Raw genomic sequence first — 115,343 nt, 5'->3', positions numbered from 1 at the left:
AAACGGTTCCGTTCGTCGGATTGAAAGTTTTTGTTTCTTATAAAATAAGGATTATCCCAATATATTTGGGTTAAGTCAGTTGGGTCAGTGTAGTTCCAGTTAATGTTTTGTCCGCCTGATCTTTCGTAGACTTGTTTTAATTCTTGAACGTCAACGTTAGTTTGCCACCACTGACGAAAATTTGACATAATATTTTCATTATAGCCCGTTGAGTTTCGACCTACTGTGTTTTGAGCATTGTAATTAGCAAAAACACTGGCTGATAATTTATCTGAAAATTGATGATTAATTTTAGCACTTACACTATTTTTTTTCATATCACTATTTGGAAGGATACCTGTTTGTTTAGAATTAGTGTAATTCAATACAAAATTTGTTGTATCATTTCCATCTTCTAGTGAAACGGAATTATTAAAAGAAGTACCTGTTTGGAAAAAGGTAGTTGGATCATTTTTAGCTGCTACCCATGGAGTAGCTTTGCCAAAGCTGTCTGACCAAGGTGTGAATGCATTCCAGTTGTAAACCATTAAATTTGGGTCAAACGCTGCACCATAAGATGCGTCTTCTGATGTCGGAACAACTAAATCTTCAATTCCATCTTCATCAATATCTCTGTATAAAAAATATCCAGAAGGATCTTCATAAAAGGGACCGTAACCTGCTCCGTATTTATCTTGATATTTAACAAAAGTTGATTTGTCGATAGTGCTTCCTACAAATTCAGAAGAAACTGTTACTCCTAAACCTTTTTTTGCTCTACCTCTTTTAGTTGTAATCATTACAACACCATTACCACCTAAGTAACCATATAAGGCAGATGCTGCTGCTCCTTTTAATATATTTACACTTTCGATGTCTTCAGGATTGATATCCATTGCAGCATTACCATAATCATATGTTCCACCTGCTCCACCTGCCTGATTCCCTGTACTGCCGGTTACTAATGAGTTGTTGATAGGCATTCCGTCAATAACAATAAGCATTTCATTGCTTCCAGTTAAACTTTTAACCCCTCTAGATACAATACTTGATGAACCACCAAAGTTGTTGTTTCTTTTAATGTTAACACCAGCTACTTTTCCAGAAAGTTCGTTAATAAAATTTCCACTTCCAGCTCCTGAGTTCAAGTCTTCCGCTTTTACTTCTTGTGTAGCATAACCAAGAGATTTTTTCTCTCTTTTAATACCTAAAGCGGTTACAACAACACCTTCAAGTTCCAACGCGTCACCTGCTAATTTAATATTTACAGTTGATGAACCAGCTGATATTTCTTGGGTTTTCATCCCAATGTAGCTAAAAACCAAGATTTGACTTGGAGTTGCTCTGATTGAATATTTTCCGTCAAAATCAGTTTGAGTTCCAGTTTGAGTTCCTTTTACTAACACACTCACACCTGGTAAAGGCAATCCTGCATTATCAGAAACAACTCCTGTAACAGCTCTTTCTTGCGCAAAAGTAATCTGCGCCACAAGTACTACTAATAGCACTAAGAATCCATTAAACTTTAGTTTCATTTTTTATTATTTTGAATTAGTCCAGCAAACGTCCTAATAATTTGTTAAGTTTCCTAATATTTAGTGTGATATTTATTTATTAGGTACAAAATTTATTCATAGTTAATATTTAGTATTAAAAAGAAATGGATTGAAATCGAATATTTTAACAATTCGGAATGGATGTCCTCTTTTAATGGTCATTTTTTTCAAAATCCTGCACTCGCTTTAGCCAATTTCGTCAGTCCGGTTTTAGTTTTAAATCCCGTTTTATGCGATGCCAAGAAAAGTGTCCTTTAGTTTTTCAATTTTGTTGTGGTCATTGACAGGATCGAAAAGTAGTGTAAATCAAGTGATTACTACCAGTGTCCTATAAGAAAAAAGGTGCGGGAATTGACTTGTAAACTATTTCCGGAAAGGCCGCTGATGGAATTAATCTCTCTAAATTGACTGAATTTATTTAATAGTAAAAATGACACTTTGCAGGTTATGTTTTTATCATAAGTGTCAGTGAATCAAAAACATTTATGGTATTGATCCCGGTGTTTGTTTTGTATAGTTGTTTCTAATGTTTCATTTTGTGATTCGATTTTAAACAAAAAAACCATCCCGATTGGGATGGTTTTTTACTAGGAGTATTGAGAAATAGATTAGTTTCTGTCCCAAATCAATTTAGTGGTAAGCAAATCGCCACCAATGTTTGAAGAGGCTTGCAGATAGTTTTCACCGTTTAATTGAGCCGAGTTTACTGGATAATTCAAGCGAGTTGGCATTTCCTTCAAATTGTTTAAGGCCTGAAAAATATAAGTTGTTTTTCCGTCAACTGGAATGTTTAAAGTATAAGAAGCGCCAGGTTGCAAAATGGTATTAGGAAATCCGGTTCTTCTGTATTCTGACCATGCCTCTGAGGGTTGCATAAAAAGTGCTATATATTTTTGAGTCAATACATTTTCTTTCGATGCAGCAGTCAAGGTTACTAAGTAGGTTGCTATTTTTGCGGGTGTTACTCCCCATCGTTCCATCGAAGCGGTAATTCCTTTTTTGTAATTAGCACTGTTCCAATTATTGTTTTCGGCTAGTAAGAATTCTACTTCAGCATATTCCATGAAGTATTCTGTGTAATTTTTTTTAAGTACATTAGAACTAAGCAACGAAGTATTTGGTAATTGTGATGGTGCTAATGCACTAGGAATTCCGTATGGCATTCCAATATATTGGGTTAAATCGTCAGTTTCTGTATAGGTCCCGCTGCCCACACTAGATAAAGAGGTCGTTTTTGGAGCTGCGAATTTTTGCAATCTTGGATCCGCACTATTGTTTCCTAAGTTTCCTTTTAACAAGTCAACGAAAGTATTAGAAATCGTAAAATCATTTCTGTTGTTTATAAAGAAAGCAATATACATCGGACTTGGATTGATCGTGTTGTTTTCGTAAGTCAAACCAACATTATCTAAATTAGACAGCATAACACCTGAAGCAATTGCTCGGGTAATGTGTTCTTCCGCGCCAGGAACTACTCCTTTAACTCTGTTTGCTATTCGCAGGCGTAAAGAGTTAGAGAATCTTTTCAGTTTTTGAGCATTTCCCTGAAAAAGTTGATCCCCACTGGTAAAAACTACTTCAGTTTGTACAATCATTTGCGAAGCTTCCTCTAGTTCTTTTAGCAGATCGATGTAGATTTTTTCCTGAGAGGCATACTTGGCTTTTAGGATTCCTTCATCTAGTCGCAAAGCTTGAAAATCCGGATCCTTGTTTCCATAAGAATAATAAGGAACATCTCCATACGTATCCACCAGCTGGGAAAAAGTATAGGCAAGCATTATTCTCGCCGCTGCGATTTGATTGTTGTTATTTCCATAAGCTGACATTTCACCCTTTGTAGCTTCGTCAACATTCAAATCTATAATTGATTTGTAGTTGTTGGCTGCCAAATAATAGGAATTGAACAAAGCAGTATTGGATTCCTGTCTGAATTGGAACCGATCTTCCTCTGTATAATTTCTTTGAGCTGAATATTGAACCCATGGAAGCGCAATTCTAGCGGAAGAAAATGGGCCTCTTGTTCCATCCATAATTGCTTTATTCGCGTAATTGAATATTCCGTAAGTCGGTACAGATTCCGGTCTGTTTGGGTCAATGTTGATTTCTTCTAAATCAGTAGAGCAACTTGCGGTTACAAGTATAGCAATAATTGATAAGGCTGATATGATTCGTTTTTTCATAATTTTTTTATTAGAATTTAAATTCTACGTTCATTCCATAAGTTCTTGTAGAAGGTAATGAACCCCCTTCGATTCCTTGTATGTTCCCACTTCCATAAGAAGCCATCTCTGGATCCATTCCTTCCCAATCCAATCCCCAAGCAAATAGGTTTCTGCCATAAAGGGATAGTTTAATACTACTAAACGGACTCTCTTTTTGGATAGGCAAGCTATATGAAAAGGATACTTCTCTTAATTTAATATAATCAGCATCAAAAACATTTTGCGCATCTACGGTATTGTAATGTGCTTGTGCCCAAGTTCGAGCATTGATGTTTTGTGTATTTGGTGTACCGTCTGCCAAAACTCCATCTATAACAATTCCGTTTTCTCTTATTCCGTTTGCAGCCGAATTTTCGAGCATACCAGAATAAGTTCCCCACATGTGTGTGGTAGAGAAATAGCTTCCTCCTTTTTGGATGTCAAGTAATACATTCAAACCAAAGTTTTTGTATCGGAAGGCATTTCTTATTCCCATATTATAATCAGGAATAATTGATCCAAGAGATTTTTGTTCGGAAGCCACATAATTTCCATCAGCTCCCACTAGTTTATTTCCATTGCTGTCGTAAACAAAGTCGGTTCCGTAAAGTTGACCGTATTTTTCTCCTACAACAGCTAATAATCTTGCTCTAAAAGGGCCTTGCGCTAATTGTAAACTGCTTACATCTTCGTATAACTCAACTAGTTTATTGTCGTTTTTTGCAAAGTTCCAAGTAATGTCCCAGTTAAAATCTTCTGTTCTTATTGGATTAATGTTCAAAGTGGTTTCAATACCTCTATTTTGTAATTTACCGGCGTTGATCAGTTTCGAAGTAAATCCTGTACTACTTTCCACTTGAATCGGTGTAATTAAATCAGTAGTAATCACGTCGTAATAAGATACATCAAGATTTACTCTTTTCTTAAATAGACTTAATTCAACACCAATTTCTTTAGTTGTTTTCAATTCAGGTACTAAATCCGCATTATTAGAGCTTAAAGCGCTCCTGTATCTTGGATCACCTTGAAAAGGAGTGAAAGTGTCAGCATAATTTTGAAGGCGATAAGGTGTTGTGCTGTTTCCCGCTTGTGCCCAACCTGCTCTTAATTTACCAAAATCAAGCCAATCAATATCTGTCAATTCAGAAAAGATAAAACTACCAGTCACTGAAGCATAGTTTACAGATTCGCTCGTGGTACTGAACCAGTCATTTCGATCCGTTACTTCAAGAAATAGCATGTTGTCATATCCCACAGAAGCAAAACCATAAAGACTATTGGTTCTCATAAACTGTTGTTCATTAGTTGCTCTAGCCTGCTCAGCACTGTTGGATAAGTTATACAATCCTGGCAATACTAAACCTCCTACAGATTCTCCGCTAATGGAGGTGAAGGAATAATTTCTTCTGTTAGCGCCTAAAAAGGAATTAACGCTAAATTTTCCTAATTTTTTATCAAAATGTACCCGTCCTTCATAGTTATAATCACTTAAAGTTCTGGTCAAATCCGTATAGCTTGATTGTGCTTGAGAGCCTACAGCTACTCGTTCGCTTATTCTAAAAGTATAAGTATCCGCGTATACATTTCCAACCACATATAATTCTGGAGTGATGTTGTAAGTCAATTTAGCATTTCCATAAAGACGGTTTCTTTTGTCTTCGGATGTGTTTTCGTTGATGGTCCAATAAGCATTGTCAGAATAATTGGGTGTAGCATCGTCATAGCCCACTCTGTTCCAGGTCCTTTGGTCACCATTGGCGAGCTTGTAATCTTTTAAATCATTGTAGTCCAATTGTCTTTGTCCCCATTGAAAGAATTTTTGTCCCAAACTGTTGTCGCCATACCCTTGTTCTGGTCGGTTAAAACCTTGTGTCAAAGCATAGGTTGCCATGGCTTCCACTTTCAACTTATCCGTTACTTTAGTACTCGCATTGAAAGAGAAGGTGTTTTTAGCCAAACTGCTATTTGGCACAATACCTTCCGAACTTTGGTTGGCATAAGAAACTCTGATGTTTGAATCTTCAGTAGCTTTCATAAAAGAGATCGAATTGTTACGTGTCACTCCTGTTCTAAAAAAAGAACGTACATCGTTCTTAGGCGCTACCCATGATTTTTCTTTCAGATAATCATTAGAGAATTCAGGATCAAAAGCATTCCAAGGCAGGTATTTTAAGTTGGCATCATATTTAGGACCCCAACTTTCATCTGTACCATAATCGGCTATATTATAAGTCGTTCCGCCGATTTCGGCTGTTTCTAAAGTAGTTGAATTACCCCCGCCGTAAGAATTTTGAAGGGTTGGCATGATATTTATTGATTCTAAAGTGATTCCACTGTTAAACTCAATTACGCCCTTTCCTTTTTTAGCTGATTTTGTAGTGTATAAAATGGCACCATTACCTGCTCTATTTCCATAAAGAGCTGCTGCAGGACCACCTTTTAATACCGTAACAGATTCAATATCATCTGGATTAATATCTGCTGAAGCGTCACCATAATCTCTTCCTCCGGCTCCTCTTTGGGTATTGGAGTCATTATAGTTTCCATTGTCTAAAGGGATTCCATCTACCACAATTAAAGGTTTGTTTTCTCCGGTTACGGATCCAATACCTCTCATGATAATTCTTGAGGAGCCACCCATTGTTGATGGAGCGACAATTTGGAGACCGGCTACATTACCAGAAAGAGCCGCAAGTGCGTTATTTTGACCGCCTTCATTCAATAGGTCACCTTGTAGTTCCTGTGTTGCGTATCCCAGCGATTTTTTTTCTCTTTTGATTCCAAGAGCTGTTATGACAACGCCTTCAAGTTGAACTGCGTCCTCTTTCAGTTTAATCGTTAAATTGGTTGTTGAAGCTAAGACTTCTTGGTTAATCATACCGATATAAGAAAAAACCAAAATTTGTTCTGGAGAAGTCATGATTTGAAATTTACCGTCAAAATCAGTTTGAATTCCGTTTGTGGTTCCCTTAACCAAAACATTCACTCCTGGAATTGGCAGTCCGCCTTCGTCGGAAACAAGACCAGATACCATTCTGTCTTGTGCAAATGTGACTTGCGTAATCAGTGCTATTGCTAGCACAAAAAATTTATTAAACATTAATTTCATATTAAATTATTTGAATTAGATTTTCAAAAATCTTGATAATAACTTAACATTCCTAATTATTAACTCCTAAATATTGACGATAAGTCAGTAAAATAGGCAACAACTGTTGATTATTCAATATTTATCTTCAAAAAATATAACATATAAAACAAATAGAATCTTAAAGATGTATTTAGATGCTAAACAATTATAATAATTATTTATTGAATCCATTTATTTTATATATGTGATATTATTTTGTGAATGGAGCGATATTTAACATTTCAAAACTGATTTTTCTGTATTATAAAAGGGTGGTAGAATATTTATCTGATAGAGGTTACTTGAAGATATTAAAAAAGAACAGTTGAATAGTACTAACAGATGAATGTTTATTTTTTAAAATATTAACTTTTATTTAAATCAAGGAAACGGTAGATACAATCCTGAATATTATTTGCATTTAAAATTTAACATTATACGCAATCTGAATGATTGTATTGTTGAATTTTGTCTCTTGTTTTCTGGAGCTTCCATTGGCAACAGCCAATTTCAATAATCCGTTTTTGGTTTGAAGTCCCATTCCTAGACCAATTCCAAGTAAGGTATCTTTTATATCGGTACTTTTGTCTTGATAATAAGCGTAGTCTAATATGGAATGTATATACAAATCGGACGTTAGGATATAGCGGTATTCAGTAAGAATTGTGGTCAGGAAATATGCCTGTAAGCTGTTTTCTGTAAAGCCTCTTATACTGTTAAATCCGCCAAAACGGAACAATTCATTTACGACATAATCGTTACTTTGTAAATAATAATTCTGACTATTTATATTAATTATATTCTTTTTATTCAAGTTAAAGTTATGAGTAGCTTGAATGTTTAAATAAAATTGATTGTTTTTTGTGGTGTTTGCTGCCTGACTGTTGATCTCTCGTTTGCCTGTTCCGGCAATTACTGAAAAAAATGATTTTATTGGAAAAGTAAAACTAGTTGGGTCTACTTTAGTGTACGTTAAACTGGTGGTTAAAAAAGAATTAATAAAATCGCTTATCGAAGTTTCGATTGAATTTTGAATATCACTTGACTCAGTTGTTTGGTATCCTATGTAAAATCGTGTATTGTAATTTGTAAAATAGCTTAAGTCAATTGTTGTTTTTGTGTTTTGAAAAGTACTGTCTTGTCGGAATAATTGAATCTGTGCTTTTATTCCTATTGGGGTTTTGAATAAATAAGGCAGTTCAATGCTGGCGTTAAAAGTTTTTTGGTCGTTTACGTCACTTTTCCAATAAATGGATAATTGTTCTCCTGAACGCAAGATGTTTTCCAGCTTTACGTCTAAGTATCCATTTAAGGTAATTTTTTTATTTTCATTATTGGAAAACCCAATAAAGCCATCAAAAGTATTAGATTTTTTTTTCTCAAGATATACGTAAACTTTTGTTGTGTCTTTTGTAAATAAAATTTCGGGATATTTTACTTGGTTAATAAATCCAAATTTTTCAAAATCAATATAAATATCTTCAACTATTTTTTGATTAAAAATACTGTTTTTGTATTTTCTATTGATTTGTGCTAAATGCCCACTGGGAAATGTATTTGATTGGTTGTTTTCTGGATAATTGATTGTGATTGCGTTTAGTGTCCTTTTTTCATTTGATTCTATATGTAAGTCAGCATAAATTTCGGCGTCGATTCTTTTAATGTTTGTCAGCTTTAATTTGGCTAATGCAAACCCGTTTTGTTCTAATTTTTGTACCGCGAGCTTTAAAAAAGAACTAATTTCTGAGTATGGCAGTATTACTGTGTCTTTTTCACTTAAGTTCAACAAGGTGTTAAATCGCGCGTTTGTACCTATATATATATGTATTGAATTTATTTTTTTTCCTAACGAAAAATTGACTACAAAACTAGAGTCTTTTTGCTCGGTGAATTCCAAAGTGGTATTGTCGATATAACCCATTTCGGATAATTTTTCCGAAAGGCGAATTACCACTTCATTGATCGATTTTGTGTTTTTGTGTTCGGTGCTGTATTTTAAAGAGTCTATGATTTTTGTTTCTAATGAATTGCTGCCGCTAATCAATAATCGAAAGTTTTGTGCAGAACAATTAAGGCAAAAAACGATAAGGAAAAATAAAATGTAAGAGGATTTCAATTGAGTAGGTATTTTAATAAAAGTAATGCAAATATTTAATGTTTGGGATAAAAATCTAATGATAAAATAATCTTATTGAAAATTAATAGATTAACGTTTGTAGAATAAAAAATATTTTCTACATTTGCAACCCCGTAAAAAGCGGGAATTTAATATAATAAGAAATTTTTAGTATTAATTATGCCAACAATTCAACAATTAGTAAGAACAGGAAGAACTCAGATAACTAAGAAGAGTAAATCGGTTGCTTTAGATTCTTGTCCTCAAAGAAGAGGGGTTTGTACGCGTGTTTACACTACAACACCAAAAAAACCAAACTCAGCCATGCGTAAAGTAGCGCGTGTACGTTTGACAAATGGTAATGAAGTGAATGCTTACATCCCTGGTGAAGGACACAATCTACAAGAGCACTCGATAGTATTAGTTAGGGGTGGAAGGGTAAAAGATTTACCAGGAGTTAGATATCACATCGTTCGTGGTGCGCTTGATACGTCAGGAGTAGCAGGAAGAACGCAAAGAAGATCTAAGTACGGAGCTAAACGCCCAAAAGAAGCAAAAAAGTAATTAATTAGTCTAAAAGTCTAAAGTCTAAAGTCGAAAGTGTATTTTTTACATTAAGGCGTTGTGACGTTATGGCATTGAGACTTTTTTTAAACAAAAAGACATGAGAAAAAGAGCGGCAAAGAAAAGACCACTTTTACCAGATCCAAGGTTTAATGACCAACTGGTAACACGTTTTGTGAACAACTTAATGTGGGATGGAAAAAAATCGACAGCGTTTAAAGTATTTTATGATGCGATTGACATCATTGAGTCTAAAAAACAAGATGCAGAAAAACCTTCATTGGAAATCTGGAAAGATGCATTGGCTAACGTTATGCCTCACGTAGAAGTACGTAGTCGTAGAGTAGGTGGAGCTACATTTCAAATCCCAATGCAAATTCGTCCAGATAGAAAAATTTCTATGGCGATGAAATGGTTAATTCTTTATTCTAGAAGAAGAAACGAAAAATCGATGGCTCAAAGGTTAGCTTCAGAATGTTTAGCTGCGGCTAAAGAAGAAGGAGCTGCTGTTAAGAAAAGAATGGATACTCACAAAATGGCAGAAGCTAATAAAGCATTCTCTCACTTTAGATTTTAATTCTTAAGAAATGGCTAGAGATCTAAAATATACAAGAAACATAGGAATTGCTGCTCACATTGATGCTGGTAAAACAACAACAACTGAGCGTATATTATTCTACACAGGAAAATCACACAAAATTGGTGAAGTGCACGATGGTGCTGCAACAATGGACTGGATGGCACAAGAGCAAGAAAGAGGTATTACAATTACTTCTGCAGCTACAACTTGTGAATGGAATTTTCCAACTGAACAAGGTAAAGTTTTATCTGAAACAGCTCCTTATCACTTCAATATTATCGATACACCGGGACACGTTGACTTTACAGTTGAAGTAAACCGTTCTTTACGTGTTCTTGATGGTTTGGTTTTCTTATTTAGTGCTGTTGATGGTGTTGAGCCACAATCAGAAACTAACTGGAGATTGGCAGATCAATACAGAGTTCCACGTATTGGATTCGTTAATAAAATGGATAGACAAGGATCTAACTTTTTGATGGTTTGTCAACAAGTAAGAGATATGTTGAAATCAAACGCAGTTGCAATCACTTTGCCTATTGGCGAAGAAAATGATTTCAGAGGTGTTGTTGATTTAGTTAAAAATCAAGCTATAGTATGGCATGAGGAAGGTTTAGGAGCAACTTATGATATTGTGCCTATTCCAGAGGATATGCTTGAAGAGGTTAAAGAGTATAGATCGATTCTTATTGAGGCAGTAGCTGATTATGATGAGACTTTGCTTGAAAAATTCATGGAAGATGAAAGCTCTATTACAGAGGAAGAAATCAATATTGCATTGAGAGCTGCTGTAATGGATATGGCTATCATTCCTATGATTGCTGGTTCTTCTTTTAAAAATAAAGGAGTTCAATTCATGTTAGATGCAGTATGTAAATATTTGCCATCTCCAATGGATAAAGATGGTATCGAAGGAATCCATCCTGATGATGCGGAATTGTTAGAAGAAGATCAAACTAAAATATTGCGTAAGCCTGATGTTAAAGAGCCATTTGCTGCTTTAGCTTTTAAAATTGCTACTGACCCATTCGTAGGTCGTTTAGCTTTCTTCCGTGCTTACTCAGGACGTTTAGATGCGGGTTCTTACGTTTTGAACACACGTTCAGGAAATAAAGAAAGAATTTCTCGTATTTACCAAATGCATGCTAACAAGCAAAACCCAATCGATTATATCGAAGCAGGTGATATTGGAGCGGCAGTTGGATTTAAAGATATCAAAACTGGAGATACTTTGTGTGATGAAAAACACCCAATTATTCTTGAGTCTATGAAATTCCCAGCGCCAGTAATTGGTATTGCAATTGAACCTAAAACGAAAGCTGACGTAGATAAAATGGGTATGGCTTTGGCTAAATTAGCCGAAGAGGATCCTACGTTTACTGTTAGAACAGATGAAGCTTCAGGGCAAACTATTATCTCGGGTATGGGTGAGCTTCACTTGGATATCTTAGTTGATAGAATGAGACGTGAATTCAAAGTTGAAGTAAACCAAGGTGAGCCTCAAGTTGAATATAAAGAAGCATTTACAAAATCTGCTCAACACAGAGAAACTTACAAAAAACAATCTGGTGGTCGTGGTAAATTCGGTGATATCGTATTTAGACTAGAGCCTGCTGATGAAGTTGATGGTAAAGCTCCTGTAGGATTGCAGTTTGTTAATGCTGTAAAAGGTGGTAACGTTCCTAAAGAATATATTCCATCTGTAGAAAAAGGTTTTAGAGAGGCTATGAAAACAGGTCCTTTAGCAGGATACCAAGTTGATAGTTTGAAAGTAACTTTATTGGATGGATCTTTCCACCCTGTGGATTCTGATGCACTTTCTTTTGAGCTTGCAGCAAGAATGGGGTATAGAGAGGTAGCTAAAGCAGCTGGTGCTGTTATATTAGAGCCAATCATGAAAATGGAAGTGATTACACCTGAAGAAAACATGGGGGATATTGTAGGTGATATCAACCGTCGTAGAGGTCAGGTAAATGATATGGGTGATAGAGCGGGTGCTAAAACCATTAAGGCAGATGTGCCATTATCTGAAATGTTTGGATACGTTACTACGTTAAGAACACTTTCATCAGGTAGAGCAACATCTACTATGGAATTTTCACATTACTCTGAAACGCCTTCTAATATTTCGGAAGCAGTTATCAAAAAAGCAAAAGGAAACGCATAATCTTTAAGAAAATGAGTCAAAAAATCAGAATAAAATTAAAATCTTACGATCACATGTTAGTAGACAAGTCTGCTGAGAAGATTGTAAAAACGGTAAAAAGTACCGGTGCAGTTGTTACAGGGCCAATTCCATTGCCAACACACAAAAAACTTTTTACAGTGCTACGTTCTCCACACGTTAACAAAAAAGCGAGAGAGCAATTTGAAGTAATGTCATATAAGAGATTAATTGACATTTATTCCTCTTCATCAAAAACTATTGATGCTTTGATGAAGCTTGAATTGCCTAGCGGTGTTGAAGTAGAGATCAAAGTTTAAATAGCTTACTAGTAAGAAAAGAACGCTGTTTTTAAGCGAAGAATATTTTTTTGGTTTGTGTGTAAATAAGTTATACATTTGCACCCACTAAAAAAATAGGATTCGGTTAAAAGCTGCGTTCTATATTTATATTTAATAATTAATAATTAATATTTATGTCTGGGTTAATTGGTAGAAAAATCGGCATGACTAGCATTTTCGACGAGAACGGGAAGAACATTCCTTGTACAGTAATCGAAGCTGGTCCATGTGTTGTTACCCAAGTCAGAACCAAAGGTGTTGACGGGTACGAAGCGTTGCAACTTGGTTTCGATGACAAAAACGAGAAACATTCCACAAAAGCGGCTTTAGGTCACTTTAAAAAAGCGGGAACTGTAGCTAAGAAAAAAGTCATTGAATTCCAAGATTTCGCAACAGAACAAAAATTAGGAGATCTTATTGATGTGTCTATTTTTGCTGAAGGAGAATTTGTAGATGTACAAGGTGTATCTAAAGGTAAAGGTTTTCAAGGGGTTGTAAAACGTCACGGTTTTGGTGGTGTTGGTCAAGCAACTCACGGTCAACACAACCGTTTAAGAGCGCCAGGTTCTGTAGGAGCTTCTTCTTATCCATCTAGAGTATTCAAAGGAATGCGTATGGCTGGACGTATGGGAGGAGACAATGTAAAAGTTCAAAACCTTAGAGTTTTAAAAGTAGTGGCTGAAAAGAACCTACTTGTTATAAAGGGATGTGTTCCTGGTCATAACAACTCTTATGTAATCATTCAGAAGTAATGGAAGCAAAAGTATTAGATTTCAACGGAAAAGATACTGGAAGAGTAGTTCAACTTTCTGATTCAGTATTTGGTATAGAACCAAACAATCACGCAGTATACCTTGATGTTAAGCAATATCTTGCTAATCAAAGACAAGGAACGCACAAAGCTAAAGAAAGAGCTGAAGTTGCGGGAAGTACGCGTAAGATTAAAAAACAAAAAGGAACTGGTACTGCTCGTGCGGGTAGTGCAAAGAATCCATTGTTTAAAGGTGGTGGGACAGTTTTCGGACCAAGACCAAGAAGTTATTCATTCAAATTGAATAAAAGCTTGAAACGTTTGGCTAGAAAATCTGCTTTCTCAATTAAAGCAAAAGAATCGAATATTATCGTTCTTGAAGATTTTAATTTTGAAACACCAAACACTAAAAATTTCATCAACGTTTTGAAGGCTTTAGAGTTAGAAAATAAAAAATCTCTGTTTGTCTTGGGTGATACAAATAAAAATGTATATTTGTCGTCACGTAATTTAAAAGGCTCTAGCGTGGTAAGTAGCTTAGAATTAAGCACTTACGCTATTTTAAACGCTAATAATTTAGTGCTTTTAGAGAGTTCTTTGGAGATAATTGAAGAAAATTTAAGTAAATAATAGGACATGAGCATCATAATTAAGCCTATAGTAACGGAAAAAGTAACCAAAGAAAGTGAAGTTTTAAACCGCTTCGGATTCGTTGTTGACAAAAAAGCAAATAAAGTGCAAATTAAGAAAGCTGTTGAAGCTGCTTATGGAGTAACTATTTTGAGTGTTAACACGATGAACGTAAGACCGGACAGAACTACTAAATACACTAAAAGTGGTTTAATCAGTGGAAAGACTAATGCAATTAAAAAAGCAATTGTTCAAGTACAAGAAGGAGAAACAATTGATTTTTACAACAATATCTAAGATAGAAAAATGTCAGTAAGAAAATTAAAACCTATTACCCCAGGTCAGCGATTTAGAGTTGTGAATGGTTATGACGCCATTACAACTGATAAGCCGGAACGCTCTTTGATAGCGCCGATAAAAAACTCTGGAGGTAGAAATAGTCAAGGAAAGATGACCATGCGTTATACGGGTGGTGGTCACAAGCAGAGATATCGTATCATTGATTTTAAACGTACAAAAGAAGGAATTCCTGCGACGGTTAAATCAATTGAATATGATCCAAATCGTACTGCATTTATCGCATTATTAGCATATGCTGATGGTGAGAAAACGTATGTTATTGCTCAAAACGGATTGAAAGTTGGTCAGAAATTAGTTTCTGGTCCAGAATCTCAACCTGAAATTGGTAATACTTTACCTTTAAGTAGAGTTCCACTTGGAACTGTAATTTCTTGTATCGAATTGAGACCAGGGCAAGGAGCTGTAATCGCTCGTTCTGCTGGAACATTTGCTCAGTTAATGGCAAGAGATGGAAAATATGCTACAATCAAAATGCCTTCTGGGGAAACAAGATTAATCTTGTTGACTTGTTCGGCTACAATTGGAGCGGTTTCTAATTCAGACCACCAATTAGTTGTATCAGGAAAAGCTGGTAGAACAAGATGGTTAGGAAGAAGACCTAGAACAAGACCTGTTGCAATGAACCCTGTCGATCACCCAATGGGTGGTGGTGAAGGACGTTCTTCTGGTGGACATCCACGTTCAAGAAATGGAATACCAGCTAAAGGTTATAGAACTCGTTCTAAGAAAAACCCGAGTAACAAGTATATCGTAGAACGTAGAAAGAAATAATAAGATATGGCACGTTCATTAAAAAAAGGACCTTTCGTTCATTATAAGTTAGACAAGAAAGTTCAAGAAAACATTGCAGGTGGAAATAAAGGAGTGGTTAAGACATGGTCTAGAGCTTCTATGATTACTCCAGACTTTGTTGGGCAAACAATCGCAGTTCATAACGGTCGTCAATTTGTACCAGTTTACGTAACAGAAAACATGGTAGGTCACAAATTAGGAGAATTTTCACCAACTAGATCTTTTAGAGGTCATGCTGGAGCAAAAAATAAAGGTAAAAAATAAGAAGTAATGGGAGTTCGTAAAAGAGAAACAGCAGATGCGAGAAAAGAGGCTAATAAGTCTATTGCTTTCGCAAAATTGAATAACTGCCCTACTTCACCTAGAAAAATGCGCTTAGTAGCGGACTTGGTAAGAGGTCAGAAGGTAGAAAGAGCACTAAACATCTTAAGATTTAGTTCTAAAGAAGCTTCAAGAAAATTAGAAAAATTGGTTTTATCTGTAATTGCCAACTGGCAAGCAAAAAACCCTGACGCTAATATGGAAGAAGCAGGTTTATTTGTTAAAACGATTACAGTAGATGGTGGAATGATGTTGAAAAGACTTCGTCCAGCTCCACAAGGTCGTGCGCACAGAATAAGAAAACGTTCTAATCACGTAACAATCGTGCTTGGATCTATTAATAACACACAAGCAATTTAATACAAGATGGGACAAAAGACAAATCCAATTGGAAATAGACTTGGTATCATCAGAGGATGGGACTCAAACTGGTATGGTGGAAATGATTATGGTGACAAACTTGCCGAAGATCACAAAATCAGAAAGTATATCCATGCTCGTTTATCAAAAGCTAGTGTATCAAAAGTAATTATCGAGAGAACTTTGAAACTTGTAACCGTTACTATCACTACTGCTAGACCTGGTATCATTATCGGAAAAGGTGGACAAGAGGTAGACAAGTTGAAAGAAGAACTTAAGAAAATTACTGACAAAGAGGTTCAAATCAACATCTTTGAAATAAAAAGACCTGAACTTGACGCGTATCTAGTTGCTACAAGCATCTGTCGTCAAATCGAAAGCAGAATTTCTTACAGACGTGCAATCAAAATGGCTATTGCTGCTTCAATGCGTATGAACGCTGAAGGTATCAAAGTTTTGATTTCTGGTCGTTTGAATGGTGCAGAGATGGCACGTTCAGAAGGTTTCAAAGAAGGTAGAGTTCCTCTATCAACTTTCAGAGCTGATATTGATTATGCTTTGGCTGAAGCGCATACTACTTATGGTAGAATGGGTATCAAAGTGTGGATCATGAAAGGTGAAGTTTATGGAAAGAGAGATCTTTCTCCACTTGCTGGAATGGACAAAAAACAATCTGGTGCTGGTGGTAAAGGTGGTGATTCTCCTAGAGGAGACAGAAAACCTTTTAACAAAGGTGGTAAACCAGACGCTCGTAAACGAAAGTAAATTTTTAAACTAAAGAAAAATGTTACAGCCTAAAAGAACAAAATACCGTAAGGTACAAAAAGGTAAAATGAAAGGGAACTCTCAAAGAGGACATGAACTTTCTAATGGAATGTTTGGTATTAAATCTGTACATGAAGATGGAATGTTCTTAACCTCTCGTCAAATCGAAGCTGCGCGTATTGCTGCAACTCGTTTTATGAAAAGAGAAGGACAATTATGGATCAAAATATTTCCAGACAAACCTATCACTAAGAAACCTCTTGAGGTACGTATGGGTAAAGGTAAAGGTGCAGTTGAGTATTGGGCTGCTGTTGTTAAACCCGGAAGAATTATGTTTGAAGTTGGAGGAGTACCTTTGTCAGTTGCAAAAGAGGCGTTACGTCTTGCAGCTCAAAAGCTTCCGGTAAAAACTAAATTCGTCGTTGCTAGAGATTTCGAAGCATAATTTATATTATATTATGAAACAATCAGAAATAAAAGATCTTTCTGCAGCGGAGTTGCAAGAAAAACTTAGCCAGACTAAGAAGGCATATGCCGACCTAAAAATGGCTCACGCTATTTCTCCAATTGAGAATCCCCTTCAAATTAGAAGTGTAAGACGAACAGTTGCAAGATTAGCTACGGAACTTACTAAAAGAGAGTTGCAATAATTGTAATCTGCTGAAAGATGGAAGAAAAAAGAAATTTAAGAAAAGAAAGAGTTGGTGTTGTTACTTCGGACAAAATGGACAAATCCATTGTTGTTGCTGAAGTGCGTAAAGTAAAACACCCATTATACGGTAAGTTCGTGTTGAAAACTAAAAAGTATCACGCACACGACGAAAAGAACGACTGCAACATTGGAGATACTGTAAGGATTAGCGAAACGCGTCCTATGAGTAAAACAAAATGTTGGAGGTTAGTTGAAATCCTAGAAAGAGCTAAATAATTATGGTACAACAAGAATCAAGACTAAAAGTAGCAGATAACACTGGAGCAAAGGAAGTTTTAACTATCCGTGTTTTAGGAGGTACCAAAAGAAGGTATGCCTCTGTTGGTGACAAGATTGTAGTTTCTATCAAAGATACTGCTCCTAACGGAAGCGTTAAAAAAGGAGCTGTTTCAACTGCAGTTGTTGTACGTACCAAAAAAGAAGTGAGAAGAGCCGATGGTTCATACATTAGATTTGATGACAACGCATGTGTGTTATTGAATGCTGCTGGTGAAATGAGAGGAACTCGTGTTTTTGGTCCGGTAGCAAGAGAACTTCGTGAAAAACAATTCATGAAAATTGTATCATTAGCACCAGAAGTGCTTTAATTCGTTTTTAAGATGATAAAGCTAAAAATAAAATCAGGTGACATCGTAAGAGTGATTGCTGGAGACCATAAAGGTGCTGAAGGTAAGGTTTTACGCGTGTACCGTGAGAAAAACAAAGCGATAGTTGAAGGTGTAAACATGGTTTCGAAACATACGAAACCTAGTGCAAAAAGCCCTCAAGGTGGTATCGTAAAGAAAGAAGCTTCTATACAAATATCTAATATCTCTTTAATTGATCCTAAAACTAAGGAAACAACTAGAGTGGGAATTAGAGTAGAAGGAGATAAGAAAGTAAGATTTTCAAAAAAATCTAATCAAGTACTATAGTAATGGCGTATATACCTAGACTAAAAGAAGAATATAAGAGCAGAGTAATCGCTGCTCTTAAAGAGGAATTCGGATACGTAAACGTAATGCAAGTTCCAAAATTGGAAAAAATCGTTTTAAGTAAAGGAGTTGGTGCAGCTGTATCTGATAAAAAACTAATTGACTATGCAGTTGATGAGTTAACAAAGATCACTGGACAGAAAGCAGTATCTACAATTTCAAAGAAAGACGTTGCGTCATTCAAATTGAGAAAAGGGATGCCGATTGGAGCAAAAGTTACTTTACGAGGAGAAAGAATGTATGAGTTTTTAGATAGACTTATCACTTCTGCTTTACCACGTGTAAGAGATTTCGGTGGTATTAAAGCTACTGGTTTTGACGGAAGAGGAAATTATAACCTTGGTGTTTTGGAACAAATCATTTTCCCAGAAATTGATATTGATAAAGTAAACAAAATTTCAGGTATGGATATTTCTTTTGTAACTACTGCAAAAACAGATAAGGAAGCAAAATCATTATTGGCTGAACTAGGTTTACCTTTTAAAAAGAATTAAGACATGGCTAAAGAATCAATGAAAGCCCGCGAGGTTAAGAGAGAAAAAACAGTTGCTAAGTATGCTGAGAAAAGAAAAGCTTTGTTAGAAGCTGGAGATTTCGTAGGTTTGCAAAAGTTACCGAAAAATGCTTCGCCAGTTCGTTTGCACAATAGATGTAAATTAACAGGTAGACCAAGAGGGTATATGCGTCAATTCGGTCTTTCACGTGTTACATTTCGTGAAATGGCAAATAACGGATTGATACCAGGTGTTAAAAAAGCATCTTGGTAAAATTCAATTAGGAATTATAAGTTACGAATTACAATTTAAAGTGTAATTCGTAATTTGAAATTCGTGATTATAGAAATTTATAAATTGGTTTCAGGTTCGATAAATCGTTTGTCGAAAACCAAAACCGCAAATTAATACACATGTATACAGATCCTATTGCCGATTATTTGACAAGAGTTCGTAACGCAGTGGCTGCAAACCACAAAGTTGTCGAGATTCCTGCATCTAATCTAAAAAAAGAAATAACAAAGATCTTATTTGATCAAGGTTATATCTTGAGTTACAAATTTGAAGACAACGCTGTTCAGGGTTCAATCAAAATTGCTTTGAAGTATGATAAAGATACTAAAGAGTCTGTAATTAAAGATATCCAAAGAATTAGTAAACCAGGTTTACGTAAATATTCAGGTTCTTCAAACATTCCTAGAATCCTTAACGGATTAGGAATTGCTATTGTTTCTACTTCTAAAGGTTTAATGACTGGAAAGAAAGCGAAACAATTGAATGTTGGTGGCGAAGTAATTTGTTACGTATACTAATTTTAAAGACTATATAAGATGTCAAGAATAGGTAAAAGCCCAGTAACAATACCAGCTGGAGTAACTGTTACAGTTGCTGATGGTATTATTACGGTAAAAGGAAAAAATGGTCAACTAACTCAGGAGTTTTCGGACGTAACTGTAACGGTTGAAGGGGATCTAGTTCAAGTAGATAGATCTTCTGATCACAAAGACCAAAGAGCAAAACACGGTTTGTACAGATCTTTAATCAATAACATGATTATCGGTGTTACAGTTGGTTTTACTAAATCATTAGAATTGGTAGGAGTTGGTTATAGAGCTTCAAATCAAGGACAAAAATTAGATTTAGCACTTGGTTACTCTCACAATATAGTTTTAGAAATTGCTTCAGAAGTAGTTTTGGAAACTATATCTGAAAAAGGTAAAAACCCAATTGTTAAATTAACATCATTTGACAAACAACTTTTAGGTCAGGTAGCTGCGAAAATCAGAGGTTTCCGTAAACCAGAGCCGTACAAAGGAAAAGGTGTTAAATTTGTAGGTGAAGTATTAAGAAGAAAAGCAGGTAAATCAGCTTAAAAAATAAGATTATGTCATTAACAAAACCTGAAAGAAGACAACGAATTAGATTCAGAATTAGAAAATCAATTAGTGGTACTGCTACTAATCCAAGACTATCTGTATTTAGAAGTAACAAAGAAATTTACGCGCAACTTATTGATGACGTAAACGGAGTTACTTTATTGGCGGCTTCTTCAAGAGAAAAAGAAATAGGTAACGGTACGAACATTGAAGTTGCTACAGCAGTTGGAAAACTAGTTGCTGAAAAAGCTTTAAAAGCTGGGATAGACGTAGTAACTTTCGATAGAGGAGGTTATTTATATCACGGACGTATTAAATCATTAGCGGAAGGCGCAAGAGCGGCTGGACTTAAATTCTAATATAGTATGTCTAATAGTAAATACAAGAATGTAGAGTTAGTAAAACCAAGTGGTCTTGAATTAAAAGATCGTTTGGTAAGTGTAAATCGTGTTACTAAAGTTACAAAGGGTGGTAGAGCTTTTGGTTTTTCTGCTATTGTAGTTGTCGGTGATGAAAATGGAGTGGTTGGACACGGATTAGGAAAATCTAAAGATGTTTCTGAAGCAATTGCGAAAGCAGTAGAAGATGCTAAGAAGAATTTAGTAAAAATTCCTTTGAATGGTCAATCAGTACCTCACGAGCAAAAAGGTAAATTTGGTGGTGCACGTGTTTTCTTAATTCCTGCCTCTCATGGTACAGGAGTTATTGCTGGTGGAGCTGTTCGTTCAGTTCTTGAATCAGTAGGAATTCATGATGTATTATCTAAATCGCAAGGATCTTCAAATCCTCACAACGTGGTAAAAGCAACTTTTGATGCTTTATTACAAATGAGAAGTGCTTATACTGTTGCAAAACAAAGAGGCGTTTCTTTAGAAAAAGTTTTTAAAGGTTAATTCAAGGAAATTATGGCTAAATTATTAGTAAAACAAGTTAGAAGCAAAATCAACTGTCCGCTTACTCAAAAGAGAGGATTAGAAGCTTTAGGTCTACGTAAAATGGGACAAGTTGTAGAGCATGATTCAAACCCTACAATCCTTGGGATGATAAATAAAGTTAAACACTTAGTTTCTGTTGAAGAAGCTAAATAACAAATACTGTTATGAATTTAAGTAACTTACAACCTGCTGAAGGTTCTACACACAATCAAAATAAAAGATTAGGTAGAGGAGAAGGTTCTGGAAAAGGTGGTACTTCTGCAAGAGGTCACAAAGGAGCAAAATCTCGTTCTGGTTATTCTAAAAAGATTGGTTTTGAAGGTGGGCAAATGCCACTTCAAAGACGTGTGCCTAAGTTTGGTTTTACAAACATCAATCGTAAAGATTACGAAGGTGTAAATCTTGATACACTTCAACTTTTAGTTGATAATGGTGTTATCAAAGATACTGTCGATATGACAGTTTACGTTGCTAATCGTTTGGCTACTAAAAATGAAATCGTTAAGATTTTAGGTAGAGGTGAATTGACAGCAAAATTAAAAGTAACCGCTCACAAATTTACTGCTACTGCAAAAGCTGCTATTGAAGCTGCTGGTGGAGAAGCTGTAACAATGTAATTTTTCAATTAATATGAAGAAATTTATTGAATCAATAAGTAATGTCTGGAAAATTGAGGAACTAAAAAATAGAATCCTTATCACATTGGGTTTACTTTTAGTTTATCGTTTTGGGGCTCAAGTTACTCTACCAGGTATTGATGCTACACAGTTAGGTAATTTAGCGGGCCAAACTAAAGAAGGAATTGGTTCAATTCTTGACATGTTTACTGGAGGTGCATTTTCTCAAGCATCAGTTTTTGCTTTAGGAATTATGCCTTATATTTCTGCTTCTATTGTAGTTCAGTTAATGGGAATTGCGATTCCTTATTTGCAAAAACTTCAAAGTGATGGAGAAAGCGGTAGAAAGAAGATTAATCAAATTACACGTTGGTTGACAATTGGGATTACTTTAGTTCAAGGTCCGACGTACATCTATAATTTATATAGAACATTACCTAGTAATGCATTTTTATTGGGATTCAATTCATTTGAATTCTTATTTTCGTCAGTGATTATTTTAGTTACAGGTACAATTTTTGCCATGTGGTTAGGAGAAAAAATTACGGATAAGGGAATTGGAAATGGTATTTCTTTGTTAATAATGGTTGGAATTTTGGCTAGATTACCTCAGGCTTTTATTCAAGAGTTTACAACAAGAGTTACCAATAATAATGGTGGACCGATGTTATTAGTTATTGAAATTATCATTTGGTTATTAGTTATCATTTGTTGTGTACTATTAGTTATGGCGATCAGGAAGATTCCTGTTCAATATGCGCGTCGTACTACATCAGGTGATTTTGAACAAGACATGTTGGGCGGCAATAGACAATGGATTCCTTTGAAACTTAATGCTTCAGGGGTTATGCCGATAATTTTTGCCCAGGCAATTATGTTTATTCCTGCAGCCTTAGCAGGTTTGTCTAAATCAGATGCATCACAATCAATTGTTGGCGCTTTTAGTAATATGTTTGGATTTTGGTATAATTTAGTATTTGCAACTTTAATAATTGTATTTACTTTCTTTTATACTGCCATTACTGTACCTACTAATAAAATGTCTGATGATTTAAAGAGAAGTGGTGGTTTTATTCCAGGTACTAGACCAGGAGTTGAAACTTCTGATTATCTTGACAAAGTGATGTCTTTAATAACTTTCCCAGGATCTTTATTTCTTGCTTTAATAGCTGTGTTCCCGGCAATTGTTGTAAGTCTTATGGATGTTCAACAATCTTGGGCAATGTTTTATGGAGGTACTTCATTAATAATTATGGTTGGTGTTGCTATAGACACAATGCAGCAAATCAATTCATACTTGTTGAATAAGCATTATGATGGTTTAATGAAAAGTGGTAAAAATAGAAAAGCAGTAGCTTAACTTTATGGCAAAACAATCAGCAATAGAACAAGACGGATCAATCATTGAAGCATTGTCAAATGCCATGTTCCGTGTAGAGTTAGAAAATGGACACATTGTAATAGCACATATATCTGGAAAAATGCGTATGCATTATATCAAATTATTACCTGGTGATAAAGTGAAACTAGAAATGAGCCCTTACGATTTGTCAAAAGCAAGAATTACTTATAGATATTAAAGGATATTCAAAATGAAAGTTAGAGCTTCAGTAAAAAAGAGAAGTCCCGAGTGCAAAATTGTGCGAAGAAAAGGGAGATTGTACGTAATAAACAAAAAGAATCCTAGATTTAAACAAAGACAAGGATAATTATGGCAAGAATAGCAGGGGTAGATATCCCAAAAAATAAGAGAGGTGTTATAGCACTTACCTATATCTTCGGATTAGGAAGTAGTAGAGCTATTGAGATTTTAGAAAAAGCTCAAGTTAGCCAAGATAAAAAAGTTCAAGATTGGAATGATGATGAGATCGGAGCAATTCGTGAAGCAGTATCAGCTTTCAAAATTGAAGGAGAATTACGTTCTGAGGTTTCTTTAAACATCAAACGTTTAATGGATATTGGATGTTATAGAGGTATCCGTCATAGAACTGGTCTTCCTTTAAGAGGACAAAGAACTAAAAACAACTCTAGAACAAGAAAAGGTAAAAGAAAAACTGTTGCCAACAAGAAAAAAGCAACTAAATAATAAGTAATATGGCTAAAGCAACTGCAAAAAAACGTAAAGTTATCGTTGAATCAACGGGAGAAGCTCATATTTCTGCTACTTTTAACAATATCATCATTTCTTTGACAAACAAAAAAGGTGAAGTTATTTCTTGGTCGTCAGCTGGTAAAATGGGTTTTAGAGGTTCTAAAAAGAACACTCCATACGCAGCCCAAATGGCAGCAGAAGATTGTAGTAAAGTAGCTCTTGAAGCTGGACTTAAAAAAGTAAAGGTGTATGTAAAAGGACCAGGAAACGGGCGTGAGTCTGCTATCCGTTCTTTGCATAACGGTGGAATTGAAGTTACAGAGATTATCGATGTTACTCCAATGCCTCACAACGGATGTCGTCCTCCTAAAAGACGTAGAGTTTAATAATATTTTTTTAGTATAACCTAGGTAGAATAACGATTATCGAAGGATAAGACCTGAATTCATAATCTCTATCTTAAACAATTTAAAATGGCAAGATATACTGGTCCAAGTACAAGAATCGCCCGTAAATTCGGCGAAGCAATCTTCGGAGACGATAAAGCTTTCGAAAAAAGAAATTATCCACCCGGACAACACGGGATGGCTAAAAAAAGAGGTAAAAAATCTGAATTTGCGATCCAGTTAATGGAAAAGCAAAAGGCTAAATATTCTTACGGGATTTTAGAAAAACAATTCAGAGGTTTATTTAAAAAAGCATCAGCAACTAAAGGTGTTACTGGTGAAGTTCTTTTACAATTATGTGAAGCAAGATTAGATAACGTTGTTTTTAGAATGGGTATTGCTCCTTCTAGAAGAGGTGCCAGACAACTGGTTTCTCACAGACACGTTACTGTTAATGGTGATGTAGTAAATATTGCTTCTTACCACCTTAAACCTGGTGATAAAGTTGGAGTTCGTGAAAAGTCTAAATCTTTAGAAGCAATCGAACGTTCTTTATCTAATTCAAGTCATGTTTATGAATGGATCACTTGGAATAATGATATCAAAGAAGGTACTTTCGTTTCTGTACCTGCGAGACTTCAAATCCCAGAAAACATTAAAGAACAATTAATCGTAGAGTTGTACAACAAATAATAATTGACTTAGTCGAAATTTATGGCAATATTTAATTTTCAGAAGCCCGATAAAGTTATCATGATCGATTCAACCGATTTTGAAGGTAAATTTGAATTCAGACCTTTAGAACCAGGATACGGATTGACCGTTGGTAATGCACTTAGAAGAGTTTTGCTTTCAGCATTAGAAGGTTATGCAATTACATCTGTTCGCATTGAAGGTGTAGATCATGAATTTTCTACTATTCCAGGAGTTGTTGAAGACGTTACCGAAATTATCCTTAATCTTAAACAAGTACGTTTCAAACGTCAAATTGAAGATATCGATAATGAATCAGTTACTATATCTGTTTCAGGTAAAGATCAATTAACAGCTGGTGATTTTCAAAAATTTATTTCAGGTTTCCAAGTTTTGAATCCAGAACTTGTTATCTGTAATTTAGACAGTAAAATCAAACTTAATTTCGATTTAACTATCGAAAAAGGTAGAGGATATGTTCCTGCTGAAGAGAACAAAAAACAGAATGCTGCAATTGGAACTATTTTTACTGACTCCATTTTTACTCCGGTAAAAAATGTAAAGTATGCAATTGAAAACTTCCGTGTAGAGCAAAAAACAGATTATGAAAAATTAGTTTTTGAAATCAAAACTGATGGCTCAATCAATCCAAAAGACGCTCTTACTGAAGCTGCTAAAGTTTTAATACACCATTTTATGTTGTTCTCTGACGAAAGAATTACACTTGAGGCTGACGAAATTGCACAAACAGAATCATATGATGAAGAATCATTACACATGAGACAATTGCTTAAAACTAAGCTTGTTGATATGGATCTTTCTGTAAGAGCATTAAATTGTTTGAAAGCGGCTGAAGTTGATACACTTGGTGATTTAGTATCGTTCAATAAAAATGACCTAATGAAATTCCGTAATTTTGGTAAAAAATCTTTAACTGAGCTAGATGAACTAGTTGCTATTAAAAATTTGAATTTCGGAATGGATTTAGCAAAATACAAACTAGATAAAGAATAATCTAAGCCGCAAGGTTTAAATTTACATAGCAATGAGACACGGAAAAAAATTCAATCACTTAAGCAGACAGACTGCGCATAGAAAATCTATGTTAGCTAATATGGCTTGTTCTCTTATCGAGCACAAACGTATTAACACTACTGTTGCTAAAGCAAAAGCGCTTAAACAATTCGTTGAGCCGCTTATAACAAAATCAAAAGCAGATACGACTCACAATCGTCGTATCGTTTTTGCTTATTTACGTAGCAAATATGCGGTTACTGACTTGTTCAGAGACGTAGCTGCTAAAGTAGGAGACCGTCCAGGTGGATACACTCGTATCATTAAAGTTGGAAATCGTTTAGGAGATAATGCTGATATGGCAATGATCGAATTAGTTGATTTCAATGAACTTTACAATGGAGGTAAAAAAGAAGTTAAAAAAGCAAAAAGCCGTCGTGGTGGTAAAGCTAAGAAAGATGAAGCTACTGAAGCTCCAGCTGCCGAAACTGAAACAACTACAGACGCTGCTGAGTAATTATGAAAATAATCATTCAATAAAAATCAAGGATAAGCTATTTATAGTTTATCCTTTTTTTTTGATTTTTTCAGAGCGAAAATTTAGGGAGTTAATGTCGTTTTGTCCTGCTGTTCGCTGTACCCTTTGCTTTTAAAGAACCAAAAGGATGGCGTTTCCGCGGAAGTTCGATTAGAATGTTTTTATCTGAGAATAAATTTCAAAAACTTGCATCGATTGCTTTAATGAATTAAATTTGCACAATATTTAACTACAAATGTAACGAGCCTAGCGAGTTCCATGAGACTATTAAATTAATAATAGAAATCAAAGAATGAAATATACAACACGACAAAAAGCAATTCTTCTACTAAGTGACGGGACAATTTTCCATGGCAAATCTATTGGAATAAGTGGAACCACTTTTGGCGAAGTTTGTTTTAACACAGGAATGACAGGTTACCAAGAAATTTTTACTGACCCTTCGTATTTTGGTCAATTAATGGTAGCCACCAATGCCCATATTGGAAATTATGGCGTAAACGATTCAGAAGTAGAATCGCAAAGCATTAAAATAGCAGGATTGGTTTGTAAAAATTTCAGCTTCAATTATTCTCGTGAAGATGCATCCGGGAGTTTAGAAGATTATTTTATCAAACAAAATCTAATCTGCATTTCTGACGTAGATACGCGTGCCCTTGTTAGCTACATACGTGACAATGGAGCAATGAATGCTGTAATTTGTACAGATGGAACTTCAATAGAAGATCTAAAGATTGCATTGGCAAAAGTTCCAGACATGAATGGTTTAGAATTGGCTTCTAAAGTATCAACTAAGGAATCGTATTTCTTTGGTGACGAAAATGCAACCTATAAGATTTCGGCACTTGATTTAGGAATTAAAACTAATATTCTTCGCAACCTAGCTAAAAGAGATTGCTATATTAAAGTATTTCCTTTCGATGCTACCTATCAGGATTTAGCGGCATTCCATCCAGATGGATATTTTTTATCCAACGGTCCTGGTGATCCAGAGCCACTTTCTGGTGCTATTCAGGTTGCAAAAGAAATTCTTGAAAACGACAAACCATTATTCGGAATCTGTCTTGGACATCAAGTAATTGGTTTGGCAAATGGAATTTCGACTTATAAAATGTTCAATGGTCATAGAGGTATAAACCATCCTGTAAAGAACGTCATTACGGGAAAAGGAGAAATCACTTCTCAAAATCATGGTTTTGCTGTTAATAAAGAAGAATTGGAAAATCATCCTGATTTCGAAATTACACATCTGCATTTAAACGATGGAACGGTTGCGGGGATGCGTATGAAAAACAAAAATTGTTTTTCCGTTCAATACCATCCAGAAGCAAGCCCAGGGCCACATGACGCATCTTATTTATTTGATCAGTTTATTGTGAACATAATAGGCTAAAATTAAGGAATTTGCTGGCTTCAATAAAAATTATAGGCTTTGACTTTTGATTAAGTCAAAGCTTTTATTTATAAAACAAGGTTAGGTACCAAAAGTATTGTATCAGGAATCTGTTTTAGATCAGCGTTAGTGCGGTTACTAAAACTCTACTCTTTTATAAGCTGGTTAGTTTTCGTAATAAACCTTGAGTCAAAGGTGTCTATAGTATCGATATTGATTTCGAAATAAAATTAATAGCAACATGTTGTAGTCAATCTAGTATACATTATGTGAATTAAATTTTAGTGGAGCGTTAAAAAAAACGATAATTTGAAAAATAAATTTTTAAAAGAGTTTAAGTATTTTAATTATCAAAAAATTATAACGTTTTCGTTAATAACATTCAATATTTTCATTAAATCATTCCAAAAGATAGAATATATTTGTATTTTAAAATTTAAAATTTTAGTATATGAGTATTATTATCAAAATTCACGCAAGACAAATTTTCGATTCAAGAGGAAATCCTACAATAGAAGTAGATGTAATTACGGATAATGGTGTTTTAGGAAGAGCTGCTGTACCATCTGGAGCTTCAACTGGAGAACATGAAGCAGTTGAGTTACGAGATGGAGGTAAAGCATTTCTTGGAAAAGGAGTTTTAAATGCGGTGAAAAATGTGAATACCATTATTTCTGAAGAACTTATGGGTGTTTCCGTTTTCGAACAAAATCTAATTGATCAAACTATGATCGATTTAGATGGTACTCCAAATAAATCAAACTTAGGGGCAAATGCAATTTTAGGCGTTTCTTTAGCTGTGGCGAAAGCGGCTGCTAATGAATTAGGATTGCCGTTATACAGATACGTCGGGGGTGTTTCTGCAAATACATTGCCCGTGCCAATGATGAATATTATCAATGGTGGATCCCATTCTGATGCGCCTATCGCTTTTCAAGAATTCATGATTTTCCCGGTGAAAGCAACTTCTTTTTCACATGCAATGCAAATGGGAACTGAAATTTTTCATAGTTTGAAAAAAGTTTTGCATGATAGAGGACTTTCAACCGCAGTAGGTGATGAAGGTGGTTTTGCGCCGAATTTGGCGGGAGGAACTGAGGATGCTTTAGACACTATCAAAAAAGCTGTCGAAAATGCAGGTTATTCTTTTGGCGATGAAATCATGATCGCTTTGGATTGTGCTGCTGCAGAATTTTATAGTAACGGAAAATACGATTACACTAAATTTGAAGGCGAAACCGGCAAGATTAGAACTTCGGCAGAACAAGTAGATTACTTAGCGGAACTAGCAGCGAAATACCCTATTATTTCTATTGAAGATGGTATGGATGAAAATGACTGGGATGGATGGAAATTGCTTACCGATAAAATTGGGGATAAAGTTCAATTAGTAGGCGATGATTTATTCGTAACTAATGTAACACGTTTGGCTACGGGTATCGAAAAAGGAATCGCTAATTCAATCCTTATCAAAGTAAACCAAATTGGAACTTTAACTGAAACCATTGCAGCCGTTAATATGGCTAAAAATGCGGGTTACACTTCAGTAATGTCACACCGTTCAGGGGAGACAGAAGATAATACAATTGCAGATTTGGCAGTAGCGTTAAACTGTGGTCAGATTAAAACAGGTTCAGCCTCTCGTTCTGACCGTATGGCAAAATACAATCAGTTATTAAGAATTGAGGAAGAATTAGGAAACACCGCTTATTTTCCTGGTATAAATGCTTTCAAAATCAGATAATTTCTTTTGATATTTTTATTTAAAGCCATTCACCTATTGTGAGTGGCTTTTTTTTATAATTTTTAACAATTTCATTGTCTTATTATCTTTATAATTAATGTTTAATTCCCTAAATTTGATAAATTATTATTTTAAAAGTTTATTTTCAATTATATTATGTCAAAAATAGCAACATTAGAAATTGATGGAAAGAAAATTGAACTGCCTATAATTGTAGGAAGTGAAAATGAAGTAGCCATCGATATTAACAAATTACGTGATTTATCCGGTATAATTACCCTTGACCCTGGTTACAAGAATTCAGGTTCTTGTAAAAGTGACATCACTTTTCTAGATGGAGAATTAGGGATTCTTCGATACAGAGGTTATTCAATTGAAGATTTAGCAGATAAAGCTGACTTCCTTGAAGTTTCTTTCCTTTTGATTTTTGGAGAATTGCCAAGTACGAAGCAGTTAGCGCAATTTGAAATTGACATTAGAAAATACACTTTAGTTAACGAAGAAATGAAAAGCATCATTGATGGTTTTCCTAAAACAGCTCATCCGATGGGTGTTTTAGCAGCTTTGACAAGTGCATTGACCGCTTTTAACCCTAAATCGGTTAATGTAGATAATGAAAAAGAAATGTATGAAGCAGTGTGTAAAACTATGGGTAAATTCATGGTTATCGCAACTTGGACGTATAGAAAAACCATGGGTTATCCTTTAAATTATTATGATAATACAAAAGGATATGTAGAAAACTTCATGCGTTTAATGTTTGAATTACCTACACAACCTTACACTGCGAATCCTGTCGTTATAGATGCACTAGATAAATTGTTTATCCTTCACGGCGATCATGAGCAAAATTGTTCTACATCTACCGTTAGAATGGTTGGTTCTTCTCACGCAGGATTATTTGCCTCGATTTCTGCTGGAGTTTCTGCACTTTGGGGACCATTGCATGGAGGAGCTAATCAAGCAGTTCTTGAAATGTTAGAAGAAATCCATAGAAATGGTGGAGACGCAGATAAATATATGGCTAAAGCCAAAGACAAAAATGACCCGTTCCGTTTGATGGGATTTGGTCATAGAGTTTACAAAAATTTTGATCCAAGAGCGAAAATTATCAAAAAAGCGGCTAACGAAGTTTTAGCAACTTTAGGAGTTGAAGATCCAATTCTGGCTATTGCTAAGAAACTGGAAGAATCAGCTTTAGAAGATGAGTATTTCAAATCAAGAAATTTATATCCTAATGTAGATTTCTATTCTGGAATTATTTACAGAGCTTTAGGAATCCCTACAGATATGTTTACAGTAATGTTCGCGATAGGTCGATTGCCGGGTTGGATCGCACAATGGAAAGAAATGCGTGAAAATAAGGAGCCTATCGGAAGGCCAAGACAAATTTACACAGGGCATCCTTTAAGAGATTTTGTGCCAGCAGATAAAAGATAAAATCAGTTTAAAAAGCTTCACTAATTCGTGAAGCTTTTTTTATATTTGCCAAAAGCTAAAACACATGTTAGAGATAAATATAAAGAATGAAACCTCGAGGCTTAGAGTAGTAGTTTTAGGTTCAGCAGTTCATAATGGACCTACGCCAAAGGTTGATGAAGCGTACGACCCAAAGTCATTAGAGCATATTTTAGCAGGCACCTATCCACTTGAGAACGACATGGTGAATGAGATGGAAGCGTTTAATACCGTGCTAAAAAAATATAATGTCACAGTGTATTGCCCAGAAATGATTAAAAATTACAATCAGATTTTTACAAGGGACATTGGTTTTGTAATTGATGACGTTTTTGTGAAATCGAATATTTTGCCCGATAGAGAACGAGAATTAGAGGCGATTCAGTATATACTTGACCAAATTGACCCTAAAAAAGTCGTGCGCCCTCCACAAGAAGTTCACATCGAAGGTGGTGATGTGATGTTGTGGAACGAGTATATTTTCATTGGAACCTATAAAGGAAGTGATTATAAAGACTACATTACCGCAAGAACAAATGTGCAAGGAGTTCAATATATTAAGGATTTATTCCCAAATAAAATTGTTAAAGAATTTGATTTGGTAAAATCTAAAATTGAAGCACGTGACAATGCATTGCATTTAGACTGTTGTTTTCAACCTGTAGGGAATGACAAAGGAATCATCTATAAAAATGGATTCCGAGAAGAAGCAGATTATTTGTTTCTGGTAAAACTTTTTGGTAAAGAAAATCTATTTCATATTACCAGAGAGGAAATGTATAATATGAATTCCAATGTTTTTTCCATTGATACGAATGTTGTCGTTTCCGAAAGAAACTTCACCAGACTAAACAATTGGTTGCGTGCAAACGGTTTTGTGGTTGAAGAAATTCCATACGCAGAAATTGCAAAACAAGAAGGATTATTGCGATGTTCTACCTTACCTTTAATTAGAGATTAATTTGTGGTATAACGATGCACTGTATCGTATTGCTACACTACTAAAAATAAAAAATCATGAAACAAACAACAAATTCCATATTGATGATTCGCCCGGTGGCGTTTAGAATGAACGAACAAACAGTAGTAAATAATTATTATCAAAAAGTATTAGATGGACTTTTGCCTGCAACGGTAAATGCCAAAGCGCAACAAGAATTTGATGCTTTTGTCGAAAAACTAACAGCAGTTGGTGTTGATGTAATAGTTGTTGATGATACGTTAAATCCTGATACTCCCGACAGTGTTTTTCCAAATAATTGGATTTCCTTTCACGAGAATGGTGACGTGGCTTTATATCCAATGTTTGCTAAAAATCGTCGTCATGAACGTCGCGAAGAAATTTTAGATCTTTTGGAAGATAAAGGTTTTGTGATTAACAATATCGTGGATTATACCTCGGCGGAAGAAGATGGATTTTTCTTGGAGGGAACAGGTAGTTTACTTTTGGACAGAGCCAATGCAAAAGCATATTGCGCCTTGTCACCTCGAGCCGATGAGGAATTATTTATCGAATTCTGCGAAGATTTTGATTATGCGCCGGTAATTTTTGAAGCGTTTCAAACGGTTGATTCAGAACGAAAATTGATTTATCATACCAATGTGATGATGTGTTTGGGGGATACTTTCGCAGTAATTTGCTCGGATTGTATTGATGATAAGAAGGAACGCAAAATGGTTTTAGACCATTTGAAGGAAGACGGGAAAGAAGTAATTTTAATCACCGAAGCACAAATGAACAATTTTGCAGGTAATATGCTTGAGATTCGTGGCGCAAATGATAAAAGATATTTGGTTATGAGTGCGGCTGCACATCAAAGTTTGACTCCTAAACAAATTGCGCAACTTGAAAAACATGCTGAAATTTTAAGCTCAAGTTTAGATACTATTGAAGCTTGTGGCGGAGGAAGTGCCAGATGTATGATGGCAGAAATTTTCTTGCCTAGAAATTAATTTTTTTTCAATTCGGGCATAGTCAGAATACTTTGCCCGGATTAAAATACTTAGGCTAAATTCCCTTTTATAATATTGATAATTGCACTCACAATATATTGTATTCCTATCGCAATTACAATGAATCCTATAATTCTTGATATCGCAACAATTCCGGATGCTCCAAGTATTTTTGCTAAATAATGAGCGCTTTTAAGGATGATAAAAATTGTAACTGCTATAGCAAGAATGGCGGCTGAAGAAATAAGGATCTCCATAGTTGTATTGTGTTCCTGATAAAATGCAATGAGTAAGGAAATAGAACCAGGTCCTGCAAGCATTGGGATTGCAAGTGGAGTCAATGCAATGTCATTCCTTTGTTGTGCGTCAGTTTCTGCTTTTTTATTGATTCCTCTCTTCTTAGTAAATTTCCCGGAAAGTAATGAAAATCCAGAGCTCACAATAATAATTCCTCCCGCAATTCTTAGCGCATCAATACTGATTCCAAAAAAAAGCAGTACATATTGCCCTATAAAAAACGAGACGATAAGAATAAGAAATACATTTATTGCCGTCCATAAAGAAATTCTGGAACGCTCCTTTTTGGTGTCATTTTGTGTGAGTCCTACAAAGATTGGAACGGTGCCAATAGGGTTTAATACCGAAAAAAGTGCGACAAACAGATAAATAAATAGATCCATGTTTTGTTTTTTAAGAGTGTAAAAATACTCTTTTTCTAGTCTTTAATGTTAGGGTAATGTTTTTTCTTACCTTTATAACTAAACTTAATAATTGCTAAACTGATGGGCCTTTTTATTACTTTTGCAAAATATAATTCAGAAAATGATAAAAAATAAAAAAACGCTAGTTCTTGGAGCTTCCACAAAACCAGCTAGATATTCTTTTATGGCGATTGAAAAATTGGTTGAAAAAGGACATTCTGTACTTGCTATCGGTCAAAATGCAGGCGAAGTATCCGGAATAAAAATTCAGACTAAAGCTATTCCGCTAAAAAATATCGACACGGTCACTCTTTACCTTAATCCTTCGCGGCAGCGTGATTACTACAATTATATCGTTGAAGCAAAACCAAAACGTGTTGTTTTCAATCCCGGTACTGAGAATCCTGAGTTCTATCAATTGTTGAAATTAAATGACATCAAAGTCGAGGTAGCTTGTACACTTGTTTTGCTGGCAACAAATCAATATTAATTTTTAGGAGCTTCTTCCAGCTGTACGCTATATCTTTTCTTGTCCCGTAAAAAGATCGGGACAAGAAAAGGATGCCGCTGCCATCTGGGCTAAAACTAAAATCGTGTTTCAGAAGTTGCTTTTTTGCTAATTATTAATAATCCAACAAAAGTGATTAGCCCGTTTATGATTATCAATTCGTTATCGAAAACATATCCAAAAAACAATGTTTTAGAATTTTCGCTGATAAAGTATGTAAGTATTGGAGATAATAAGCATACCATTGGAACGAATTTGTCTTTGACCGTTTTTGATTTTAGAAACAGGCCAAAACAATACAAACCTAAAAGTGGTCCATAGGTATAGGATGCAACCCTAAAAATCATTCCTACCACAGAGCTGTCATTGATAGTATTGAAGAAAATAATGACTAAAAACATTAGAAACGAAAAGACAATATGGACAAAATGTCTGGTTCGTACTATATTAGGTTTATTAAGATTTTCAGCTTTATCCATTCCTAAAAAATCCACGCAAAATGAAGTCGTCAACGCTGTTAATGCGGAATCCGTTGTCGCAAATGTGGCTGCCGTCAATCCTAACAAGAATATAACGGATGGAATTAATGTCAAATGATTAAATGCAATTTCCGGGAAAAGCAAATCGGTTCTGGGTTTTCCGGTAACTAAATCGGTTGGCACTTCAATTCCGTTTTTATTGGCGTAGATGTAAAGTAAAGCTCCTACGCTAAGGAAAAAAATATTGATTAGTACGAATATCCCGGTAAAGGTGAACATATTTTTTTGTGCTTCGCCAATGTTCTTACAGCTTAAGTTTTTTTGCATTAAATCCTGATCTAAACCTACCATGGCAATAGTAACGAAAATTCCTCCGAGAATTTGCTTTACGAAATGGAATTTATTGGATACAAAATCTTCGAAGAAGAATATTTTAGAATAATTACTGTTTTTTACTGCTTCAAAAGCTTCAAAAAGATTCAAATTCAAACTTCTGCAGATAAAGAAAATTGTCAGAAAAACCGAAGTGACCAAGAAAAATGTTTGTAAAGTATCAGTAATAATAATGGTTTTTAATCCGCCGCGATAGGTATACGCAAATATCAAAGCCAGCGAGATCAAAACCGTAACGGCAAACGGAATTCCATAATAGTCAAAAACAAAACGTTGTAAAACAATCACAACAAGATACAATCTAAATGCCGATCCAATTGTTCTGCTGATCAAGAAAATTGTTGCGGCAGTTTTATAAGAATAAATTCCTCACCGGTGCTCTATGTAGCTATAAATAGAAGTCAAATTCATTCGGTAATACAGCGGGAGCAACACTTTGGCAATAATGACAAAACCAATGGCATTGCCTAAGACAAACTGAAAATATTTAAATTGTTCTCCGCTGGGCGCCCCAACTTCGCCCGGAACTGAAATAAAAGTTACCCCCGAAAGTGCTGTTCCAATCATTCCAAAAGCAACTAAGTACCATTTAGAATTTTTATTGGCTTTAAAAAAAGCTTCATTTCCACTGTCTTTCTTGCTTACGGCATGCGAGATGTAAAATAAAATTCCAAAATAAACGATTATAAGTAATAGAATGGTGCTGGGAGTCATTTTGTGTAAAATTGGTTGGACCAAATTACATAAATAATCTTCAAATTTTCAAATTTTCTATCCCGAACGTTCGGGACAAATTAACTACTTTTGCTGTTATGGAATTTTCTTCTAAACTTATTGAAAAAGCAGTCAACGAGATGTCTCAACTGCCAGGAATTGGTAAACGAACGGCGTTGCGATTGGTGTTGCATTTACTAAAACAACCCAAAGAGCAAACGGTTTTTTTATCTCAGGCCTTGGTTGCGATGCGGGAGGATATTAAGTATTGCAATAGCTGTCATAATATTTCGGATAGTACATTGTGTGAAATTTGTGCTAACCAGAACAGAAATCACCACATCATTTGTATCGTTGAGGATATTCGCGATGTCATGGCAATTGAAAATACGGGTCAGTTTAGAGGGATTTATCATGTACTTGGCGGTAAAATTTCTCCTATCGACGGGGTTGGTCCTAGTCAGCTTAACATAACGACTTTAGTCGAGAAAGTGAAATCAGGTAGTGTCAACGAGATAATTTTTGCGTTAAGCTCCACAATGGAGGGCGACACCACTAATTTTTACATTTATAAACAAATTGCTGATTGTGAAATAAGCATGTCGACAATTGCAAGAGGGATTTCGGTAGGGGATGAGTTAGAATATGCTGATGAAGTTACCTTGGGAAGGAGTATCTTGCAAAGAGTTCCTTTTGAAAAGTCGTTCAAAAATAATTAATCTACATAATGAATAGCGATGCTTTTTAAATAGTAAATGAAAAGCTATATTTGTCGTTAAAAATATTGAAAATGAGCAAGTCCGTACTCTATTTGTTATTGTTTGTTAGTGTGTTATTCACTTCTTGTATTCCCACTCAAGATTTAATTTACCTTCAGAAAAAGAACAATTCAGGTGGTGAAATTATGATTGCTGCTGTAGAGTCAAAACCATACCGATTACAAACTAATGACGTTTTGAGTATTACCATTAAAGCAATCGATCCAAAACTAGTTGCTATTTTTAGTCCTTCCAGTGAAGGTGCGGCAGCAGGTAAATCAGAGTCAGGATTGTATTTTGACGGTTTTACAGTGGATGATCATGGCAATATTAGAATTCCTGTTTTGGGGGAATTAAATGTTATAGGGTTCACACTGGATGAAATCAGAGTTAGAGTTGAAAAGCAATTGTTAGCCGAGTATTTTAATAAGGAGGCTAATATATTTGTAACCGTTAAATTAGCAGGTTTTAGATATGTTATTAATGGAGAAATTGGGAGCACAGGAACTAAAACGTTGTTTCAAGAGCAGGTAACTATTATGGAGGCTGTCGCTAATGCTGGAGATATTACTATTACTGGAGATAGAAAAGCAGTTACAGTTATGCGGAAAACGCCAACTGGAGTTCAAATGCACGATTTAGATCTTACGGATATAAATGTGATGCAATCGCCCTATTTTTATTTGCAGCCAAATGACTATATTTACGTAAAACCACTGAAGCAAAAAACTTGGGGAACTGGAAAAACAGGGATCGAATCATTGGGAACAATCATTACATTGTTGTCCTTAGCTACAACTACTTTTTTACTATTAAAAAATTAAAACAGCGCTCAAAAAATGTTAGATATAAAAGATTTTTCGATTTTTGAAAACCAAGTAAGCTTTGACTTCAAGGGGTTCTTAATAAAAATCGGAAGTTATTGGAAGTGGTTTTTATTAAGTTTATTAATCACTTTCACGATTGCTTATCAGGTGAATATTCGTAAAGAAAAAATTTACGGTATGGAAACGCTTATTTCTGTGAAGGAGGAAAGCAATCCTCTTTTTACCTCTAATACCAGTTTAGTCTTTAATTGGGGCGGTACTTCAGATCAAGTTCAGACTATATCAACGACTTTGCAATCCAGATCTCATAATGAGCTGGTTGTGGATAAATTACAATATTACATTAATTACTTAGTGCAAGGGAAATATAATTTGGTGGACGCTTATGGATCCGTTCCTTTTTATGTGACTATTGATAAATCAAAAGGACAATTATCAGGAACTTTAATAGGAATTAAGTTTGTAAGTGAAGATACATATGAAATCAGAATTCCTTTTGAAAATCAAAATGTTTCTATAATTACCTATTCTGATAATTCGTATGGCAATACAGCAGTAGAAACGGGAGATTTTGTAAAAAGATACAAGGTTGGCGAAAAAGTTTCTTTGCCTTTTTTAAATTGGAAGTTGCAAATAAATGACAATCCAGGATTCTATACAGGAAACGAATACTTTGTACAGTTTAATGATTTTAACGGAACAGTATCTGGATATAAAGGAATAAACGTACGCTCAGATGATAAAGGAGGTTCTATCATTACCCTGGGTATGCAAGGAGCAAATAAAGCAAGAATGGTGGAGTATTTGAATGCAACTGTGAAGATGCTTATCAAAAGGCAATTAGATAGTAAAAACCAGTTTGCGACCAATACAATCGCTTTTATAGATAGTACATTAGTTGCGATGGAATCCCAACTAAAGGAAACTGGGAACGAGCTAAAAACCTTTAGGAAAGGTAAAAACATATACGATATAGAGGAGGGTGGAGCTAAGTTTTCTGAAAAGATTTTGGAATTTGACGTAAAAAAAGATGAAGTTAACCGCAAAATGGCGTATTACAATTCATTGAAATCATATTTAAAAAGTAGTGTAAATTATGCTAAACTTCCAGCACCTTCAGTTGCAGGAATTGAAGATCCTAATATTGTAGTAAATGTTTCGAAGTTAATTGCATTGTCTACGCAAAGATCTGAAATGGCGTATGCTGTAAAAAGTGATAAAATATTCAAAGATTTTGACAATCAAATGGAAGCTGTCAAGAATGTTTTGTTAGAAAATATAACAACAGCAAAAGCATCGCTCCAGTATGATTTAGCTATGGTGAGCAGCAAAATAAGTGAGACTGAAAGCACTATAAAACAACTTCCTGAGGATCAACAAGAGCTCATTAAAATCAAAAGAAAATACGATTTAAGCGATAATATTTATAGCACCTTTCTTCAAAAAAGAAGCGAAGCTGATATTGTTAAAGCGGCAAATTTATCAGATGTTCATTTTATAGATCCTGCTAAGGATGTAGGCGGAGGACTTATAGGACCTAAAACATCTGTTAATTATGTGCTGGCGTTGTTTTTGGGAATACTTTTTCCATTGGTTTTTGTATTTGCAGTTTTCTTTATCAATAATTCAATTCAAAATACAGAGGACATTAGTAAGATGACAAAAATTCCTTTGATAGGTGTCGTTGGAGTTAATAAAGAGAATACCAATTTAGCTGTTTTCGACAAGCCAAAATCAGCTTTGTCAGAATCCTTTCGAGCCATTCGTTCTTCTCTTCAGTTTTTATACAAGCAACAAAATTTAGGCGGAGCAAAGACACTTATGATCACATCTTCCGTGAGTGGTGAGGGAAAAACATTTTGTTCCATAAACATCGCTACAGTTTTTGCCCTCAGCGAGAAAAAAACTGTCGTTATTGGTTTAGATTTAAGAAAACCAAAACTGTCTGCAGAATTTAATTTGTCGAATGAAGTTGGTATCGTAAATTATCTGATCAAACAAAAAACAATAGACGAAATCATAAATCATACCCACATACCTTTTCTAGATGTTATTTTATCGGGACCAGTTCCGCCCAATCCTTCTGAAATGATAATGAGTGAAGGAATGGGAGAATTGATAGCAGAATTAAAGAAAAAATACGATTATATTATTCTGGATACGCCACCAGTAGGTTTGGTGTCAGATGCTTTGGAGTTAGCACAATATTGTGATGTTACCTTATATATCGTGAGACAAAATTTCACTAAAAAAGATATGATAACGCTGTTAAACAACAGAGTGAAACGCGGAGAGTTGAATAATACCAGTATTATTTTGAATGGTTTAGAGAATAAAGCAAAATATGGTACAGGGTATGGGTACGGTTATGGGTACGGATACGGTTATGGCAACTATGCAAATGGATACTATGAAGAGGGTAAAACTAAAAGTATTTATCAAAGGATAGCACAGAAGATTTTGAAAAAACAAACGAAGTAATTGATTGTTTTAAAAATAAGAACAGATGACAATAGAAATAAAAAGTTCCGTTTTAATAACGGGTGGGGCAGGATTTATAGGTTCTAATCTTTGTGAATATTTTTTGTCTAAAGATTATAAGGTTGTTTGTTTTGATAATTTTGCAACCGGCTACAGGCACAATTTAAAAGACTTTATAAACCATCCGAATTTTCGTTTGATAGAAGGCGATATCCGTAATGCAGCGGAATGTCAAAAGGCGGTACAAGGAGTAGATTATGTTTTACATCAAGCGGCTTTAGGTTCTGTGCCAAGATCTATAAATGATCCTGTCACTACAAATGATGTCAATGTTTCCGGTTTTTTGAACATGCTGGTCGCTTCAAGGGATGCAAAAGTTAAGCGGTTTATCTATGCGGCAAGTTCTTCCACATATGGTGACTCAGCAGCTTTGCCTAAAGTTGAAGCGGTAATTGGAAAGCCATTGTCTCCTTATGCCATAACAAAATATGTGAATGAACTATATGCTGAAATATTTAGCAGAACCTATGGTTTAGAGACCATTGGCTTGCGTTATTTTAATGTTTTTGGTCGAAAGCAAGATCCTAACGGAGCATATGCAGCGGTCATTCCTAAATTTGTAATGCAATTGATGCAATTAGAAAGTCCGAAAATAAATGGGGACGGGAACTACTCCCGTGATTTTACCTATATCGATAATGTGATTCAGATGAATGAGTTGGCCATGCTGGCAAAAAATCCAGAAGCAATAAACACGGTTTACAATACCGCGTACGGCGACAGGAACACGATGAATAATTTAGTGGCTTATTTAAAAGAGTTTCTAAGTGTTTACGATGAAAGAATCGCAACTGTTACAGTAGAATATGGTCCTAATAGAGCGGGTGATATTCCACATTCTTTGGCAAGTATTGAGAAAGCTAAATTGTTACTGGGTTATAATCCAAAATTTTCCATGCAAGAAGGATTGAAAGAAGCTGTGGAATGGTATTGGGAAAACTTGCGTGAGAAAAATGGTGAAAAGTGAATGGTGAGAAGTGAATAGTGAATGGTGAGGTGATAAGTGAACGGTGAGAAGTTAGAAGGGATTAGATAACGGAAAATAATAAAAGAATGACGATTACAAAGATTTGTTGCATCGGAGCGGGATATGTAGGGGGGCCGACAATGGCTGTCATTGCGCAGAAATGCCCACAAATACAAGTTACAGTAGTAGACTTAAATGAAGAGCGAATTGCGGCTTGGAATGATCAAAATGTGGAAAACATACCCATTTATGAACCAGGTTTAAGCGAAATTGTTGCCGAAGCCAGAGGAAGGAACTTGTTTTTTTCAACGGATGTGGAAAAAGCAATAGACGAAGCTCAAGTTATTTTTATATCGGTTAATACACCGACAAAAACCTATGGAAAAGGAAAAGGTATGGCAGCTGATTTGAAATATATTGAATTGTGCGCGAGAGAAATTGCCCGAGTAGCCAAAGACAACAAAATTGTAGTTGAAAAATCGACACTTCCGGTAAGAACAGCGGAAGCGATCAAAAGTATTTTAGACAATACCGGGAATGGAGTACAATTTCAAATTCTTTCCAACCCTGAGTTTCTTGCTGAAGGAACTGCGGTTCAGGATCTATTGAATCCTGATCGGATATTAATCGGAGGTGATTCTTCTGGCGAAGGACAGAAAGCTATTCAAGCTTTGGTTGCTGTGTATTCAAATTGGGTTGCAGCAGACAAAATATTAACCACTAATGTATGGTCGTCAGAGCTGTCTAAGTTGACCGCGAATGCATTTTTGGCACAACGAATTTCTTCGATAAATGCCATGTCTGAACTTTGTGAAAAAACGGGTGCAGATGTAAATGAAGTAGCTAAAGCACTAGGAATGGATAGCCGAATAGGATCTAAATTTCTTAAAGCATCTGTCGGATTTGGTGGTTCTTGTTTCCAAAAGGACATATTAAATTTGGTGTACATCGCAAAATCGTATGGACTGCATGAAGTGGCTGATTATTGGGAACAAGTAATTATAATGAATGATCATCAAAAAAGACGTTTTTCCAACAATATAGTGCAAACACTTTATAACACTGTTTCTGATAAAAAAATAACCTTTCTAGGTTGGGCTTTCAAAAAAGACACCAATGACACCAGAGAGTCGGCGGCTATTTATGTTGCAGATGATTTGATAAATGAACATGCGAAAATTGCGGTTTATGATCCGAAAGTGTCCAAGAAAAAGATTATTGACGATTTAAATTATTTGGAAACCAGAAGTTCTGCAGTAAATAGCGATAGTGTCAGTTCATTTGATAATCCTTACGACGCCTGTCATAACGCACATGCGATAGCGATACTTACGGAGTGGGATGAATTCATAAACTACGATTGGCAAAAAATATACGATTCGATGCAAAAACCTGCTTTTGTTTTTGACGGGAGAAACTTGCTGCAAGCATCAGAACTAAGGGCTATTGGTTTTGTTTATCAGGCAATTGGGTCATGAAAATAGGGTGCGAAATAAAAAAAAGCAACGCTAGGAAGTAAAATAACAAAAAGATAGGTTACAAGGTTACTTCGGAATGAGGCGCAGCCGTATTGTTACGTCTACAAGTTATTCAGAACGCGGTGAAATTGAACACTAATTTTAGTGCAATACAAGATACAATATGAATTGGTATGTAGTTTATACAAAGCCCAAGTGGGAGAAAAAAGTTGCAGAACAATTAAGAAACAGCGGAATAGAGTGCTATTGTCCTTTAATTACACAAGTACGGCAGTGGTCTGATAGAAAGAAAAAAGTAGAAGTGCCGCTTTTTAATTCCTATGTTTTTGTTCAATTGCCAGATGCTGAAAGGAATGCAGTATTCCAGTCGGTAGGAGTCGTGCGTTATTTATTTTGGTTGGGGAAACCAGCTGTAGTTCGCGATGAAGAAATTAGTATTATAAAAAAATGGATGAATCCGTCTGATGGAAATGAAGTTTCCGTACTTTCGTTTAAAGTCGGAGATGCGATACAATTGGATTCCGGACCATTTTCAACTCAAAAAGCAATTGTCCAAGAGGTGACTAATACCCATTATGTATTGGTTTTAGAATCTTTGGGTTGTGTGTTGAAGATAAAAATTAAATAAGAACAAGTACACCATTCTTTTAGTGAATTGTATGTGCGCTATATTATACTTAGTAAACATAAATTTTGGATTATTTTGAACAGCCTAACTCACTTGAGTTAGGCTGTCTCCGTTCATAAGTAGACGGGGTATTCGATAGCAGCGGTGATCGCTACTTAAATTAAAAGTGCTTAGTTTTTATTTGTTTCGGATACCTAACGAAAAGTGATTATTTGCTCATTAATCTTATTCTCTATCTGACGATGAAATTTATATATTTTGTATCCATATCACTAATACGCTTTCAATAGCATAATTCATCAAGATTTTAGGCTTTATAAGGCTGCTTTTAAATCTTTTTTGTATGTTTTTGTATCACTAATTTAGGTGATTTTTTATTTGGTATTTAATCATTTTTATAAGCACTTCTTATTGGTTCTCAGGTAATTATGCTTCTGTTTGGTTTCTATGAAAGCATCGTACTATTTGGAGGGCTAAGTATTACCTAAAAAACCGGGATAATGTAGCTATATTTGCCCTCGTAAATTATTCTATTTTCAGTTTATTTCTGTGAGTATGAAGTGCGAAGCGGTACTATAAAGCTACCGATAGCTAATTATAATTGTTCAAAAAATGAATTCTATTACAAGGATAGCGGTGGTTGGTTTGGGTTATGTGGGGTTGCCATTGGCTAGATTGTTTGCAACCAAACATGCTGTTGTTGGATATGATATTAATCAATCAAGGGTTAGCTCCTTACAATCAGGGACGGATACTACTTTTGAAGTAGATGATGTTACTTTGCAAAAAGTGCTGTTGGAGCGACCAAGTAATGCCATTGGTTTGTACTGCACTACTGATGTTGCAGCTCTTGCGGATTGTAATTATTATATTGTAACGGTCCCTACTCCGGTAGATAAGAACAATCGCCCCGATTTAACGCCATTATATAAATCGAGTGAAATAGTGGGAGCGGCTTTAAAAAAAGGGGATATTGTTATTTACGAATCTACGGTATATCCTGGGGTAACTGAGGAAGAATGTGTTCCCGTTTTAGAACGCGTCTCCGGATTGAAATTCAACGTTGATTTTTTTGCGGGCTATTCTCCGGAACGAATTAATCCGGGAGATAAAGAGCATACTGTTGAAAAAATTTTGAAAGTAACTTCGGGTTCCACACCAGAGATAGGGATTAAAGTAAATGAATTGTACCAATCCGTCATTACAGCAGGAACGCATCTGGCTCCTTCGATAAAAGTAGCTGAAGCGGCCAAAGTAATTGAAAACTCACAGCGGGATATCAATATTGCGTTTGTAAATGAATTGGCCAAAATATTTAATTTAATGAATATTGACACCCATGCGGTTTTGGAAGCCGCAAGTACCAAATGGAATTTTCTGCCTTTTAAACCAGGATTAGTGGGAGGACATTGTATTGGTGTAGATCCTTATTATTTGGCTCAACGCGCCCAAGAGTTTGGTTATCATCCTGAAATTATTTTGGCAGGAAGACGATTGAATGACAGTATGGGCGAATATGTAGCATCTCAGGTGGTAAAGCTGATGATAAAAAAAGGAATATCGGTTAATGGTGCTACGGTTTTAATGCTTGGAATCACGTTCAAAGAGAACTGTCCCGATGTGCGGAATACAAAAATTGTTGATGTTATTGCTGCTTTAACGGATTACGGAATTACAGTAACGACCTACGACCCTCTTGCAAATCCATTAGAAGTAAAAAATGAGTATAACCTAATTACGACAAATTTAATACCAAAGCAGAAATTTGATGCCGTGATTTTAGGGGTTGCCCACCATCAATTTTTGGATTTAGACCTAGCTGTACTGCAAAATACTACTAGTTTGTTGTATGATGTAAAGGGGGTTTTGGGTGATGCAGCTGATGGAAGATTATAGAATAATAACTTACGGATTCAAACTATAATAGTGGAAAACATGAAAATAGGAATAACATTTAGTGCTTTTGATTTGTTACATGCAGGACATATTAAAATGTTAGAAGAGGCAAAAGGACAGTGTGACTATTTAATTGCGGGACTACAAACGGACCCTACTATTGATCGCCCTGAAAAAAACAGGCCTACCCAATCTGTAGTAGAACGTTATATTCAACTTAAAGGCTGTAAATATGTTGATGAAATAATTCCTTATGCGACAGAACAAGATTTGGAGGATATTTTACGTTCGTTTAAAATTGACGTGCGCATCGTAGGAGATGAATATAAAGACAAGAATTTTACAGGACGAAGCTATTGTGAGGAAAAAGGAATAAGGCTTTTTTTTAATATTCGCGACCATCGCTTTTCTAGTAGTAGCCTGCGAAAAGAAGTTACAGAAAAAGAATTGCTGAAGGCGAAGTAGATTTTCGGTTCTTGGTTTTAGTAGCTCAAAAATAATTATAGCCCGCTTTTAAAGTGTTTTATAAAAAAATAAAATAAAAAAATTAGGATTTAATCTGATTTCTGCTTCAATAAAAATATCAATTTAATAGCCCCCAAGTGGCTGTTTTGTGAAATTACAAATAGCGTTAACAAATCACTGAGGAGCACTAATTATAACCCGTTGGTGTAAAAATTTCAATTAATCTTACATAAAAAAATTGAACCACATAGAAACATAGAAAAAAAGAGTAGGATAGCCTAATTCTTGGGTTCACATAGCTATGGTTTTCTTTAAAAAAGTGAACCGTCTTACATAATTTTAAAATCGATGTTTCTATGTGGTTAAAAAATTAAACAAATTGAATTACACCCAACGGTTTAATTACAAAAAAAATAGTATGGAAAATAAGCGTTCAATTACACATGTCATTCTTACTGGCGGAGTTGGCAGCAGATTATGGCCTTTATCCCGTAAGAGCCAACCTAAGCAATATTTGGAGTTATTTGATGGTAAGTCATTATTTGAAATGACCGTGGAACGTAATCGTGACATTGCAAATAAAATTATGGTAGTGGGGAATATTGATAATTGTCACCTCAGTAGAAAAGTGATGGAAAAATCAAATACTCCTTACGTAGATATTATTGAATCCACTCCAAGAAATACTTCTGCCGCTATCGCTTTTGCTGCTTTTGCTTCGGATCCTGATGACATTTTAATCGTTACGCCTTCGGATCATATTATTGGCGAAATGGAAAATTATGAAGATGCTATTCATGAGGCTGCTTCGAAAGCGTTGCAAGGCTATATTGTAACGTTCGGAATTGTACCTACGAAGCCTGAAATAGGATATGGTTATATCGAACGCAAGGGAGATGATGTGATCTCTTTTCGAGAAAAACCAAACCAAGTTACTGCAAAGGATTTTATCGCCAAAGGTAATTTTCTTTGGAACAGTGGAATGTTTTGTTTTAAAGCGGGTGTGTTTTTAAAAGAATTACAATCCTTTCAACCAGAAGTGTATGAAAAATCTAAAATTGCTTGGGATAATAATACTAATGGCATTTTAGATTTAGAGTTGTCACTTGAAATACCATCGATCAGTATAGATTATGCAGTAATGGAACGCAGTAAAAAAATAAAAGTAGTTCCTTCCACATTTATCTGGTCTGATTTGGGTTCTTTTGAATCCGTTTATGATTATCTGGTTACGACAGGTCATCCGGTTGATGAAAATGGGAATATGGTCATTGGAACCACTAATTATACGGCTTTTGTAGGTGTGAAAAATACTATTTTTGTTTACACAGAGACGGCTAATTTAATTCTTCAGAAAGAATTTTCTCAGGATGTTAAAAATGTTTTTAATGAACTAGAGCGAAAAAATCCAGAATTGCTGGGTTAGTATAATATCTAATTTAAATTATAAAATCAAAAGATGTAAAAGTTTAAAACAAAGCTCCTATTTTTTGTTGTTTTTTAAACCCCTGATTTTATAGTATCACTGAATTTAACGCTAATGGCACTATGGTAAGTATTATCGAGAAACCTAAAGATTCTAAATGTAATTATGCTATCGTAGAATTGTATTTTATCTTAATTCGGGGTGTAAATTGTCAATATTTTACCAACACAAGAAGCGAGTTAAAAATTACTGCTGTAATTTAAATATGCAAAACTTAAAGGTAGAACTTAAGGGTCGGGGCTTCGCAGGATTAGATATCTGCTCTCATGAATCCCTGTTGGAAGCTTCTAATTTTATACAAGCTACTATCTAAAAACAACCATGGTTTGAAAGTAGGCAACATCATTGTAAAAAAAAATAGTACGGACATTATTTGCTTAGACTTGTTTCTCGTAAAAAAATAAATAGTACAAAACATGACAAATAAAGAACCTGATATAATTCATTTGCCTAAAATTTTAGATGCTAGAGGCAATCTAACTTTTTTACAGCATCCAGACCAGATACCTTTTCCTATTCAAAGAGCGTACTGGATATATGATGTTCCGGGTGGAGAAATCAGAGGTGGTCACGCTTTTAAAGAGCAAAATGAATTCATAATCGCAATTTCAGGAAGTTTTGATGTTGTCATTGACGAGGGAGAAAATGAAAAAGTATATCCATTAAATCGTTCTTACATGGGTTTGCACATTGCACCCGGAAAATGGCGAAGTATGCGCAATTTTTCAACTAACTCGTTGGCATTGGTTTTGGCATCTACCAAGTTTGATAAAGAAGATTACATACGATTCTATCAAGATTACCAACAAAATAGTGTAAAGGGGGTCACTAAAAAAACGGCGAGTCTGTCTAACAAAGAAATAATAAGACCGCAAAGCGATGCTACTAAAAGTACTGTTGCGGATTGCATGCTTATAGAATTAGATAAAAAGCACAAGGACAAAGGAAATATAACCGTTGTAGAAAATGGGCAGGAAATTCCTTTTGAAATTGAACGAGTATATTATTTGTACGACGTTCCTGGAGGTGAAGAAAGAGGCGGACACGGGCATAAAGATTTGTACCAATTGATTGTAGCCGCAGGAGGAAGCTTTGATGTAGTTTTGAATGATGGAATTAACAAAAAAACAGTGACTCTAAACCGGCCCTATCAAGGATTATACGTGGTACCAGGTATTTGGCGAGAATTAAACAATTTTTCTTCTGGTTCCACTTGTTTGGTTTTAGCTTCTAATACCTATGATGAGCAAGATTATATCAGAGACTTCGAAGAATTTAAAAATTTTAAAGAATAAATAAATATGGTGCATTCCTTAGCAGAAGTACAAGCAGAAATTCCCGAATCAACCAATGTGTGGCAGTTTGTGGTGGTTCTTGAAGATGCAGTAATTGGCGAATTTTGTAATATTTGTAGTCATTGTTTTATTGAAAATGATGTAAAAATAGGTAACAATGTCACTGTAAAGTGTGGCGTATATCTTTGGGATGGCATCACAATCGAAGACAACGTACAAATTGGACCAAATGTAACGTTTACTAACGACAAATATCCTAGAGCAAAACAAGCCTTCGAATTGCAAAGAACAACCATAAAAAGTGGCGCATCTATTGGTGCGGCTTCGACTATTTTAGGTGGAATAACTATAGGAGAAAATGCCATGGTTGGTGCAGGAAGTTTGGTTACAAAAAACATTCCGGCTGACGAATTGTGGTATGGTTCGCCTGCAAAATTTATTAAAAAGATTTAATTTATGATCAAGTTTCTTGATTTACAGAAAATAAATGCACGATATGCGGCAGAACTAAAACAAGTAGCCGCAGACGTAGTTGACTCGGGTTGGTTTTTAATGGGAGAACAACTAAAAAAATTTGAAGCCGATTTTGCCGAATTCAATAGTGTAAAACATGCTATTGGTGTAGCCAATGGATTGGATGCGCTTCGGCTAATTTTGAAAGCGTACATTGATTTGGGCGTGATGCAAGAAGGTGATGAAGTGATTGTACCTGCAAATACCTATATCGCTTCGCTTTTGGCAGTATCGGATTGTAAATTAACGCCAGTTTTGGTAGAACCTCTTTTAGAAAATTATAATCTAAATATAGATGCCATTGAAGCAAAGATAACCGACAAGACCAAAGCGATAATGGTGGTACATTTGTATGGTCAGATTTGTTGGAGTGATAGCTTGGAAGCACTTGCAAAAAAATACAATTTAAAAATAATTGAAGACAATGCGCAAGCTGTAGGTGGAGTATACAATGGTAAAAAATCAGGAAATTTGGGTGATGCCGCAGGTTTCAGTTTTTATCCGGGTAAAAATTTAGGTGCTTTGGGCGATGCTGGTGCAGTAACTACCAACGACGCTGCTTTGGCGGCACAAGTACGCGCTTTAGGAAATTATGGCAGTACCACCAAATATGTCAATGATTGTAAAGGTTTAAATAGTCGATTAAGTGACATGCAAGCAGGTTTCTTACATGTTAAGCTAAAATATATTGATGCAGAAAACCAGAGAAGAAGAGAAATTGCCGCACGCTATATCAAAGAAATAAAAAACGATAAAATTGTTTTACCAACTCCACCAAATGCATCAGAAAATCATGTGTGGCATTTGTTTGTTGTTCGCACAGAAAATCGCGATGTATTGCAAAGTTATCTAACGGAAAACGGTATTCAAACTGCCATACATTATCCAATACCGCCACACAAACAAGCGGCATACAAAGAATTCAATCATTTGAGTTATCCAATAACCGAAAAAATACACAACGAAGTATTGAGCTTGCCAATTAGTCCGGTGTTAACAGATGCAGAAATTACCCAAATAATTCAAACTGTAAACCAATACTAAGATTAGTGTAATGAATATTTATATAAAATCATTTAACAGACCGTATTATTTAGATCGTTGTATTTCTAGCATTATAAATAATGTGATAGATAAAGATTTAAGAATAATAGTATTAGATGATGGTACGGATGCTAAATATTTAAAAAAGATACAAGAAAAATATCCATTAATAATTATTTGTTTATCTAATTTTTATTATGAGAAACTCAATAAAATAAATAATTTTTTGATAAATAAAGAACCAGTAGGGTCGTTAGAAATACCAACTAAATTTTGGCTTTCACACATTACAAGTTGCAAAGATGAATACATGATGGTTTTAGAAGACGATATGTGGTTTACAAGTCCTATTATTGTAAAAGAAAGTTTAGGATTGATGAAAAAGCACAATATGTGTATTTTAAAAATGTGCTATTTCAGAAACAAGAAACTAATTGCAGGCGAGTTGTCGGCAATAAGCGATTTAGTTAATCGTATAGAACCAAAATTGATTTCTACAAATCCGTTTTTATTTGAAAATCTAATCGTCAAAAACCGCTTAAAGATTATGTCTATTTTGATGCGATTTGGATTGTATAATTATGGTCGTAAAATAGAATATTATACTATTTACAATGTTGCAGGTGCTATTTATTCTAAATCATATTATGATTATTTATGGGAAGATTTTGCAGGTCATGTAGATGAAGACCAACAACTTATTAGAGCTGTAAAATTTATGAAAGATAAATCGCCTAATTATGGTGTGTTTAAAAATGATGTAATTAATACAAGTTTCAGTAGCTCAGCGACAAACATGTTTTCAGATATTCATTTTAATGTTTTTGAATATAATAACATTTTGAACGAAGCTTGGTTTCAAGACAATTTTGATGTTTGGTCTAATTTTCCTAACGACATTTCGGAAGAACAAATAAAAAATATTTTAGAAAAGACAGATAATACTTCTGCAAATGTGGTCGAATGGGAAAAATGGATGCATCGATTTAAAGCAAATTACATTAGTGTCGGGCATCAAATAACTTAAAATGTCAGAAAACAATCAAGAATCGAAAGATGCTCTAAAATCTACTGGTGTAGTTGGTGGCGGCCAAGTTATCAATATTGCTATCGGCTTGGTACGTACCAAAGTAATTGCTGTAATTTTAGGGCCATCTGGCGTTGGCATAATAGGGTTACTAAATACCGCTAGCGATATGGTTCGAAATGTAACTACCATTGGCATTCCTTTTAGTGGCGTTCGAGATATTTCTATAGCTTCTAGCTCAGAAATAGAAAATGCCGTACCGCGCGTAGTGAGCGTATTTCTAAAATGGATTACTTATTTTTCTGTACTCGGTTCTTTGGTTATGGTACTTTTTTGCATGCCATTAAGCAATTTTATGTTTGGCAATACCAATTATGCGCTATCCATAGGTATTTTGTCCATATCTGTTTTTTTTACTTCGCTCAGTTTGGGGTATAACACCATTTTACAAGGCAAACGAGCAATTGGTCTATTAGTCAAATCGGGTATTATTGCCAATCTAATAAGCGCTGCGGTTACAGTAGGTATTTACTATTTTTTAAAAAAAGATGGGATTGTTTTAGCGCTTGTATCTACAGCTATAATCAATTGCGTGGTATCGTATATTTATTTTAAAAAATTAAAAATTAATAAACTACCTAATATTACTTTAAAAGAATCATGGCCAGAAGCCAAAGCAATGATTCAGCTTGGTTTTTTTACCATTGTAGTAAGCGTTTTTGACCAAATGCTATCGTTAATATTGCGCGCGTTCATTTCTGACAAAGCCGGAGTGGATGGCGTTGGTTTGTTTACGGCTGCAACGACCATTGCAACCATGTATCTTACCATTGTGTTGTCTTCATTAGGTAGTGATTATTATCCTAAACTGGCAGCAATTAATAGCGACAATGCAGCTCTTAATAAGTCGGTAAACGCCCAATTGCAAATTGTACTACTTTTGGCGTGTCCATTTATTGCAGGTATGGTATGTTTTAGCGAATTGGTAATACGAGTGTTGTATACCAAAGAATTTCTAAAAGCGAACGAAGTGTTAAAATGGCAAGTTTTAGGCGACTTTTTTAAAATTATTGCTTGGCCTTGTGGTTATGTTATTTTAGCTAAAGGTTTGGGCAAACTTTATATTGGTTACAGCATATCTTACACACTTATTTATGTGGGTATCATTTATTTTGGGTGGAGTATTCTTGGTTTTTTTGGTATTGGTATTTCGTTTTTTGTATCACAATTTTTGGGATTGGTATTTTTATACGTTTATAGTTATTTCAAATTTAATATCCAAATTAATGCCGCAAACCAAAAAGTAATAGCTACAACGAGTTCGTTATTAATTGCGGCATACGTTGCAAATACTTTTTTTACGGCAGGCGTCAAAATTGGTTTGTCTTTCTTTGTATTTGCGATAATGGTAATCTATTCATGCATAAAATTGTCTGCAATTATCAGTGTAAAAGATTTGCTTCAAACAATAAAATTTAAATTTAAAAAATAAATGGATGGTAACAAACAATAATTTTGATGCAAAGCAGCCCTTGGTTAGTGTAGTCGTTATCACCTATAACTCTGCCGAGTTTGTTGTGGAAACGCTAGAAAGTATCAAAAACCAAACGTATGCTAATATAGAATTAATTCTTACCGATGATGCCTCTAAAGATACTACCGTAACGCTTTGTGAAAAATGGTTAACAGAAAATAAAGCGCGTTTTGTACGTACAGAATTAATAACAGTTGCAGTTAATAAAGGTGTGGTTCAAAACTGTAACCGTGGTTTTGCAGCAACACGTGGTGAATGGATAAAACTTATTGCCGGTGATGATTGTTTGGCGACCGGTGCAATCGCAAAAATGATAATTTATGTAAATGCACATGAAGAATGTGAAATTTTACATGCGCCTGTTCTTAAATTCAGTAAAAACAATAAGGGTCTTACAAATTTTGAAAATTTATTTTCAGACCAGCCAAAAGTACTTAATAAAGAAGTGCCTGCTGCAAAGCAATTTGAAATACTTACAAAAGGATGCGTGGTAAATGCGCCTGCAGTGTTAATAAAAACGACTTTGGTTGGAAAAATAGGAGAATTTGATACCGAAATACCCAATTGTGAAGATTGGCCGTATTGGCTAAAAATTACCCGATTAGGAATTCCATTTCATTATATTCCAGAACCTTTAGCCTATTATAGAGTACGAGAAGATTCGGTATATTCGTCAGGTTCTAAAGAATTTTACATTACTTCTTTTTACAAAACAGAATATCTCATATTTAAAAAATACATTAAACCGTATGTGTCTTTTTTTCAAAAAAACATTACTCTTTATGATTTTTATTTAAAAAAAATATTTGCTAAAAGTAAAGCGTCTTTAGGTACCAAAGTTTTATTTACTTCGTTACGATTGCCAGTAAAAATGTATCATAAATTCAGTTAAATTTATAAATGGAGTGGTATGAAAGTTTTATTATGTACGGGGCGTTATTACATGGGTGGTATTGAAAAATACGTTCATGATTTATCTATTAATTTATCGGATAGAAATATAGAAATTACTTTACTAATATTTTATAAAATTAAAAATGACGACATTAAATTTTTAAAAGCGAAGAAAATAAATATTTACGAATTAAATGGTAAAAATGGTCGAGATTTAAAAATGATTTTTAATTTTTTTAAAATTATAAAAAGAATAAAGCCGAATATTATTCATCTAAACGTGATTCCAATTTTTAGTTTTATTCCACTTTTATTTTTTAAAGGTAAAACGGTCTATACTATACACCAAATGGATACCAATTATCTTACTAACTTTTTTTTCAATAGCATTATAGACGGCGTTATTTTTTTATCAGAAAGCGTAAAAAACCATTACACAAAATTAAAGTATCTGTCAAAACCAACGTCGGAAATAATAAGTAATGGTGTCGAAATTTATGCAAATAATCAATATAAAATACCGGAAGAATGTATTAATTTAGTAATGGTATCTAGATTAGCCCAAGACAAACAACCGCATCTTGCTATTGAAATTCTAAATTTTCTAGAACAAAACAGTGCATTGAAATACCGACTTACTTTAGTTGGTGATGGAGATACACTAGATGAATCTTATGTAAAGCAAATAACGAGAAGCGTCACCGAAAAAAAATTAACTAAAAATGTAACTTTTAAAGGTTGGCAAAAAGAGGTAGTTCCTTTTCTTTTGGAAGCACATGGATTTTTGATGCTTTCTAGAAAAGAATGTTTTCCTTATAATGTTTTAGAAGCCATGTCGGTTGGCGTTCCTATATTTAGTTTTAATGTAGAAGGAGGTTTGATTGACATGCATCAAAATGAATTTACGGGTATTATGATTGATACAAACGAGCCTATCTTCTTAGCGCAAGAAATAGATGCCGTTTTTAGCTCGAATCGTTGGCAGGTTTATAGTGAAAATGCCTATCAAAACGCCAAACAATTCTCTGTTAACGCAATGGTAAACAAAACAATGCAATTTTATAATACAATTTTACAGAAATAATCACCATTATAAAATTAAAATAAATATGAAATTTTTATTCAGCGACATATATAATTTAATAATTCAATTTGTTTCTTATTTATATTGGAACCTCAATGGCGTACGGGTAGTGCCATCTTCGTATGTATCCAGGAAAGCTAAGCTCAATGGCTGTTCTATTTTTGGAAACTCTAAAGTACTTGACGAAGCAATTATTGGAGAAAACACATACATGACTGATGCATATGTTCAGCATGCCACCATTGGTTCTTATTGTAGTATCGCTCCTGGTGTTAAAATAGGGTTGGAAGAACACGATGTTAGTAATTTTTCGACTCATCCTAGTACTTATAATAGCAAAAAGTTTGTTGCAAGTAATGGAAGAAGCATAATCGGTAATCATGTTTGGTTGGCAGCAAATTGCATTATTTTACAGGGAGTTACTCTTGGAGATCACGCAGTTGTTGCCGCAGGAGCTGTTGTTACAAAAGATATTCCACAAGGAGAAATTTGGGGTGGTATTCCAGCTCGATTTTTAAAGAAAAGAGCGCAATGAAATATATAGTGGTACATGCCGGAAGAAGAGACGATTACCAAGTGGCTTTGGCATTGGCAAAGGCAAATGCGTTGCACTGCTTGTTAACTGATTTTTATGCGCCATTGGATGCTTTTGCTATCCGAAGTATTTTGAATTGTGTACCAAGAAGCGTTCAAAATACAGTAGCTAAAAGATACAAAGTTGGATTGCCAAGTACGTTGGTTTGCACTAGTGTACTCGCTACAATATATGCATTATTATTTTCGGTAACCAAAAATATAAAATATAGTGCTTTAAAAGACAAAGCGTTGGGTGTTGCGGCAAGGAAACTTTCGTTGAAATACAAAATACCTATCATTAGCATGAATACCTACGCCAAGTATGCTTTTGAAAATAACTCAATACAGCCAAAAATCTTGTTTCAGTTTCATCCACATACTACATTTGTTAAAAATATTTTAACCGAAGAAATGCAAAGAAACCCGGTTTCTAAAAAATCGTTGCTGCAAGAGTACGAGTTTTCCGTTCCGGATGGTATTTTACAAGATCTTGCGAAAGAAATTCATTTAGCCGATCAAATAATTTGTGCAAGTAGTATAACTGCAATATCTTTGCAGCAAGAAGGCATTAATGCCGACCGAATTAAAGTTATACCGTATGGCGTAGAAACCGCTCTGTATCCGTATAAAAAAAGAGAAATTTTAAAAAAAGAGGCTGTTTTTAATGTCATTTTTATAGGCAGTTTAAACCAACGAAAAGGAATAACCTATTTGCTGGAAGCACTTGATGGCATGCCTAACGTAGCGCTTCATATTGTGGGTAGAGGTATTTTTGATGAAAATTTGTTAGACAATTATCAAGTGCTAATACATTTGCATAAAAACATATCACAAGAAGAAATGGTTTCGTTGCTACACCAATCACATTGTTTTGTTTTGCCCTCTTTAGTAGAAGGTTTTGGGCAAGTTATTTTAGAGGCAATGGCTACCGGAATTCCAGTACTAGCATCAGAAAATACCATAGCGTTGGATATCATACAAGATGGCGAAAATGGTTTTGTTGTTCCGATACGTAACGCTGCGGCCATTAAAGAAAAAATAGAAACTCTAATTGCCCACCCAGAATTGGTAGGTAGGTTAGGCGATAATGGTTTTAAAACCGCCCAAAACTTAAATTGGAGTACCTTTAGAAAAAATTTGGTAAACCATCTGCAAAATATATCCTAAAAATAAACATGGAATTTTATTTACTTGCAATTTTGTTTTTATTTGGTTTTGTTTTGGCAGGGCAAGACTTTCGTAGGCATTTTTTGCTGCTCTTTGTATTGTTTATTTATTTTATTTGTTTTTTTTTGGGTCCGTTAAACTCAATAAATTTAAACTTGTACACCCATTTGGGAGGTAATTTTAGTTCCGGTTTTGATGATACTATGCAACTGTATGTGTTGGCTATTTTTTGCTTGTTGTTGAGTTATGCCTTCGCCTACCGAATGTCAAAACAAAAAACGCAAACAGACAAAAAGTTCTATATTCTGAATCCCAAGCACAAATACTATATGTGGTTCTTTTTTCTTTCTCTAGTTTCTATGATTAAAAGAAATCTCGAAGAAGATGTTTATGGTGGTGGATTTTATAATTATTTAGTTTTTTTGGGTGATTCCCTTATTTTGGCTTTTATCATCTTGATTTACGAGAAAAAGTTCCATAAAAAATGGCATTGGCTGATTTTAGGTGGTTCTCTTTTGGCTTACATGGTTCTTGGTTTTCGATACCGCATTTTACTTTTAATTATTGGCATTATTTATCATTTTGCTGTAACTTCTACCTTTTCTTTTAAAACGGTAATTAAATGGGCAGTTATCGGCTGGTTGGTTGCATACAGTATCAATTTTATAACACTCAATAGAGAAGCGTTAAAGACTTTAGCTTTTAATAAAGTTACTTTTGAATCTAAAGTGCAATATGGTTTGTCTCCGTACCAGTTGGTCATGCAACAAACCGATAATTACAAGACGGAGATGATGGTAGTAAAATATATCAGAGATAATCACATTGATCAAGATTTCGGCGAGTCTATGTTTACGCATATTTTGATACGAATTATACCAGCGTCTTTTTTTGAAAGAAACGTAAAACCAGAAATTCCTCAAATGAATATTCTTCGAAAGTCCTTCAATTCCATTGAAGGATATTATGCTGGAGCAGCAGTTTCTAATGTGATCGAATACTATATTGCCTTCGGAACTTTTGGTGTTGTGTTTTTCATGACGTTATTGGGCGTGTTTTTAGGGTATCTATCTAAGCTTACTAATTTGAACATAGCGAGAGATTGCGTAATAGTAGTAATGATAGCCATGGTGTTGTTTCAAGAACTTACCCGCGGGTATTTGCCCCAAAATGTAACGCTGTTGGCATTTCTTTTAATAACGTTAAAACTATTTTATAAAAAACAATATGTTAGCAATAGTAACCAATATACCCACACCTTATAGAACTGCTTTTTTTAATACCTTACAGCAAGAGCTTCTTAAGGTAGGACAAAGTTTGCATGTTGTATATTGTGCAAAAAGCGAAACGGGCAGGCATTGGCAATTTAATCCAGAAGAAAATATCTATTCTTTTATTTTTTTAAAAGGCTGGCACCCAGAATTTAAAGGGTATTATCCACACATAAATTTTGGATTAATTTCTGAGTTAGAAAGATTGAAGCCCAGCTGGATTATGTTGGCAGGAAGTTGGAATGCACCAGCGACCATTTCGGTGATTTTAAATAAAAAGAAACTAAATTGTCCAGTGGTCTTTTGGAGCGAAGGACATTTTGACGCACAAGTGCGTGTTAACAAATACGTTAATTTTTTGCGTAAAACCATTTTGAACGAGATAGATTATTATGTAGTTCCCAACTTGAAATCTAAAGAATATGTCTTGCATTTTAATAATAGTGCAGTGGTAGATTTTTTACCTAATACTGTTGATGAAACTTTTTTTTCAGTAACGCCTTTTGATTCCAAAAACGACTACAGAGTTTTGAATGGTTTGCCTGTTGATAAAACTATTTTAGTATTGGTTTCCTCATTGGATACTAGAAAAGGGGTCTTGGATTTTTATGAAGCATTTAAACAAGCTAAACAAGACAATTTGTATGTTGTACAAATAGGAGCAGGCGAATTTTACGAAGCGTTAAAGAATAAAATGGTTGAAGATCAACTTGAAAATCAGTACCGACTTACTGGTCAATTGAGTTCAAAAAACGTTCGGTCTTATTTGATAGCAGCAGATGTTTTTGTATTGCCGACAAAATCGGACCCTAATCCGCTAAGTCCAATTGAAGCCGCTTTTCTTAAAAAAGCCTTGTTAATTTCGGCAAAAGCCGGCAACGCAAAAGATCTTATTCCGAATAATGAAAATGGATGGATAATAAGCCAAATTAGCAGTGCAGATTTAATAGAAAATATAAATAAAATTGCAGAAACCGATAGACAACGATTAGAAGAAATGGGTGAAAAATCCTTTCAAATCGTTTCCGATTCTTTTACAAGAAAAAAGGCATCAGAGCATCTTATCGTTTTTTTAAATAAGATAAAAAAATGAAAGTACTACTTGATAATTCCAATCTTTTTGCTGGTGGTGGTTTGCAAGTAGCCGCTTCTTTTTTAAGCGATTTAAAAAGTTTACAATTTATTGCAGAATGGCATGTTGTGCAATCTGTAAAAGGTGCAGAGAATTTTGATACTTCTAATTTTCCGGATAATTTTATTTTTTACAACCTCGGTAAGGCAGAAGAAATTTCAAAAAGTAAACGAATTATCCGAATTAAAAATCTCGAAAACAGCATCCAACCGGATTGTATTTTTACGCTTTTTGGACCGTCATACCACAAAAGTAAATTTCCGAAAATAGTTGGCTTTGCCATACCGTATATTTTGTATCCCGATTCTCCGTTTTTTAATCAAATTGGATTTAAAGAAAAGATTTACTACAAATTACTCTCTGTTTTAAAAACCTATTCCTTTAAAAAATATTCCGATGCTTTGATTTTTGAAACTGAAGACGCAAAAACTATTTTTACTTCCAAGGCAAAATATACTAAAGATAGTTTTGTGGTAGGCAATACGCTGAATGAAATTTTTTTCGCAAAAGGAAAATTGCCAGAATTAAAAATTACAGATACTACTTCTTTAAACATTTTATTTTTAACTGCCAATTATGCCCATAAAAACATGCAAATACTGCCGGCAGTCATCGAAATTCTTAGAAACAAAAAGCACCTTAAAGATTTTAAGTTTTTAATTACTATGGATAAGGTAGATTTGAATTTCCCCACAAGTTGCGAAGAAAATATTATATATTTAGGCAAAATACCGTTAGAAAAAATTCCTTCTCTATATTCCAACTCCGATATGGTATTTATTCCGACATTATTAGAAGTTTTTTCGGCTACTTATTTGGAAGCTATGTTCATGAAAAAACCAATTGTTGCATCTGATTTGGGTTTTTCTCGTGATATTTGTGGCGATGCTGCGCTGTTTTGCGAACCAAGTAATCCAGAAGCCTATGCTAATGCAATTTTTGCGCTTTCCCATAACGAGCCACTTAGAAACGAATTGATAGACAAAGGAATAGAAAATTTAAAACGTTTTGGAGCCAGTATAGACCGAACCAAAGCCTATGTGAATATCATTAAAAATTTAATTACTAAAAATGAAAATACAAAATAGAGTACTTCTCATAACGGGAGGTACAGGTTCGTTTGGAAATGCCGTATTAAACCGTTTCTTGCATACCGATCATTTCAAGGAAATACGTATTTTTTCGCGTGACGAGAAAAAGCAGGATGATATGCGCAACCAGTTGAAAAACGACAAACTTAAATTTTACATCGGTGATGTGCGCGACTTCACCAGTATTGAACGTGCAATGCATGGGGTCGATTATGTATTTCATGCCGCGGCCTTAAAACAAGTGCCATCCTGTGAGTTTTTCCCGTTGGAAGCGACTAAAACCAATGTGTTTGGTACCCAAAACGTAATAGATGCCGCTGCAGCGAATAAAGTTCAAAAAGTTATTTGCTTGAGTACTGATAAAGCAGCTTATCCTATTAATGCAATGGGAATTTCTAAGGCATTAATGGAAAAAGTAGCTATCGCCGCTTCCAGAAATACTACGGATACTACGGTTTGTTTAACTCGGTACGGTAATGTAATGGCCTCGAGAGGTTCGGTTATTCCATTATTCTTAAAACAAATCCAGGAAGGTAAGAACATTACGATAACGGATCCTAAAATGACCCGTTTCCTGATGTCGTTAGACGAAGCCGTGGAACTGGTTTTGTTTGCTTTTGAGCACGGAAATTCTGGCGACTTGTTTGTTAATAAAGCGCCTGCAGGAACGATTGGCGACTTGGCACAAGCCTTAAAAGAACTCTGTAATGCAGATAATGAAATAAAAATAATCGGAACCCGTCATGGAGAAAAGCTCTATGAAACCTTGTGTACCCGTGAAGAGATGGTAAAGGCTGAAGATATGGGCGATTTTTACAGAATTCCGGCTGATAACCGTGATTTGAATTATGCGCAGTATTTTTCGGAAGGGGAACAAGATGTATCTCTAAGTGAAGACTATCATTCTCATAGTACAGAACAACTTGGAGTGGAAGGCATGAAAAAGCTTTTAGTTAAATTACCATTAATCCGAAAAAAGGTTTTTGGAGAAGATGTTGCCCAAATGCCAGTGTAATGAATCAATTTCCAAATTTAATACAAGGCGGAAGCTATCAAGATGAAAGGGGAAGGCTTACTTTTGTAAATGATTTTGATCTTTCAGAAGTCAAGCGCTATTATATTATTGAACATCCTGACTTACGTGTTGTTCGTGCCTGGCAAGGTCATAAAAAAGAGCAAAAGTGGTTTCAAGTACTATTTGGAAGTTTTTCGGTTTCGGTTGTAAAACCTGATAATTGGGATAACCCATCTGAAAATATTGAATCAGAAACATTTGTATTAAAAGCAACAGAAAATAAAGTACTTCATATCCCGGGAGGTTTTGCGAATGGATTTAAGGCTTTAGAAACCAATTCAAGAATGATTGTTTTTTCTGATTTTTCAGTAAATGAATCGACGAGTGACAACTTTAGGTTCGACAGCCAGTTATGGTTTGATTGGAAATAAGAAATAATATAGAAAAATATAAAATGCTAAGAGTTGGAATTACTGGCCAAGCCGGATTTGTTGGAACACATTTGTATAATACTTTAGGACTTTTTCAAGAAGAATTTCAAAGCGTTGATTTCCAGAAGGAATTTTTTGATGATACTACAAAATTAAATGATTTTGTTTCAAAGTGTGATGTTATCGTGCATTTGGCAGCAATGAACCGTCATTCAGATCCTCAGGTTCTTTATGATACCAATATAGGATTGGCTCAAAAATTAGTTGCTTCGTTAAAAGAAACAAATAGTAAATCTCATGTTCTTTTTTCTTCATCAACTCAGGAGGAAAGAGACAATCTTTATGGTAAATCAAAAAAAGAAGGCAGAGAATTAATGGCTAAATGGGCTAAAAATTCTGGTGGGAGATTCACTGGACTAATCATTCCTAATGTTTTTGGACCTTTCGGACATCCAAATTACAACTCGGTCGTGGCTACTTTTTGCCATAAGATTGCCAGAAATGAAACTCCAACAATTGATGTAGATGGGGATTTAAAATTGATTTATGTTGGGGAATTGGTGGATGAAATTTTAAAAGAAATAAGAAGCGGAAAAAGCAAAGCTGAGGTTTTAGTTCCTCATACGTCTGAATCAAAAGTTTCTGGAATTCTAGCCTCATTAGAAAAGTACAAGTCTGAATATCAAGACAAAGGAATTATTCCGGAGCTAAACAGCAGGTTTGAAGTGAATCTTTTCAATACTTTTCGTTGTTATATGGATATTCCAAATCATTTTCCTGTAAAATTCATACAACATACTGATCCAAGAGGCGCTTTTGTTGAAGTTATTAGGCTGAATGTAGGAGGACAGGTTTCATTCTCAACGACAGTTCCTGAAATTACAAGAGGGAATCACTTTCACACCCGAAAGATTGAGCGTTTTGCAGTAATAAAAGGAAATGCTTTAATCCAATTACGACAAATTGGAACTGATGAAATACTAAACTTTTATTTGAACGGAGAGGAACCGGCTTATGTTGATATGCCTGTATGGTATACTCATAATATTAAAAATGTTGGAGAAGAAGAATTGTATACCATTTTTTGGATTAATGAGTTTTATGATCCAAATGATCCAGATACTTACTTTGAAAACGTATAATTTAAAATAGTAAATAGCCTACGTATAAATGAAAGCAAAACTTAAAGTAATGACAGTGGTTGGGACCAGGCCGGAAATTATTCGACTTTCCAGAGTTATGGCAGCTTTAGATAATTCCGATGCTATTGAGCATATAATTGTGCACACAGGGCAAAATTATGATTACGAGCTAAATCAAATTTTCTTTGATGATTTAGGGATTCGTAAGCCTGATTTTTTCTTAGATGCGGCCGGAATAACAGCTACTGAGACTATAGGACAAATATTAATCAAAATCGACCCGCTATTGGAGCGTGAAAAGCCAGACGCGTTTTTAGTTTTAGGCGATACAAATAGCTGTCTTTGTGCTATTCCAGCTAAGAAAAAGCATATTCCAATTTTTCACATGGAGGCGGGTAACCGTTGTTTTGATCAACGCGTTCCTGAAGAAACAAATCGGAAAATTGTAGACCACGTTTCGGACATCAACTTGACCTACAGTGATATTGCTAGGGAATATTTGTTAAGAGAAGGTTTGCCGGCAGATAGAATCATTAAAACAGGTTCGCCGATGTTTGAGGTTTTGAATCATTATTTGCCAGAAATTGAAGCTTCAGATATTTTAAATACTTTACAATTAGAAGCGCACAAATATTTTGTAGTTTCGGCTCATAGAGAAGAAAATATCAATAGCGAAAAAAACTTTAAAGGCTTGATGGATAGTTTGAATCTGATTGCAGAAAAGTATGGCTACCCAATCATTGTTAGTACCCATCCTCGTACGCAAAAGATGATTGACAGCAAAAATATTGCCATGCGACCGGAAGTTCAGTTTTTGAAACCTATGGGATTCAATAATTATAATGCTTTGCAAATGAAATCTTTTGCAGTTTTGTCAGACAGCGGAACCATTTCGGAAGAATCATCGATATTGAATTTCCCGGCATTAAATATTCGTGATGCGCACGAACGTCCTGAAGCAATGGAAGAGGCTTCCGTCATGATGGTGGGATTGAATCCAGAACGGATTATGCAGGGATTGGTTCAATTACAATATCAGAAAAAAGGTTCTGACCGCAATTTCCGTTCCGTAGTAGATTATTCGATGTCCAATGTATCCGATAAAATGGTTCGTATTATTTTGAGTTATACGGATTATGTGAAAAGAACTGTTTGGAGCGAATATAATTAATTGAATGTTATGACTATTCTTTTTTTGACATTGGTTAAAATTAAATCGCTAGAGGAACGTGGGATTTATACCGACTTGCTTCGTAAATTTAAAGAGGAAGGACATGAAGTTTTTGTGGTAAGTCCTTCAGAGCGCAGAGATAAAAAGAAGACCCACCTTATAAGCAAAGACCAAGTGAGTATCTTAAATGTTCGTACTTTTAATTTGCAAAAAACGAATCTTGTTGAAAAAGGTATTGGTACTTTAGCAATAGAATATCAGTATTTGAACGCGATTAAAAAATATTTTTCGATGGTGAAATTTGATTTGGTGTTGTATTCCACACCACCGATTACTTTTTCTAAAGTGATAGATTATGTTAAAAAAAGGGATAATACTTATTCTTATTTGTTATTAAAAGACATTTTTCCACAGAATGCTGTCGATATGAAAATGTTAAAAAAAGGGAGCGTATTGCATAAGCTATTTCTAAAAAAAGAAAGCAGGCTCTATGAGCTTTCCGATACGATTGGGTGTATGTCTGAAGCCAACAGGAATTATGTAATCACCCACAATCCGACAATAGCACCTTTAAAGGTTGAAGTTAATCCTAATTCAATTGCTCCAATAATAATTAGTCAATCAATTGAGGAAAGACAAATTGAGAGAGACAAGTATAATCTACCGTTACATAAAAAAATATTGGTCTATGGCGGTAATTTAGGAAAGCCTCAAGGGCTTGAGTTTCTTTTATCAACGATAAGTGCAACGGTTAACCCAGACGTATTTTTTTTAGTGGTGGGTTCGGGTACTGAATATAACAGAATCTTTTTGTGGTTTCAAAAGAACCAGCCTAAAAACGCAAAATTATTAGCGGGACTTCCAAAACAAGATTATGACAGGCTCTTAAAGGCCTGTGATGTGGGAATGATTTTTTTGCACAAAAACTTTACCATTCCTAATTTTCCGTCGCGTTTATTATCATATTTGGAAATGAAAATGCCAGTTATTGCAGCTACCGATGCTATTTCGGATATCGGAAGCTTAATCGAAAAAAATAAGTGTGGCATTTCAGTTTTATCGGGAGAAATTTTAAATATGCAAAAAGCAATCGATGCAATTTGTTCTAATGAGGATACTTTCAATCAAATGCGAGAAAACGCATGGGATTTGCTACAACGAGAATACACTGTTACTCATTCGTATCAGCTTATTAAAAACAGACTAGAACATGTATAAATTCTTTTTTAAAAGAATGTTTGATTTTATTGCTGCTTTTTTAGGGTTGCTGTTATTGAGTCCTTTGTTTTTGGTCGTCACCATAGGACTTTTTTTTGCTAATCAGGGAAAACCTTTTTTCTTTCAATTGCGTCCCGGCAAAAATGGGATGCTCTTTAACATCATTAAGTTCAAAACTATGAATGATAAAAAAGATGCTGATGGTGTTTTATTACCTGATGGTGAGCGACTCACGAAAATTGGCATCTTTGTGCGTAAAACGTCATTGGATGAAATTCCTCAATTGCTGAATGTATTGAAAGGAGAAATGAGTTTGATAGGACCTCGACCTTTACTGCCTGAATATTTGTCTTTGTATGATGTTGTGCAACAAAGGCGGCATGCCGTCACGCCCGGAATAACGGGATGGGCACAAGTCAATGGTAGGAATGCGATTAGCTGGAAACAGAAATTTGAATACGATGTTTGGTATGTAGATCATCTCTCTTTACTTTTGGATCTCAAAATATTTTTTTTAACCTTAAAAAAAGTACTCGTTCGAGAAGGAATAAATACTGTAAACATAGCCACAACAGAACTATTTAAAGGAAATTAATATGTATTTATTTGGCGCCAGCGGGCACTGCAAAGTTATAATTGACATTATTGCTTCTACACAAAATTTAACGATTGAAGGAATAGTAGATGATCATCCGAAGCATGCTGATATTTTTACTATTCCTGTTTACAACACAAAAATATTTCAAAGCTTTTCAGACAAACAAATTATTGTTTCTGTGGGGGATAACAGAACCAGAAAAAGGATTGTTAACCAATTGGCGGCTCGATATCCAGTTGCTATTCATGCCAAAGCCGTAGTATCGAACTATGCCTCTATTGGTGAAGGTACAGTGATCATGGCAGGAGCTGTAGTAAATCCGGATGCAGTTATTGGGCAGCATTGTATCATTAACACAGGGGCTATAATTGAACACGAGTGCAAAATAAGTAGCTTTGTACACGTTTCTCCTAATGCGGCCTTAGCTGGGAATGTTACTGTAGGCGAGGGAACTCATGTAGGGATAGGAGCAGTGGTAATTGAAGGAGTTAAAATTGGAAAATGGGCTACAATAGGAGCCGGAGCAGTGATTATTAGTGACGTTCGGGATTATGCCGTAGTGGTAGGCAATTTAGGTAGAATTATAAAATACAATATAGAACATGAATAATTCAAAAATATGGCTTTCTACCCCACACATGGGCGGAACTGAACAGAAATATGTACAGGAAGCGTTTGATACTAATTGGGTAGCACCGTTAGGCCCTAATGTTATAGGCATGGAACAGGATTTACAAAAGTATTTAGGCAATGATGCTGCCGTCGGTGCTTTGAGTTCCGGAACAGCGGCCATTCATTTGGGGCTTATTTTGTTAGGTGTTCAAGCAGGAGATACCGTACTGTGTCAGACCATGACATTTTCGGCCTCGGCAAATCCTATTCTATATCAGGGTGCTACGCCTGTCTTTATTGATAGCGAATGGGATACTTGGAATTTATGTCCCATAGCGTTGGAAGAAGCTATCATTTGTGAAATAGCCAAAGGACACAAACCCAAAGCCATTATAGCCGTCCACTTGTATGGTGTTCCGTATCAAATTGAAGCAGTTCGTGCTGTTGCGGACGCGTATCAAATACCTATTTTAGAAGACAGTGCCGAAGCCTTAGGAAGCAGTTTCAAAGGACAAAAGTGTGGTACTTTTGGCGATATTGGCGTGTTGTCTTTTAATGGCAACAAGATCATCACCACATCAGGAGGTGGTGCAATTGTTACACCTACAGCAGCACTTAAAGAAAAAGCCGTTTTTTTTGCTACCCAATCGCGTGATGCCGCATCGTATTATCAGCATAGCGAAATAGGGTATAATTACCGGATGAGTAATATTTGTGCCGGTATCGGTCGGGGTCAAATGGAAGTATTAGATGATCATGTGGCAAAACGCAGGCTGATGCACGATTTTTATGTAACAATTTTTAAAGAAATCCCCGGAGTTATGGTTTTTACGGCACCCAATGCCGACTATTTTGCCAATTATTGGCTGAGTGCGATCTTAGTCGATCCTGAAAAAACCAACGGAATAACCAAAGAAACCATCCTATTAGCACTGCAGGCCGAAAATATCGAGTGCAGACCATTGTGGAAACCGATGCACTTGCAACCCATTTTTGAAAAATATGCATTCTACGGGACAACAGTTGCTGAAGAACTGTTTGAAAACGGACTGTGTCTGCCCTCCGGATCTAACCTAACCAACGAGGACCGGAATAGAATCAAAAGCGTTTTACTGAATTTATTTCATCAAAATACAGAAGAGTAATTGATTTACTACAAGTAGGATTTCTTTAATCGATGAACAAAACCCTTTTTTGAATAATTTTTTTCGCAGCTACCAGAGACAAAAAGGGTTTTTATTTCCTATTTTACAAAAAAATCTGCAAAATCTATTAAATCTGCATTTCATGCAACCAATTTGAAAAGTTTGTCCACAAATAGAACGGATTAAATGGATTTCACCTTTCCATTCAAAAAAAAACTTTGGCAATCAGTGTATTCTTTATTATGTAATTTCTCCTTCGTCCGAAATGACAAAGTGCACGTTCACTTTTTGAAGAGTTTGGCGACAGCTACCACGGATTAAACGGATTTTCACTTCCCATTTTCTTAAAGAGTTTGTGAAAATCAGAAAAAAAACTGTTTTATTGAGCACAGAAAAGTAATTGTAAGAGTGTTAAACCAATAAATTTGCACTTTTGAATATTATCTTTATTTTTTTCTACACTAATAATACATACGAATAAGAAAATGTTTTATTTTCGTACACTAGGCTTCAATTTCGTTTGAAGACCACAACCTAAAACCAACCAATTTTGAACGCTGATATAAACAAAAATGTAGCTCGGTTTATTTCTGATTCTTTTTCAAGAGTAAATCGAAGACTTAACATGCACAATTTGGGGTATTTACCCCGATGGATCATAGTCATGATTGATTTTATGGTACTTGCCATTTCCTTCCTTTTTACTTTTTTGATCTTTAAAGGAATAGGAATGAATTATATTAGTGCCAATCACAGCGGGATTTTAATTTTTAGCTTTTTTGGAACTAATCTGTTTTTCTTTTGGCTATTCAGAACCTACTCCGGGATCATCAGGCATTCTTCTAATATTGATGCGGTAAAGTTGCTGTTTTCACAGATGTCGGTATTGATTGTCTTTTTGATCGGCAATTTCCTGATTGAAGTGTTTTTTAATCAGAAGGCATTCCTGAACACCGCTCTTTTTATCAATATTGTCCTTTCTTTTTGTGGGTTGTTTTTATACCGTGTCGTCGTTAAGCAAACCTTTGAACTTTATTTGTCAGAAAAAAATACCAACAAGTTAATACGAACTATAATCTATGGTACGGATGCCAATGCGATATCTGTTGCTAACGCCTTAAAATTTGAAACCCCCAGCCGGTTTAAAATTGTAGGATTTGTGGATAAGAACAATCAAAATTCCTCGAAGCGCATGTTGAATCTGCCGATTCTGGTGCAAAAGAAAAAGTTGCCTACGTTAATGCGTTCTATAGGTGCCCAAAGTGTCATTATAGCCGATAAAAGTTTGTCTAAAGAAGAACAAATTGTCATTGTAGATCAGTGTTTAGAGTATAATTATAAAGTATTTACCGTTCCGCTAATTTCGGATTGGGAAAATCAAAAAGAAATTTCCCAAAAAGTAAAAACCATTCAGATTGAAGATTTGCTGGAAAGAAAACCGATAGTGCTGGACAACAAAGGCATTTCGAGAGAACTGAAAGATAAAGTTGTTTTGATAAGCGGTGCAGCAGGCTCTATTGGGAGTGAAATCGTGCGACAAATATTGGTGTTTAATCCTAAAAAAATTATTATTCTAGATCAGGCGGAGACCCCCTTGCATCACTTGAAACTGGAAACCGAAAGCATCAGTACCACAGCAAAAATACGCACGGTAATTGGCGATGTCAGAAACAGAGAGGCCATGGATGCACTCTTTAAAACCTACCGTCCGCATGTTGTCTATCATGCTGCAGCTTATAAACATGTGCCGTTGATGGAAGAAAATCCCTGTCAGGCGATATTCACTAATATTAAAGGAACTAAAAATTTAGCCGATTTATCGTGTCGTTATAACGTGAAGAAATTTGTTATGGTCTCTACGGATAAGGCGGTAAACCCTAGTAATGTGATGGGAGCCAGCAAGCGGATAGCCGAAAAATACGTTCAGTCCCTGCAGCTGAAAGATCAGATGGAGAAAGGTTCTGGAGCTACCAAATTTATAACGACACGTTTTGGAAATGTGTTAGGATCTAATGGTTCTGTTGTGCCATTGTTTACAAAACAAATTGCCGAAGGAGGACCATTGACCATCACCCACAAGGACATCATTCGGTATTTTATGACTATACCGGAGGCGTGTCAATTAGTGCTGGAAGCTGGTGCAATGGGTAATGGAGGAGAGATTTATATTTTTGACATGGGGAAACCGGTTAAAATTATTGATTTGGCTCGAAAAATGATTAAACTAGCCGGATTCATACCGGAAAAAGACATTAAAATACAAATTGTGGGCTTAAGACCTGGAGAGAAATTATTTGAAGAATTGCTCAACGATACGTCCAAATCGATTCCAACGCATCATGCTAAAATCATGATTGCACAGGAAATTCAGGAAGAGTTTGAAAACCTGCACACCGACATCGATCAATTAATCAGCATTGCTAATTTGTTTGCCAATGAGTCCATGGTAGCCCAAATGAAAAAGATTGTGCCGGAATTTAAGAGCATGAATTCTGCTTACGAAGTGTTAGATAGACAGGAGGAATGTGTTGAGGTTCCTTTTTTAAAAACCGATCAGTTGTAAGTGTCTACTTTTGATACAACAGGAATCGGAGTGAAATTTTTAAAAAAGCAACATAGAACTCTTCTGGAAAGCCATCCTATTTATGATAGTTCTTGGATTGCGTATTCTATTTCAGGCGTGTAAGGAATGAAAATCACGTTGTTTTTAATAATAAACGAACGTTATTTTGTTCTTTCGATAAAAGATAAAACGCAGGAGTAACTCTTGTTAGGTGATTTTTCCTTTATACAAAAGTATATCAATCAGACTGCTGTAAACGCGTAGCTAGCTATTTTTAATGAGGTATCTATAGCCCTATGATCAGGCAGTAAAGGCGGTTCTTTGAGGCTGTTTTTTTTTGAAATTTACGGAGGTAAAAAAATTATTACAGAAAACTAATTATACCCAACGGGTGAATGGCTATATTTGCTCCCTAAAAAAATAAAAATACATGAAATATTTTTTCGTATTCAAAAAATCAATTCCTTTTTTCTTTTTAGCACTATTGTTTTCTTGTGCTTCCAAAAAAGACATGATTTATTACCAAGATGTTGATACCTTCGGAACTCAGGAAAAATCAAATTCGTACGAAATTAAAATACAACCTGATGATATGTTGATGATTTCTGTTTACGCAGAGGATCCTGAAATAGCAAATAGTTTCAGTTTAAATATGTCCAGTGAAACGGTCACTAGCGGTAATACAGGATCAGTTTATTTAGTGGATGCAAGTGGATTCATTGATTTCCCCACTTTAGGACAGCTGAAAGTCAGTGGTCTAAGTCGAACAGCTGCGCTTCAATTGCTAAACAACAAGATATCACAATACATCAAAAACCCAATCATTAGTATTCGCATTACAAATTTTAAAGTATCTGTACAAGGAGAAGTTAGTGCTCCGGGTACGTATCCTATCGCTTCAGAGCGGATCACTCTGATTGAAGCCTTGAGTATGGCGGGCGATTTGACTGTATACGGCAAGAGAGATAATATCTTGATTATTAGAGAAATAGACGGAGTTAAATCGTACAACAGAGTTGATATCACAAAAGCTGGATTTATGAATTCTCCTTTTTACTATTTGGCTCAGAATGATGTGGTGTATGTAGAGCCCAACCAAAATAAAATAAATGTCTCAGCCGTTAACCCTAGTACAGGTTTAATATTCTCGGTTGTTTCGATTTTAATTACTTTAACAACATTGATAATTACCACTTCAAAATAAAACGCTTTCATGGAAAATAATATGTTAAACGAAAATTCAGATCAGGATTTTCAAATCAGCGCTATTATAGAGCAATATGCATCGCATTGGAAATGGTTTGTTTTAGGAGCCTTCGTCAGTTTGTCTATCGCCTATGTTTACTTACGGTATACAATTCCTCAGTACCGCGCATCAACAACTATATTAGTTAAAGATGAAAAAAATGGAGGCTTGTCGTCTGAATTAGCCGCTTTTGCCGATATGGGAATTGGAGGTGGAAAAAGTAATCTGGATAACGAAATTGAAATTCTAAAATCAAGAACTTTAATTGAAAATACGGTTCGAAAAATGAACCTAAATATAGCCTTTGTTGTTGAAGGGAAGATTGTCAACACCGATCTTTTTAAAAATTCACCTATTATGGTGACTTTTATTGAACAAAAACCTGATTTTTATACGGCAAGACGGTCTTATAGATATGTAGCGGTTTCAGCTACTACTTTCAAATTAGAAGATGCATCCGCAGAAAAAAATATTCTGCAGCCCAATAAAAATGGGTATCAATATGGGCAACCGATTGTGACTAAATTTGGAACTTTGGTGATTAATAAGACTTTATCTACTAATAGTGGTAGTGAAAATTACGAGCCCATTACTATTGTGATCAGTCCTTTAGAAGATATAGCAGCAAGCTTTAGAGCAAGATTAAGCGTGGCTCCTTTGAGTGAAACCAGCAGTATTGTTGAACTTTCGGTTGTAGACCCAGTGCTGGAAAAAGCGGAATATTTTTTAGACAATCTGGTTCAAAATTACAATGAAGAGGCAGCTGCCGACAAAAATTTTATCTCGGCGAATACCTCTAAATTTATTGCAAACCGACTGGCTTTGATTACTGATGAATTGGACGGGGTGGAACAAAATGTCGAAAGTTTCAAGAATAATAATCAATTGACGGACATTGAAACCGAGGCAAACCTTTTTATTGAAGGATCCAATGAATACGATAAAAAAGGAGTGGAAACAGATCTCCAACTCCATGTGATTGCTTCGATGCTGGATTTTATGAAAAACAGCAAAAAATCCGACTTGTTGCCTACTAACATTGTAAGTGGGGAAGCTACTGAGTTAATTGGTTCCTATAATGAATTGGTGCTGGATCGGAATCGGATATTGAAATCAGCAACCGACTTAAATCCTACGGTGATAAAAATGGAGCAGCAAATTTTGTCTTTAAAGTCAAATGTAGCCGCCAGTCTGACGCGCATGCAGTCGAATTTAAACATTCAAAAAAGAGATTTAAACAATCAAGAAGGACTTTTAAACAGTAAGCTTGGAAAAATACCACTTCAGGAACGTCAGTTTAGAGTCATTGCCAGACAACAAAAAGTAAAAGAAGAGCTGTATTTGTATTTGTTACAAAAAAGAGAGGAAACTGCTATTTTCTTGTCGGCAACAGAAGCCAATGCGAGAGTAATTGATGCTGCAAAAGGATCTGATACTCCCGTAGCCCCAAAAAAGAATACCATTTATCTGGGTGCTATGTTCTTAGGACTTTTAATTCCTTTCGGAATCATTTACCTGAAGGATTTATTAGATACTAAAATAAAAAGCCGTTTGGATCTTGATGGGAAAACAGTAATTCCTTTTATAGGCGATGTTCCAACGTCAGATACTCCTTCGGAAATTATAAAATCAGAAAGCCGCAGCAGTTCGGCAGAAGCGTTGCGAATCATCCGAACGAATTTAGAGTTTATGATCAGCAAGGTTGCCGATGGCCAAGCCAAAACTATATTTTTGACGTCTACTTTTCCTAAAGAGGGGAAGACATTTGTTTCCGCAAATCTTGCCGCTACATTCGCATTATCTGGTAAAAAGGTATTGTTGATTGGGATGGATATTAGAAATCCAAGATTGGATGAGTATTTGACTTTGCCAGATCGTGGTGTGACTAATTATTTGTCCTCTAAAGATTTAGTTTTGGATGATTTGATTGTTAAATATGATGGCTTTGATGATTTTCATGTTCTTCCTGCTGGTATTATACCTCCTAATCCTGCGGAGTTACTCATGAATAAGAAAGTAGATACTCTTTTTGAAATCGTAAAAAATCGATACGATTATATAATAGTAGATACGGCTCCAGTAAGTTTAGTTACTGACACATTATTAATTGCTAAACATGCTGACTGTTTTATTTATGTTGCTCGGGCTAATTTTTTAGAAAAACGAATGCTGAATATCGCTAATACTTTACATAAAGAACAGAAATTGCCAAACATGTGTTTGTTGCTTAACGATACCGATTCCACAAAAGGCTATGGCTATGGTTATGGTTATGGTTCCAAAGCAGAAAGTGGGCCTTGGTATAAGAAATTATTGAAGCGATAGTACTGCCAGTTTTTGACTTCAATAGAAAAAAGTTTACAAAGTATTTTTATTTTGTAAACTTTTTTCTATTTAATGCTGCTATTCGTTGTGGAATTAACGGTTTTTTGTCATTCTCTAACTATTATTGTTACTTTCGCACAAAAAAACAACAGCAAAATTTATTGTCCAGTACTTTCTTATAAACCAAACACGTGGCTTTTTTGATTTATATTTCTTACTGTAACGATAGATTTTCCTGTAATTTTATTATAGATTTGTAGAAATTTTTTAAAAAAAGTAGGGCCATTATGTGACTTACTTATGCGAAGCGGTGCATTGTATTTAATACCAGCCTATTGCATATAGAGTGTTTAAAATTAGATACAGTTAACAGCTTGTGAATTTGATAAAATTAAATTTTAGATTAAATATGAAAAAAATAATTGCTACCCTAATCTTGTTGTTTGCTCTTTTTCAGACTTCCAATACATTTGCACAGGACTTGTTGAAAAGCACTGATTTAAGTACGTTAAAAGTGGATTATTTATCAGATAGTGATATTGCAAAAATTAAAACGCAGCTGCAGACCAATAATGTAACCATTGAGCAAGCGGAACCGATGGTTTTGGCAAAAGGAATGCCTGCAGCCGAGTTTGCTAAATTAAAGGAACGTTTAGCAATGCCAGCGACAAAAACGGAATTGGTTAAGAAGGATAACAAAGCAGACGATGCTACTGAAAAAGAAGATGCATTTGGAAGAAAACAAGAAAAAATTGTCAATACAAAAGTAAAAGATTCTATCAATGCTTTGATTTTTGGTTCGGAGCTGTTCGATAATCCTACGTTGAATTTTGAACCCAATTTGAAATTGGCGACGCCTGTAAATTATGTATTGGGACCTGGCGATGAATTGCAAGTCAGTGTATATGGAGTACAGGAATTTAATGCGAGCATTCCCGTATCTACAGAAGGTAAAATAACCATTCCATATGTAGGTCAGATTTCCGTTTCCGGGATGACGATTGAGGCCGCTACCCAAAAAATAAAAGGAGCCATTGCCAAAGTGTATAGTACAGTAGGATCTGGACAATCTCAAGTAGCAGTGACTTTGAGTCGCATCAGAACAATCAGAGTGACAATAATAGGGAGCAAGCAACCGGGTAATTATTCAATTTCCTCTTTGGCAACCGTTTATAATGCCTTATTTTTAGGTGGAGGCCCTGGTAAGAACGGAAGTTATAGAAATATTGAATTGCTAAGAGATAATAAAGTATACAGGAATATTGATATTTATCGCTTCCTTGTGAATGGAAACCAGTCGGATAATGTGGGTTTAAAGGATAATGATGTCGTTCGAATCCCTGCTTATAATCAAAGAGTCACTGTCGAAGGACAGGTAAAACGTCCTGGGATTTTTGAGATGAAGCCGGGCGAAACATTCTCGGACCTATTATCTTTTGCTTCAGGATTCAATGAATTTGCATACACCGCTTCGGTAAATGTTTTGCAAAAAACGGATAAAGAATTTAAAGTAATTGACATTAATGCATCCGAATTTAGTAGCTATACCCCGCTTTCTGGTGATGTGTTTCGAGTGACTAAAATTTTAAATCGATTTGAAAACCGGATTAAAATAGATGGCGCCGTTTTTAGACCCGACACTTATTCTTTTTATGAAGGCATGCGCATTTCAGATCTTATTGCAAAAGCGGATGGCTTGAAAGAAGATGCTTATAGCAATAGAGCACGAATTATACGACTACAACCGGATTTAACTACGGAAATCGTCAATGTAGATTTGGGTAAAGCCTTATCAGGAGATTTGGAAGCTGATGTTGCGTTGAAGAAAGAAGACATCGTAACGGTTTATTCGATTTTGGATTTTGTAGAAGACTATAAAATAACTATCGATGGAGAAATAAAAAAACCTGGTGTTTATGATTATTATGAGAATTTGACTCTAAATGATCTATTGGTTCAAGCTGGCGGCTTAACCGGTTCCGCTTCTAAAAGAGTAGAAGTGGCCAGAATGATTCAGTCGGAAGAAATTGATGATGCCAATCCGAATAAAGCACAATTGTTTAATTTAGAGATTACGGCAGAAAATAATGAACAGTTACAAAACTTTGCCTTGCAACCTTTTGATGTCGTGAATATCAGAAAAATGGCGGTGTATGAAAAGCCTGAGATGGTAACCGTCAGTGGAGCGGTTCATTACGCCGGTAAATATGTTTTGGCTGGTAAAAAAGACCGAGTGTCTGATGTAATTGAAAGAGCCGGCGGTTTGACATCAATTGCCAATATAGAAGGAGTTAAGATCAAGAGACCGATTCAAGCCAAACAAATTGAAGATCTTGAAAATGTGAATCTGAACTTGGGCAAAAAAGACAGCATTCAAAATAAATTAGAAAAAAAATTAAAAGAAGATTTAAAATATGCCACTATTCCAGTAGATTGGAAGTCCATCGTTAAGAACCCAAAAAGCAACACCAATGTGACTTTATTTCCAGGAGATGAGATTGAAGTGGCTGCTTACAATGAAGGTGTAAAAGTGGCGGGTAATGTATTGTTGACTTCAGAGATTCCTTACACGAAAGGGAAAGGATTTAATTATTATTTAAATGCTGTAGGAGGAATTGATGCGAAAGGCTGGAAGAAAAAGGCCTACATTATTTATCCAAATGGTAAAGCGGATGTGGCCAGTTCATTCTTGTTTATTAGATCCTATCCGAAAGTAACTGCGGGTTCTCAAATTATAGTACCAGAAAAACCGGAAGTTAAAAAAATGAGTACTGGGGAATTTGTCAGTATCGCTGGAGTATTAGCGAGTTTGGCAGGGATTGTAATCGCTTTGATTAGGTAATAGTGTTTAGTGATCAGTGATCAGTTTCAGTTTACAGTAAAACAGAGTTCAGATAGTGGATTTCATTTGTTTTACCCCAACCTTAAAGGGAGACAAATGAAAACAGATAACCGAGCGGCGTTTTTAATTTGTTTTACCCCAGACCTAAAGGGAGCCAAATGAAAAATCGATAATCTACTTCTCGATACAATTTTATGCAACTCCTGTCGCTATTTTATAAAATCACTTGAAGTGACCCCTCGGTAAAAACTCGGGGCAGGCTAATTAACAGACAACGGATAACAGAAAACCGAAAAATGAACGAACAAATACCCAACGACGAAATATCGTTAAAAGAACTTATTGAAAAAGGAAGAGAATGGTTTTCTTATTTGCTTGGGAAGTGGAAGATTATTGTTTTAGCAGGGATTATTGGGGCATGTTTAGGGTTGGCCTATTCCTTCATTAAAAAGCCGGTTTATACTGCGACTTTGTCCTTTGCATTAGAAGATGAAAAAGGTGGCGGTGGATTGGGCGGTGCCCTTGGATTGGCCAGTTCACTTGGTTTAGACCTCGGCGGTGGTGGCGGTAGTATTTTTACCGGTTCTAATTTGACCGAATTGTTTAAGTCTCGTGCTATGGTAGAACAAACCTTATTGAGTCCTGTTACTTCCAATGGTAAAGTTATTTCTTTGGCTGAAATGTATATTCAGAATAACGGATGGAGAAGCAAATGGAACGATAATCCCAAATTCAAGGACATCCAGTTTTTGCCGAATGTAAAAAGAAAATATTTCACGCGGGTACATGACAGTATCTTGGGAGGTATGTATGAAAGTTTGTCAAAAAACGGATTAACGGTTGCTCAAAAAGACAAGAAAGTTGCCATTATATCTATTGATGTGTCTTCTACCGATGAATTGTTTTCGAAGTATTTTGCGGAAGCTTTGGTCAATGAGGTATCTAATTTTTACGTGACGACCAAAAGCAAAAAAGCACGAATGAATATGGATATCCTAGAACGACAAACGGATTCTATTCGTCGTGAGTTAAACGGAGCCATTACTGGTGTGGCAGTGGCCAATGACAATACGTTTGGTTTGAACCCCGCCATGAATGTACGCCGTGCTCCTTCGGCCAGAAGACAGGTCGATGTACAGGCGAATACCGCGATATTGACTGAATTGGTCAAACAAACGGAGTTGGCTAAAGTAACGTTACGAAAAGAAACACCATTGATTCAAGTGATTGATAAACCTATTTTGCCCTTGAAAAAGGAAAAGTTCGGGAAGGCGAAAGGAATTGTGATAGGTGGTTTTTTAGCGGGGTTTTTGACTGTTATATTTCTTTTAGTTAGACGTATTTTAAAACAATTAGTGTAAATATGGACAGCAATACAATACGAGTTGGAATAACTTTTAGTGCTTTTGATTTGTTTCATGCAGGACATGTGAAAATGCTAGAAGAAGCGAAACGACAATGTGATTATTTGATTGTTGGTTTGCAAACGGATCCTACGCTAGATCGACCGGGTAAAAACCAACCCGCACAAACTGTGGTAGAGCGATACATACAAGTGCAAGGTTGTAAGTTTGTGGATGAGATTGTCCCCTATGCTACCGAACAGGATTTGGAAGATATATTGCGTTCGTTTAAAATTGATGTGCGTATTGTAGGCGATGAATATAGAGAACAAGATTTTACAGGGCGACTGTATTGTGAAGCCAAAGGAATTCTGTTGTATTTCAATACACGAGACCATCGGTTCTCGAGTTCAGGATTGAGGAGAGAGGTACATCAAAAAGAGTTGGATAATAGCAAATAGTATTTTAATAATCTAATATGATTATTTTATTACAGAATAATATGCTGAATAGTAAAGAAAAATGATTACAAAAATTTGTTGCATAGGGGCTGGATATGTTGGCGGGCCTACTATGGCTGTTATTGCACAGAAATGCCCGCAGATTGAAGTGACTGTAGTGGATTTGAATGCCGAACGAATTGCGGCCTGGAATGATGAGGATGTAGCCAATATTCCCATTTATGAGCCTGGTTTAGCAGACATTGTTGCTGAAGCCAGAGGACGAAATTTGTTTTTTTCTACTGATGTTGAAAAGGCGATTGATGAAGCCCAAATTATTTTTATATCGGTTAACACGCCTACCAAAACCTATGGAAAAGGTAAGGGTATGGCTGCCGATTTGAAATTTATCGAATTGTGTGCCAGACAGATTGCAAAGATCGCCAAGGACAATAAAATTGTGGTGGAAAAATCGACTTTGCCGGTACGGACTGCCGAGGCTATTAAAAGTATTTTGGACAATACCGGTAATGGAGTTCAGTTTCAAATTCTTTCGAATCCGGAGTTTTTGGCTGAGGGAACGGCTGTACAGGATTTGTTGAATCCTGATCGGATTCTTATTGGAGGTGATCCTTCAGAAGGGGGACAAAAGGCAATACAGGCACTTGTTGATGTTTATTCTAATTGGGTTGCTTCGGATAAAATATTGACTACCAATGTGTGGTCGTCGGAATTGTCAAAGTTGACTGCCAATGCTTTTTTGGCACAAAGGATTTCGTCGATTAATGCGATGTCGGAGCTATGTGAAAAAACGGGTGCAGATGTCAATGAGGTGGCCAAAGCGATAGGAATGGACAGCCGAATTGGCTCTAAATTCCTAAAAGCTTCAGTTGGATTTGGGGGCTCTTGTTTTCAAAAAGACATTTTTAATCTGGTTTATATTGCAAAATCATACGGATTGAATGAAGTGGCTAATTATTGGGAGCAGGTAATCATCATGAATGACCATCAAAAAAGTCGTTTTTCCAATACTATTGTTCGAACGCTTTACAATACTGTTTCAGATAAGAAGATCACGTTTTTGGGATGGGCTTTCAAAAAAGACACTAATGATACCCGAGAATCGGCAGCTATTTATGTGGCAGATGATCTGATCAACGAGCGGGCCCAAATTGCGGTCTATGACCCTAAAGTATCGCGAAAGAAAGTTTTGGCTGATTTGGATTATCTGGAGAGTAGAACTGCTGTAGCTAATGCCAACAATATCGTGTCTTTTGACAATCCTTATGAAGCCTGTGAAAGGGCACATGCTATTGCTGTGCTTACCGAATGGGATGAGTTTGTTACGTATGACTGGCAACGAATATACGATTCGATGCAAAAGCCTGCTTTTGTTTTTGATGGAAGGAATGTTTTAAATAAAGCAGAATTGGAGAATATTGGCTTTGTATATAAAGGAATTGGGGGGTAAAATATTGTTTTGTCCAATTAATAAAATAATGCAAAAATAAATTTCAATGAGTAAAAGGGTTTTAATTACAGGGGCAGCAGGATTTTTAGGGTCACATTTGTGTGATCGATTTATTGCGGAAGGTTACCAAGTTGTTGGTATGGACAATCTAATTACTGGTGATTTAAAAAACATTGAACATTTATTTCCATTAAAGAATTTTGAATTTTATAACCACGATGTCTCAAATTTTGTTCATGTTGCTGGAAAATTAGATTATATTTTGCACTTTGCATCACCGGCAAGTCCGATAGACTATCTAAAGATACCAATACAAACATTAAAAGTAGGTTCGTTAGGTACACATAATTTATTAGGATTGGCAAAGGAGAAAGGTTCAAGATTTCTTATTGCTTCAACATCTGAAGTATATGGTGATCCAACAGTACATCCACAGCCAGAAGAATATTGGGGTAACGTAAACCCAGTAGGGCCAAGAAGTGTGTATGATGAGGCTAAACGTTTTCAAGAGGCTATTACTATGGCCTATCATACCTTTCATGGGATAGACACAAGAATAGTTAGGATTTTCAATACGTATGGGCCAAGGATGAGATTTAATGATGGAAGAGTATTACCTGCATTTATAGGTCAGGCGTTAAGGGGAGAAGATTTGACAATTTTTGGAGATGGATCACAAACAAGAGCATTTTGTTATGTTGACGATTTAGTTGAAGGTATATATAGACTTTTAATGTCTGATTATGCTCATCCAGTTAATATTGGTAATCCAAATGAAATTACAATGAATGATTTTGCTAAAGAAATCATAAAACTGACAGGAACATCTCAAAAAATAGTATATCATCCATTACCTCAGGATGATCCAAAACAGAGACAACCAGATATTACTAAGGCGAGGACTCTTTTAGGATGGGAACCAAAAATTACCCGTCAAGTAGGTCTTGAACGAACTTATGATTATTTTAAAAAATTATCTCAATCAGAGTTAAATAAGTCACATAGGGAATTTGAATCAAAAACAAGTTGAATTTGATGTATTTGTTACAAATTAAATTTCAAGAGAATTCTAAATCCAATTAGTTTATATTGATATTAGTTTTTTAGTAATAAGATTGGCATTTAGTTTTTAGTAAGATAAAGTTTAATAAATTAAAAAAACATAGATAGAACTCAAGATATAAAAGTTTTTTCTGTCAAAAAAATATAATAATGAAAAATTCATTTGACGTGCCTGTACTTTTTCTAGTGTTTAACCGTCCTGAGAAAACAAAACAAATCTTTGATAGGATTCGGTCTGTAAAACCTAAGTATTTTTATATAGCTGCGGATGGACCCAGAGCAAATAAAGAGGGGGAATCCGACTTATGTAACGAAGTAAGAGATATAATTGGTAAAATTGATTGGGATTGTGAAGTTAAATATCTTTTAAGAAATGAAAATTTAGGATGTTCCAAAGCGATTGTATCAGCGATTGATTGGTTTTTTGAAAATGAAGAACAAGGTATTATATTAGAAGACGATTGTTTGCCAGATCCAAGTTTTTTTTCTTACTGCAATGAGTTATTGGTTAAATACAAGGACAATAAGGAAGTTATGATTATTAGTGGTACAAATTTAGGGAATTCATTTGGAAGCGATAGTTATTTCTTCTCCAGATATGGTCAAATATGGGGCTGGGCAACCTGGAGAGACGCTTGGAATAAGTACGAGCGTACTATTATTACTAAGGATAAGAGTTTAAAATTCAGGTCTCGCCAAGAAAAAAGCTTTTGGAACAAAAACTTTACTAACGTTATATGGGATGTACAATGGGCTATTTATTCTGTTTGGAAAAATAGCGGAATTGCTGTTATACCTAACAAAAACCTGGTTTCCAATATTGGGTTTGGATTAGATGCTACCTATTACACCGATGAAAATAGCATTAATTCAAATATTGCATTAAGTGCAATGAGTTTTCCTTTGAGGCATCCAATTGAAATTGGAATTAACGGTTCAATAGAGGATGTATTATTTTATAATCATTATTATGTTCCGATTCATAAAAAAATAAAAAATAAACTGGGAAGAATTTTGGGCTCTTGGGGCCTAAAAGGTAGTTCTATTTAGGCTTAGTTCTCTTTAGGATATGAATCGACTGATTAATAGTAAGTGATTTAAATGCGCTATATTTGACCCTGAAAAAATCTATGGCAATTCAATGTCAATAGAAGCAGTAAAAAGTTTAGTATATAAAAATAAAAGTATTACAGAAATCATTAAAGGATAGAATAAATGAAAAAGTTAAGGATCGTGGAGGACAAGGCAAAAAGTGCATAAGATGACTCCGCTTCCCACAACAATCTGAATCCAAACGTGTTCCAATATTGGTTAAAAAAGGCACCTTGTGGATTCTTAATGCGTTTTTACCGAGGGTTCGTAGATGATTTTATAACTACCTAAATGAATTCTGTTATTAACATAAAAGAAGTTATTTGTGAGACAAAATGATTAATAGGCATATTGTTGAAGAGATAAGTCACCAATGAAATGAATTTCAGGTATGATTATGAACAAGCATAAAAAATATTATAAATGAATATAATTTCACACAGAGGTTATTGGAAGGCGGAAGAGGAAAAAAATAAATTGATTAGTTTTGATAGGTCGTTCAAATTGGGGTTTGGGACAGAAACAGATGTCAGGGATTATAGAGGAGAATTAGTGATATCACATGATATTCCAGATGAGAATAGTATGAGTTTAGATGTTTTTTTTAAGTTATATAATACTAATTGTAATTCGGCTTTAACTTTGGCGTTGAATATCAAATCTGACGGTTTACAATTAAAGCTAAAAAATAAATTATTAGAATTTGGAATAGAAAATTATTTTGTTTTTGATATGTCTATTCCTGATACACTTGGGTACTTAAAAAACAATATAACGACTTTTTCGAGACACAGTGAATATGAACCAATTCCTGCTTTTTTTAGTGAAAGTAAAGGAATATGGCTTGATGCTTTTGGTTCGATTTGGTTTGATGATAAAATAATATTAGATCATATTAAAAAAGGAAAAAAAGTTGCGATCGTATCACCAGAACTTCATAAACGAAATCCTATTGAATTTTGGGAATACTTAAAAATAAATAAATTACATCAATCAGAAGATATTATACTTTGTACAGATATTCCTGAAGATGCTATTGAATTTTTTAACAATTAAATTATGAAGATTAAAGCAGTAATTTTTGATATGGACGGTGTTTTAATTGATGCACGTGATTGGCATTACGAATCGTTAAATAAAGCTCTTGCTTTGTTTGGTACAGAAATAAACAGATATGACCATTTGGTTACATTTGACGGACTTCCTACAAAAAAAAAATTAGAAATGTTAAGTTTGGAGGGAGGACTTCCCGTTAAACTTCATGATTTTATTAATGATTTAAAACAAGAGTATACATGGGAAATTGTTTATACAACATGTAAGCCAATTTTTCATCACCGGTATGCTTTGTCAAAACTTAAAAATGACGGATATTTTTTAGCTGTTTGTTCAAATTCTGTTCGTAAGACTATTGATTTAATGATGGAAAGATCCGGACTAATGCCATATTTGGATTTTTTTTTATCAAATCAAGATGTCGAAAGGGGAAAGCCAGATCCTGAAATTTATACTAAGGCAATAAATAAATTAGGGTTGCAACCTAGTGAATGTTTAATCGTTGAAGATAATCAAAATGGAGTCAAAGCGGCTCTTGCTTCTGGTGCACATTTGCTTAAAGTTGAGAATCCAGACGATGTGACCTATCAAAATATCGTTAAACGAATTAAAGAAATTGAAAATGCTTAAAATAATAATACCATTAGCGGGTTCTTCTGAAATATTTCAGAAGGCTGGGTTTCCTTATCCAAAACCTTTAATTGAAATTAAAGGTAAACCAATGATTGAATGGGTAATAGAGAGAACAAAATCTATAACTATACCAAATCAAATCATTTTTATTATTAAAGAAGAAGACGCTGCTAAATATCACTTAGATAATACATTAAAATTGTTGGAGTCTAATTGTGAAATCGTTAAGATTAAAAAAAATACTAAGGGAGGGTTGTGTTCTGTATTAATGGCTATTGATAAAATTGAAAATGATGATGCTATCTTAATATTGAATAGCGATCAAATTATTGATGTCAATTTATCTGAAATTAGCAATTATTGGTTAAAGGAGCATTCAGATGTTGGAGTTATTACTTTTAATTCGGTTCATCCTAGATGGTCCTACGCTTTAACTGAAAATGATGACATTATTCAAACTGCCGAAAAAAATCCAATAAGTAATATGGCCATAGCAGGTTATTATTATTTTAATTCTGCTAAGCTTTTTTTCGAATGTGCTTTTCAGACAATCATCAATGATGTAAAGAATGATGGTATGTTTTTTATATCTCCGGTAATTAATGAGTTTATATTAAGGAATAAAAAAGTTAATTTTTTTCAAATTGCTAACCAAGATTATCATTCGTTTTATTCTCCGAAATTAATAACAGAGTTTGAAACTTCCTGTAAATAGAAAGAAATATGGCATTAGAAAAATATAATTTAAACGAAATGTTTAAGGGGTGGTTCATTGGAAATTTTGAACCTTCTTTATTTAAAACAAATGACGTTGAGATTGGAGTAAAGAAGTATCAGGAAGGGGAGTTTGAAAATTTACATTTTCACAAAATAGCAACTGAATTTACTGTTATTATAAGCGGTGTTGTTGAAATGAATGGTGTTCAGTATACTGAAAATGATATAATAAAAATAATACCAGGAGTATCAACAAATTTTAAGGCTTTAACTGATGTAATAACCGTTGTTGTGAAATTACCTGGCGCAAATAATGATAAATATGAGCAAGATTAATATTGTAATTCCAATGGCTGGCTTAGGAAGCCGTTTTGCAAGTGTTGGATATGAAAAATCAAAACCATTTATTGATGTGGATGGGAAACCAATGGTAGTAAGAGTTCTGGATAATCTTAATTATCCTGATGCGAAATATATTTTAATAGCCCGCAAGGAACATTTAGAGAAAGAGAAATTATTAGTAGAACAGATTGAAAAGGAGTATAATGCGACCTTCATTGGGATTGATAAATTAACTGAAGGGACTGCTTGTACCGTTTTATATGCGAGAAAGTATATAAATAATGACTTACCATTGTTAATTGCTAATTCAGACCAAATTGTTGATGTTTCAATACCGGATTTTATAAATGATTGTTTCAATAGGCATTTAGATGGTTCTATATTAACTTTTATAGATTTAGAATTGAATCCAAAGTGGTCTTTTGCTAAGCTGAATAGCAATGATTTAGTTGTTGAGGTAAAAGAAAAAGAGGCAATCTCTAAATTTGCGACAGTTGGGATATATCTGTTTAATAAAGGTAGTGATTTTGTGGATTCAGCTATTGACATGATAATAGAAAATGATCGTGTAAATAATGAGTTTTATTCTTGCCCTGTCTATAATTATTTAATAAAAAATCAAGCAAAGGTAGGGATTTACAATATTGAATCAAGTGCAATGCATGGAATCGGGACACCTGAAGATCTGGATCAATATCTTAAACTATTATAATAATGAGCAAACATTTAGATGTTTCAGTTATAATTCAAGGGCCAACGAAATATTTCAAAGAAGTTGTTGGAGCGTATTCGGGCGTAAAAAATGTTTTATGGTGTACCTGGAAAGATGAGCCACAAGAAGTAATTCGTGCAATTGAAGAATCGGGTATATATGTTCATCTTATAGAAAAACCTAAAAAAGCTGGTTATTGGAACGTTAATTTTCAATGTAAAAGCACTTATGAGGGACTCTTGAGAAGCAAAGAGTTATTTGGAACTGAATATTATTTGAAAGTTAGATCCGATTTTTATGTTACTAATATATCTCTTTTATTTGAAAGATTTCTTAATACAAATGAAGCGATAAATTTTATCGGGTGGGCTAATGTACAAGGTGGTTATTTTTTAGATTATGTAGTTTTTGGTGATTATTTTAATATGGAAAAATATTGGAGATTTTCAGATCTTGAGGATAACGGACGTCCGTGCCCAGAAATTTTTCTAATGAAAAGTTTTTTTGGTGATAATTGTTTGTCAACTCAATTTAAAATGAATCGTGTTTCTAGATTTCCATTATTAAACGATATTAAATTTAATTGGGTTTCAAGAGGAATTAATATAAGAGATTTTTCTTCAAAATTAGAGTTTAATTATACAGAAAAAAGAATTCTATTTTATTTTAAATTTAAGATAAAAAATTTAGTAGACAGGATTAACAATATTATAAAACATTGAGTATTTTAAAAAATTATTTTTTTAGTCTGAGTATTCAGATAATGAATATATTAACGCCGTTAATTACGCTTCCTTTGGTTGTTAGAGCTCTTGGTAATGGTGGAATGGGTAAAATTGCCATTACAAGTAGTATTTTATCTTATTTTTTGATATTGAGCTCTTTAGGACTAACTTCTTATGGTAATAAAGTTATAGCAAAAAGTAATAAGAAAGAGGATTTGACTAAAAGTTTTAATACTATTTTAAACCTGCAATTACTATATACGACAATTTCTGTTTCTGCATTTATCGTATACATCTTGTTTTTTGGATTTGGTCTTAGATTGGTTTTATGGATTTCTCTATTACAGTTATTAGCTACTTATATCGATTTTACCTGGTTTTTTTACGGAATTAATGAGATTAAGACTGTTGCTGTAAGAAATATTATTATAAAATTGTTAGGTATAATTTTGATATGGTTTTTTGTTAAGACTAGTGAAGATATATATAATTATTTTTGGATTTTGGGAGGTTCAAGCCTTTTAGCTAATTTATCTGTTTTTTTTATTATAAAAAAACATGTTGATTTTAACTTTTTTAAATTGGATTTTAGAATTAATAAAACAGATTTAATTACATCGCTCTATATTATTTTTCCACTATTTATAATGGCTTTATATTCGAACGTGGATAGATTTATTATCTTAAGTTTTTTGAAAAATTATGATAGTGTTGGGATTTATGATGTTGGTATAAAGTTTATTTCCATTTTTGCTGTTTTAATAGTCTCTTTGCGGCCTTTAATGATTTCTAAAATTTCTAGTATTAATGATGATTTAGATAAGATTGAGGAGTTGGTGTGCAAATCAATTTCCTTAGTTTTTTATATTTCTATTCCCATTTGTATCTTACTCTTTTTAAATGTGGAGAGTTTTATTAGTTTATTTTTGGGTGCTAGATTTATTGAATCTGCTTTTATTATCAAGATCTTAGCTATTCAAATTTTATTAACAGGTATAGGTGATGTTTTTGTAAATCAGATATTAATCTCTATTGGCCAAGAAAAGAAGGTTTTCGCAATAATGTGTGTTTTGTGTTTTTTTTTAGTAGTGTTATACATAATGTTCATTCCAATATTTGGAATTTATGGAGCTGCAGTAAGTAGTGTAATTGCACATTTTTTTATTTTGTTTTTAGAGTTTTATTATGTGAACCGATATATTAAAGTGCGAATTAATGTTTCGGATATTTTGAAATGCTTTGTTGCAGGTAGTGTTTGTGCTGCAGTTTTATGTAGCATAAATAATTTGTTTTTAATTAATACTTATTTTAGATTGATGATGGTTTCTATTTTAGCAGTACTAACTTATGTAGGGATTTGTTTTTTATTTAGAGTAAAATTACAAGAAAACATTATAGGAGTTGTAAAGGTTAGCAGGAAAATGAATAATGAATTTAAGGTTTAGTTGAAATTAGAATTATGAAAAAAATATTGATTATTTTTGGGACACGTCCGGAAGCTATAAAAATGGCGCCATTAGTAAAAGAATTTTTAAAGCATCCTGACAAGTTTGACACAAAAGTTTGTGTTACAGCACAACACAGAGAAATGTTAGACCAAGTTTTAGATTTTTTTGAAATTAAGCCAGATTACGATTTGAATCTTATGAAGCCGGGGCAAAATTTATTTACATTAACAGCAGATGTTATTGTTTCAATGAAACCTGTTTTTGAAGACTTTAAACCTGATTATGTTTTTGTCCATGGAGATACCACTACTTCTACTGCGGCAGCCTTATCTTCTTTCTATGCAGGAATAAAAGTTTGTCATGTTGAGGCTGGATTGCGTACTAATAATAAATTATCGCCATTTCCGGAAGAGATGAACAGACAGCTGACAGGCAGATTGGCTGATTTGCATTTTGCGCCTACTGAACAAGCGAAAATAAATTTGCTTTTAGAAGGGATTAGTCCTAAAAGTATTTTTGTTACCGGGAATACTGTCATTGACGCTTTGTTATACGCTAAGGATAAAGTGGAAGAGGTTGATGATGATCAAATTGAGTCATTAAAGACCATTATTGATAAATCAAAAGACTTAGTGTTAGTAACAGGACATAGAAGAGAAAATTTTGGAGATGGATTTATAAATATTTGTAAGGCTTTAAATCAATTGGCTTTACAAGAGAATGTCCAGATTATTTATCCTGTTCATTTGAATCCAAATGTTCAGAAACCTGTTAATGAAATATTAGAGAAAACTAAAGATGTACATCTGATTAATCCGTTGGCTTATCCTGCTTTTGTTTGGTTAATGAAACAATCTAAAATTATTATTACAGATAGTGGAGGTGTACAAGAGGAAGCTCCTAGTCTTGGAAAGCCTGTTTTAGTGATGCGGGATACTACAGAAAGGCCCGAAGCAATTGAAGCAGGAACAGTTATTCTTGTTGGAACGGATACTTCTGAAATTGTAAATCAGGCAACATCTTTGTTAAATAATAATCACTTATATGAAAAAATGAGTAAATCGCATAACCCTTATGGTGATGGATTGGCTAGTGGAATTATAATTGATTGTCTGTTGAAAAGTAATTGATTTAAATTAATATTTTATGCGAATTATTTACTTAATGCATGTTTCCTGGTTTTGGGCTAAACAACGTCCTCAATTTATTGCTCAACATTTATCTAAAGAAAATAAGATTACTGTTATTTATCCTCAGCAGTTTGGAAAGAAGGAAAAGGGAGTAGGAAATTTAAATCCAAATCTAAAAATAAAATATTTCAGGAGGATACCCGGAGCATACAAAATAAGGTTATTTGGAATGGTGCATGACTTAATGGTTGCTAGTCAGCTTTGGTCAGATATCCGTAAAACTGATGTAGTTTGGGTGACACATCCTTTTTTATACCGTTTTTTAGTTTTTTTTAATTTTAGCAATAATGTAAAACTTGTTTACGATTGTATGGATGATGTCCTTGAATTTCCTGATACAGTGAATAATGTCAGCAGGCGAAAATCCATGCTTGAATTAGAAAAGGCGTTGGTAAGTAAATCAAAAATTGTATTTTCAACATCTCATTATCTTTCCGAAAAATTGAAAAAACGCTATGGTTCTGATTTAAATCCGAAGTTGGTAAATAATGCGATTAACATTGATAGTTTTACCGAAAAGTCACATGAAGAATTACCGGAAGTGATCGAGAAATGTTTTAGAGATGATTGTGTCAATATAGTTTATGTAGGAACTATATCTTCTTGGCTTGACTTAGATCTTATTAGAAAAAGTATTGGTATTCAAGATAAATTGAATTATATTTTAGTGGGACCATCTGAGATATCCTTACAAAATGAAGAAAGATTGAATTTTCCTGGACCAATTAAACATGAATTAGTACCTGCTCTTTTAAAACGTGCCGATGTATTAACAATGCCTTTTATTTTAAATGAGCTTATACTAGCAGTTAATCCTGTTAAATTATACGAATATATATATTCAAATAAACCAATAGTAAGTGTTAGATACGAAGAGACAGAGCAATTTTCCCCTTACGTTATGTTGTATAAGAACGAGGAGGAATATTTGAAAATAATGCAACAGCTTGTATTAGGAGATTTTCCAGTAATAGATGTTGACTGTAATCAATCTTTTGTAAAGAATAATACTTGGAATAAAAGAGTCGAAATTATTCAGGAATGTTTAATAAAAGAGATATGATTTTAAGTGAAACATTGGTGCTTTTAGTCAACTATAATAATTATTCAGACACCATAGATTGCATTAAATCTCTTGAAAGATCAGTAATTGATAATTTTCAAATATGTATTGTTGATAATTGCTCTCAAGACGAATCCCTTCAGTATTTTAAGATTGAGTTTTGTTTAAAGGAAATGGAGCATGATAAATACCTATATTGGATTGGGTGTAAAGGAAATATAAAGGTGCATCTATTCCAGAATAAAGGAAATTTAGGTTTTGCTAGTGCTAATAATATTGGTATAAATTTTGCTTGTCAGCAACTCTTTAAATTTGTTTGGATACTTAATAATGATACTGTTGTCCTTCCAGAAACTTTAAGCAACTTAATTGGTACTGCAGAAGTTGCTGTAAATAATAAAAAAAATATAGCTATAGGAGCAAGGGTTTTATCCTATTACACAAATGATTTTGATTCAGATGGTTTTGGTTATTTAAATCTGTTTACTAGCCAAACTTCACATTTGTCAAAATATATAGTTCAAAAGAAATATTTAGTTGCTTCCTCTTTGTTCCTTAATGCCAGTAATCAATTGCCTCTAATGGATGATAGGTTTTTTCTCTATTACGAAGATATAGACTATAGTATTCAGCTCACTAAGGCAAATTATGAGTTGATTTTTGATTCTAGTGTATTGGTGAGACATAAAATAAGTGCCAGCACAAAATTAAATGAAAATATTGAAAATATAAAAATTGAGAGCATGGTATCGTTTTATAAAAAAAACTACCGCTACTTATTACCAATACTTTTGGCTACTAGATTATTTTATTACGTCCTAAAAGGAAGATATAATTATTTAGGAGTGTTTTTAAAACAGTTTTAAATATGTGTTCATACATTAAAATTTTAATGAAAAATGTCCGAGAATACGATAAGTTATTACGATAAATTCAAAGAGAAATCAATTGATTTTAAATGGATTTTGTTTTTAGTAGGTTTTTTTTCATTCTGTAATGGCATCTTTATTAAGATAGGTGCTTTTAATATTAGGTTCTCGGATTTTTTTTTTTATGCATTTCCAGTACTAATATTTTTATATTTTAAAAAAGTAAGAATAAAAAGAACAGAGTTTTTTTTACTGTTTCTAATTTTTACTCTATTTATGCTTCTTGTTTTAAGAGGAATATTTCCTTTAGTAACAAATGCGACTTATGATAGTTATTTTGTAAAGTTTCTGTTCAATCGTATTTTATGGATCCCAATATACGCATTGTTTTATCTGGTTTTCAGAGGGAAGTTACTGTTTTATTTTTCAGTAGGTCTCTTTGTCGGTTTATTTTTTAATTCTGTTTTTGTTTTATATGAATATACTGTTATTATTTTGGGTAAAATTCCTGATTATAATATGCTATCCTCTATGGGGGTTTATTTTGATGAAAAGAAAATGGATATATTTAATCAAGGTTTCATACGTCCTACTGGGTTGATGATGGATCCGAATTATACTGCCGGATATAGTGGTATAGGAATTCTGTTTGCTGAGAAATTAAAATTAAAATCGAAACATAAATATCGTTTTATTATTGGACAAACATTTCTGCTAATAGTTATGTTTTTACTATTGTCACGAACAGCAATTTTCTCTTTTCTCATTGTTGTTTTTGTCTTTTTTTTATTAGTCTTAATTTCTGATAGAAATGAAGTGCTTAAGTCTTTTGAAGTTATAGCATGGAGACCATTAGTTTTGTTAATTTGTTTTTTCATTCTTATATCTATAGTTGCATCTGGCATAGGGATTGATGTCTGGCAACTTTTGGGCGATAGGTTTAGTTCTAATGATTCTAGTACTGCGACTAGAGTGTCTTATATCGATGATTACTTCAGCAAAGTTCCTTTTTTATTAATATTATTTGGGTTTGGTACTTCACGTGCAGGAGTAGGAATCGATAATTATGTTAATAATTATACTATTTCAGATGAAGTCTGGACGCCAGAATCCAGTATTTTAACTATGATGATTGAACAAGGGGTATTATTTATTTTATTATATTTTATATTGAGTGTGATTTTCTTTTATCGTCTTTATAAGATTGATAAATATTATGCTGCTGTTTTTATGTATGTTAATCTTATTGGTATATCATATAATTTTTTAGGCGATCGACTTTTTTGGTTTATGTACATTATTCTAATATTAACTATTCCTACCTATAATAAAAATGAAAATACTTATTGATTTAACTGGGTTGTATGATAGAAAACATACGGGGGTTGAGAACTATTCAAAAGAATTATTTAATGAGCTATGTGATCAAAAACTAGATGTGATTGGCATTTTTTCTAAGGAGAATCAGTTATCAAAAGATCAAAAACAAGCTATATCGTTCTTCAAAAATAGAGTGATTAATGATTTTTTTGCAATTCCTTTTTTTATATTAAAGTATCGTCCAAAAGTTGTTATATTTCCGATTTTTCCTCCTTTGGTTTTGATCTATTTGTTTCGATTATTGGGTGTTAAAATTGTTCCTGTCGTACACGACTTAGCTTTTAAACGTTATAGTTATACATTGTCTTTATTGGCAAAAATATATCTTTCGTATAGGTATTTTGCGGCATTGAAATTTTCTTCATCAATTATAACGGTTTCTGAGCATGTTAAATTAGATATTATGCAATTTACACGTTGTAAAATATATAATTTTGGTCAGCATATAGAATCTATTTCGTTACCAAATAGTAAAGAAATTATTTATACCGTTCTTGATCGTTATTCAGTAGTAGCGGGTGAGTATATTTTATCTGTATCTACAGTTGAGCCTAGGAAAAACCTAAAGTATCTGTTGCGAATAATGATTTGTTTTAATCAAATGGGTTTGAATACAAAATTGTTACTGGTCGGGCGTATGGGATGGAATTCAGATAAGGAGTTGAATGGGCTATTAGAAGAGCTTGGCGATAAGGTTTTGTTTACAGGATATGTTACAAACGAAGAACTTTCTGTACTTTATAGTAATTGTAACTATTTTATGTTAATGTCTTTATATGAGGGGTTCGGAAGAACTCCGCTGGAGGCTGCGTTGTTAGGGGCTCAAGTTGTAGTTTCAGATATACCTGCTTTTCGAGAAAATTTAGACGGCCTAGCTACATTCTTGTCTCTTGACGACATAGAAGTTGCTATTGACGTATTGAAAAATAGAACACATCATGAGATTAATACTGCAACACTTTTAGAGGTGGTCAATGATAAATGGAAGGTAGATGTGGAATTACTTGTTTAGTTTGAGAATAAAAACATTTGTTATGTTCTTAAATAATGCATTATAATAAATTTAAAATAATTTTATATGGTTAACTTTTTTGCAGGTATCCCTTTCTCAACTGAAGATATTGAAGGAATTTCAAAGCTTTCTTTTGCTCGAATAGCAACAGTAAATAATGAATATATTTTTAATTACCATACTGATATTAATTTTAAAAATACATTAAAGGATGCAGTTTTTGTCTGTGATGGCCGCATTCCTTTTTTGTTTAGCAAAAATGTTTTAAAAAAATATATTGTTAATATTACAGGTATTGATCTGATAAAGTTTGTTTACGGATCAGGTCAGTTTAAATCGGTTCTTTTTATTGGAGATACTGATGAAGCTAATTTTGAAATAGTTGATTATTTTAATAAAGCTGGTTTTCGAGCTACTGGTTGGAATCCTTTTATCGGAGACTTAGGGGATTTAAAACTAAACGAGGATTTTTTTAAATACGATGCAGTATTTGTGGCATTAGGTTGTAAAAAGCAAGAGAAGTTTATTGATTATTTTAAAAATGATATGCAAAAAAATGGAGTTCAGCTTGTTGCTGGAATTGGAGGCGCATATAGTATTTTTTTAAATAAGAAAACCTTACCTAGTTTTGTTTATAATGCTGGGTTGGGTTCTATTTGGCGTTTATTTCAAGAGTTCAAGTTATTTAGGATTATTCGCTTATTTGACTCTTTGAAAGCTTTTAGATATTATTTTAAATAAGACTAGATTGGCCTTCTGTTTAGGATTTAACTAGATAAGAGTTAGTTTCTAGAGTGTAGTTAATCATTTTTACGAATAGATTAATGTGTTAATTAGTTGTGTACTTAAATATAATGGGCTCTAAAAAAGGGGTGAAATGGCATATTTTAAGCCCAGATTTTATACAATAAATAAATTTAATGAAAATAATTATCACAGGGGTAAGCGGATTTGTTGGACAGAATCTTAAAAGATATTTAGAATCATTACACGAGTTGCATTCTCTTTCAGTGCGCTATAAGCCGCAGCAACAGTTTAAGTTGGATGGATATGCGATCGTACATTCGGCAGGAAAGGCACATGACTTGAAGAAAGTGTCTAATGCAAAAGCTTATTACGATGGTAATTTTGAGTTAACTAAGCAGTTATTTGATTCTTTTTTGGTGTCGGAAGCCAAAGTATTTGTATTTATCAGCACAGTAAAAGCTGTTGCAGATGAAGTAAAGGGAATGTTGAATGAAGATGAAATTCCCAATCCTAAAACGCACTATGGTAAATCTAAGCATCAGGCAGAACAATATATTTTATCTAAAGAACTACCAATAGGAAAACGAGTTTATATTCTAAGGCCTTGTATGATTCACGGTCCTGGAAATAAAGGGAATTTAAATTTATTGTATCAATTGGTTGCCAAAGGATTTCCTTGGCCTTTGGGAGCTTTTGAGAACCAACGTTCTTTTCTGAGTATCGAAAATCTCTGTTTTGTTATTAAGGAATTAGTAGAAAACGAGACGATTCCATCTGGGGCGTATCAAATTGCAGATGATCAGCCTTTGTCTACTAATGAATTGATCCAATTACTTGGGACGAGTTTAGATAAAAGAAGTAGCATTTGGAATATAAGCTCCTCTTGGATTACAGGGGTAGCTAGGCTTGGGGATTATTTGCATTTGCCTTTAAATTCAGAACGATTACAAAAATTAACAGAGAATTTCGTGGTCAGTAACCAAAAAATTGTAAAGGCAATTGGAAAACCGTTGCCTATTGAATCAAAAGATGGTTTGTTGAGGACGTTTGAATCTTTCCGGAAATAAAATTATGTTGGATGCTGTTTTCCTTGTCTCTCAAAAAGGGCTTCGACTGCGCTCAGCCTGACAAAACATTATAATTTAGCGACATTTATGGATAACCATATGATATTGGATTCAAGTTATCTAAACATAAAATTTTAATTAGACAAAATGACGATTGAAAAAACAACTATACAAGATTTAGTAATCATTACCCCGACAGTTTTTGAAGACTCGCGTGGGTATTTTTTTGAAGCGTATAATCAGGCTCAATTACATGAAAATGGAATCAATTATAAATTCATTCAGGACAATCAGTCTTTCTCCAAAAGAGGAGTGATTCGTGGTTTGCATTTGCAAATAAATCCTTTTGCTCAGGCGAAATTAGTTCGTGTATTAGAAGGAGAAATCCTGGATGTAGCGGTAGATTTGCGTAAAAATTCGCCTACTTACGGGCAATACTTTAGCGTAGTTTTAAGCGCTGAAAATAAAAAACAATTGATGGTGCCTCATGGGTTTGCCCATGGTTTCTCCGTTTTGAGTGAAACTGCTTCGGTGCTTTATAAAGTGGATCAATTGTATCATAAGGAGAGCGAAAGAGGGATTCGTTATGACGATCCTATTTTAGCTATTGATTGGCAGGTGAGCCCTAAAGAAATAATTGTTTCAGAAAAGGATCTAATTTTGCCGAGTTTTGAGGATGTTGATTGGGAGTTTTAAGCTCTTAACCGCAAAGTTCGCAAAGGTGGCGCGAAGGTCTCAAAGTCTTTTTTGTTTGTGAGTTGTACTCATGGGGCGTTTTAAAAAGGGTTTAAAGTTTAAGGTTTAAAGTTGTTGTCAAAATAATTTTCGTTTTACCCCAGCTCTAAAGGGAGCAAAAGTTTAGAACGTGTTTTTGTCTCGACTATCAAGTATAAATTGTTTAAGATACTATTGCGTATGAAACAAAATCAGTCCTTACAGTTGTTTGAAGATAAAAAGGTACGTACCCTTTGGGATACCGATCAAGAAAAATGGTATTTTTCTATAGTAGATACTATTGCAGTTTTGACTGAAACCCCAAATGCCAGAAAATATTGGAGTGTTCTGAAAATGCGTTTAAAAAAAGAAGGGAGTCAGTTGACTACAAATTGTAGTCAACTGAAAATGCAATCTGCTGATGGGAAATATTATAAAACAGATGTGGCTGATACGGAACAATTGTTTAGACTGATACAATCGATACCTTCACCAAAAGCAGAGCCTTTCAAGCTTTGGCTGGCACAAATAGCATCTGAGCGCTTGGATGAAATGCAAGATCCAGAACTGACTATCGACCGAGCATTGGAGCAATATTTGCAATTGGGTTATTCTGAAAATTGGATCAATCAACGGTTAAAAAGTATTGAGATCCGGAAAGAATTAACAGACGAATGGAAAAGTAGAGGGTTAAAGGAAGGAATTCAATTTGCTACATTGACGGACATTATCTCCAAAGCTTGGTCAGACAAAACGACCAAAGAGTATAAAGTGTTGAAGGGGCTGAAAAAAGAAAATTTACGGGATAATATGACGAACACTGAATTAATCCTAAATATGTTGGCTGAGGCTTCTACGAAAGACATTTCTCAAGCCGTGAATCCCGAAAGTTTTGAAGAGAGTCAAAAAGTTGCTCAGCAAGGAGGCAATGTAGCCAAAGTAGCTCTCCAAGAATTGGAAGCTAGGACGGGTAAAAAAGTTGTAACAGGATTGAATGCAAAACAGGTTCTGGATGCTAAGAATAAAGAACAACAGGAGTAGTTTGTCGAATCGGTAATGGGTTATGGGTTTTCGGTTCTTAGCGAGAAGAGGTTTTTAACAGCAAAGAGCGCAAAGAAACCGCAAAGTTCGCAGAGGCGCTTCGCTTGTTTTTAACCGCAAAGTTCGCAAAGTTTTGGCTTAACCACAAAGGGCGAGTGACGAGTGTCCTCCGGCAAGCTGAGGATGACAGTGTTCAGGGAGTTAGGACTGAATAGTGAGAAGTGAATAGGCGTAAAATTTTCGTTTTGCCCCGATCCGCCGCGGCGGAAGCCGAAAATTCAGAACGTAAATTTGTCTCGACACTAAGAGGAGTAGTGAAAAGTGAGAGGTGCCCTTCGGCAAGCTCAGGATGATAGCTGGGATTAGGAGTGAATAGTTAGTAGTGAGGAGTATTTGTGCCTTTAAAATTGAAAGATTAAAAAATAAATGAAAAAAATATTAGTTACAGGTGCCAAAGGACAATTGGGTTCAGAATTACACGTTTTGTCAAAAGACTATAACCAGTTTGAATGGGTTTTTACAGATCGAGAGGAATTGGATTTGTGTGATTTGGAGCACTTAGAAACTGAATTAACTAAAATTAATCCTCAAATTATTATCAACTGCGCGGCACATACCGCGGTTGATAAAGCCGAATCGGAGTTTGAAATGTCGGATGTATTGAACCATCAATCGGTTGTGGTATTGGCCCAATGGAGTAATGCGAACGATTGTCAATTGATCCATGTTTCTACCGATTATGTTTTTGACGGAACTGCTTCTACTGCCTTAACGGAAACTGCCCAACCTAATCCGATTAATGTATATGGGATAACCAAATTAGCGGGAGAAAAAGCTTGTTTAGAATACAATCCAAATTCAATTATCATTAGAACTTCTTGGGTGTATTCCAGTTTTGGAAATAATTTTGTCAAAACAATGTCTCGATTGATGCAAGAAAGGGATAGCTTAAATGTTGTAAATGATCAGATAGGCAGTCCTACGTATGCGGCTGATTTGGCACAGGCTATCATGACGATACTAACACATGATAATTGGCGGGCCGGAATTTATCATTTTTCTAATGAGGGGGAAATAAGTTGGTATGAGTTTGCTTTGGCGATTCGAGAAATTGGGAAGTTTGATTGTGCCATCAGCGGCATTCCATCGGCGGCTTATCCTACTCCGGCGAAACGTCCGCAATACTCTTTATTAGATAAAAGCAAGATTAAATCCGTTTATGGGGTAAATGTTCCTGATTATAAAGTGAGTTTGAAAAGATGTATGGAGTTGTTGAGAAGTGAATAGTGAGAAGTGAGAGGTGAGGATGAATGAATAGTGAGAAGTGGCTTGCGATTTTCGTTTGTCCCAGCCCTTAAGGGAGCCGAAAATCTAGAATGTTATTTTAAAAAGGATGATTAGAATACTTTAAATAGCACTACCAATTACTTTTTTATTAAAAGTAAAAAATTAAGGCTTACTGATTTTCCTTTTTAGTTCCCTTAAATTTTATTATAAGTGGTGTTCGCTGAATCTTCGATTTTGTCTTGATTAAAAAAGAAGGAAAAAAAAATCATAGATTAATTGTACGTTTATTGGTACTATATATTTTTGCTGAAGAACAATTTTTTCTTTTGTCTTGATACAAAAGAAACAAAAAATATTCATGGGTTATTATTGTTTTTTGGTATTCATGAATCTTCGATTTCAAGCCTAAAAATAAAAAGCTTAAAAACTACCTCAAAGTGCCGTTCCGCAGCCCGAGCCGTTCGCCCTTCGTCCTCAACTCGCGGACTGCTGCCACTTTACTTTTTCGTTGTTTTTTATGCTTTTTATTTAAGGGCGGGGGAAAGAGTATTGAGAAGTGAATAGTGACATGTGATAGGTGAGAAGTGGCTTGCAATTTTCGTTTTGCCTGAGCCCTAAAGGAAACCGAAAATAGATGGTTTACTATTATTGCCATTAAAGAGTAAACAAAAATAGTTGGGGAGTTTGTTACAACTATTTAAAAATATAAAATAAAAATGAAAAAAATATTAATTACCGGTGGTGCCGGTTTTATTGGATCTCACGTAGTACGACTTTTTGTAAAAAAGTATCCGCAGTATCAAATTTTTAATTTGGATGCGCTTACCTATGCTGGGAATCTGGAAAATATTGTTGATATTGAAAAAGCGCCTAACTATACTTTTATAAAGGGAGATATCGTTGATGCGGCATTTATTGATCAATTATTTGCGGAGCATCAATTTGACGGAGTTTTGCATTTAGCTGCCGAATCACATGTGGATCGTTCTATAACGGATCCCTTGTCTTTTGTGAAAACAAATGTGATCGGAACCATGAATTTATTGAATGCGGCTAAGGCTATTTGGCAAGGCAATTATGAAGGGAAACGTTTTTACCACATCAGTACCGATGAGGTTTATGGTAGTTTAGGTGCCGAAGGATTGTTCACCGAAACCACCGCTTACGATCCTAATTCCCCGTACTCGGCTTCAAAAGCCAGTTCGGATCATTTTGTTCGTGCTTATGGAGAAACGTATGGATTGCCTTATGTGCTGACCAATTGTTCCAATAACTACGGGCCATTTCATTTTCCTGAAAAATTGATTCCGTTATTCATCAATAATATTATTCAAAACAAACCCTTACCCGTTTATGGTGATGGGAAATACACTCGTGATTGGCTTTTTGTAGAAGATCATGCGGTAGCCATTGATTTGGTTTTTCATAAAGGCGTCAACCACGATACGTATAATATTGGTGGTTTTAATGAATGGCAAAATATTGATTTGGTTAAATTGCTTTGCAAAATAATGGATGAGAAGTTAGGTCGTCTCGCAGGCACCTCGGAACAATTGATTTCGTATGTGAAAGATCGTCCCGGACATGATTTGCGCTATGCAATCGACGCCAGTAAGATCAATACAGAATTGGGATGGAAACCCTCGGTTACTTTTGAGCAAGGATTGGAACAGACCGTGAATTGGTATTTGGAGAACCAGAGTTGGTTAGATAATATTACTTCTGGGGAGTATGCCAGTTATTACGAGAAGCAATACGCAAATTAACTCGAAAGTCATAAAGTCAAAAGTCATAAAGTCATACAGTCAAAAGTCATAAAGTCATAAAGTCAAAAGTCATAAAGTCGAAAGTCATAAAGTCAAAAGTCATAAAGTCATAAAGTCATAAAGTCAAAAGTCATAAAGTCAAAAGTCATAAAGTCGAAAGTCATAAAGTCAAAAGTCATAACGGCGAAAGACAGAGGTCGAAAAATAGTGCTCAGTGTTCATGGTCAGTGATCAGTGTTCCATTTTTTTTAAATGACGTAGATAGAACTATAAAAAATGCTTCATTTGTAAGGTGTTAGCTAAAAAAAATATTTTAGATCGAAAAATTATACCTTCGAGATTTAAGTACTATATATAATTTAATGTCGTATTTTAAAATCTAGAAAAAACAATATTAATTTAAATTATCCTATTGGAAACAAAGGTGTTGTTTGTGTTTTATAGTGATTTTTTTACCACAATAAGACTTTTGACTTTATGACTTTAAAACTTTCGACTTACTTAGTGCCTTCGTGGCAAAAAAATAAAAAAATATGAAAGGAATTATATTAGCCGGAGGTTCTGGGACCCGTTTGCATCCATTAACGCTGGCGATGAGCAAGCAAATGATGCCTGTGTACGACAAGCCCATGATTTATTATCCGTTGTCTACTTTGATGATGGCAGGAATCAATGAAATATTGATTATTTCAACACCTCATGATTTGCCTAATTTCAAAAAATTATTGGGCGATGGGTCTTCAATTGGTTGTCAATTCAGTTACGCGGAGCAGGCTATTCCTAACGGTTTAGCGCAAGCTTTTGTTATTGGAGAAGAATTCATCGGAAAAGACAGCGTGGCTTTGGTTTTAGGGGATAATATTTTCTTTGGTTCTACCATGGATGAATTGTTACAGTCCAATACCAATCCCGAAGGAGGAGTAGTGTTTGCGTATCACGTTTCTGATCCGGAACGCTATGGTGTAGTTGAATTTGATGCTAATTTCAAAGCGCTTTCTATCGAAGAAAAACCGTTAGAGCCCAAATCAAATTATGCGGTTCCCGGTTTGTATTTTTATGATAATTCGGTAGTTGAAATTGCCAAAAATATCAAGCCTAGTGCCAGAGGGGAATATGAAATTACCGATGTGAACAAGGTTTACTTGGAAAAAGGAGCTTTGAAAGTCGGTATTCTAAGCAGAGGAACCGCTTGGTTAGATACCGGAACTTTTAACAGCTTAATGCAGGCGGGACAATTTGTTCAGGTTATAGAAGAGCGCCAAGGATTGAAAGTAGGCTGCATCGAAGAAATTGCCTGGAGACAGGGATTTATAACGGAACAACAACTAAAAGAACTGGCAGAACCTTTGAAGAAATCGGGTTATGGGGAGTATCTTTTGGGATTGCTTAAGCAAAAGTTGTAAAACAGTGTTCAGTGAGTAGTTCAGTGGTCCATGATCAGTGTTCAATGTTCAGTATTTATTAGTATTCAGAGAACAGCATAGACGTAGTTTAAAACATGATATATATTGCATTAATTATTTTATTAGTTGGTATTGAACTTATTTATTTTAAAATAGCGGATAAGTACAATATCATTGATAAACCCAATAGCAGATCATCACATACTGCTGTTACATTGAGAGGTGGCGGCATTATTTTTCCAATAGCCATAAGTATTGCTTTTTTACTGGGATATGTCTCCTGGGCTGTTACGCTTGCAGTGGTATTGGTGGCTATCGTAAGTTTTATTGATGATATCAAGCCGTTGTCTCAGTTGCCTCGCTTTATTTCCCATGTCATAGCAGTGGCGTTGGTTTTTTATGAGTTGCATTTATTTTATGAACCTTTGTGGTTGCTTTCTGTTGTATTTGTACTTCTTATCGGTTGGGTAAACGCTTTTAATTTTATGGATGGCATCAATGGCATAACCGTCTTATACGCATTAGCAGCCATAGTTACTTTTTCTTTTTTACCAGTCAACAAAGCGAGCTTGCCACTATTGATTACCATGGGCTTGTCTTGTTTGGTTTTTGGCGTATTTAATGTTCGAAAAAAAGCGAAAACCTTTGCAGGCGATGTTGGCAGTATCAGTATGGCCCTTTTTTTAGGGTATTTTATGATAAAAACAATTATAGACTCCGGGCAACTCGGATATATTCTTTTCTTTTCGGTTTATGGAATTGACGCCATAATCACCATCATCAACAGATTACTTAAAAAAGAAAATATATTCCAGCCGCACCGCTCTCATTTGTATCAATATTTGGCCAATGAAATGGGTTTTTCTCATATTTTAGTAGCCTTTATTTATGCAGTACTGCAATTAAGTATCAATATGCTGGTTATTTATATGGATGCCAATGGGTATTTAACCCTGTTTTGTATCGGTGGATTTTTACTGCTGCTAACCTTTATTTATTTACTTGTTCGAAATTTTGTTACTCGCAAAATGGTTCTCGGGAATTCTTAAACCGTTTTTTTTGCTTGTATTTTTATTCCGAATAAAATACTTTGCAAGGTATGATAAAACGTCTTTTTGATATTGTTTTCTCCCTCTTCATACTTCTCTTATTTTTTTGGGTGGTATTAATTTCTTGGCTGCTTGCCATTATCGATACGCATACTAATGGAATCTTTATCCAAGAGCGTATTGGTCAATTTGGTTTACCCTTCAAAATTTACAAACTCCGTACCCTACAAATTTTATCGTCTTCTACAGCTGTTCGTATTTCCAAAATAGGTCAGCTACTTCGTCACTATAAACTGGATGAAATGCCGCAACTTTTCAACGTTTTAAAAGGAGATATGAGCCTTGTAGGTCCAAGACCGGATGTACCGGGTTATTATGATTTGTTAGAAGGAGAGAACCGTAAAATATTAGAATTAAAACCAGGTTTGACCAGCTTAGCGTCCATAAAATATGCTAAAGAGGAGTTCTTGTTGGAGAAGCAGGAATCGCCTTTACTTTATAACAACACTGTTCTATTTCCGGATAAAGTACGATTGAATCTCGCGTATTATAACAACCGAAGTTTTAGCGGGGATTTACTGCTTATTGTGAAGACTGTCTGGGTTACTTTTTTAAAAAAATAGCACAATTAATAGTGAAAAGTGTATTTAATTTTTTAACCACATAGAAACATCGATTTTAAAATTCTGAAATGCTTTTCACTTTTTTAGAGAAAGACATCGCTATGTGAACCCAAGAAGAGGCTAACCGGCTCTTTTTTCGATGTTTCTATGGGGTTCAATTTATTTTATTTAGATTAATTGAAAAAATAGAAAGATCTATTTCTTTTATAGTTTGCTCCTTTTTAAAATTGAATTGATTTGTTTTCCTTTTTCCCGTTAATAATTGTTATTTTTGCCTTAATAAAACAAGTAATGTTAAAAATATATTTATTTTGAGTACTACTAAAAACACGGACTCAACATCAGCAAATCCTAATTTTTTTTCAAGAGCAAACTTGAAATTCAGCATTCATAATTTGAGCTATCTGCCCAGATGGATTATTGTTCTAATCGATCTTTCAGTTTTGGTATTGTCCTTTTTTTTTACTATCCTTATCTTTAAGGGGACGGGATTAGATTATATTATTACGCCGTATAGCTTTAGGTTTATAGGCGCTTTGTTTGGTGTTAATATTTTCTTTTTCTGGTTGTTTAGAACCTATTCCGGTATCATCAGGCACTCTTCTTATATTGATGCCGTTAAGCTTTTGTTTTCACAAATGGCAGTTTTAGTACTGTTTCTTTTTTTTAATTTTGCCTACGAGTTATTGCATGGCGAGAAAGCCTTTTTAAACACTGCTTTTTTTATAAACATAGTACTTTCCTTTTGTGGATTATTTTTATATCGGGTCATCATCAAACAAACTTTTGAGATCTATTTCTCCGAACGAGGGACAAATAAATTAATCCGAACTATTATTTATGGGACGGATGCTAATGCCATATCAGTAGCTAATGCTTTAAAATTTGAAACGCCTTCCCGATTTAAAATCGTTGGGTTTGTTGATAAAAACAATCAAAATGCTACCAAGCGAATGCTGGATTTGCCCATTTTGATTAAAAAGAAAAAGTTACCGCCGTTAATGCGTTCCGTAAATGCTCAAGCTGTTATTATCGCTGACAAAAGTTTGTCAAAAGAGGAGCAATTAATCATTGTAGACCAGTGTTTGGAATTTAACTATAATGTGTTTACTGTGCCCTTAATTACCGACTGGGAGAATCAAAAAGAGATTTCCCAAAAAGTAAAGAATATTGAAATTGAAGATTTACTGGAACGAAAACCTATCGTGTTAGATAACAAATCAATATCCAAACAATTAAAGGATAAGACCGTTTTAATCACCGGTGCCGCCGGCTCTATAGGTAGCGAAATTGTTCGTCAAGTATTGGGTTTTAGTCCTAGGATTGTTATCATTTTAGACCAGGCCGAAACGCCGTTGCATCACATGTGTCTAGAAATGAAAGATTTAGAGTCCAGATCAAAAATGCTTGCGGTAGTTGCCGATGTGAGGAATAAAGAAGCTATGAATAGTGTCTTTAAAAAGTATGAACCTCAAGTGGTTTTTCACGCAGCAGCTTATAAGCATGTTCCCTTGATGGAAGAAAATCCTTCTCAAGCTATTCTTACCAATATAGAAGGAACTAAAATTCTTGCCGATTTGTCCTGCTTTTATAAAGTCAAAAAATTTGTGATGGTCTCTACTGACAAAGCCGTAAATCCCAGCAATGTGATGGGAGCCAGTAAAAGAATTGCAGAAAAATATGTGCAATCGCTACAATTAAAAAATGATACTGAAGGTAAAAATAATGCTACTAAATTTATTACCACTCGTTTTGGCAACGTATTAGGATCTAATGGTTCTGTAGTGCCATTGTTTACGCAGCAAATTGCAAATGGTGGGCCTATTACCATTACACACCCTGAGATTATTAGGTATTTTATGACCATACCAGAAGCCTGTCAATTAGTTTTAGAGGCTGGCGCTATGGGTAATGGAGGAGAAATTTATATTTTTGACATGGGAAAACCAGTTAAAATTATCGATTTGGCTAGAAAGATGATCAAATTAGCGGGTTTTATTCCAGAAAAGGATATCAAAATACAAATCGTCGGACTGCGACCCGGAGAGAAATTATACGAAGAATTACTGAATGATACTTCAAAAACCCTTCCCACCTATCATGAAAAAATTATGATTGCGGAAGAGATTTCAGATGAGTTTGATGTTTTAAATACCGATATTGAAGACCTTATAAGAATTGCAAATCATTTTGACAATGACCAAATTGTACTGAAAATGAAACATATTGTACCTGAGTTCAAAAGTATGAATTCTACTTTTGAATTGCTAGACAAGTAGCAAAAGCATTAAATAGCATGATAAAGGGCCCAAAGTAGTATTACTTTGGGCCCTTTTTAATTATAAGAACAATTGCGTCAACCTAATTTAAAAAACTGATTGTTGGCTATTGTTTCTTTAAGAGGCGTTAAATCTTTGATGTTTACTTTACGTTCAAATGCTGCTATATGAGTATCATGATGTACATCAGAACCTACATAATCGTACATTCCTTTTTGCAATAATTGCTCCGCAATGGTAGTTATTCCCTTGCCGTAATACCCAACTACCGACAGTAAATTCAGCTGGAATAAACAGCCGGCTCTTTTAAGTTTATGGTACTCATTAAAATTTTTGTGATAAAATAAATACCGTTCCGGATGTGCCAATACTGGAATGTAACCGGCCACCTGTAAATCAAATATTATAGCATACAACTGAATTGGTGGATTGATGTACGACATTTCAACCAGAACATAATTGTCTTTTAAAGTCAACAGATTATGGGATTTAAAAAGTTTTACAAACTGATCATCCATAAGATATTCGGCAGCGGCATTAAATGGAACTGAAATATTGTTCTTTTCCAGTTCTAAAACTGTTGTGGCTTTCGTCTCCAGAATTTGTTCCTGTGTGTTGTCATAAACATATTGAATGATGTGTGGAGTGGTAATAAACTCTGAAACCCCAATATTTTTAAGTGCTTTTGTTAACCGCAGCGTATCTTCAAAAGTTTTTGCACCATCATCAATACCCGGTAACAAATGAGAATGGATATCAATATGGTGTTCTGGAATTAAATCTTTGAGTAGCGGCTTTGTTTTGAAGAATGTAAACATGCTTCAAAGTTAATGAAAAGCGTTCGGTTTTTTACGATCTGTGTTCGGCATTCGGTGTTAGCATTTGCAACTTTAATAGCCAATTACCGTTGTTGTATTAAATTTATGATGCAGGAATCGTTATTTCTTTCGATTTTGTTTTAGAAACCCGATGAAAAAGACTGTCAGTTCGAGTTAATTTCTTAACGGCTTTCAATGGTTCCTTCTTCAATGTCAATACTAAATTGTAGGAGGGTTGGCAGGTGTCATTTTCAAAATCACAATTGGGAGTCACTTTTGCTAAATGGATGCGTGGCTTGTTGCGGTCAATCTAAATAATTCTTAACCTAGAAATCATGCGCTGCGTCAAAAATCAGCATTTTATACCATTCGTTATTATAAAATAGTCCGATTGTCATATCGAGCGCAGTCTAGAACCATTATGACATCTCGACTGCGCTCGATATGACAAAAAACAATTGGACTATAATGAACTAATCAATGGTATTAGATACTGGTTATGAATTGCTCTTTGGGATTTATGGCATGATGCATTTTTGAAAACAAAAATTATGTAACTTTAGAACAGGACAAACGCATGATTTTTAAAAACAACCACAGATTCACAGCGGTGTTTTTTGAACGCTAACTTTTATGATTTTCGAGAAATAAATTACTTTGCTGAAAGCGGTTACTTTAAATCTGTGAATTTGCTGTAAAAAACGTATTTACTTGCCCTGAACTTAGGAGATGAAAAACAGTTACAGCTTCGGAATTTAGTGCCATCCGTTAAATTTTGTTAACAATAGAATGTAGAGCAGGATCCACTAATCAAAAACGATACAAAATGTTAGAGAAAATATTAATAGAACGAAAGATTTATGCCTCCCAAGAGCATAAAATGATGCAAGCGATGATTCAGGAATTCATTTCTAATGATATTGTGGATCATTTAGATGAGTGGGAGAAAAAGGGCATGGTATCGCGTGAAATATGGAAACGAGCGGGGGAATTAGGTTTATTGTGTTTGGATATACCGGAAATTTATGGAGGCGGAGGATTAGATTTTACTTTTAATGCCTTATTAATAGAAGCTTTTGCCAAAAAAGGAATAACCGGGCCTGGGTTTTCGTTGCATTCCGATATTGTAGCGCCCTATTTATTGTATTATGGAACTGAAGCACAAAAGCAAAAGTATTTACCGTTAATGGCCAAAGGGGAAATTATTACGGCTATAGGAATGACCGAGCCTAATTGCGGGAGTGATTTGAAAGCACTTCGAACTAGGGCTGAAGATAAAGGGGATCATTACGTGGTAAATGGTCAAAAGACGTTTATCACTAATGGTTTTATGTGTGATATGGCTATTGTGGCCGTAAAAACGAATCATAATACGGCTGAAGAAGGCGTTACCTTGCTGATTTTAGAGTCAACAATGGACGGCTTTACTAAAGGAGTTCCATTTAAAAAAATTGGAATGAAATCACAGGACACGGCCGAGTTGTTTTTTGATAACGTAAAAGTTCCAAAAGAGAACAGGCTTGGAGACGAAAAAGCAGGCTTTAAAATTATGATGAAGGAATTGGCTCGGGAACGATTGACAGTTGGGATTATGGCGGTAGCCACTGCCGAGGGCGCAATTGAAAATACCATCAGTTATACAAAGCAGCGAACCGCTTTTGAGACGCCTGTTTCCGGATTTCAAAATACCCAATTTAAACTTGCTGAATGCAGTACCCAAGTGCAAATACATCAGGCTTTTTTAGATCGATGTATTGAATTATTAGTAGATCACAAATTAACAACTGAAAGTGCTTCGATGATTAAATATTCGGCAACAGACATGTGCGGAAACGTCGTAGATGAATGTTTGCAATTATTTGGTGGTTATGGATATATGTGGGACTATCCCATAGCACGTATGTACGCTGATAATCGTGTGGCACGTATTTATGCCGGAACAAATGAAATTATGAAATTAGTGATTGCACGGGGATTGCTGAAAGATTTTTAATGATTTGTCACGCATTAAAGAAGCGGTTCTTTTTTGGGAGACGGGATTTAAAAATGCTAACAATCAATTTTTTATTTACACATCAGTGTTTTTTCTAATGAAAAAAAAAGCCAATAAAATTCCTATTCCAACCATTGGAATCATGTACAAATCAATATTTACCGGTGGTGGTGGTGGTTCTAAACCAGGTGGAGGTAAATCCTGAGCACTCGCAACAATAGTATTGCCAAACAATAAAAAGAAAAGTATAAGTGTATACGGAATAAAAGTAGCTGCTTTTTTCATATTGAGATTCAATTTGGGAATTCTGACTTCCAATTTTTTTTCTGATAAAAAACAGGCAAGTTTTACTCAATGTTTGTTAAGTGGAATCTAGGATTGTTATACATACTCCTATACTACTTTAGACTGCAATGACTAACAACTATCAAATTACAGGATAAATTAAAGGGATTTTTTTTTAAATCAAAAACGAGAAGTTATAACTGCGTTGTAGCAAGAATAACTGGTCTTTATTAGGGTTTTTAAAAAAAAGACCGTTTACAATTTATGAGAAGAAATTATTTTTTCGAAACTTTATTTGGGATATCGAAAAGGAAAAATCTAAAATTTTAAAGGTTAAATGAGAACTTTAAAATTTTAGATTTACATAAGAAACACAGCTATTCAGTCGGCAATAATCCGTTCTAGAAATTCTTTATTTATGGGTTTTACCTGAAAGGAAATAACGTTTTTATCTCTTCGGGCACGGATAATGTCATCATCATCAATAGTGGAGGAAATAATGTATGTTCGGCACTTATTTTTTAAATCTAGCGGGAGTTTGTCATAGGCATTTAAAAATTCAAAACCTGACATTACGGGCATATATATATCTACAAAAATGACCTGAGGCAACATGGAAAAATCATGCTGGTTTTCTTGTAAATATTTAAGTGCCTCTTTTGCATCTGAATACTCCAATACTTTTTTGCCAAAATAGTTTTTAGTAATTAAGCGGGATGAGATATACAAATCAATGGTATTGTCATCAATGATCATCACCGTTTCAAATTTTGGTTTTAATTCGTTTGTCATGGTTTTAAATTTTTTAATGTTATGATAAAGGTAGTTCCAATTCCGAGCTGAGACTCTACCTGAATTGAACCTTGGAGTTTCTCAACGGTTTCTTTTACAATATATAGCCCAATACCAGAGCCTTGTGTTTTTCCGGAGAGACGGAAAAACATGTCAAATATCTTATTATGATGTGCTGAATCAATTCCGATACCGTTATCAAGTATGGAGAATTGCAGTTTTTGCTGATCTGACTGCCCGATTATTTTAATATAACTGTCGGTCTTATTCTTCTTATGGTATTTTACAGCATTCGAAATAAGATTTTCAAGTATGGTGTTAAAGCGCAGACTATTAGAATAAAAGGGCTTCTTTTCGTTGATCTCAATTTTAAAATGAATTCCTTTAGCCTCTTCCATGCTGCGAAGTGCCTCCACAATCTCAAGAATGGTTTTCTGTAATGGAATTTTTATGACTTCCAGTCCGGTACGTTTATTTTTAGAATAACTAAGAATGTTTTTAATAAATTCATCCAGACGATTGATGCTGTTGCGAATCATCTTTACATGTTCAAGGGTATCCGTTTCCTGACTTTCTTCTTCAATAAAAGAAATTAGCCCAAGAACTGACGTAAGGGGGGAACGTAAATCATGCGAAACACTATACACAAAACGGTCGAGTTCTGAATTAGTTTTGATAAGCTCTAAATTTTGCTGTTCGAGTTTTTCTTCCGCTCTTTTTCGATCCGTAATGTCAGTAACCATTGCTAGGCTACCTTTATAAACACCAGTTTCATCAAAAATTGGGTTTGCCGCCACATTCGCCCAGATTTCTTTTCCGGTTTTTGAGATAAATTTAAAACGACTCTGTCTACTATATTTTTCCTCTCTACGGAGCAGTAAGCTGTTTAAAATCTGTTTCCCTTTTCGATCCATAAAAGAGTGCACTTCTTTATCCATCATTTCTTCCCGGGTATATTCAATAATGTCGCCCATTTTAGTGTTAACGAATGTTGTTTTATTCGTTTCATCAATCAACCATATTCCTTCTTGTGCGGTTTCTACAATTTGACGGTATTTTTTTTCACTTTCGATCAGGGCCTTTTGGGCTTTTTTAAATTCGGTAATATCTCGGACAAACAGCAGTAAGTTGCCATCGGTCAGCATTTTTGCAGATAATTCGACGTTGATTAAAGAGTTGTCTTTTCTTTTAATTCTTCTTTCGCTCCTGACGGTATTTCCTTCTTTTAACAAATCAATTTTTAAAGGGTTTGTCTTAAGGTCTTCTTCTAAAAAAAAGTCGCCTATAGAAAGCTGTAAAAGTTCTGCTCTTGAATACCCTAACTTCTGACAGCCACAGCGATTTACTTCAATAATTTTCATTGATGCATCAATAAAACAAAAGGCATCGCCTGTTTGTTCTATAAGCGAACTGTAGCGAAGTGCGCTTTCCTCAATTTTTTTTCGAGAAAGTACTTGTTCCGTTACATCTATAATAAAGAAAAAAATGCCGTCAATATGACCATCATTATTTCGGTGTGCCAGATAGATAAAATTTAAAAAGGTATCCACTAGTTTTCCATTGCCATGAAGGTCAAATTTCATCAGCATTTCATTGGCTGAAAAAGTTTCACCAGTTGCATACACCGTATCTAAAAATCCAAAAACTCCCTGTGTTTCGAATTCGGGTAATACTTCTTTTATGGATTTACCTATGATATCTTTTTTGTGAATTAATTGTAAATAAAGCGGATTCACCATTTCATACACGTGATCTGGACCCTTTAGAATCCCCATACAGGATGGTGCTTGTGCGTATAAATCCATGAAACGTTGTCTCTCAATTTCGAACGCTTTTTCTATGTTTGTTTTTTTAGTTGCATTTTTGGTCGTGCTATAAAATAATCTGTTCTTCTCATCCCATCTGCAAGACCATGTAATGGGTATTATGCTTCCATTTTTATGAATATAACGGTTTTCAAATGTCGTTACCGGCTCACCATTTTTAATTACGGTGTCGGCTTTTAAGGTTTTTTCAACATCTTCATGGTATACCAGGTCCAAATATTTTTTGCCAATCAATTCGTGAGGTTTGTACCCCCAAATCGATTCTGATGCCGCGTTTAAGGTAACAAATCTTCCCTCTTCATCAAAGGAGCAGATTACATCCAATGACGAATCCAAGATGTCGTTTAGATCATTCACGGTCTGCTGTACCGCATTTAAAGATGCGATCTGTTTATCCTCTGCTTGTTTCCGTTCTGTTATGTCTCTAATGATCATAGAGGTTTTTTCCTGACCATCAACATCTGTAAATACTACAGATGTTATTTCTCCGGGAAACTTAGTTCCATCTATACGTTTAAATGTTATTTCTCCTTTTGCTCTTCCGGTGCGATGGCGTTCTTCTAATAGTATTTGTAACCGTGGATCTGTACTATCAATAATATCTGATCTTTCTCTGTTGCAAATCTCCTCGTGTGTCATTTTAAAAATTTCACATGCCGCTGCATTTGCCGCAAGGATTCGTCCGTCTTTAACGGTGAGAAGAATAGCGTCTATACTACTCTCTATTAAAGCGTGGTATTTTGACTCGTTTTGAAATAAATCTTTTGTTCGTTGTTCTTCAGATTGTTTCAACAGCGCCTTTAATTTTGTTAATTCGGCCTCGTGCAGCGCCCAGTTAATTTTATCTATTAAAGTAAACAACCGCTCTTTCAATACAAAATCAGTTGGTCCGTTTACAGGAAGCGCATCGGCATTTTTGGGATTAATTGATTCAGAAACAAAAATAAAAGGCGTGTGCGGCACTAGCTTTTCTCTTATTTCTAAAGCTGCACGACCATCGAACGAAGGGAAGGTGTAATTAGAAAGTATGATATCGGGTTGGAATGTATGTATTGCGTTTTTATACTCCGTTTCTGTTTGTACCGTTTCGGTCGCATAATTAACATCGCCTTTTTTTAACTCCTGTTGAATTGTTGCCATATCGTTGGAATCATGTTCAACAAGTAATATTTTAGTTTTCATAGCCGTTATTAATTTTAAAAATAATTTGGTGCAATAATATAAAAATTCCAATCTGATGCCGTCGTACTTTTTTAAATTAGCATTCTTACAGTTTTATGAATTTGTTAAAATCTTCTTGTCGTCTCTTAGCAACCGGTAAAATAGTTCCATTAGAAAGCTCACAGAAATAACCATCTTTTTTGGAAATTTTTGCAATATGACGGATATTAATAATGTGTGAATAATGTATTCTAAAAAAATATTTTTGATCCAAAATAGTACTGTATTCCCCTAAATTTCTACTGGACATTATCTTTTTACCATTTACAAGAATAAAATTAGTATACTTTCCGTCTGCCTGACAAAAAATAATATCTGACATAGGAATCAGTTCAATTTTATCTAATGACGAAACGGCTACATATTCATTAGGCTGATTCATAGAGTTCAAAATATTAATATTATTAATTTTTTGATTCTGATACGAACGTTCCATTTCGGTTCTTCGGATTACTTTATATGTAGCTAAGATAATAGCATTAAAATCAATTGGTTTTAAGATAAAATCAATTGCGTTGTGTTTAAATGCTTTGACGGCGTGATTTTCAATTGCAGAGATAAATACCAGCTTTGGAATGCTAAATTCTAGCTGTTCCAGCATTTCAAAAAAAACATCGTCTTTCAGGAGGGCATCTAGGAAAACTACATCCGGTTTTTTTACTTTTATCAAACCAATAGCCTCTAAAACAGTTGATGCATCACCAATTATTTTCATAATCATAAAGTTCTCTTCTTCAAAATTTTTCAGAATCGTTACAGTGTCTTTTTCTTCGGATATGATTATTGCATTAATGGGCGTCATTGGCATGAAATGTTGTATAAATTGGTTGTTATGATAAATTATAGAAATAAAAATTTAATGTATGCTGTTGTTTTATAGCGACTTATGTTTTAAAAACACCAGATTTCAAAGTCGAGAAGTTAAAATAATATTTTGGACCCCTATGGGATTTATATTTTTTTAAAGCAGAAAGTAATAAGTGTCGCTGGTATTGGAATATGTGCTGCAATATGTCCCTTTCTGTACCATTATTGACGTTGCTTTTTTGACCTACTTTGCATTTACCGCAAAATAAAGGCAGACCAATGAGTTGTTTTTTTTGCAAATTCACAAATTTTAATTATTAAAACATCTTAATTAGGCGCTTCCAATGAATTTAACAGCTACTTGATTTACTATTGTAAATTTAGGTTTGCGAGAAAAAAATCTATGAATTTCTGTCGGTTATTAAATATCAATCATCAGCACTGGTAGAATAGTTATATTGTTTACTGTGTCTTTTTTGCCAATATTTGGGTACTAAAAAAAGTAAACTCAACTCGTTTTTACTTTTTTTTGATTTTGCATTAATGTCAAATTCTATGCCATTATCGTATTCATTACTATATGTTTAGGGTTGATTATTGATATATTATGTTTGTTTAACGGGCTTTTAAAAAGATGTTGCGGAATTCTGACAAATATGAATTATATAAAAAAAGTTATTTTCTGACAACATTATTTTGATGGGATTAAAAGCGTGATTTTTATTTTACACCCCATGATTTAAAATAAACTTCTTATTTATTTCTCCATGAAGATTTGAATAATCCGATATAACTAACTGGATGCTTTTTAGTACTGTTAACGATAACAAGGCGGAATCGAAGCTTGGTCAAATCGAGAACAATCTGGTATTCTTGAGAACGTAGGGAAATGGTTCTGAATTTGGTAGGGCAGGGAAAGCGGAGAAGTATTGCGAACTGCAGGGGTTTTTTTACTAGCAATTTCCTATTTCTCGATCTCATTTTCTTGTTCTAGCCTTCGAGAGAAAATACTTGGACTGACAAAAATTATCATCATAAACTACTTCCACCCTACGAGTTATTATTTAGCAAAATGGCATTAAAGTAGGACTATTATGCGTAAATTAGCACTTGTTACTGTAACCTTGTTTTAACTAAATACTTACTATTATGAAAACTCCAGTTCTTTTTTGTTTTTTGTTTGCCTGTATAGGATTTCAAAGTTGTAAAAATAATCAAGAAGAAAAGGCCGTTGAGGGCCTCCAAGTTCAGGTTGAAAAACCAGTAAGTGTCCAATGCTATAAAGCGCTGTATGAACAAGACACTATTGATTTAAAAGTGAACACTTTAAAAAACGGAAAAATAACCGGTGATTTGGCGATGACACTTTTAGATATGCCAAAAAAGGTAGGGAAAATTGCTGGAGAATTCAGCGGTGATACATTGTTTGTTAGCTACACCTTTATTCAGGGCGCTAATGAAAAAATAACTTTTAAAAATCCAATGGCATTTTTAAAGCGGGGGAATACGCTTATTTTAGGCAATGGAAAAATACAAACCACGTTGGGTGCTTCTTATTTTGTTAAAGGCTCGCCTATCGATTTTGAACGTGTGAAGTTTAAATTTACAATGGTTGACTGTGTCGCTAAATGATAAAGTCATAAGGGAAAAAGGGATTGCTATTTTAACAATTTTGTAGATTAAGAGTCATTTGTCTTAATTACTTACTGGTATAATTTGTTGGAGTTTGTGAATTTTTGATTTCAAAAGACACAAAAATCAAGCTTGTATTGTCATTACATGTTTTTTTGTTACCTATGAGATTCTTACTTTTTTCCTTGATGAAAAAAGTAACAAAAAAATCAAGTCTTTACTGTCGTTACACGTTCTTTTGTTACTTAAAAGATTCTTTTCTTTTGTCTTGATACAAAAGAAACAAAAAATCAAGCCTGAAAATAAAAAGCTTGAAAACTACCTCTAAATTGCGTTCCGCACCCCGAGCCGTTCGTCCTGCGGACTCAACTCGCGGAGTGCTGCCACTTCACTTCTTCGTTGTTTTCTATGCTTTTTATTTAAGGACGAGTTAGAAGTACACGCTAGTAATTTGTTGGAGTTCGTGAATCTTTGATTTCAAAAGAAACAAAAAATAAAGCCTATATTGTCGTTACACGTTTTTTTGTTAGTTAAGAGATTCTTTTCTTTTGCCTTGATGCAAAAGAAACAAAAAATCAAGCCTGAATATTTTTATCCCAAAAATCATCGGACAAATTTTCCTATCGCGACCCCAGCTGCTCGTGTTTCACACTCGACTCGGGGGTCACTCCCTACGGCCGGCGCTGAAATCCTTACCGTGATTTTTTGGTTTAAAAATATAAGGGCGGGGAGAGGGAGGAGGATTTTTATTTTGTCTCGATTACTCATGAGTTACTAATTTGTTGGAGTTCGTGAATCTTTGATTTCAAAAGCGACAAAAAATAAAGCTTGTACTGTCGTTACACGTTTTTTGTTACTTAAGAGATTCTTTTCTTTTGTCTTGATTACTCACGAGTTAATAATTTATTGGAGTTCTTGAATCTTTGATTTCAAAAGAAACAAAAAATCAAGCTTGTACTGTCGCTACACGTTTTTTTGTTACTTAAGAGATTCTTACTTTTTTCCTTGATGAAAAAAGTAACAAAAAAATCAAGCCTGAAAATAAAAAGCTTGAAAACTACCTCGAAGTTCCATTCCGCACCCCGAGCCGTTCGTCCTGCGGACTCAACTCGCGGAGTGCTGCCACTTCACTTCTTCGTTGTTTTCTATGCTTTTTATTTAAGGGCGAGTTAAAAGTGGACGTTATTTCGATGATGCTTTATCAGTCAGGTTAGGGTCACTCCATTCGGCCGGCACTGAAATCCTTACCATGATTTTGTGGCGTAAAATTGTAATAGAGATCCGACGAGGGTTTAAAGGAATGTTTGCTGTTGCAAGTACTATTTTATATCTTATATGTGATCTTTTTCTTTTGTCTTGATTACTCACGAGTTAATAATTTATTAGAGTTCGTGAATCTTTGATTTCAAAAGAAACAAAAAATATTCATGGATTATTATTGTTTTTTTGGTATTCATGAATCTTCGATTTCAAGCGTGGAGTATTAATACACGTTTTTTGTTACTTAAGAGATTCTTACTTTTTTAGCTCACTTAATTTTCATTATAAGTGGTGTTCGCTGAATCTTCGATTTGTCTTGATGAAAAAAGTAACAAAAAAATATTCATGGGTTATTATTGTTTTTTGGTATTCATGAATCTTCGATTTCAAGCCTGAATATTTTTATCCCAAAAAT

General features: G+C 34.6%; 110 protein-coding genes and 1 pseudogene (1 of these 111 running past the window's edge). 100 read left to right on the top strand and 11 right to left on the bottom strand.

Annotation, left to right across the window (positions count from 1 at the left end; translation table 11 throughout):
- From ACNQGJ_RS12440 to ACNQGJ_RS12425, 4 genes are all read right to left on the bottom strand, one after another.
- Positions 1-1,514, bottom strand: the beginning of a protein-coding gene (locus tag ACNQGJ_RS12440; protein WP_417973192.1) for a SusC/RagA family TonB-linked outer membrane protein. 1,741 nt of this gene lie to the left of the window's left edge; only the first 1,514 of its 3,255 coding nucleotides appear in the window; its start codon is at positions 1,512-1,514; its stop codon lies off the left edge, out of view.
- Positions 1,515-2,143: 629 nt separating this feature from the next.
- Positions 2,144-3,715 (bottom strand): SusD/RagB family nutrient-binding outer membrane lipoprotein, encoded by a 1,572-nt coding sequence (locus ACNQGJ_RS12435; RefSeq protein ID WP_417973190.1) that lies wholly within the window; start codon positions 3,713-3,715, stop codon positions 2,144-2,146.
- Between the two features lie 10 nt (positions 3,716-3,725).
- Positions 3,726-6,818 carry a SusC/RagA family TonB-linked outer membrane protein gene (locus ACNQGJ_RS12430; protein WP_470303340.1) on the bottom strand — a complete coding sequence of 1,031 codons (3,093 nt, stop codon included), beginning with the start codon at positions 6,816-6,818 and terminating at the stop codon, positions 3,726-3,728.
- A gap of 469 nt (positions 6,819-7,287) precedes the next feature.
- Positions 7,288-8,910 (bottom strand): BamA/TamA family outer membrane protein, encoded by a 1,623-nt coding sequence (locus ACNQGJ_RS12425; protein WP_417973186.1) that lies wholly within the window; start codon positions 8,908-8,910, stop codon positions 7,288-7,290.
- Between the two features lie 252 nt (positions 8,911-9,162).
- Between ACNQGJ_RS12425 and rpsL the strand changes: the two genes are divergently transcribed.
- The 37 genes from rpsL to ctlX all read left to right on the top strand — a co-directional run bounded on the left by rpsL (position 9,163) and on the right by ctlX (position 32,986).
- Positions 9,163-9,546, top strand: coding sequence for a 30S ribosomal protein S12 (rpsL, locus tag ACNQGJ_RS12420; protein WP_007136570.1), 384 nt, complete (start codon positions 9,163-9,165; stop codon positions 9,544-9,546).
- 100 nt (positions 9,547-9,646) lie between these two features.
- On the top strand, positions 9,647-10,123 hold the full coding sequence (gene rpsG / locus ACNQGJ_RS12415) for a 30S ribosomal protein S7 (RefSeq protein ID WP_417973184.1): 477 nt from the start codon (positions 9,647-9,649) through the stop codon (positions 10,121-10,123).
- 10 nt (positions 10,124-10,133) lie between these two features.
- A complete protein-coding gene (gene fusA / locus ACNQGJ_RS12410; protein WP_417973182.1) occupies positions 10,134-12,290 on the top strand; it encodes an elongation factor G in 2,157 nt (718 codons plus the stop codon).
- An 11-nt stretch (positions 12,291-12,301) separates the two neighbouring features.
- Positions 12,302-12,607: a 30S ribosomal protein S10 gene (rpsJ, locus tag ACNQGJ_RS12405; protein ID WP_011963470.1), complete on the top strand. Its 306-nt coding sequence runs from the start codon at positions 12,302-12,304 to the stop codon at positions 12,605-12,607.
- A 155-nt stretch (positions 12,608-12,762) separates the two neighbouring features.
- A complete protein-coding gene (gene rplC, locus ACNQGJ_RS12400) occupies positions 12,763-13,380 on the top strand; it encodes a 50S ribosomal protein L3 (RefSeq protein WP_417973180.1) in 618 nt (205 codons plus the stop codon).
- Positions 13,380-14,009, top strand: coding sequence for a 50S ribosomal protein L4 (gene rplD, locus ACNQGJ_RS12395; RefSeq protein WP_417973178.1), 630 nt, complete (start codon positions 13,380-13,382; stop codon positions 14,007-14,009). The genes rplC and rplD overlap by 1 nt, the downstream gene beginning before the upstream one ends.
- 6 nt (positions 14,010-14,015) lie before the next feature.
- A complete protein-coding gene (rplW, locus tag ACNQGJ_RS12390; protein WP_035668124.1) occupies positions 14,016-14,306 on the top strand; it encodes a 50S ribosomal protein L23 in 291 nt (96 codons plus the stop codon).
- A 9-nt stretch (positions 14,307-14,315) separates the two neighbouring features.
- Positions 14,316-15,140, top strand: coding sequence for a 50S ribosomal protein L2 (rplB, locus tag ACNQGJ_RS12385; RefSeq protein ID WP_035668122.1), 825 nt, complete (start codon positions 14,316-14,318; stop codon positions 15,138-15,140).
- A gap of 6 nt (positions 15,141-15,146) precedes the next feature.
- Entirely contained in the window at positions 15,147-15,425 is a 279-nt protein-coding gene (rpsS, locus tag ACNQGJ_RS12380) for a 30S ribosomal protein S19 (RefSeq protein WP_007136562.1), read from the top strand.
- A 6-nt stretch (positions 15,426-15,431) separates the two neighbouring features.
- Positions 15,432-15,842: a 50S ribosomal protein L22 gene (gene rplV, locus ACNQGJ_RS12375; RefSeq protein WP_007136561.1), complete on the top strand. Its 411-nt coding sequence runs from the start codon at positions 15,432-15,434 to the stop codon at positions 15,840-15,842.
- 6 nt (positions 15,843-15,848) lie between these two features.
- Positions 15,849-16,607, top strand: coding sequence for a 30S ribosomal protein S3 (rpsC, locus tag ACNQGJ_RS12370; protein WP_282717549.1), 759 nt, complete (start codon positions 15,849-15,851; stop codon positions 16,605-16,607).
- A 19-nt stretch (positions 16,608-16,626) separates the two neighbouring features.
- On the top strand, positions 16,627-17,052 hold the full coding sequence (gene rplP / locus ACNQGJ_RS12365) for a 50S ribosomal protein L16 (protein WP_007803637.1): 426 nt from the start codon (positions 16,627-16,629) through the stop codon (positions 17,050-17,052).
- A 13-nt stretch (positions 17,053-17,065) separates the two neighbouring features.
- Entirely contained in the window at positions 17,066-17,257 is a 192-nt protein-coding gene (gene rpmC, locus ACNQGJ_RS12360) for a 50S ribosomal protein L29 (protein WP_035668115.1), read from the top strand.
- Positions 17,258-17,274: 17 nt separating this feature from the next.
- A complete protein-coding gene (gene rpsQ, locus ACNQGJ_RS12355; RefSeq protein ID WP_039110222.1) occupies positions 17,275-17,535 on the top strand; it encodes a 30S ribosomal protein S17 in 261 nt (86 codons plus the stop codon).
- A 2-nt stretch (positions 17,536-17,537) separates the two neighbouring features.
- Positions 17,538-17,906 carry a 50S ribosomal protein L14 gene (gene rplN / locus ACNQGJ_RS12350; protein ID WP_026717863.1) on the top strand — a complete coding sequence of 123 codons (369 nt, stop codon included), beginning with the start codon at positions 17,538-17,540 and terminating at the stop codon, positions 17,904-17,906.
- A 12-nt stretch (positions 17,907-17,918) separates the two neighbouring features.
- A complete protein-coding gene (gene rplX / locus ACNQGJ_RS12345) occupies positions 17,919-18,233 on the top strand; it encodes a 50S ribosomal protein L24 (RefSeq protein ID WP_035668111.1) in 315 nt (104 codons plus the stop codon).
- 2 nt (positions 18,234-18,235) lie between these two features.
- The gene (gene rplE / locus ACNQGJ_RS12340) at positions 18,236-18,787 is read left to right on the top strand and encodes a 50S ribosomal protein L5 (protein WP_417973174.1); all 552 of its coding nucleotides are present in this window, start codon (positions 18,236-18,238) and stop codon (positions 18,785-18,787) included.
- A 3-nt stretch (positions 18,788-18,790) separates the two neighbouring features.
- The gene (rpsN, locus tag ACNQGJ_RS12335) at positions 18,791-19,060 is read left to right on the top strand and encodes a 30S ribosomal protein S14 (RefSeq protein WP_007136553.1); all 270 of its coding nucleotides are present in this window, start codon (positions 18,791-18,793) and stop codon (positions 19,058-19,060) included.
- A gap of 140 nt (positions 19,061-19,200) precedes the next feature.
- Positions 19,201-19,599, top strand: a complete 399-nt coding sequence (gene rpsH / locus ACNQGJ_RS12330; protein ID WP_131917006.1) for a 30S ribosomal protein S8 — start codon at positions 19,201-19,203, stop codon at positions 19,597-19,599.
- Between the two features lie 18 nt (positions 19,600-19,617).
- Entirely contained in the window at positions 19,618-20,160 is a 543-nt protein-coding gene (rplF, locus tag ACNQGJ_RS12325; RefSeq protein WP_417973172.1) for a 50S ribosomal protein L6, read from the top strand.
- Between the two features lie 11 nt (positions 20,161-20,171).
- Positions 20,172-20,522, top strand: a complete 351-nt coding sequence (gene rplR, locus ACNQGJ_RS12320) for a 50S ribosomal protein L18 (RefSeq protein WP_132065674.1) — start codon at positions 20,172-20,174, stop codon at positions 20,520-20,522.
- Positions 20,523-20,528: 6 nt separating this feature from the next.
- A complete protein-coding gene (gene rpsE / locus ACNQGJ_RS12315) occupies positions 20,529-21,056 on the top strand; it encodes a 30S ribosomal protein S5 (RefSeq protein WP_035668102.1) in 528 nt (175 codons plus the stop codon).
- Positions 21,057-21,068: 12 nt separating this feature from the next.
- The gene (rpmD, locus tag ACNQGJ_RS12310; RefSeq protein ID WP_027310825.1) at positions 21,069-21,251 is read left to right on the top strand and encodes a 50S ribosomal protein L30; all 183 of its coding nucleotides are present in this window, start codon (positions 21,069-21,071) and stop codon (positions 21,249-21,251) included.
- Positions 21,252-21,262: 11 nt separating this feature from the next.
- Positions 21,263-21,715, top strand: a complete 453-nt coding sequence (rplO, locus tag ACNQGJ_RS12305) for a 50S ribosomal protein L15 (RefSeq protein WP_066081007.1) — start codon at positions 21,263-21,265, stop codon at positions 21,713-21,715.
- Positions 21,716-21,728: 13 nt separating this feature from the next.
- Positions 21,729-23,075, top strand: coding sequence for a preprotein translocase subunit SecY (gene secY / locus ACNQGJ_RS12300; protein WP_417973169.1), 1,347 nt, complete (start codon positions 21,729-21,731; stop codon positions 23,073-23,075).
- A gap of 4 nt (positions 23,076-23,079) precedes the next feature.
- Entirely contained in the window at positions 23,080-23,295 is a 216-nt protein-coding gene (gene infA, locus ACNQGJ_RS12295; protein WP_007136545.1) for a translation initiation factor IF-1, read from the top strand.
- A 12-nt stretch (positions 23,296-23,307) separates the two neighbouring features.
- Entirely contained in the window at positions 23,308-23,424 is a 117-nt protein-coding gene (ykgO, locus tag ACNQGJ_RS12290; protein WP_008992256.1) for a type B 50S ribosomal protein L36, read from the top strand.
- 2 nt (positions 23,425-23,426) lie between these two features.
- Complete coding sequence (rpsM, locus tag ACNQGJ_RS12285; RefSeq protein WP_039110216.1) at positions 23,427-23,801, top strand: 30S ribosomal protein S13; 375 nt, start codon at positions 23,427-23,429, stop codon at positions 23,799-23,801.
- Positions 23,802-23,809: 8 nt separating this feature from the next.
- Positions 23,810-24,193, top strand: coding sequence for a 30S ribosomal protein S11 (rpsK, locus tag ACNQGJ_RS12280; RefSeq protein WP_024981527.1), 384 nt, complete (start codon positions 23,810-23,812; stop codon positions 24,191-24,193).
- An 87-nt stretch (positions 24,194-24,280) separates the two neighbouring features.
- Positions 24,281-24,886 carry a 30S ribosomal protein S4 gene (rpsD, locus tag ACNQGJ_RS12275; RefSeq protein ID WP_417973167.1) on the top strand — a complete coding sequence of 202 codons (606 nt, stop codon included), beginning with the start codon at positions 24,281-24,283 and terminating at the stop codon, positions 24,884-24,886.
- A 21-nt stretch (positions 24,887-24,907) separates the two neighbouring features.
- Positions 24,908-25,900, top strand: coding sequence for a DNA-directed RNA polymerase subunit alpha (locus ACNQGJ_RS12270; RefSeq protein ID WP_417973165.1), 993 nt, complete (start codon positions 24,908-24,910; stop codon positions 25,898-25,900).
- Between the two features lie 31 nt (positions 25,901-25,931).
- Positions 25,932-26,417 (top strand): 50S ribosomal protein L17, encoded by a 486-nt coding sequence (gene rplQ, locus ACNQGJ_RS12265; protein WP_417973163.1) that lies wholly within the window; start codon positions 25,932-25,934, stop codon positions 26,415-26,417.
- A gap of 313 nt (positions 26,418-26,730) precedes the next feature.
- On the top strand, positions 26,731-27,831 hold the full coding sequence (carA, locus tag ACNQGJ_RS12260; RefSeq protein ID WP_417973161.1) for a glutamine-hydrolyzing carbamoyl-phosphate synthase small subunit: 1,101 nt from the start codon (positions 26,731-26,733) through the stop codon (positions 27,829-27,831).
- Between the two features lie 451 nt (positions 27,832-28,282).
- Positions 28,283-29,575: a phosphopyruvate hydratase gene (gene eno, locus ACNQGJ_RS12255; RefSeq protein WP_417973159.1), complete on the top strand. Its 1,293-nt coding sequence runs from the start codon at positions 28,283-28,285 to the stop codon at positions 29,573-29,575.
- A 156-nt stretch (positions 29,576-29,731) separates the two neighbouring features.
- A complete protein-coding gene (locus ACNQGJ_RS12250) occupies positions 29,732-31,015 on the top strand; it encodes a citrate synthase (RefSeq protein WP_417973156.1) in 1,284 nt (427 codons plus the stop codon).
- Positions 31,016-31,079: 64 nt separating this feature from the next.
- Positions 31,080-31,994 carry a dimethylarginine dimethylaminohydrolase family protein gene (locus tag ACNQGJ_RS12245; RefSeq protein WP_417973154.1) on the top strand — a complete coding sequence of 305 codons (915 nt, stop codon included), beginning with the start codon at positions 31,080-31,082 and terminating at the stop codon, positions 31,992-31,994.
- Between the two features lie 56 nt (positions 31,995-32,050).
- Positions 32,051-32,986 (top strand): citrulline utilization hydrolase CtlX, encoded by a 936-nt coding sequence (ctlX, locus tag ACNQGJ_RS12240; protein ID WP_417973152.1) that lies wholly within the window; start codon positions 32,051-32,053, stop codon positions 32,984-32,986.
- A gap of 50 nt (positions 32,987-33,036) precedes the next feature.
- Here ctlX and ACNQGJ_RS12235 read toward each other — a convergent pair whose 3' ends face one another.
- The gene (locus ACNQGJ_RS12235) at positions 33,037-33,666 is read right to left on the bottom strand and encodes a MarC family NAAT transporter (RefSeq protein ID WP_417973150.1); all 630 of its coding nucleotides are present in this window, start codon (positions 33,664-33,666) and stop codon (positions 33,037-33,039) included.
- A gap of 145 nt (positions 33,667-33,811) precedes the next feature.
- On the opposite strand from ACNQGJ_RS12235, the gene ACNQGJ_RS12230 reads away from it, so the two are divergent.
- On the top strand, positions 33,812-34,177 hold the full coding sequence (locus ACNQGJ_RS12230) for a CoA-binding protein (protein WP_417973355.1): 366 nt from the start codon (positions 33,812-33,814) through the stop codon (positions 34,175-34,177).
- Between the two features lie 95 nt (positions 34,178-34,272).
- Here ACNQGJ_RS12230 and ACNQGJ_RS12225 read toward each other — a convergent pair.
- Positions 34,273-35,781, bottom strand: a pseudogene (locus ACNQGJ_RS12225) (sodium:solute symporter).
- Positions 35,782-35,879: 98 nt separating this feature from the next.
- On the opposite strand from ACNQGJ_RS12225, the gene recR reads away from it, so the two are divergent.
- The 60 genes from recR (at position 35,880) to ACNQGJ_RS11925 (ending at position 104,294) form a co-directional block, all read left to right on the top strand.
- Positions 35,880-36,500, top strand: coding sequence for a recombination mediator RecR (gene recR, locus ACNQGJ_RS12220; RefSeq protein WP_417973148.1), 621 nt, complete (start codon positions 35,880-35,882; stop codon positions 36,498-36,500).
- A gap of 71 nt (positions 36,501-36,571) precedes the next feature.
- Positions 36,572-37,363, top strand: coding sequence for a polysaccharide biosynthesis/export family protein (locus ACNQGJ_RS12215; RefSeq protein WP_417973146.1), 792 nt, complete (start codon positions 36,572-36,574; stop codon positions 37,361-37,363).
- A 15-nt stretch (positions 37,364-37,378) separates the two neighbouring features.
- Entirely contained in the window at positions 37,379-39,847 is a 2,469-nt protein-coding gene (locus ACNQGJ_RS12210) for a polysaccharide biosynthesis tyrosine autokinase (RefSeq protein ID WP_417973144.1), read from the top strand.
- Positions 39,848-39,872: 25 nt separating this feature from the next.
- Entirely contained in the window at positions 39,873-40,874 is a 1,002-nt protein-coding gene (locus tag ACNQGJ_RS12205) for an SDR family oxidoreductase (RefSeq protein WP_417973142.1), read from the top strand.
- 86 nt (positions 40,875-40,960) lie between these two features.
- Entirely contained in the window at positions 40,961-42,352 is a 1,392-nt protein-coding gene (locus tag ACNQGJ_RS12200) for a UDP-glucose 6-dehydrogenase (protein ID WP_417973140.1), read from the top strand.
- 163 nt (positions 42,353-42,515) lie between these two features.
- Positions 42,516-42,980, top strand: a complete 465-nt coding sequence (locus ACNQGJ_RS12195; protein ID WP_417973138.1) for a UpxY family transcription antiterminator — start codon at positions 42,516-42,518, stop codon at positions 42,978-42,980.
- A gap of 612 nt (positions 42,981-43,592) precedes the next feature.
- The gene (locus ACNQGJ_RS12190) at positions 43,593-44,876 is read left to right on the top strand and encodes a nucleotide sugar dehydrogenase (RefSeq protein WP_417973136.1); all 1,284 of its coding nucleotides are present in this window, start codon (positions 43,593-43,595) and stop codon (positions 44,874-44,876) included.
- Positions 44,877-44,915: 39 nt separating this feature from the next.
- Complete coding sequence (locus ACNQGJ_RS12185) at positions 44,916-45,341, top strand: adenylyltransferase/cytidyltransferase family protein (protein WP_417973134.1); 426 nt, start codon at positions 44,916-44,918, stop codon at positions 45,339-45,341.
- A gap of 418 nt (positions 45,342-45,759) precedes the next feature.
- The gene (locus tag ACNQGJ_RS12180; protein ID WP_417973132.1) at positions 45,760-46,767 is read left to right on the top strand and encodes a mannose-1-phosphate guanylyltransferase; all 1,008 of its coding nucleotides are present in this window, start codon (positions 45,760-45,762) and stop codon (positions 46,765-46,767) included.
- A 476-nt stretch (positions 46,768-47,243) separates the two neighbouring features.
- The gene (locus ACNQGJ_RS12175) at positions 47,244-48,122 is read left to right on the top strand and encodes a sugar 3,4-ketoisomerase (protein ID WP_417973131.1); all 879 of its coding nucleotides are present in this window, start codon (positions 47,244-47,246) and stop codon (positions 48,120-48,122) included.
- Positions 48,123-48,128: 6 nt separating this feature from the next.
- A complete protein-coding gene (locus ACNQGJ_RS12170; protein ID WP_417973129.1) occupies positions 48,129-48,575 on the top strand; it encodes an acyltransferase in 447 nt (148 codons plus the stop codon).
- A 3-nt stretch (positions 48,576-48,578) separates the two neighbouring features.
- Complete coding sequence (locus tag ACNQGJ_RS12165; protein WP_417973127.1) at positions 48,579-49,679, top strand: DegT/DnrJ/EryC1/StrS family aminotransferase; 1,101 nt, start codon at positions 48,579-48,581, stop codon at positions 49,677-49,679.
- A gap of 10 nt (positions 49,680-49,689) precedes the next feature.
- The gene (locus tag ACNQGJ_RS12160; protein WP_417973125.1) at positions 49,690-50,706 is read left to right on the top strand and encodes a glycosyltransferase family A protein; all 1,017 of its coding nucleotides are present in this window, start codon (positions 49,690-49,692) and stop codon (positions 50,704-50,706) included.
- A 1-nt stretch (position 50,707) separates the two neighbouring features.
- On the top strand, positions 50,708-52,198 hold the full coding sequence (locus tag ACNQGJ_RS12155) for an O-antigen translocase (RefSeq protein WP_417973123.1): 1,491 nt from the start codon (positions 50,708-50,710) through the stop codon (positions 52,196-52,198).
- 4 nt (positions 52,199-52,202) lie between these two features.
- Positions 52,203-53,132 (top strand): glycosyltransferase, encoded by a 930-nt coding sequence (locus ACNQGJ_RS12150; protein ID WP_417973121.1) that lies wholly within the window; start codon positions 52,203-52,205, stop codon positions 53,130-53,132.
- Positions 53,133-53,150: 18 nt separating this feature from the next.
- Positions 53,151-54,218 carry a glycosyltransferase family 4 protein gene (locus tag ACNQGJ_RS12145; protein ID WP_417973119.1) on the top strand — a complete coding sequence of 356 codons (1,068 nt, stop codon included), beginning with the start codon at positions 53,151-53,153 and terminating at the stop codon, positions 54,216-54,218.
- A gap of 25 nt (positions 54,219-54,243) precedes the next feature.
- Positions 54,244-54,753: a DapH/DapD/GlmU-related protein gene (locus ACNQGJ_RS12140; RefSeq protein WP_417973117.1), complete on the top strand. Its 510-nt coding sequence runs from the start codon at positions 54,244-54,246 to the stop codon at positions 54,751-54,753.
- Positions 54,750-55,961: a glycosyltransferase family 4 protein gene (locus ACNQGJ_RS12135; RefSeq protein WP_417973115.1), complete on the top strand. Its 1,212-nt coding sequence runs from the start codon at positions 54,750-54,752 to the stop codon at positions 55,959-55,961. The genes ACNQGJ_RS12140 and ACNQGJ_RS12135 overlap by 4 nt, the downstream gene beginning before the upstream one ends.
- Positions 55,962-55,969: 8 nt before the next feature.
- On the top strand, positions 55,970-57,226 hold the full coding sequence (gene wzy / locus ACNQGJ_RS12130) for an O-antigen polysaccharide polymerase Wzy (protein WP_417973113.1): 1,257 nt from the start codon (positions 55,970-55,972) through the stop codon (positions 57,224-57,226).
- Positions 57,189-58,325, top strand: a complete 1,137-nt coding sequence (locus ACNQGJ_RS12125; RefSeq protein WP_417973110.1) for a glycosyltransferase family 4 protein — start codon at positions 57,189-57,191, stop codon at positions 58,323-58,325. The genes wzy and ACNQGJ_RS12125 overlap by 38 nt, the downstream gene beginning before the upstream one ends.
- Positions 58,322-59,452 carry a glycosyltransferase family 4 protein gene (locus ACNQGJ_RS12120; RefSeq protein WP_417973108.1) on the top strand — a complete coding sequence of 377 codons (1,131 nt, stop codon included), beginning with the start codon at positions 58,322-58,324 and terminating at the stop codon, positions 59,450-59,452. Before ACNQGJ_RS12125 ends, ACNQGJ_RS12120 begins: the two co-directional genes overlap by 4 nt.
- Positions 59,436-60,470, top strand: a complete 1,035-nt coding sequence (locus tag ACNQGJ_RS12115) for a polysaccharide biosynthesis protein (RefSeq protein WP_417973106.1) — start codon at positions 59,436-59,438, stop codon at positions 60,468-60,470. The genes ACNQGJ_RS12120 and ACNQGJ_RS12115 overlap by 17 nt, the downstream gene beginning before the upstream one ends.
- Positions 60,470-60,901, top strand: coding sequence for a WxcM-like domain-containing protein (locus ACNQGJ_RS12110; protein ID WP_417973104.1), 432 nt, complete (start codon positions 60,470-60,472; stop codon positions 60,899-60,901). The genes ACNQGJ_RS12115 and ACNQGJ_RS12110 overlap by 1 nt, the downstream gene beginning before the upstream one ends.
- A 23-nt stretch (positions 60,902-60,924) precedes the next feature.
- Positions 60,925-62,043 carry a polysaccharide biosynthesis C-terminal domain-containing protein gene (locus tag ACNQGJ_RS12105; protein ID WP_417973102.1) on the top strand — a complete coding sequence of 373 codons (1,119 nt, stop codon included), beginning with the start codon at positions 60,925-60,927 and terminating at the stop codon, positions 62,041-62,043.
- Positions 62,044-62,071: 28 nt separating this feature from the next.
- Complete coding sequence (wecB, locus tag ACNQGJ_RS12100) at positions 62,072-63,214, top strand: non-hydrolyzing UDP-N-acetylglucosamine 2-epimerase (RefSeq protein ID WP_417973100.1); 1,143 nt, start codon at positions 62,072-62,074, stop codon at positions 63,212-63,214.
- Positions 63,215-63,223: 9 nt separating this feature from the next.
- The gene (locus tag ACNQGJ_RS12095; RefSeq protein ID WP_417973098.1) at positions 63,224-64,432 is read left to right on the top strand and encodes a glycosyltransferase family 4 protein; all 1,209 of its coding nucleotides are present in this window, start codon (positions 63,224-63,226) and stop codon (positions 64,430-64,432) included.
- A complete protein-coding gene (locus ACNQGJ_RS12090) occupies positions 64,425-65,027 on the top strand; it encodes a sugar transferase (RefSeq protein WP_417973096.1) in 603 nt (200 codons plus the stop codon). The genes ACNQGJ_RS12095 and ACNQGJ_RS12090 overlap by 8 nt, the downstream gene beginning before the upstream one ends.
- A gap of 1 nt (position 65,028) precedes the next feature.
- Positions 65,029-65,640 carry an acetyltransferase gene (locus ACNQGJ_RS12085; RefSeq protein ID WP_417973094.1) on the top strand — a complete coding sequence of 204 codons (612 nt, stop codon included), beginning with the start codon at positions 65,029-65,031 and terminating at the stop codon, positions 65,638-65,640.
- On the top strand, positions 65,633-66,787 hold the full coding sequence (locus ACNQGJ_RS12080) for a DegT/DnrJ/EryC1/StrS family aminotransferase (RefSeq protein WP_417973092.1): 1,155 nt from the start codon (positions 65,633-65,635) through the stop codon (positions 66,785-66,787). Before ACNQGJ_RS12085 ends, ACNQGJ_RS12080 begins: the two co-directional genes overlap by 8 nt.
- Positions 66,788-67,412: 625 nt before the next feature.
- A complete protein-coding gene (locus ACNQGJ_RS12075; RefSeq protein WP_417973353.1) occupies positions 67,413-69,350 on the top strand; it encodes a polysaccharide biosynthesis protein in 1,938 nt (645 codons plus the stop codon).
- Positions 69,351-69,780: 430 nt separating this feature from the next.
- Positions 69,781-70,554 (top strand): polysaccharide biosynthesis/export family protein, encoded by a 774-nt coding sequence (locus ACNQGJ_RS12070; protein WP_417973090.1) that lies wholly within the window; start codon positions 69,781-69,783, stop codon positions 70,552-70,554.
- 9 nt (positions 70,555-70,563) lie between these two features.
- Positions 70,564-72,921, top strand: coding sequence for a GumC family protein (locus tag ACNQGJ_RS12065; RefSeq protein ID WP_417973088.1), 2,358 nt, complete (start codon positions 70,564-70,566; stop codon positions 72,919-72,921).
- Between the two features lie 409 nt (positions 72,922-73,330).
- Positions 73,331-75,763 (top strand): SLBB domain-containing protein, encoded by a 2,433-nt coding sequence (locus ACNQGJ_RS12060; protein ID WP_417973086.1) that lies wholly within the window; start codon positions 73,331-73,333, stop codon positions 75,761-75,763.
- Positions 75,764-76,059: 296 nt separating this feature from the next.
- The gene (locus ACNQGJ_RS12055; RefSeq protein WP_417973084.1) at positions 76,060-77,124 is read left to right on the top strand and encodes a Wzz/FepE/Etk N-terminal domain-containing protein; all 1,065 of its coding nucleotides are present in this window, start codon (positions 76,060-76,062) and stop codon (positions 77,122-77,124) included.
- Between the two features lie 17 nt (positions 77,125-77,141).
- The gene (locus ACNQGJ_RS12050) at positions 77,142-77,567 is read left to right on the top strand and encodes an adenylyltransferase/cytidyltransferase family protein (RefSeq protein ID WP_417973351.1); all 426 of its coding nucleotides are present in this window, start codon (positions 77,142-77,144) and stop codon (positions 77,565-77,567) included.
- A 61-nt stretch (positions 77,568-77,628) separates the two neighbouring features.
- On the top strand, positions 77,629-79,017 hold the full coding sequence (locus ACNQGJ_RS12045) for a UDP-glucose 6-dehydrogenase (RefSeq protein ID WP_417973082.1): 1,389 nt from the start codon (positions 77,629-77,631) through the stop codon (positions 79,015-79,017).
- 46 nt (positions 79,018-79,063) lie between these two features.
- On the top strand, positions 79,064-80,047 hold the full coding sequence (locus tag ACNQGJ_RS12040; protein WP_417973080.1) for a UDP-glucuronic acid decarboxylase family protein: 984 nt from the start codon (positions 79,064-79,066) through the stop codon (positions 80,045-80,047).
- 182 nt (positions 80,048-80,229) lie between these two features.
- Complete coding sequence (locus ACNQGJ_RS12035) at positions 80,230-81,129, top strand: nucleotide-diphospho-sugar transferase (protein WP_417973078.1); 900 nt, start codon at positions 80,230-80,232, stop codon at positions 81,127-81,129.
- Between the two features lie 465 nt (positions 81,130-81,594).
- The gene (locus ACNQGJ_RS12030) at positions 81,595-82,227 is read left to right on the top strand and encodes a PI-PLC domain-containing protein (protein ID WP_417973075.1); all 633 of its coding nucleotides are present in this window, start codon (positions 81,595-81,597) and stop codon (positions 82,225-82,227) included.
- A gap of 3 nt (positions 82,228-82,230) precedes the next feature.
- On the top strand, positions 82,231-82,857 hold the full coding sequence (locus tag ACNQGJ_RS12025) for an HAD family hydrolase (RefSeq protein WP_417973073.1): 627 nt from the start codon (positions 82,231-82,233) through the stop codon (positions 82,855-82,857).
- Positions 82,850-83,575, top strand: coding sequence for a glycosyltransferase family 2 protein (locus ACNQGJ_RS12020; RefSeq protein ID WP_417973071.1), 726 nt, complete (start codon positions 82,850-82,852; stop codon positions 83,573-83,575). The genes ACNQGJ_RS12025 and ACNQGJ_RS12020 overlap by 8 nt, the downstream gene beginning before the upstream one ends.
- Positions 83,576-83,583: 8 nt before the next feature.
- The gene (locus tag ACNQGJ_RS12015; RefSeq protein ID WP_417973069.1) at positions 83,584-83,913 is read left to right on the top strand and encodes a hypothetical protein; all 330 of its coding nucleotides are present in this window, start codon (positions 83,584-83,586) and stop codon (positions 83,911-83,913) included.
- Positions 83,900-84,631 carry a glycosyltransferase family 2 protein gene (locus ACNQGJ_RS12010; protein ID WP_417973067.1) on the top strand — a complete coding sequence of 244 codons (732 nt, stop codon included), beginning with the start codon at positions 83,900-83,902 and terminating at the stop codon, positions 84,629-84,631. The genes ACNQGJ_RS12015 and ACNQGJ_RS12010 overlap by 14 nt, the downstream gene beginning before the upstream one ends.
- 2 nt (positions 84,632-84,633) lie before the next feature.
- On the top strand, positions 84,634-85,353 hold the full coding sequence (locus ACNQGJ_RS12005) for a hypothetical protein (RefSeq protein ID WP_417973065.1): 720 nt from the start codon (positions 84,634-84,636) through the stop codon (positions 85,351-85,353).
- Entirely contained in the window at positions 85,350-86,801 is a 1,452-nt protein-coding gene (locus ACNQGJ_RS12000) for an oligosaccharide flippase family protein (protein ID WP_417973063.1), read from the top strand. Before ACNQGJ_RS12005 ends, ACNQGJ_RS12000 begins: the two co-directional genes overlap by 4 nt.
- Before the next feature lie 14 nt (positions 86,802-86,815).
- Positions 86,816-87,934, top strand: coding sequence for a non-hydrolyzing UDP-N-acetylglucosamine 2-epimerase (wecB, locus tag ACNQGJ_RS11995; protein WP_417973061.1), 1,119 nt, complete (start codon positions 86,816-86,818; stop codon positions 87,932-87,934).
- Positions 87,935-87,950: 16 nt separating this feature from the next.
- A complete protein-coding gene (locus ACNQGJ_RS11990) occupies positions 87,951-89,057 on the top strand; it encodes a glycosyltransferase family protein (protein ID WP_417973059.1) in 1,107 nt (368 codons plus the stop codon).
- A complete protein-coding gene (locus ACNQGJ_RS11985) occupies positions 89,036-89,923 on the top strand; it encodes a glycosyltransferase family 2 protein (protein WP_417973057.1) in 888 nt (295 codons plus the stop codon). Before ACNQGJ_RS11990 ends, ACNQGJ_RS11985 begins: the two co-directional genes overlap by 22 nt.
- A 33-nt stretch (positions 89,924-89,956) precedes the next feature.
- On the top strand, positions 89,957-91,276 hold the full coding sequence (locus tag ACNQGJ_RS11980; protein WP_417973055.1) for a hypothetical protein: 1,320 nt from the start codon (positions 89,957-89,959) through the stop codon (positions 91,274-91,276).
- On the top strand, positions 91,260-92,318 hold the full coding sequence (locus ACNQGJ_RS11975; RefSeq protein WP_417973053.1) for a glycosyltransferase family 4 protein: 1,059 nt from the start codon (positions 91,260-91,262) through the stop codon (positions 92,316-92,318). Before ACNQGJ_RS11980 ends, ACNQGJ_RS11975 begins: the two co-directional genes overlap by 17 nt.
- A 66-nt stretch (positions 92,319-92,384) precedes the next feature.
- A complete protein-coding gene (locus ACNQGJ_RS11970) occupies positions 92,385-93,059 on the top strand; it encodes a WecB/TagA/CpsF family glycosyltransferase (RefSeq protein WP_417973051.1) in 675 nt (224 codons plus the stop codon).
- 179 nt (positions 93,060-93,238) lie between these two features.
- A complete protein-coding gene (locus ACNQGJ_RS11965) occupies positions 93,239-94,132 on the top strand; it encodes an NAD-dependent epimerase/dehydratase family protein (protein WP_417973050.1) in 894 nt (297 codons plus the stop codon).
- Between the two features lie 147 nt (positions 94,133-94,279).
- Positions 94,280-94,828, top strand: coding sequence for a dTDP-4-dehydrorhamnose 3,5-epimerase (rfbC, locus tag ACNQGJ_RS11960; protein ID WP_417973048.1), 549 nt, complete (start codon positions 94,280-94,282; stop codon positions 94,826-94,828).
- Between the two features lie 219 nt (positions 94,829-95,047).
- Positions 95,048-95,887 (top strand): BRO-N domain-containing protein, encoded by an 840-nt coding sequence (locus ACNQGJ_RS11955; protein ID WP_417973046.1) that lies wholly within the window; start codon positions 95,048-95,050, stop codon positions 95,885-95,887.
- Positions 95,888-96,313: 426 nt separating this feature from the next.
- Positions 96,314-97,174: a dTDP-4-dehydrorhamnose reductase gene (gene rfbD / locus ACNQGJ_RS11950; RefSeq protein WP_417973044.1), complete on the top strand. Its 861-nt coding sequence runs from the start codon at positions 96,314-96,316 to the stop codon at positions 97,172-97,174.
- 716 nt (positions 97,175-97,890) lie between these two features.
- Positions 97,891-98,940: a dTDP-glucose 4,6-dehydratase gene (gene rfbB, locus ACNQGJ_RS11945; RefSeq protein WP_417973042.1), complete on the top strand. Its 1,050-nt coding sequence runs from the start codon at positions 97,891-97,893 to the stop codon at positions 98,938-98,940.
- A 533-nt stretch (positions 98,941-99,473) separates the two neighbouring features.
- Positions 99,474-100,343 carry a glucose-1-phosphate thymidylyltransferase RfbA gene (rfbA, locus tag ACNQGJ_RS11940; RefSeq protein WP_417973040.1) on the top strand — a complete coding sequence of 290 codons (870 nt, stop codon included), beginning with the start codon at positions 99,474-99,476 and terminating at the stop codon, positions 100,341-100,343.
- A gap of 95 nt (positions 100,344-100,438) precedes the next feature.
- Positions 100,439-101,392, top strand: a complete 954-nt coding sequence (locus ACNQGJ_RS11935) for an MraY family glycosyltransferase (protein WP_417973038.1) — start codon at positions 100,439-100,441, stop codon at positions 101,390-101,392.
- Positions 101,393-101,442: 50 nt separating this feature from the next.
- Positions 101,443-102,015 (top strand): sugar transferase, encoded by a 573-nt coding sequence (locus ACNQGJ_RS11930; protein ID WP_417973036.1) that lies wholly within the window; start codon positions 101,443-101,445, stop codon positions 102,013-102,015.
- Between the two features lie 311 nt (positions 102,016-102,326).
- A complete protein-coding gene (locus tag ACNQGJ_RS11925; RefSeq protein ID WP_417973034.1) occupies positions 102,327-104,294 on the top strand; it encodes a polysaccharide biosynthesis protein in 1,968 nt (655 codons plus the stop codon).
- Between the two features lie 77 nt (positions 104,295-104,371).
- On the opposite strand, the gene ACNQGJ_RS11920 is transcribed toward ACNQGJ_RS11925, so the two are convergent.
- The gene (locus tag ACNQGJ_RS11920) at positions 104,372-105,112 is read right to left on the bottom strand and encodes a tyrosine-protein phosphatase (RefSeq protein WP_417973032.1); all 741 of its coding nucleotides are present in this window, start codon (positions 105,110-105,112) and stop codon (positions 104,372-104,374) included.
- Between the two features lie 826 nt (positions 105,113-105,938).
- On the opposite strand from ACNQGJ_RS11920, the gene ACNQGJ_RS11915 reads away from it, so the two are divergent.
- Positions 105,939-107,105 (top strand): acyl-CoA dehydrogenase family protein, encoded by a 1,167-nt coding sequence (locus ACNQGJ_RS11915; protein WP_417973030.1) that lies wholly within the window; start codon positions 105,939-105,941, stop codon positions 107,103-107,105.
- Positions 107,106-107,180: 75 nt separating this feature from the next.
- Here ACNQGJ_RS11915 and ACNQGJ_RS11910 read toward each other — a convergent pair whose 3' ends face one another.
- The 4 genes from ACNQGJ_RS11910 to ACNQGJ_RS11895 form a co-directional block, all read right to left on the bottom strand.
- Complete coding sequence (locus ACNQGJ_RS11910; RefSeq protein WP_417973028.1) at positions 107,181-107,390, bottom strand: hypothetical protein; 210 nt, start codon at positions 107,388-107,390, stop codon at positions 107,181-107,183.
- Between the two features lie 381 nt (positions 107,391-107,771).
- Positions 107,772-108,182 (bottom strand): response regulator, encoded by a 411-nt coding sequence (locus tag ACNQGJ_RS11905; protein ID WP_417973026.1) that lies wholly within the window; start codon positions 108,180-108,182, stop codon positions 107,772-107,774.
- The gene (locus ACNQGJ_RS11900) at positions 108,179-111,190 is read right to left on the bottom strand and encodes a PAS domain S-box protein (protein WP_417973024.1); all 3,012 of its coding nucleotides are present in this window, start codon (positions 111,188-111,190) and stop codon (positions 108,179-108,181) included. Before ACNQGJ_RS11900 ends, ACNQGJ_RS11905 begins: the two co-directional genes overlap by 4 nt.
- A gap of 85 nt (positions 111,191-111,275) precedes the next feature.
- Complete coding sequence (locus tag ACNQGJ_RS11895; protein ID WP_417973022.1) at positions 111,276-112,031, bottom strand: LytR/AlgR family response regulator transcription factor; 756 nt, start codon at positions 112,029-112,031, stop codon at positions 111,276-111,278.
- 1,154 nt (positions 112,032-113,185) lie between these two features.
- On the opposite strand from ACNQGJ_RS11895, the gene ACNQGJ_RS11890 reads away from it, so the two are divergent.
- Positions 113,186-113,668 carry a hypothetical protein gene (locus ACNQGJ_RS11890; RefSeq protein ID WP_417973020.1) on the top strand — a complete coding sequence of 161 codons (483 nt, stop codon included), beginning with the start codon at positions 113,186-113,188 and terminating at the stop codon, positions 113,666-113,668.
- The last annotated feature ends 1,675 nt before the right edge of the window (positions 113,669-115,343 follow it).

Source organism: Flavobacterium cryophilum, from assembly GCF_048286555.1.
Lineage (GTDB): Bacteria > Bacteroidota > Bacteroidia > Flavobacteriales > Flavobacteriaceae > Flavobacterium.
Note: the sequence above shows the minus strand (reverse complement) of the source record. Positions and strands in the feature narration are given on the sequence as shown.

Excerpts from the sequence above, each read along its gene's own strand:
- ACNQGJ_RS12180 (WP_417973132.1), top strand. The coding sequence starts at position 45,760 with ATGGAAAATAAGCGTTCAATTACACATGTCATTCTTACTGGCGGAGTT.
- carA (WP_417973161.1), top strand. The coding sequence starts at position 26,731 with ATGAAATATACAACACGACAAAAAGCAATTCTTCTACTAAGTGACGGG.
- rfbC (WP_417973048.1), top strand. The coding sequence starts at position 94,280 with ATGACGATTGAAAAAACAACTATACAAGATTTAGTAATCATTACCCCG.
- rplP (WP_007803637.1), top strand. The coding sequence starts at position 16,627 with ATGTTACAGCCTAAAAGAACAAAATACCGTAAGGTACAAAAAGGTAAA.
- ACNQGJ_RS12200 (WP_417973140.1), top strand. The coding sequence starts at position 40,961 with ATGACGATTACAAAGATTTGTTGCATCGGAGCGGGATATGTAGGGGGG.
- ACNQGJ_RS12245 (WP_417973154.1), top strand. The coding sequence starts at position 31,080 with ATGTTAGAGATAAATATAAAGAATGAAACCTCGAGGCTTAGAGTAGTA.
- ACNQGJ_RS11900 (WP_417973024.1), bottom strand. The coding sequence starts at position 111,190 with ATGAAAACTAAAATATTACTTGTTGAACATGATTCCAACGATATGGCA.
- rplV (WP_007136561.1), top strand. The coding sequence starts at position 15,432 with ATGGGAGTTCGTAAAAGAGAAACAGCAGATGCGAGAAAAGAGGCTAAT.
- ACNQGJ_RS12210 (WP_417973144.1), top strand. The coding sequence starts at position 37,379 with ATGTTAGATATAAAAGATTTTTCGATTTTTGAAAACCAAGTAAGCTTT.
- rpsD (WP_417973167.1), top strand. The coding sequence starts at position 24,281 with ATGGCAAGATATACTGGTCCAAGTACAAGAATCGCCCGTAAATTCGGC.
- ACNQGJ_RS12010 (WP_417973067.1), top strand. The coding sequence starts at position 83,900 with ATGAGCAAGATTAATATTGTAATTCCAATGGCTGGCTTAGGAAGCCGT.
- rplF (WP_417973172.1), top strand. The coding sequence starts at position 19,618 with ATGTCAAGAATAGGTAAAAGCCCAGTAACAATACCAGCTGGAGTAACT.
- ACNQGJ_RS12190 (WP_417973136.1), top strand. The coding sequence starts at position 43,593 with ATGAATTCTATTACAAGGATAGCGGTGGTTGGTTTGGGTTATGTGGGG.
- ACNQGJ_RS12055 (WP_417973084.1), top strand. The coding sequence starts at position 76,060 with ATGAACGAACAAATACCCAACGACGAAATATCGTTAAAAGAACTTATT.
- ctlX (WP_417973152.1), top strand. The coding sequence starts at position 32,051 with ATGAAACAAACAACAAATTCCATATTGATGATTCGCCCGGTGGCGTTT.
- ACNQGJ_RS12140 (WP_417973117.1), top strand. The coding sequence starts at position 54,244 with ATGAAATTTTTATTCAGCGACATATATAATTTAATAATTCAATTTGTT.
- ACNQGJ_RS12270 (WP_417973165.1), top strand. The coding sequence starts at position 24,908 with ATGGCAATATTTAATTTTCAGAAGCCCGATAAAGTTATCATGATCGAT.
- ACNQGJ_RS12015 (WP_417973069.1), top strand. The coding sequence starts at position 83,584 with ATGGCATTAGAAAAATATAATTTAAACGAAATGTTTAAGGGGTGGTTC.
- ACNQGJ_RS12205 (WP_417973142.1), top strand. The coding sequence starts at position 39,873 with ATGACAATAGAAATAAAAAGTTCCGTTTTAATAACGGGTGGGGCAGGA.
- ACNQGJ_RS11975 (WP_417973053.1), top strand. The coding sequence starts at position 91,260 with ATGAAAATACTTATTGATTTAACTGGGTTGTATGATAGAAAACATACG.
- ACNQGJ_RS12195 (WP_417973138.1), top strand. The coding sequence starts at position 42,516 with ATGAATTGGTATGTAGTTTATACAAAGCCCAAGTGGGAGAAAAAAGTT.
- ACNQGJ_RS12020 (WP_417973071.1), top strand. The coding sequence starts at position 82,850 with ATGCTTAAAATAATAATACCATTAGCGGGTTCTTCTGAAATATTTCAG.
- rpsL (WP_007136570.1), top strand. The coding sequence starts at position 9,163 with ATGCCAACAATTCAACAATTAGTAAGAACAGGAAGAACTCAGATAACT.
- ACNQGJ_RS12060 (WP_417973086.1), top strand. The coding sequence starts at position 73,331 with ATGAAAAAAATAATTGCTACCCTAATCTTGTTGTTTGCTCTTTTTCAG.
- ACNQGJ_RS11990 (WP_417973059.1), top strand. The coding sequence starts at position 87,951 with ATGCGAATTATTTACTTAATGCATGTTTCCTGGTTTTGGGCTAAACAA.
- secY (WP_417973169.1), top strand. The coding sequence starts at position 21,729 with ATGAAGAAATTTATTGAATCAATAAGTAATGTCTGGAAAATTGAGGAA.
- ACNQGJ_RS11955 (WP_417973046.1), top strand. The coding sequence starts at position 95,048 with ATGAAACAAAATCAGTCCTTACAGTTGTTTGAAGATAAAAAGGTACGT.
- wzy (WP_417973113.1), top strand. The coding sequence starts at position 55,970 with ATGGAATTTTATTTACTTGCAATTTTGTTTTTATTTGGTTTTGTTTTG.
- ACNQGJ_RS12185 (WP_417973134.1), top strand. The coding sequence starts at position 44,916 with ATGAAAATAGGAATAACATTTAGTGCTTTTGATTTGTTACATGCAGGA.
- ACNQGJ_RS11890 (WP_417973020.1), top strand. The coding sequence starts at position 113,186 with ATGAAAACTCCAGTTCTTTTTTGTTTTTTGTTTGCCTGTATAGGATTT.
- rplX (WP_035668111.1), top strand. The coding sequence starts at position 17,919 with ATGATAAAGCTAAAAATAAAATCAGGTGACATCGTAAGAGTGATTGCT.
- rpmD (WP_027310825.1), top strand. The coding sequence starts at position 21,069 with ATGGCTAAATTATTAGTAAAACAAGTTAGAAGCAAAATCAACTGTCCG.
- ACNQGJ_RS11920 (WP_417973032.1), bottom strand. The coding sequence starts at position 105,112 with ATGTTTACATTCTTCAAAACAAAGCCGCTACTCAAAGATTTAATTCCA.
- rplW (WP_035668124.1), top strand. The coding sequence starts at position 14,016 with ATGAGCATCATAATTAAGCCTATAGTAACGGAAAAAGTAACCAAAGAA.
- ACNQGJ_RS12040 (WP_417973080.1), top strand. The coding sequence starts at position 79,064 with ATGAGTAAAAGGGTTTTAATTACAGGGGCAGCAGGATTTTTAGGGTCA.
- rpmC (WP_035668115.1), top strand. The coding sequence starts at position 17,066 with ATGAAACAATCAGAAATAAAAGATCTTTCTGCAGCGGAGTTGCAAGAA.
- rpsG (WP_417973184.1), top strand. The coding sequence starts at position 9,647 with ATGAGAAAAAGAGCGGCAAAGAAAAGACCACTTTTACCAGATCCAAGG.
- rpsC (WP_282717549.1), top strand. The coding sequence starts at position 15,849 with ATGGGACAAAAGACAAATCCAATTGGAAATAGACTTGGTATCATCAGA.
- ACNQGJ_RS12115 (WP_417973106.1), top strand. The coding sequence starts at position 59,436 with ATGAAAATACAAAATAGAGTACTTCTCATAACGGGAGGTACAGGTTCG.
- ACNQGJ_RS12125 (WP_417973110.1), top strand. The coding sequence starts at position 57,189 with ATGTTAGCAATAGTAACCAATATACCCACACCTTATAGAACTGCTTTT.
- ACNQGJ_RS12075 (WP_417973353.1), top strand. The coding sequence starts at position 67,413 with ATGCACAATTTGGGGTATTTACCCCGATGGATCATAGTCATGATTGAT.
- rplE (WP_417973174.1), top strand. The coding sequence starts at position 18,236 with ATGGCGTATATACCTAGACTAAAAGAAGAATATAAGAGCAGAGTAATC.
- ACNQGJ_RS12165 (WP_417973127.1), top strand. The coding sequence starts at position 48,579 with ATGATCAAGTTTCTTGATTTACAGAAAATAAATGCACGATATGCGGCA.
- ACNQGJ_RS12095 (WP_417973098.1), top strand. The coding sequence starts at position 63,224 with ATGACTATTCTTTTTTTGACATTGGTTAAAATTAAATCGCTAGAGGAA.
- rpsS (WP_007136562.1), top strand. The coding sequence starts at position 15,147 with ATGGCACGTTCATTAAAAAAAGGACCTTTCGTTCATTATAAGTTAGAC.
- ACNQGJ_RS12435 (WP_417973190.1), bottom strand. The coding sequence starts at position 3,715 with ATGAAAAAACGAATCATATCAGCCTTATCAATTATTGCTATACTTGTA.
- ACNQGJ_RS12170 (WP_417973129.1), top strand. The coding sequence starts at position 48,129 with ATGGTGCATTCCTTAGCAGAAGTACAAGCAGAAATTCCCGAATCAACC.
- rfbD (WP_417973044.1), top strand. The coding sequence starts at position 96,314 with ATGAAAAAAATATTAGTTACAGGTGCCAAAGGACAATTGGGTTCAGAA.
- recR (WP_417973148.1), top strand. The coding sequence starts at position 35,880 with ATGGAATTTTCTTCTAAACTTATTGAAAAAGCAGTCAACGAGATGTCT.
- rplO (WP_066081007.1), top strand. The coding sequence starts at position 21,263 with ATGAATTTAAGTAACTTACAACCTGCTGAAGGTTCTACACACAATCAA.
- ykgO (WP_008992256.1), top strand. The coding sequence starts at position 23,308 with ATGAAAGTTAGAGCTTCAGTAAAAAAGAGAAGTCCCGAGTGCAAAATT.
- ACNQGJ_RS12105 (WP_417973102.1), top strand. The coding sequence starts at position 60,925 with ATGCTAAGAGTTGGAATTACTGGCCAAGCCGGATTTGTTGGAACACAT.
- ACNQGJ_RS11930 (WP_417973036.1), top strand. The coding sequence starts at position 101,443 with ATGATAAAACGTCTTTTTGATATTGTTTTCTCCCTCTTCATACTTCTC.
- ACNQGJ_RS11905 (WP_417973026.1), bottom strand. The coding sequence starts at position 108,182 with ATGACAAACGAATTAAAACCAAAATTTGAAACGGTGATGATCATTGAT.
- ACNQGJ_RS12030 (WP_417973075.1), top strand. The coding sequence starts at position 81,595 with ATGAATATAATTTCACACAGAGGTTATTGGAAGGCGGAAGAGGAAAAA.
- ACNQGJ_RS12155 (WP_417973123.1), top strand. The coding sequence starts at position 50,708 with ATGTCAGAAAACAATCAAGAATCGAAAGATGCTCTAAAATCTACTGGT.
- rplB (WP_035668122.1), top strand. The coding sequence starts at position 14,316 with ATGTCAGTAAGAAAATTAAAACCTATTACCCCAGGTCAGCGATTTAGA.
- rpsM (WP_039110216.1), top strand. The coding sequence starts at position 23,427 with ATGGCAAGAATAGCAGGGGTAGATATCCCAAAAAATAAGAGAGGTGTT.
- ACNQGJ_RS12065 (WP_417973088.1), top strand. The coding sequence starts at position 70,564 with ATGGAAAATAATATGTTAAACGAAAATTCAGATCAGGATTTTCAAATC.
- ACNQGJ_RS12025 (WP_417973073.1), top strand. The coding sequence starts at position 82,231 with ATGAAGATTAAAGCAGTAATTTTTGATATGGACGGTGTTTTAATTGAT.
- wecB (WP_417973100.1), top strand. The coding sequence starts at position 62,072 with ATGAAAGCAAAACTTAAAGTAATGACAGTGGTTGGGACCAGGCCGGAA.
- ACNQGJ_RS11985 (WP_417973057.1), top strand. The coding sequence starts at position 89,036 with ATGTTTAATAAAAGAGATATGATTTTAAGTGAAACATTGGTGCTTTTA.
- ACNQGJ_RS12070 (WP_417973090.1), top strand. The coding sequence starts at position 69,781 with ATGAAATATTTTTTCGTATTCAAAAAATCAATTCCTTTTTTCTTTTTA.
- ACNQGJ_RS12250 (WP_417973156.1), top strand. The coding sequence starts at position 29,732 with ATGTCAAAAATAGCAACATTAGAAATTGATGGAAAGAAAATTGAACTG.
- ACNQGJ_RS12145 (WP_417973119.1), top strand. The coding sequence starts at position 53,151 with ATGAAAGTTTTATTATGTACGGGGCGTTATTACATGGGTGGTATTGAA.
- ACNQGJ_RS12090 (WP_417973096.1), top strand. The coding sequence starts at position 64,425 with ATGTATAAATTCTTTTTTAAAAGAATGTTTGATTTTATTGCTGCTTTT.
- rpsN (WP_007136553.1), top strand. The coding sequence starts at position 18,791 with ATGGCTAAAGAATCAATGAAAGCCCGCGAGGTTAAGAGAGAAAAAACA.
- ACNQGJ_RS12120 (WP_417973108.1), top strand. The coding sequence starts at position 58,322 with ATGAAAGTACTACTTGATAATTCCAATCTTTTTGCTGGTGGTGGTTTG.
- rpsK (WP_024981527.1), top strand. The coding sequence starts at position 23,810 with ATGGCTAAAGCAACTGCAAAAAAACGTAAAGTTATCGTTGAATCAACG.
- rpsE (WP_035668102.1), top strand. The coding sequence starts at position 20,529 with ATGTCTAATAGTAAATACAAGAATGTAGAGTTAGTAAAACCAAGTGGT.
- rplR (WP_132065674.1), top strand. The coding sequence starts at position 20,172 with ATGTCATTAACAAAACCTGAAAGAAGACAACGAATTAGATTCAGAATT.
- rpsH (WP_131917006.1), top strand. The coding sequence starts at position 19,201 with ATGTATACAGATCCTATTGCCGATTATTTGACAAGAGTTCGTAACGCA.
- ACNQGJ_RS12150 (WP_417973121.1), top strand. The coding sequence starts at position 52,203 with ATGGTAACAAACAATAATTTTGATGCAAAGCAGCCCTTGGTTAGTGTA.
- ACNQGJ_RS12110 (WP_417973104.1), top strand. The coding sequence starts at position 60,470 with ATGAATCAATTTCCAAATTTAATACAAGGCGGAAGCTATCAAGATGAA.
- ACNQGJ_RS12175 (WP_417973131.1), top strand. The coding sequence starts at position 47,244 with ATGACAAATAAAGAACCTGATATAATTCATTTGCCTAAAATTTTAGAT.
- ACNQGJ_RS11910 (WP_417973028.1), bottom strand. The coding sequence starts at position 107,390 with ATGAAAAAAGCAGCTACTTTTATTCCGTATACACTTATACTTTTCTTT.
- infA (WP_007136545.1), top strand. The coding sequence starts at position 23,080 with ATGGCAAAACAATCAGCAATAGAACAAGACGGATCAATCATTGAAGCA.
- rplQ (WP_417973163.1), top strand. The coding sequence starts at position 25,932 with ATGAGACACGGAAAAAAATTCAATCACTTAAGCAGACAGACTGCGCAT.
- rpsJ (WP_011963470.1), top strand. The coding sequence starts at position 12,302 with ATGAGTCAAAAAATCAGAATAAAATTAAAATCTTACGATCACATGTTA.
- ACNQGJ_RS11970 (WP_417973051.1), top strand. The coding sequence starts at position 92,385 with ATGGTTAACTTTTTTGCAGGTATCCCTTTCTCAACTGAAGATATTGAA.
- rplC (WP_417973180.1), top strand. The coding sequence starts at position 12,763 with ATGTCTGGGTTAATTGGTAGAAAAATCGGCATGACTAGCATTTTCGAC.
- rfbB (WP_417973042.1), top strand. The coding sequence starts at position 97,891 with ATGAAAAAAATATTAATTACCGGTGGTGCCGGTTTTATTGGATCTCAC.
- ACNQGJ_RS12005 (WP_417973065.1), top strand. The coding sequence starts at position 84,634 with ATGAGCAAACATTTAGATGTTTCAGTTATAATTCAAGGGCCAACGAAA.
- ACNQGJ_RS11980 (WP_417973055.1), top strand. The coding sequence starts at position 89,957 with ATGTCCGAGAATACGATAAGTTATTACGATAAATTCAAAGAGAAATCA.
- ACNQGJ_RS11895 (WP_417973022.1), bottom strand. The coding sequence starts at position 112,031 with ATGACGCCCATTAATGCAATAATCATATCCGAAGAAAAAGACACTGTA.
- fusA (WP_417973182.1), top strand. The coding sequence starts at position 10,134 with ATGGCTAGAGATCTAAAATATACAAGAAACATAGGAATTGCTGCTCAC.
- rplD (WP_417973178.1), top strand. The coding sequence starts at position 13,380 with ATGGAAGCAAAAGTATTAGATTTCAACGGAAAAGATACTGGAAGAGTA.
- rplN (WP_026717863.1), top strand. The coding sequence starts at position 17,538 with ATGGTACAACAAGAATCAAGACTAAAAGTAGCAGATAACACTGGAGCA.
- ACNQGJ_RS12085 (WP_417973094.1), top strand. The coding sequence starts at position 65,029 with ATGTATTTATTTGGCGCCAGCGGGCACTGCAAAGTTATAATTGACATT.
- ACNQGJ_RS12160 (WP_417973125.1), top strand. The coding sequence starts at position 49,690 with ATGAATATTTATATAAAATCATTTAACAGACCGTATTATTTAGATCGT.
- ACNQGJ_RS12235 (WP_417973150.1), bottom strand. The coding sequence starts at position 33,666 with ATGGATCTATTTATTTATCTGTTTGTCGCACTTTTTTCGGTATTAAAC.
- rpsQ (WP_039110222.1), top strand. The coding sequence starts at position 17,275 with ATGGAAGAAAAAAGAAATTTAAGAAAAGAAAGAGTTGGTGTTGTTACT.
- ACNQGJ_RS12135 (WP_417973115.1), top strand. The coding sequence starts at position 54,750 with ATGAAATATATAGTGGTACATGCCGGAAGAAGAGACGATTACCAAGTG.
- ACNQGJ_RS12080 (WP_417973092.1), top strand. The coding sequence starts at position 65,633 with ATGAATAATTCAAAAATATGGCTTTCTACCCCACACATGGGCGGAACT.
- ACNQGJ_RS11965 (WP_417973050.1), top strand. The coding sequence starts at position 93,239 with ATGAAAATAATTATCACAGGGGTAAGCGGATTTGTTGGACAGAATCTT.
- rfbA (WP_417973040.1), top strand. The coding sequence starts at position 99,474 with ATGAAAGGAATTATATTAGCCGGAGGTTCTGGGACCCGTTTGCATCCA.
- ACNQGJ_RS12035 (WP_417973078.1), top strand. The coding sequence starts at position 80,230 with ATGAAAAATTCATTTGACGTGCCTGTACTTTTTCTAGTGTTTAACCGT.
- ACNQGJ_RS11915 (WP_417973030.1), top strand. The coding sequence starts at position 105,939 with ATGTTAGAGAAAATATTAATAGAACGAAAGATTTATGCCTCCCAAGAG.
- ACNQGJ_RS12045 (WP_417973082.1), top strand. The coding sequence starts at position 77,629 with ATGATTACAAAAATTTGTTGCATAGGGGCTGGATATGTTGGCGGGCCT.
- ACNQGJ_RS11935 (WP_417973038.1), top strand. The coding sequence starts at position 100,439 with ATGATATATATTGCATTAATTATTTTATTAGTTGGTATTGAACTTATT.
- ACNQGJ_RS12215 (WP_417973146.1), top strand. The coding sequence starts at position 36,572 with ATGAGCAAGTCCGTACTCTATTTGTTATTGTTTGTTAGTGTGTTATTC.
- wecB (WP_417973061.1), top strand. The coding sequence starts at position 86,816 with ATGAAAAAAATATTGATTATTTTTGGGACACGTCCGGAAGCTATAAAA.
- eno (WP_417973159.1), top strand. The coding sequence starts at position 28,283 with ATGAGTATTATTATCAAAATTCACGCAAGACAAATTTTCGATTCAAGA.